Below are 115,343 nucleotides of genomic sequence, written 5' to 3'. Positions count from 1 at the left end.
TGAGCAACGTAAGCACCGTAATGATCAAGTGTCATTTTAGCACTTGAATATTCTGTAGTTGTCGTCTCAATATAATCTGTATTGTTATGAACAGCAGCAGTTGCATTATCTTTTAAGAAAGTACTTGTATATGAAATTGGGTATGCTGGATTTTTAAGACTTAATTCAGCATTATCTTTAATAATATTTCGGATTTCATTGAAATCTTTAGTAACAACCTTGTTATGCTCTTTCGCATCTCCGCCTAATACTACAGCAGTAAAGGTACTTTCTTCAAAAATATCTTTATACTGTCCACTTGTTTCAACACTGTTATCCTTAAGTAAGGCTTTAAAAGCAGCTTGTACATCTTTGCTCTTAGATGTTGTTTCTAATTTTACATAAATCGTTCTACCATAAGCTACATTTGAAACCATAACAGGTGGAGCCGAATTACTTACGCCTTTTCGAGTTAACTCATCAAAAGTAACGCTATTATCAAAAAGGTCGGATGGATTGTTAGGTAGTTCAGCACTTACCGTATAAAATATTTGCTTATACGCCGCTACCATCACTTTTTTCTCTCCATTTGCAACCGCATTAAAATCAATGTTTAGACTGTTATCAAGATATTTAGCGTTAACATTAAGAGCGCTTGCGATTTGCGATTTACTATAAACCATGGATTCCGTATACTGCATTCTTGCAGGCAACGTATGTGTTGTAGAATACTTTTCATTCCAAGTAGATACTAAATCGTCTACTGCTCCAGCTACATTACCATATGTCGGATTTTGGACAGTGATTGTATTTTCTTTTCTCATGCCCGGTAAGTCTATACTAATATTCAAAGGCTTTCTCTTAGCCACTAATAAACTCGGTTGATTGTCTGCAAAAGCTTTATTTGCAAGTTGTACAGCTCCTGGATACGTGCGATTCACTACAGAATCAATAATTGAAATATCGACTGGTGACGTTGTAAGTGATTTTTTTTCGCGTTCTACTACTACAAATTTACCATTTGAATTGATACTTTCTTTCGGAACAAAACTCTCTACTTTATCACCATTTACAGCTAAAACCTCTTGATTATTATATTTAAGATTTGCTATACCAGTATCAATGCCACTAGCATTTTTGGTTACATCAGTTGCATTACTTGCTTGTGTTTCTGCGAAGGAAATAGATGAATAATTAATAGTGCATAGACTAACTAATAAACATGCAAGGAACTTTCTTCTTTTAGTGTTTTTCTTAATATTCAGAAAAATCACCCCGTTCTTTTTTTAGTAAAATATAATAATGATTGCTAACTAATAAATTTACATAAATGCTTTTAAAAGTTCTTGAATTAACGGGATTACGCCACCTACAAATTTTAAAACTGCCATTGCGATTTCCATATTATTTCCTCCTTTTTATTGCTACGAAATTTTGATTTATCTTTATGCCCTCATTATAGTGATCCCTTACACTTTTATCAATACACTCTGATATGCAATATTACATATAAAAAACCAAGCTGAATTCTTTTAAAAAGTTATACAGAGATATTTTTTTCGTTTGGTACATACTTGAAAAGGTGAAGCATTCTTTTGCATTTTATAAGTAATCACATAAAAAAGCTGCTGCCTATAAAATACAGACAGCAACTTTAACTAGAGTGGCTTGCATAATCTGCGCAAGACATTTTATAACTAATAAACGGCGATCGGCCCATAAGGACCATTAATAATCTCTATTTTTGTTTCAAAAATATCTGTCAAAAGTGTTGAGTCCATAACCTCTTCTACTGTTCCAAAAGCAGCAATTTGTCCATCTTTCATAGCACAAATTTTATCCGAGTATTTAGCTGCAAAATTTATGTCATGCATAACCGTCAAAATTGTTCTTCCAAATTCATTAGCTGCACGTCTTAAATGCTCCATCATTTGAACAGAACGAGCAACATCAAGGTTGTTCAAAGGTTCGTCCAAAAGTACATATTCCGTCTCTTGGCACAGTACCATCGCTACATATGCCCTTTGTCTTTGACCACCAGAAAGCTCATCTAAATATCTATTCTCTAAACTAGTTAAATCTAAGAAATCGATATATTTAGAAATGATAACCTCATCTTCTTTAGTCAACCTTCCCTTTGAATAAGGAAAGCGCCCAAATCCAACTAATTGTCTAACTGTAAGCCTAGTTACAAAATGATTTTCTTGTCGCAATATAGTCAAAACTTTTGCTAAGTCTTTTGATTTGGATTCAGAAACATCCATATTTGCTACCTGAATTTGGCCTTCATCCATATCTAAAAGTCTGCCAATCATCAAAAGTGTCGTTGACTTTCCAGCACCATTTGGTCCAATTAAAGAAGTAAAGCCTGCTTTTGGTATTTCAATATCCAAAGGTCCTATTTTTACCTTATCAGTATAGAACTTTTTAACATTATCAATTTTTATCATAAAGCCCTCTTCCTTAAAACTATAGTTAAGAATATGATTCCACCAAATAATTCAATAATAACTGAAACTACACCTTGAGCATGGAATACATGATACATTAAAAAGTATGCGCTCGTCATTATTAAAAATCCTATAGCAAAAGCCATCGGAAAAATATATCTATGATCATAAGTTGACGCTGCCTGATAACTCAAAGTTGCCACTAAAAAGCCGTAGAAAGTAAGTGGCCCAATTAGAGCTGTTGAAATGGACATTAAAATAGCTACTAATACAAGCGTATAAATTACACTAGGTTGGTATTTAACTCCAAAAGAAGTAGCAACATCCTTTCCTAGTGACAAAACATTCAAATTCTTAGAATGAGCAAAAATTAATACTGCTACAATTATGATCATAGGAATTACAATAGGAAAATATGCAGGATCTGCATGATTAACAGAACCAAATAATCTTGCTTGTAAAATATCAAATTCTGAAGGCGCAAGTAGTTTTCTCATGAAAGTTGACACTGAATTTAGCCCGGTACCAATAATAATTCCAACTAAAAGCATAAGTTGTAAATTCCCGTATTTACCGGAAAGTAACCATCCATAAAGTATCAAACTCATGAAGACCATAACAACAACTTGGAATAAAAATGATCCAATTCCATTAAAATTTATTAACGCACTAGCACCAAAGAAGAATACTGTACTCGTTTGAATTGCTGAATAAAGTGATTCGAAACCTAAAAGCGATGGAGTAATAATTTTATTATTCGTAATAGATTGGAAAGCAACTGTCGACAAGCTATGGCAAACCGCAGCAATAATCATTGCAACAATAGCTACTATCCTTCTCTTAACGACTGGGATAAAAGAAGGTGAATCTATCGGAACTGGATTGTTATAAACTAAAAGTCCATATGAAGAAAGAAGACCTAAAGCAATCAATGTTATCAGTAAAATCCAATAACGTCTTGCTTCCTTCTTAGACCGAAAAGCGCTAGCTGATCTACTTTCATTATGAAGGCTAGAATCGATTTCGACATTTTCTTTTTTTCTATATTCTAATGTGATCATCGTAGCCTCCTTGGTTTTCTTTGTCTCAATAAAATAGTAATAAACACGACTGCTCCCACTGTTGCAAGTATTAAAGAAACAGGTAATTCAAAAGGCTGTATAATTGTTCGAGAAATGATGTCACAGGCAGTTATTGATCCCATTCCGATCACACAAACCCAAGGTAAATTACTCCTAAGGTCATCACCTCTAAACATTGAAACGATATTTGGCACAATTAATCCCAAGAAAGGTAAGTGTCCAATAACAGCTGCAACAATTCCAACTGCAACCGAGATAAGAGCAGTCCCAAAAAGAACAATTCTATTGTAATTAACTCCAAGACTTGTTGCGACATCTTCTCCTAGTCCAGCTAAAGTCAATCTGTTAGCATACATAAAAATAAGAAAAGTAATGATAACAATCAGCCATAAATATTCATATCTTCCGACCTGAACGTTAGCAAATGAACCTACAAACCAAGTTTCAATACTTTGCGTCTTTTGAAAAAGGAGTCCTAAAAAAGTAGACACTGCAGAAATTACTGCTCCAAGCATCAATCCAATAATCGGAACAATTAAAGACGAACGAAGCTTAACTCTTCTTAAAAATAGAAAGAAAATCATAGTTCCTATAAAAGAAAAAATGATTGCACCAGTCATTCTTTGAACTAAAGTCGGGGCAGGAAATAATAAATACACAAAAAGCAGGCCTAAGCCTGACCATTCAATAGTCCCCGTTGTAGTAGGTTCAACAAAGCGATTCTGTGTAATGAGTTGCATGACGAGCCCTGCCATCGCCATCGCAGCTCCAGTAAGCATTAATGCAGCTGTTCTCGGAACACGAGTTATGAAAAACATCTCTGTCCCGTCCTCTTGTCCACGTATATCATAAACTCCAGTAAACAGTGATATAATCCCTAAAATTATAACAACTATAACTGCTATTATAAAAGGTTTTGTCCATATTTTATTTTGATTATAAAACTGGGGTTGAGAAATATTCTCAACCCTAGAAATCATATTTTTTGACACTGTTTCGTACTCCTTTACACTACTTAGCTAAAGTTTTTGCCATATTTCCAAATAACTCTATATAAGTTTGAATTGATTCATTCGTGTAAGTATCTTCTGGTGCATAAATAACTTGTTTTTTAGAAACAGCAGTTGTGTTTTGAAGAGCAGGTGATTTAGAAATAACATCCTTAGCAGGTGTTGACTTAGCTGCATCAGATGTTGCAGCATCACGATCTAATACGAAAATCCAATCAGGATTTGTTTGTGCAATAGCTTCAACAGAAACGTCATCACCTTTATGACCTGCAGTAGAATTTGAAACTTCTAACGCTGGAGTCCAACCGAAAATTTCATACATTGGTCCCCAAACACGACCAGAATGTGGAGCAGCAAAACCAATATTACCACCAGTAACGATAACACTCATAACTTTATCTTTTCCGTTATAAGCAGATTTTGCTTTTTCAATAGATTTATCAAAATCAGCTACTAATTGTTTAGCTTCTTTATCTTTATTAAAGATTTTTCCTAAAGTAACTGTAGAATCTTTAAGTCCTTTTACTAAGTTTTCGCCAGGCTTAGTAGCTTTCTCAGAAACATCAAAATTAAGATCAATAACTGCTGCATTTGGTACTAATTTTTTGATTTCTTCGTAATGGTCAGCAAATCTTTGACCAACAATTACAAGTTCAGGATTTGCCGCTGCAATAATTTCTAGATTTGGTTCACGGTGATTCCCAATATTTTGAACTTTTTCATCCTTTTTATATGCTGAATCAGCAGGCATGATATCCTTTGGAGCAGCCGCTAATTTAATTCCCCAATCAGATAAAGTTTCAAACGTTCTGTTATCCAAAGCAACTACATTCTTTGGGTTTACAGGGACTTTAACAGTTCCATGAGCATCAGTGATTTCAACCGTTTTTGGCTTATCACTACCATTATCTTTATTATTAGCCTTCGAAGTTTCTTTACTTGAATCTGAGCAAGCTACTAACATTAAAGTGAAAACTGCTAGAATACTCACTAATTTTAAAAGCATAGATTTTTTCATATGTATACTCCTTATAGTGTGATTTATTTCGAAAATGATGACATCCATAGATTGAATTAGAAAGTAACTTTTATTCAATTGAATCGCTATTGATAATCATTTTCATTTGAACATCCTGTTAATTAGTATAGTCATTAATTCTGTGAAAATCTTGTGAATGGTGTGAATTCATAAAATCAGGCAAACAAAGTAATATATGAAGTCGGGCGTGTTGATTAACCTTTATTCTTCAGAGCGTGTCGATTTTTTTCGAGTAGACACTTTCAGTAGATCTGGTCTCAACTCGTCCCCTCCACACTACCCAAAAGATGCTCATTAATAGCTAATGTTTTCATAATCCATTGCCTGATAGAAATATTCTTTTTACAGTTTTCATCTATTAATATTTCTCAGAAACTATTTGATTATCACATTTAACAAAAAAACGAGTAAAACTGAATGAAATAGTTTTACTCTTTTTCTATTACCTTATTTTATCATTCAATCATTGAATAGCCTCTGCCGTGTATCGTTTGAATATATCTCTCTTTCTTCTCGCACTTTAACTTTTTTCTTACATACCCAATATATAAGTCTACTACATTTGGATTTACTACTATATTATATCCCCATACTTGATTCAAAAGCATTTCACGGCTCAATATTGTGTTTTTATTCTTGATTAAAAATACAAGTAAATCGTACTCCCGCTTAGTAAGCGAGAGGTTTTTGCCACCTTTTTTCACAATATTGCTAGATGCATCAACAAAGAGATCTTTAAACTGAAAAAAGTTTATCTCCTTTTGCTGGTTACAATCACTTCTCCTTAAAATTGCTTGAACTCTTGCTACTAATTCTTCTTTCGCAAATGGTTTTCTTATATAATCATCTGCTCCTGCTTGTAACCCTGCTACGCAATCCTTACTAGAAATATTGTCAGTCACAATAATGATCGGTGTCGTTTTAACAAGTCGTATTTGTCTGCAAATTTCTGGTCCAGATATACTTAATGAATCCCAATCCAATATGATAATATCCCAATCTTGTTCATATATTATATTTAAACCTTCGTTTTCATTGTGAAGTTTTAAAATGAAGTAACCTTCTTGCGTTAAACCGCTTACGATTTTCTTTGCTGAAGACCGTTCATTTTTAATCACCAACACCTGCTTCACCGATGGTTCACCTCTACTTCAATATAAATTATTTAGATAAAAAAATTATCCCGAAAAAATAATTTAAGATTTATAAATTTAAAACCCCTAAATAATCCATTAAAACAGTTTATTAGGAGAACTCTATATAATCTTACAATAGGTATGGATAAAAACACAAAACATATGAAGATTCAAATAAAGTGAAAAAATAATAAGAACTCAACAATTGGGCGTTTACTAGCAGCTATATTATCTACCTGCTTATCGTCAATAACCATTTCTTCATTTTCTATTTCAGGGATATCGTCCCATCAACTTCAGCATTCTATAAAACCACAAACAAAAAGAACCATAACCTCGCCAACCTGGCAAAGTTATGGTTCATATTATATAAAATAAAAAAACCACCAAATATGTATTGGTGGAGACGGTGGGAGTCGAACCCACGTCCAAAAATATCGGCACTTAAGCTTCTACGAGTGTAGTCGATATATTAGCATTTCGCGAACTCTTCGGCCTATCGACAGGCTTCCAAGTTGCTAGTCTGGTTGTTCTCTTCCTTTGTCCTCAGACGGCGAACTCCGGCGTAGTCCACTTAGTTTGAGTCCCTTACCCTACCACATGGACGATGGAGGGAGGAACCTTTAGTGCAATTAAGCAGCTAAAGAAAGATTGTTTTGTTTGCCAATTATAGGCTTTGACGTTTTAACGAGGCCGATCCCCTCGACTCGCAACCTAAGCTCGAACTATCCCTGTCGAATCCGTAACGTCCCCATGATAAAAATGGAGCATACGAAGAAAATATCGTGATAGCTACTAAGAGCTGTTTTTCAATGTGCAACAACCTTACATAAGTTATTATAACATACGCGCTCCATTTTACAAATGTAAATATCTGTATTACATCTTTTGGCGATCACGGAACGCGCGTGCAATTTCACGTTTAGCTTCTTTCTCTTTTAAATCGTGACGTTTATCATATTGCTTCTTACCTTTTGCTAAACCAAGTGCCATCTTTGCAAATCCATTTTTCAAATAAATTCTAAGTGGAACTAATGCGTAACCTGTTTCTTTCGCAGCGCCCGCTAGTTTATCAATTTCTTTTTTATGCAGAAGTAATTTTCTCGTACGAAGTGGATCATGGTTGAAACGATTCCCTTGTTCGTACGTATTAATGTGCATATTATGAACCCATACTTCACCATTATGTACACGTGCAAACGCATCTTTCAAGTTTACGCGTCCAGCGCGAATCGACTTAATTTCCGTTCCTTGAAGGACAAGCCCTGCTTCGTATGTTTCTTCGATGAAATAATCATGAAATGCTTTTTTATTCTGTGCAATAACCTTACCTGTACCCTTTGGCATATAACGTCCCTCCTCTATTTTTACTATTGTAACAAATGTTAATAAAAAGCGAAAGTGGCTCGCTCAGAATCTTTGGACATTGGAACTCCCGACAGAGAAGCGCTTTTTGCTTCGTCCGAGGGAGTGAAATGGCCAACAGATTCTAGCCACTGTAGCTAGATTCCATCAAAAAGCGAAAGTGGCTCGCTCAGAATGTGAGATGGATGGAGCTTCTGACCTTGAGGCGCTCTTTGCCTCTCGGGAAGAAGTGAAGCCGCCGAACATTCTAGCCACTGTAGCTGGATTCCATCAAAAAGCGAAAGTGGCTCGTTCAGAATGTGAGGTGGATGGAGCTTCTGACCTTGAGGCGCTCTTTGCCTCTGGGGAAGAAGCGAAGCCGCCAAACATTCTAGCCACTGTAGCTGGATTCCGATAAAAAGCGAAAGTGGCTCGCTCTCAAGCCACGAAGAAAAAAGAAAACGGCCCCGCTTTTCATCAAAGCGAAGCCACTCTTTTCTTACTTACGCTTTTTCTTTTTCTTCTTGAATCCTGGTACGTTTTCGAAGAATGCTTTTTTCTTCTTACCGTTACCATCTTTTTTTCCCGGCTGGCTAGCAGAAGCGGATGCAGATGCAGATCCTCTTCCTTTTCCTTTACCACCACGGTCAAATTTTCTACCTGTGCCACGTTCACCGCCGCGCTCATTACTGCGCTCGCTACGTCCACCGCGTTTCTTTCTGCCTGTTCTTGGCTGCTCGATAACGACTGGACGATCTTTGAACTTACGGCGAGGTGTGCCTTTCATACCAACGATTTCAAAGTCGATTGCACGCTCGTCTTTGTTTACGTTAATAACGCGAATTGTAATTTCGTCACCGATGCGGAATACGTTTCCTGTACGTTCTCCGATCATAGCGAAATGTTGCTCGTCATAACGGTAGTAATCATCCGTTAAATAACTAACGTGTACAAGACCTTCAATTGTATTTGGAAGCTCTACGAATAAACCGAAGTTTGTTACAGAGCTAATCATACCGTCATACTCTTCACCGATCTTATCAACCATATACTCTGCTTTTTTCATCTCATCTGTTTCACGCTCTGCTTCAACAGCACGGCGTTCCATATTAGAAGAGTGCTCTGCAATCTCAGGTAATTTTTCACGCCATTTTGCTTGCGTTTCATTGTCGACTTTACCATTAATAATGTATTCACGAATTAATCTATGAACAATTGTATCTGGGTAACGACGAATTGGTGATGTGAAATGTGTGTAGAACTCAGTTGATAAACCGAAATGTCCTAAACTATCCGCATCGTAACGAGCTTGCTTCATAGAACGAAGCATAACTGTTGAAATAACTACTTCTTCTGGCTGTCCTTGAACCATTTCAAGAATTTGTTGTAGCGCGCGAGGATGCACTTCATTCGCACGTCCTTTTACTGCATATCCGAAGTTCGTTACAAACTCGAAGAAACGCTCAAGCTTATCTTCTTTCGGATCTTCATGGACACGGTACATGAATGGTACGTTCATCCAGTGGAAGTGCTCTGCTACTGTTTCATTCGCAACAAGCATAAATTCTTCAATTAACTTCTCTGATACAGAACGATCGCGCATGACAACGTCTGTCGGTTTTCCTTCTTCATCCACTAATACTTTCGCTTCTTTAAAGTCAAAGTCAATTGCACCACGGCGCATACGTTTTTCACGTAAAATTTGTGCCAATTGGCCCATCTCTTTAAACATCGGTACTAACGGCTCATAACGCTTAATTAACTCTTCGTCCTCATCTTCTAAAATGCTTCTTACGTCAGCATACGTCATACGTTCTGTTGTTTTAATCACACTTTGGAAAATCTCGTGTTTAACAACATCACCTAAGTTGTTGATTTCCATTTCACAAGATAATGTCAGACGGTCTACTTTCGGATTTAATGAACAAATCCCGTTAGATAGACGGTGTGGAATCATCGGAATTACACGGTCAACAAGATACACACTCGTCGCTCTTTCCGCTGCTTCAACATCAATTGGAGAACCTTCTTGAACGTAATGACTTACGTCCGCAATGTGAACGCCAAGCTTGTAGTTACCGTTCTCGAGCTTCGTTACTGTAACAGCATCATCTAAGTCTTTCGCATCTGCACCATCAATCGTTACGATCATTTGGTCACGTAGATCACGGCGATCTTTTAAATCTTCTTCTGAAATCGTTTCTGGTACACTGTTTGCATGTTCCATCACTTCTTCAGGGAACGCTAAAGGCAAGTGATGTTTATGAATGACAGATAAAATATCTACTCCTGGATCATTTTTATGACCTAGAATTTGAATAACTTCACCTTCTGCACTTAAACGATTCTCTGGATAGCTCGTAATTTTCACAACTACTTTATGACCTTCTACAGCGCCCATAGATGCACTTTTCAATACGAAAATGTCACTTGTCCAGCGCTTATTGTCAGGTATAACGAACCCAAAGTTTTTCGATTCTGTATATGTACCAACTAACTCTTTCGTTCCGCGTTCTAAAATGCGTACAATTGAACCTTCTTGACGCGAACCACTCGATCGGGAACTAAGGCGTGCTAATACTGTATCGCCATGAAGCGCACCGTTTAATTCTGTAGGCGGTATGAAAAGGTCATCGTCTCCCGTTTTCTTCTCATCTGGTACAACGAATGCAAAACCACGTGCATGTCCAATTAACTTACCGCGTATTAAATTCATCTTTTCAGGAAGACCGTAACGGTTGCTACGAGTACGAATAACAAGTCCCTTTTCTTCCATCGTTACAAGTGCCTTTACGAAATCTTTAAAGCCCTCAGAACCTTCAATCCCAAATGCCTCTTCTAACTCTTGTATCGTTAGCGGTTTATACGCTTCTTCTCTCATAAATAATAACAACTTATCAATATGTTCTTGTATGATTTCTTCCAAGCAAAAATACCTCCTTTAAAACCTTATATTATTTAGTGTATCCGAAAGATAGGGGATGTATAAAGTGAAACTTCAATACTCCCCTTATGATTTTTACAGTTTTCACAAAAAATTCCTTATGAAAAAAAGAGGCAACTAGATCTTACCAATCTAGTTGCTCCAAGAAGTTATATACATCCTCATGTAGCTCGTCACGTTGTTTATCAAGTGTAATGACATGCGTAGAGTCTTCATACCATTTAATGTCTTTTAACGTAGATTCTACACCGTTATAAATAATGTTAGCACTATCTGTATTAATCATTTCGTCATGACGTGCTTGTACAACAAATGTTGGTGCATAAATCATATCCACATTGTTACGTACGTCAGCAATTAATTGTTGTAATGCTTTTAATGTATTCATTGGTGTCTTTTGGAATTCCAACATTTCTTGTTCAATTTGTTCTGGTGATTTTTGCTCACGTTTTTTATATTCGCGGGCATATGCCAATATACCTTGGTACATCGTTTCTTCGCTCTTAATATACATCGGTGCACACATTGGTACTACACCTAAAACCGGTACTGTATAACCTAATTTTAAAGAAAATACGCCGCCAAGTGACAATCCAACAACAGCAATTTTCTCAAAACCTTTATCTTTTAAAAGCTGATATGCCTCCGTTACATCTTGCCACCAATCTGTAGGACCTGTATGAACAAGCTCTTCTGGTGGTACACCGTGCCCTTTATAAATTGGCGCATGACAAGTGTAGCCTTTCTTTTCTAAGAAACGCCCTAACATACGTACATCAGCTGAGTTCCCTGTGAATCCATGTAGTAATAAAACAGCGCGGTCTCCACCCTCAAATGTAAATGGTTTCGGAGATGCTAATTTCATCATGTACTTCTCCTCTTTCTCTTCTGTAATCTAGTCGTATTCTTTCTATATCTTAGTGTACCATATTTATATTTCTATAATCTAATTAGAAACATCTTTCAAATGGCAAAACAAAAAAAGAAGAACCATTAGTACATTTTACTAACGCTTCTTCTTTCAATTCTATAAGTTCAAGTACGTAACACCAATTGTTAATGCGAAGAACAATACAGCTAAAACAATTGTAATGCGGTTTAATACCGCTTCAATCCCACGTGCTTTTTGCTTACCAAATAATTGCTCTGCACCGCCTGAAATTGCACCTGAAAGGCCTGAGCTATTACTAGACTGCATAAGTACCATAACAATCATTAAAATCGATACAATAATAAGTAAAACTGATAATAACGTATGCACTTGGCGTACCTCCTACAAAGATTCAGTTATTGTAACTGTAGCATAAATTCTATAGAAAAGCGAGAGCTATAGAGGCGCTCTCGCTTTTCTTCTATTACATAAACATCATCGCAAATAACGGTCCAAGTAAACATGTCAAAATTGCTGTTAATGTCATTGTTACCGATCCAATAACACCTTCATGTTCGTTATTTTTCATCGCTCTCATAACACCCATAATATGAGAAGCACATCCAAATCCGATACCTTTACCAACTGAGTTTGTAACACGACTCCATTTTAATAAAAGGGGTCCTGTAATCGTTCCAGTAATACCTGCGATAACAACGAAAGCTGCTGTTAAGGAAGGTACACCACCGACTTGCTCTGAAACACTCATCGCAACTGGCATTGTCACCGATTTTGGTAAAGACGATAAGATTAAGCTTTTATCCGTTCCCATAAGTGAAGCAATCGCAAAATCACTAGCGATTGCAACTGTTGTACCTACTAATACACCACCAGCAATCGGTACAACATATTTTTGCAGAACATGACGTTGTTTATAAAGAGGAATTGCAAATGCTACAACACCGGGTCCAAGTAACTTTGCAATCCAGCCACCACCACTTTCCATATAATGTTGATATGGTATATCAAGCACGATAAATAAGAAAGCCATTAATCCAGTTGCTACAAGCATTGGAATGGTGAATGGTGTTGGAAATAATTTATAGATTTTTTTAGATAATTGATATAATAGCACCGTAAAAAGAACCCAACCGACTCCGATTAATATTTGGCTCATCGCGACTCTCTTTCCTTCCTATTCGCAAGATATTGTCCTGTATGTCCTGCGACAATAATAATTAAAAATGTACTCGCTACAACTGTAATGAAAAGAGAAATTCCTTTACTCATAAAAAAAGCACCGTAATTCATTAGGCCAAGCGTTGGCGGAATTAATAAAAACGGCATAATAGCAACGAGTGTTTCTGCTCCTAAATCGAACCATTTCACTGGAAGAACTTTTAGGCTAAGTAAAACAAGTAAGAGGAACATTCCAATCAAACTTCCTGGGATCGGAATATTTAACATTTCTTGTACCCAAGTTCCAACCATATAAAAAACGTAAAGAGCAGCAATTTGGACAAGAATCTTTGTAAATTTCATGTTCATCATCCCTCATGTTTATACGATCTTCTGTTAATATCTTTATCATAGTATAAATTGTAAAAAGCTGCAATTTATCAACTTGACAGCAAAAACAGCCTATGTTATACGCTTACAACCTTGATATGACTGCATTTCTAAACGAAAATTACGTCAAAAACCTTGACCTAATATAAAAAGTTTTTATTTTCTGAATTTAAAAGACTATTATTTCAATAAAATAATCTTTTTATTCTTAAACTTACATATATATAAAGTGAAACTTTAATCAATGAGATTCCCCTCATCCTTATTGATTATTAGCCCTCACCAAGCTGGTTTGTACGGGATAAACAAGATAGGTGGTGAACATATGCCCAAAAAAGTTCTCATTTTTTGTGATCCTGGGATTGATGATACGATGGCTCTCCTCTTAGCATTCTTTATCGATGAAATAGAAATTGTCGGTATCGTTGCTGATTACGGCAATGTTCCAAAAAAAATGGCCGTAGAAAATGCTCATTTTTTTAATAACGAAACAAAGAATAGAAATATCAAGATATTCGGTGGTTCAGAACGTCCCCTTACTGGTGCCCCACCTGCGTTTTTTACGGATGTACATGGGAAACAGGGGCTCGGTCCAATTATTCCAAAGGTGAATGTGACTAACGGAGAAATGGAGAATTTTTTTGAAGTCATTCCTCTTATTGAACAGTATAAAGATGAATTAATCATTGTAAGTTTAGGAAGACTTACCTCCCTAGCAATTTTATTCATCGTATGTAAACAGTTAATGAAGCAAGTTAAATCTTACTACGTAATGGGCGGTGCCTTTTTACATCCTGGTAATGTTACCCCTATTTCCGAAGCAAACTTTTATGGCGATCCTACTGCCGCTAATATAGTCCTTCAATCCACAGCTAGCATGTACATATACCCATTAAACGTCACTCAATACTCCATCATTACACCAGAAATGGCAGAATACATTGAGGCAAAAGGAAAAGCTCCACTTGTCAAACCGTTATTTGATCATTATTACTACGGATATTATAAAGACGCCCTACCACATTTAAAGGGGAGCCCCTTCCATGACACAATACCAATACTCGCTTTACTTGATAACTCTATGTTTACCTATCACAAATCACCTATCGTTGTCATGACAGAATCTTATGCACAGGGGGCAAGCATTGGAGAATTTCGCTCTTTAGGAGAATCTAAACCATTTATTGATTGGCCGAGTCATCAAATAGCAATTGATTTTGATTATAACCGCTTCTTCAAACATTTCATGTCACTTATGACGGGTGAACAATTTTAGCATAAAAAAACAGACCGTGATTTCTCACGGTCTGTCGTTTATTTTCTACAATTATCGTTTGATGTTATAGAAAGATTTTACACCATCGTAAACAGCTACTTCGCCTAGCTCGTCTTCGATACGTAATAATTGGTTGTACTTAGCAATACGGTCAGTACGGCTCATAGAACCAGTTTTGATTTGGCCAGCGTTAGTTGCAACTGCGATGTCAGCGATTGTAGCATCTTCAGTTTCACCAGAACGGTGAGATACAACTGCTGTGTAACCAGCACGTTTAGCCATTTCGATAGCTTCGAAAGTCTCAGTTAAAGTACCGATTTGGTTAACTTTAATTAAGATTGAGTTAGAGATACCTTTTTCGATACCTTCAGCAAGTTTTTGAGTGTTAGTTACGAATAAATCGTCACCAACTAATTGTACTTTATCACCGATACGCTCAGTTAATAATTTGTGACCATCCCAGTCGTTTTCGTCTAAACCATCTTCGATAGAGATGATTGGGAAGTCTTTGCAAAGCTCTTCATAGAAATCAACCATTTCTGCAGAAGTTAAGCCAGTACGGCCTTCGCCTGCAAGGTCATATTTACCAGTTTCTTTGTTGTAGAACTCAGAAGAAGCAACGTCCATTCCTAAGAATACGTTCTCGCCAGCTTTGTAACCAGCTTTTTCGATAGCTTCGATGATTACTTCTAGAGCTTCACGGTTAGAACCAAGGTTTGGAGCGAATCCACCTTCGTCACCTACTGCAGTGTTAAGACCTTTGTCATGTAATACAGCTTTAAGTGCATGGAATACTTCAGCACCCATACGGATTGATTCTTTGAATGTTGGAGCACCAACTGGTAAGATCATGAACTCTTGGAAGTCAACGTTGTTATCAGCGTGAGAACCACCGTTGATTATGTTCATCATTGGAGTTGGTAATTGTTTTGCATTGAATCCACCAAGGTAACGGTATAATGGAAGACCTACGAAGTCAGCTGCTGCGTGAGCTACTGCCATAGATACACCAAGGATAGCGTTAGCGCCTAGTTTACCTTTGTTTGGAGTGCCATCTAATTCGATCATAGCACGGTCAATACCAGCTTGGTCAGTTACATCGAAACCAGCGATTTCTGGAGCGATAATTTCGTTAACGTTGTTTACTGCGTTAACAACACCTTTACCAAGGTAACGAGATTTGTCACCGTCACGTAATTCTACTGCTTCGTGCTCACCAGTAGATGCACCACTTGGTACGATAGCGCGTCCGAAAGCGCCGCTTTCTGTGTAAACTTCTACTTCTACAGTTGGGTTACCACGAGAGTCAAGTACTTCGCGAGCATAAACATCAATAATTGTTGACATAATAAATTCTCTCCTTTTTATATAAGCAAATTATTTAATAATTGTTTTACCTGTCATTTCTTTCGGTTGCTCAACACCAAGAAGTGTAAGCATTGTTGGAGCGATATCACCTAAGATACCATCTTCACGTAATTCTACATCGTTCTTAGTAACAATGAAAGGAACCGGGTTAGTTGTATGAGCTGTCATTGGCTCTCCTTCAGAAGTTAATTCTTCATCCGCATTACCATGGTCAGCAGTAATAAGTGCTACACCATCTTTTGCAAGAATCGCTTCTACAACTTTTCCTAAACATTCGTCAGTTGCTTCTACTGCTTTAATTGTTGGTTCCATCATCCCAGAATGGCCAACCATATCACAGTTCGCAAAGTTAAGAATGATAACATCATGTTTATCATTTTCGATTTCATTTACTAAAGCGTCCGTTACTTCGTAAATGCTCATTTCAGGTTTCAAGTCATACGTTGCAACCTTTGGTGAGTTAATTAAGATACGCTCTTCTCCTGGGAATTCAGCCTCACGACCACCGCTAAAGAAGAATGTAACGTGCGGATACTTTTCAGTTTCCGCGATGCGAAGTTGCTTTAATCCCGCTTGCGCAACAACTTCACCTAAAGTGTTATCAAGGTTCATTGGCTTGAATGCCACGTAACCATCTACAGTTTCACTGAAGTGTGTCATACATACGAATTCTGGAATGTGAGGTACTTTTTCACCACGATCGAACTCACGGAAGTCTTCGTTTGTAAATACACGAGCAATTTGAATTGCACGGTCTGGACGGAAGTTATAGAAGATAACTGCATCATCATCATTGATTGTTGCAACTGGCGTGTTATCTTCGTTAACAATTACAGACGGCAATACGAATTCATCATAGATACCGTTCGCATAAGAGTCTTCTACACACTCTTCTGCTGATTTATAAGTAGGGCCTTCACCATTCACCATAGCACGGTAACATTTTTCTACGCGATCCCAACGCTTGTCACGGTCCATGGAGTAATAACGACCAGAGATAGTCGCGAATTGTCCTACTCCTGTTTCTTTAATTACTTCATTTGTTGCATCGATATAGCTTTGTGCTGTTTTTGGTCCAACATCGCGGCCATCTAAGAATGCATGAATGTATACTTTCTCAACGCCTTCTTTAGCTGCTAAGCGAAGAAGAGCAAACATGTGATTCATGTGACTGTGCACACCACCGTCAGAAAGTAAACCGAATAAATGAAGTGCAGTACCTTTTTCTTTTACGCTTTTAATTGCACTTTGGAACGTTTCGTTCTTATCGAACTCACCTTCACGAATTGCAACGTTAACGCGTGTTAAGCTTTGATATACAATGCGGCCAGCACCGATATTTAAGTGACCAACCTCAGAGTTACCCATTTGACCTTCTGGAAGACCTACTGCCTCGCCACAAGCTGTAAGCGTTGTGTGAGGGAATTTGTTCCAGTAACCATCAAAATTAGGTTTCTTAGCTTGTGCTACAGCATTCCCGTAAGTTTCTTCACGAAGTCCGAAACCGTCAAGAATGATTAAAGCTGTTGGCTTTCTCATTTTACCGCCCCCAGAAGACCTAAGAACGAAGCTGGCTCTAAGCTAGCACCGCCAACTAAAGCGCCGTCGATGTCAGATTGTGCCATATACTCTTTAATGTTTTCTGGTTTTACGCTACCGCCGTATTGGATACGAACAGCTTCTGCAGCTTCTGGAGAAACAGCTTCTGCAACAACTTTACGGATGTGCGCACATACTTCGTTTGCATCTGCAGAAGAAGAAGATTTACCTGTACCGATAGCCCAGATTGGCTCATAAGCGATAACAGTTGCTTTAACTTGCTCTTCTGTTAAACCTGCAAGTGCTTTTGTCACTTGACCTGCTACTAGATCAAATGTTTTTCCGCTTTCGCGCTCTTCTAAAGTCTCACCACAACATACGATTGGTGTTAAACCATGTTCAAATGCTGCGATAGTCTTTTTGTTTACTGACTCATCTGTTTCAGCAAACATTTCACGACGCTCAGAGTGGCCAAGTACTACATAGCCAACTTTTAAGTCGCTAAGTGCTACTGGGCTAATTTCGCCAGTGAATGCACCATTTTTTTCGAAGTGCATGTTTTGTGCACCTACTTGTAAGTCAGTTCCTTCAGTTGCTGCTACAAGGCGCTCTAAGAATAGAGCTGGAGAGCAAACTACTGCATCAACAGCTGAAGCTGCTGGGATTTGACCTTTAACTTCCTCTACGAAGCTAACTGCTTCTGATAGAGTTTTATTCATTTTCCAGTTACCTGCGATAATTGGTTTACGCATGCTTTGCACCGTCCTTTTTCTTTGGCTGCTACTTATTTGTCGTTAAGACAAACTACACCTGGAAGCTCTTTACCTTCCATGAATTCTAATGACGCACCGCCGCCAGTAGAAATGTGGCTCATTTTATCAGCCATACCGAATTTTTCAACAGCTGCTGCAGAGTCACCACCGCCGATAACAGAGTATGTATCTTCTGCATCTGCTAATGCTTGTCCTACTGCTTTTGTACCTTCTGCGAATGGAGTCATTTCGAATACACCCATTGGTCCATTCCATACAACAAGCTTAGAATTTTTAATTACATCTGCATAAATTTCACGTGTTTTAGGACCGATGTCCACGCCTTCCCAGTTAGAAGGGATAGAGTCGATACCAACGATTTTAGTTGTTGCAGTTTCAGAGAATTCCTCAGTGATTACAACATCAACTGGCATGTAGAAGTTTACGCCTTTTTCTTTTGCAAGTTGCATAAATTCTTTAGCTAGTTCGATCTTGTCGTCTTCACATAGAGATAGACCAATTTCATGACCTAAAGCTTTAACGAATGTGTAAGCAAGTCCACCACCGATGATTAAGTTATCTACTTTGTCTAATAGATGACGAATTACACCGATTTTATCTTTTACTTTCGCACCACCGATAATAGCTGTAAATGGACGTTCTGGGTTAGAAAGTGCTTTACCAAGTACATCTAACTCTTTTTCCATTAATAGACCAGATACTGCTGGTAGGTAGTCTGCGATACCTGCTGTAGAAGCGTGAGCACGGTGAGCTGCACCGAATGCATCGTTTACGAAGATGTCAGCAAGTGCTGCAAATTCTTTCGCAAGTTCTGCATCGTTCTTTTCTTCGCCCGCATAGAAACGTACGTTTTCAAGAACTAATACGTCGCCTTCGTTCATTGCTGCAACCATTTCTTGTGCAACTGGTCCGAATGCTTCGTCCGCTTTTTTAACGTCTTTACCAAGAAGCTCACCTAAACGTGCTGCTACTGGAGTTAAACGCATTTCTTCTACTACTTGACCTTTTGGACGGCCTAAGTGACTTGCTAAAATAACTTTCGCACCTTGCTCTACTAAATATTGAATTGTAGGAAGAGCTGCACGGATACGAGTTTCATCTGTAATTTTGCCTTCTTTCATAGGTACGTTGAAATCAACGCGGCAAAATACACGCTTACCTTTTAAATCTACGTCACGAATTGATTTTTTGTTCATTGGATTTCCCTCCGACTACTAGTTAGGATTGACAAAACCCACTCAAAAGCTTAACACATTTGCTTTTAAAACGAAAGAAGAGAGAGAGGGAACAAACCCTCTCCCTCGTTTTGTCATTGATAACTTATATAATTAAGAATTAAAGACCTTTTGAAGTCATGTAAGCTGCTAGGTCTACTACGCGGTTAGAGTAACCAGTTTCGTTATCGTACCAAGAAAGTACTTTAACCATGTTACCTTCCATTACCATTGTAGATAATGCATCGATTGTAGAAGAAGCTGTACATCCGTTATAGTCGATAGATACTAATGGCTCTTCGCTGTATCCAAGGATACCTTTTAATTCGCCTTCAGCTGCTGCTTTGAATGCTGCATTTACTTCTTCAACTGTTACTTCTTTGTCAAGTTCAACAACTAGGTCAACTAGAGAAACGTTAGCAGTTGGAACACGTACAGCGCCACCGTTTAATTTACCTTTAAGTTCTGGTAATACTAATGCTACAGCTTTAGCTGCACCAGTAGATGTTGGAATCATGTTTTCAGCTGCTGCACGAGCACGACGTAAATCTTTGTGTGGTAAGTCTAAGATTTGTTGGTCGTTAGTGTAAGAGTGAATTGTTGTCATCATTCCGCGTTTTACGCCGAATTTTTCGTTTAATACTTTAGCGAATGGAGCTAGACAGTTTGTAGTACAAGAAGCGTTAGATACTACGTTGTGGTTAGCTGCATCGTATTGTTCGTGGTTAACACCCATAACTACAGTGATATCTTCGTCAGAAGCTGGAGCTGAGATGATAACTTTCTTAACTGATCCACCTAAGTGTTTCTCAGCGTCTGATTTTTTAGTGAAACGGCCAGTAGATTCTACTACTACTTCTACTCCGTAGTCGCTCCATGGTAATTGAGCTGGGTCACGCTCAGCGATAACTTTAATTTCTTTACCGTTAACAACGATGCTGTTTTCGTTAGCAGATACTTCTGCATTTAAAGTTCCGTGAACTGTGTCATATTTTAAAAGGTGAGCTAATGTTTTAGCATCTGTTAAGTCGTTGATTGCTACTACTTCTACCTCAGAGTTGTTAAGAGCTGCGCGGAATACGTTACGTCCGATACGTCCAAATCCATTAATACCAATTTTAGTCATTTGAATTTCCTCCTTGGGGGATTATATTAAAGGGTAAAACCCTTTGTTAACTGTTTTGCTGCACCTTCATCTGTAATTAGAATTGAAGTGTGCCCTTGTTTAATTACAGCCTGTATTGCTTTTGCCTTTGAAGAACCTCCAGCGACTGCAACAACGTGAGATACATTTTGTAAATCCTCTAGTTGCATACCAACTGTTCTTACTTTATGAACAACATTTCCTTCTTCATTAAAGTAGTAACCGAAAGCTTCGCCAACTGCTTCGCTTGCCTGAATCTTTAACCAATCTGCTTCTGAAGTACTTCTGCGACGTGCCATTGTTAACGCATCACCTATTCCATGAATGACGATATTGGAAGATCGAATCAACTCAAGAACTTCTTTCACGGAAGGCTCTGTCACAATAGACGCATATGCTTCGCTACTAACATGGTCTGGAACATACAATAAGCGATAATTACTCATCGTATTTTGTGCCATCTTGGCACAAATGGTATTGGCTTCTAATTCGACGCCTTCTCCAATTCCACCACGTGCTGGGACAAATAGCATATGTAAATCTTTGCAATCAAGTTGCATCATGTCCGCAGCAGCAGCTAGCGTAGTTCCTCCAGCCACAGCAACGATATTATTCGCTGTCAGACGGTCTTTTATACAAGTCACACAAGCACGGCCCATCTCCAGTTTGACCCAAGGTGATTCATCACTATCACCAGGGACAACGAAAACTTCATCCAAGTCTAATGTTTCCTTAAGTTGCTTTTCTAAAACCTTTAACCCGGAAATTTCTTTCATAAAGTCTTCCAAAGCAAGAACTAAAGCTGTTCCTTCTTCTGTCAAAGTCATTCCAGAAGAAGCGACGTGAACTAAGTTTTGTTCTTTCAAAACTTGAACTTCACTTCGCAATACTCGTTCTGTCATACCGAGACTTGCTGATAAGTTTCTTCTTCCAATCGGCTGCATGAGCCTAATGTATTGAAGAATTTGCATTCTCGTTTGCATAACAGGTAGCAGATCAGGTAATAATTTTTTTGTGTTCTGAATCCATGAGCGCATATCTTTTCTCCTCACTACATCGGTTCATTTTTCCTTCGTGGTCACTTTACGTCCCGTAGTGACATTTTGTGTCCCACATAGGTTAAAAAAATAATCCCTGCTACGTGTATTATTGTAACAGGAGATAGAAACTTATTCAACTCTTAACTGCATTCTTTATATAGTTTATTATGACACCTTTGTGAATGTTACCATATTCTACTTGTTTTCCGTCCATTTCTACAACCGGAATCATTAAGTGATATTTTTCTAAAAGGTCATTATCTTCATATATATCTATTTCCTCGATTTGAAAAGAATATTCACATTGTACTTCCTTTAAAACTTGTTTCGCCTTCACGCAAAGGCCACAATCTTTTTTAGTATACAGTACAACTTTCATCTTCTTCACCTATCCGATCGTTTTTCGTAATGACGAAGCTGGGATATGCATTTGTTCTCTATACTTCGCCACTGTTCTTCGAGAAATAACAATTTCATGCTCTTCTTCTAATAATTTTGAAATCTTTTGATCTGAAAGTGGCTTTTTCTTATCCTCTGCCCCAATTAGCGTTTGAATAAATTGTTTTACACGTTTTGTAGAAACTGCTTCATCTTCAGTCGTCGAAACGGCATTGCTAAAGAACGATTTCATCTCAAATAAACCGTGTGGTGTTTGAACATATTTATTTCGCGTCGCACGACTAATTGTCGATTCATGCACACTTAACTCTTCCGCTACCTCTTTTAAAGCGAGAGGTCTTAAATACTCTGGACCTTTCCAGAAGAAATCACGTTGTTTTTCCATAATAATAGTCATTACTTGCAGCAATGTCTGTTTTCTCTGCTTCAAACTACGCATAATCCACTGCACATGCTGATACTTTTCTGATACGTAAGATGCTACTTCACTTTCACTATTATTAAGAAGCGCACTATATTCAGAGTGAATTTCAATTCTCGGCATATTTCTCTCATTCATTTGTAAAATGAGGCGATCGCCATCTTTTTTCACCGCCATATCAGGTACAATGTAAAGTGGTTTATCTGAAGAAAACGCAAGACCAGGTTTTGGTTGTAATGACGTTATACAATTTACCGCACTCTGCAATTCCTCATTACTACACTTCAACACTTGAACGAGCTTTCGCCAATCTTTCTTCACGAAATAAGAGAAATGATCTTCTACAACCTCTTCTGCTAATCCATTACGTCTTTGTAAGCGCTTCAATTGCAAAGTTAAACATTCCTGAATATTACGCGCCCCTACCCCTGCTGGTTCCAGTGATTGGACAAGCTCTACAGAGCGGTCGACTACATGAATGGGCGCAGAAAGGAGCTCTGCTAACTCTTCATTCGTTTCTTGTAAATATCCATTTCCATCCATGTTCATAATAATGAAAGAAGCTACTTTTCGCTCTTCTTCATCTATTTTATAATACTGTATTTGATTTAATAAATGTTGCTGAATCGTTGTAGAATCCACACTGTAGATCTCCATCTGATTCTCGACTTGTTTGCTGGTACTTTTACTGTTGTTAGAGCTCTTTTTCTTCTCCCTCTCAAAACCACCTAACTCAATAAGGGGATTCTCTAACGATTGCTCATACAAAAACTCCGATAATTCTTGCACATTATACTGGAGCATTGTAATCGCTTGCCTTAACTCTTGTGTCATTGCCAAACGTAAGCTTTGTTCTTGTAAAAGACTTGCCTTCAAACTAATCTCCCCCTTGTTTCTATTGTACAATAAGTTTGGTAAAAGGAGAATGCTATCACAGACACCCATTCCAAAATATTATTAATTTATATGTATTAATGAGATTTACAACTTACAACCTAAATTTGAATAATATTGAAAGAAAATAATAAGGTTAAAAATTATCATCAAGTACTAATAGTAAATCTTATTACCAGATATAACAAGAGGGAAATAAAAAAAGTCCTAACCTACAAAACGTAAGTTAGGACTTTTTGACGCGCCCAGAGGGATTCGAACCCCCGGCAGACGTGGTACCGGAAACCACCGCTCTATCCGACTGAGCTATGGGCGCATGATTATAGAAAACACTTCATTTTCTTCTCATAATAATAGCAATAAAATCCATCTAAATCAATAAAAATATCCCCGTAATACCTTATGCATCTTAGCTAAAGGCATATAAAATCTATTTCACCCCTAAATTTTCCAATCATAAATTCACCCCAACTCACAAATTATAATCTTTGAATTGATATTCCAAAGGGGGCTTCATTCAATGACTGTAATTACGAAACTAAAGCAAACTGTTTCTGGATTAAAAAGTGCACAAGCTAGCTTAGAGGGATTCGCTCTTGATACGGATAACCAACAAGCGAAGCAACTTTTCCAAACAGCTGCGCAGCAAACACAAACGATTATCGATTCTTTAAACCCACGCGTTGAAGAAGTCCAACAAGAAGAACCACAATACTCACAGCAATAACGAATCAGTCTTGCTGTGAAATAGAAAAAGGATGATATGCAGTCATCCTTTTTCTATCACATTACATATTGCAATAGAAATGGAATGATAATTATGCGAAAACTCGGCCTCATAACCGCATTATTTGCACTTCTATTTAGCTCTTTTACCGGATGTGATAATAGTCCTTTAGATAAAAAAGTGAAAGAAGAAGCAAAACGAACGGAGAAAGAAAAAGGTCCAAAGTTAACAAAGACGAGTACGGAATCCTTTAATCAATCTATATCACAAGGAGCGAAAAAAACAGCTCTCGCTATGGATGAAATTATAAAAAGCACAGCAGTGAATTCAAATTTAGATCTCTACATAGCAGTTACACCTGAGCATCACGAAAGGTTTGGATTAAAACCTCTTCGTAAAAAGCTTCAAAAGCAGCTAAGTGATGAGCATCCTACTTTCGATGTTCGTGTCAGTACAGATAAAAAAATCTTTATGTTACTCGAAAAACTCGAAAGAAAAATTAAGGAAAAAGAAGTATCTAAAGATGAAATTAATAAACAATTAAAATTCATTGGTAAAAAAATGGAGTCTAACACTTAACGCTTTTTAAAAGAAAAGGAAGGATTGCAATGGCTAGTAAAGATAAAAACTTAACCCCTGTACAACAGGAGTATAAAAAATTCGAACAAGAACGCGAACCGAAACGACCTGTCTTAAAAAATTGTATAAAAGCCTTTTTCGTCGGTGGTTTTATTTGCTTCATCGGTCAACTTATTTCTACTTTTTACATCACATATTTTGATTTCACTGAACGCTCAGCAGGCAATCCAACAGTCGCAACTCTCATTTTCATCTCCATGTTACTAACTGGATTTGGTATATACGATCGTTTTGGACAGTTTGCCGGAGCAGGTACAGCTGTACCTGTTACTGGATTTGGTAACTCTGTTATTGCCGCATGTATTGAGCATCGAACGGAAGGATTTGTCCTTGGCGTTGGCGGCAATATGTTTAAACTAGCTGGTTCTGTAATTTTATTTGGTGTATTTTCCGCTTTCGTCATCGCACTTATTAAAACGATTCTCGTTCAATGGGGAGGGCTATAAATGTTACAAGGACACCGAACGTGGGTATTTGAAAACAAACCAGTCATTATCTCAACAGGGGTTGTCGGTGGACCATTTGAAGCAAAGGGAAACATTCCAGAAGACTTCGATATCCTTCATGAAGATTTATGGCTCGGACAAGATTCCTATGAAAAAGCACATAAAATTTTATTCGAAGAAGCTTGTAGTCGCGCTACTGAAAAAGCAGAACTTCGTAAAGATGATATTCAATTCGTACTCGCAGGAGATTTAATTAATCAAATTACTCCTACAAGCTTTGCTTGCCGCACACTCGGCACTCCTTATCTCGGATTATTCGGAGCTTGTTCTACTTCTATGGAAGGTTTAGCACTTGGGGCAAGTATCGTAAATGCAAAAGGCGCAAAATATTTATTAACTGGTGCATCCAGTCATAATGCAGCTGTAGAAAAACAATTCCGCTATCCTACCGAATACGGCGGACAAAAGCCACCTACTGCACAATGGACAGTAACTGGCGCCGGCGCAGCTATTTTAAGCGATACTGGACACGGTCCAAGAGTAACCTCTGCAACAATCGGACGAGTGGTTGATATGGGATTAACGGATCCGTTTAATATGGGAGGCGCAATGGCTCCAGCTGCAGTTGATACAATTGAAGCCCATTTACGTGAACGCCAAATTGATGCCTCTTACTACGATTTAATCGTAACAGGCGATCTCGGACATGTAGGACGCGAAATTGCTTATGACTTACTACATAAACACGGAACGAAAGTAACGAGCAAACAATTTCAAGATTGCGGAATTATCATTTATAGAGAAGGACAACCTGTCATAGCTGGTGCTAGCGGGCCTGGATGTTCCGCAACAGTCGTTTACGGTCATTTATTAAACCGAATGAAAAGAGGAGAGTTCAAAAAAATACTTGTCGTTGCGACAGGCGCTTTACTATCTCCACTTACATTCCAACAAGAAGAAACGATTCCGTGTATCGCTCATGCCGTTTCGATTGAATTTGGAGGTGCAACGCAATGATTTTTTTCTGGGCTTTCGTCATTGGCGGACTCATATGTGTAATCGGCCAACTTATGTTTGATGTCGGCAAACTAACACCCGCTCATACAATGGCAACACTCGTTGTTGCTGGAGCTATATTAGATGGATTTAATTTGTATGAGCCATTAATTGATTTCGCTGGAGCCGGGGCAACTGTACCTATTACAAGCTTTGGTAATGCCCTCGTTCATGGCGCAATGGAAGAAGCTGCAAAACATGGCATCGTTGGCGTTATTACCGGCATGTTTAAAGTAACGAGCGCCGGTGTATCAGCAGCTATTATTTTCGGCTTCATTGGAGCGTTGTTATTCAAACCGAAAGGATAAGAGGTGTTTATATGACTGTTATCGCTAGCGTAAAAACTTGCCTTGCTAGTGTAAGGGGAGCTCAAGCAAGCTTAAGTTCCCTTTCGCTAAACTCTACAGACGATGAAGCAAAACGCGTATTTCATGAATGTATGTTAGAAATGGACAGTGTCATCGCTGATTTACAGGATAGAGTTTCAGTATTAGAACGTGAAGAACCTCAATATAAAGGGTTTTAAGTAGACTGGAGGAAATGACTATGTCTCACCTACCGGAATGGACACTTGTCATCCTTCGCTCTGTATTCATATTAATTATTTTATTCACTATTACAAAGTGCTTAGGAAAAAGGCAAATCTCTCAACTTTCCTTTTTTGAATACATAGCGGGAATGACAATCGGTGACATCGCTGCCCAAGTATCTACAGGGCTTGATTCAAAATTTTTCCACGGCGTCTTTGCAATACTTATTTTCGCCTCGGTACCTTTTTTTGTTGGCATTCTTTCCTTAAAAAACAAAGCCGCTAGAGATTTCTTTGAAGGAAAATCGACAGTGCTAATAAAAGACGGAAAAGTACTTGAGGATAACTTAAAGAAAGAGAAATATACAAGTGATGAGTTACTTGAACTTCTTAGAGGAAATGGTGCATTTAGTATAGCGGAAGTCGAATTTGCGGTCTTAGAACCGAGTGGAGAATTAAATGTACTATTAAAGAAAGATTCTCAGCCACTTACAGCAAAAGATCTCGGTTTAAAAGTGCCAAATGAAAAAGAACCACAAACTGTTATTATGGATGGAAATGTACTAGATGAACCACTTTCAGCAAGCGGGCATAACCGCGCTTGGCTACATTCAGAATTAGAAAAAATCGGTGTTGTTATTGAAAATGTCTTCCTCGGTCAAGTGGATTCATACGGACAACTTACTATCGACATTTACAATGACAAACTCCAAATGCCTTCTCCTCAAAACAAACCTTTATTATTAGCATCTTTAAAAAAATGTCATGCTGATCTTGAACTATTTTCCCTAGAAACAAAGTCGAAGTCAGCAAGCGAAATGTATAGTAAAAACGCGAAACAAATCGAAAAGATTTTAAATAAAGTAACCTATCTTTTAAAAGACTAATTATCGAAAGAACGCTTCAGTTAAAAGGCGTTCTTTTCTTTTTTCTCCAGTTTTCGTAACGTTTAAATTTATGTAATTCGGTTATGATGTTGAAGATACATAAGCAGGGAATTTCGAAAACATAGCGAATATTTCATGGTACAACTACATATTTTTTTGATTTAAAGTGGTTTCGTTTGACCTTTATTGACCATAATTGTATTATAAGACTAAGAAAGCTTTATAAGGAGGAAATAACAGATGAATTTAATTCCTACAGTAATTGAACAAACAAATCGTGGAGAACGCGCTTACGATATTTACTCTCGACTATTAAAAGACCGCATCATTATGCTTGGTAGTGCAATTGATGACAACGTAGCTAACTCAATCGTTTCCCAGCTTTTATTCTTGGAATCTCAAGATCCAGAAAAAGATATTCACATCTACATCAACAGCCCTGGTGGTTCTATCACAGCGGGTATGGCAATCTATGATACAATGCAGTTTATTAAACCACAAGTATCAACAATCTGTATCGGTATGGCTGCATCTATGGGTGCATTCTTACTTGCAGCAGGTGAAAAAGGAAAACGTTACGCACTTCCAAACAGTGAAGTAATGATTCACCAACCACTTGGTGGAGCACAAGGTCAAGCGACTGAAATCGAAATCGCTGCAAAACGTATCCTATTCTTACGTGAAAAACTAAACCAAATTCTTGCTGACCGCACTGGTCAACCACTTGAAGTACTACAACGCGACACAGACCGCGACAACTTCATGACAGCAGAAAAAGCTTTAGAATACGGTTTAATCGATAAGATCTTTACAAATCGTTAATACTTAAAAGCGAAAGCGGCTCGTTCAGAATCGCAGGGCGATGGAGCCCTGATTCCGAGGCGCTTTTTTCCTCGAATGAAGGGGCGAAGCGACCGGAGATTCTAGCCGCTGGAGCTGGATATAACTAAAAGTGGAAGCGCCCTATAATTGGGCGCTTCTTTTATATATTGTTCCCCGCTCACATACCCCATCCAGTATCCCTCTAAATATATCAACGATTTTTCAATTATATCGAACAAAACTTGAATTATATCAACGATTTTTTTAATATATCAACGGTTCGACACAACATATCGATTTACCGACAATCTCCGACAAGGACAAACCAGCTAAATACCCCTCCCCGCTAATCCGCACAAACAACAAAACAAAAAGCTATCGCATATACGCGATAGCTTCTTATTGTACATATGCAGCTAATGCTTCTAAAGCCTCTTCTGCATCTGAACCTTCTGTTGTAATTGTTATCATGCTTCCAGTTCCAATTGCTAAGCTCATAATCCCCATTATGCTCTTTGCATTTACTGTCTTTCCATCTTTCTCGATGAAGATATCTGCATGAAAGCGATTTGCCTCTTGTACAAACAACGCAGCCGGACGTGCTTGTAAACCGTTTTTTAATGAAACCTGAACTCGTTTTTGAACCACAGCTCCATTTCCCCTTTAACCTCTTATTTTTTTACTAACGTTTCCCCCGCGCGTAATTTCTCTGCGATTTCATCGATTTTACGCAAACGATGATTAATACCCGACTTACTAATCTTCCCCCCGGATACCATCTCACCTAACTCTTTCAATGTTACATCTTGATAATCTCTTCGTAATTGTGCAATCTCTTGTAATTTATCCGGCAAAATATCAAGACCAACTGTCTCATCAATATAACGAATATTTTCAATCTGTCTTAGTGCTGCACCAATTGTTTTATTTAAATTAGCTGTTTCGCAGTTCACTAAACGATTTACAGAATTACGCATATCACGTACGATTCGAATATCTTCAAATCTTAAAAGTGCATTATGAGCACCTATAATATTTAAAAACTCTGTAATTTTTTCTGCTTCTTTCAAATACGTAATGTACCCTTTTCTTCTTTCCAACGTCTTACTATTTAAATCAAATCCGTTCATCAGTTCACATATAGCATCATTATGTTCCTTATATAACGAAAAGATTTCTAAATGATAAGATGATGTTTCTGGGTTATTTACTGAACCACCTGCTAAAAATGCGCCACGTAAGTACGATCGTTTACAACATTTTTTCTCAATCAATTCTTGTGATATATTTCGAATAAATGAAAAGTCATCTCGAACGATATGAAGATCAGCTAATATTTCGCGAGACTTCTCAACAAGCCGCACAATATATACATTATTTTTCTTCAAGCGCATTTTTTTACGGACAAGCAATTCTACCGTCACGTCATATCCTTTTTTCAAAAGCGTATAAATCCTTCTTGCAATTGCCGCATTTTCCGTTTGAATATCGATAGATAGACGACGGTTTGAAAAAGAAAGCGACCCGTTCATTCGAAGTAACGCTGATAATTCTGCTTTCTCACAGCATTCCTTCATCTCAAGATTCGTCAACTCTTTCTTTGTTTCTGATGCAAATGACACAGTCAACACCTCCTTATACGATTATTATGGAACAAAATTCTTGTCCTATATGAATGAGGAGCGCTACCTCAAACGAGGCAACGCATATTTATAACAATGAATATAAAATGGACGCTAACTTTAACGTATCATGCCTTACAACATGATCATCATACTTCGCTAATCCCTCTTGAATAACATCAATATTATTTTCAACAAAACGTTCTTCATCCACTACAACTGGTGTAGACATTTCTTCCTCATATGACTTGCGTAATTCACAAGGAATCTCACGGTTATTTACAATTGCAGTATTGATAAATGGTTGCCCTAAATGATCGTGTAACGCCTGCACATGATCAAAAGCAGTATATCCCATCGTTTCACCCGCTTGTGTCATAACGTTACATACATATACCTTCTTCGCCTTTGCAGCAAGAACAGCGTCTCCAATTTTGTTAACAACTAAATTGGGCAATATACTCGTATACAAACTTCCAGGACCGAAAACAAGTAAATCAGCTCGTTTAATCTCAGCCAACGTTTCATGCAATGGCTCTACATCTTCTGGAGTTAAAAAGACACGATTAATCTTCTTTCCGTAATAAGGAATCTTTGATTCACCTGTTACAATTTCCCCATCTTCAAGTTCCGCATGAAGTACCGCACTTTGATTCGCTGCTGGTAATACACGTCCTCTGACATTTAATACTTTACTTGTTTCTGTAATTGCATGGAAAAAGTCTCCTGTAATCGAGGTCATACCTGCCAACAATAGATTTCCTAACGCATGACCTTTCAGTCCGTCTCCTGTTGTGAAACGGTGCTGAAATAAAGCTTCCACCAGTGGCTCTACATCCGATAACGCAACAAGTACGTTACGGATGTCACCTGGAGGTGGAATTTCTAGCTCATCACGTAATCTACCCGAACTGCCACCATCATCAGCAATTGTAACAACTGCTGTAATATCAACAGGATATTGCTTTAATCCCCTTAATAAAACAGAGAGTCCAGTTCCGCCTCCCATGATGACAATTTTAGGCTTTCTCTCTTTTTTCATCCCTTAATGGCCCTTTCTCTTCTCCACATCACGATGAGATACATGAACACTATACTCTGGTTTCAAATGTTTCCCAAGGTATTCTGTAAGCGTAACAGAACGATGCTGTCCACCTGTACATCCAATTGCAATTACAAGTTGACTTTTGCCTTCTCTTTTATAATGAGGCAGCATGAAAGTAATCAGATCCGTCAACTTCTCTAAAAACTTATGTGTCTCATTAAATTTCAGTACATACGAAGAAACTTCTTCATCTAGTCCTGTTAATGGCTTCATATGTGGAATGTAATATGGATTTGGTAAAAAACGAACATCAAATACTAAATCTGCATCAATTGGAATACCGTACTTAAATCCAAATGACATAACATTTACACGAAATGCTTGCTCAGTTTCTGTTGAGAACAAGTGAACAATTTTTTCACGTAATTCTTTCGGTTTTAAATCCGATGTATCAAGCACAATATTCGCTCGTGCCTTCATATCTGTTAATAAATTACGCTCTGCTTCGATTCCCTTTAACGGCAAACCAGTTGGTGCAAGTGGATGCGAACGTCTCGTTTCTTTATAACGAGTTACAAGCGTACTATCTTTCGCATCTAAAAATAAAATATGAGGAATAATCCATGTACGTTCTGATAAATCATCAAGTGCTCCCCATAAATGTTCGAAAAACTCGCGGCCACGTAAATCAATACCAAGTGCCACTTTATTCATTTTCCCTTTTGAATCCGCCATAAGCTCAATAAACTTTGGCAATAACATCGGTGGTAAATTATCCACACAAAAATATCCTAAATCTTCAAAACTTTGTAAAGCTACTGTTTTTCCAGCTCCAGACATCCCTGTAATAATTACCATTTTTATATCATTATTCTCTGTCATTGTATCCTCTCCTTGACGGTTTAACTCGGATCTAATCGATATGAAAGCAACTCAAAATCTGGGGTATATACAAATGTACCGTAGATTATGCCATTTCCTTTAATTAAATAATCAATAATGTGATAATCTCCTGGCGCCATTGCTAAATCATCAATTTTATCAAATGTATGCCAACCAATGATGCCTTCTTCGCTCTCTAGTTTGTTTTCTCCTGCAAAATCTGTCGCTAAAAAGGAGAACATCATCCATTCAGAAACAACTTTATCACCTTCTTGGATGACAAAGGTGAAGACCCCCTTTAACGCTGGGTTTTTCAAATAAATACCTGTTTCTTCACGATACTCGCGAACAACGGAATCTCTTACAGTCTCACCACGCTCCATTTTCCCGCCTGGTGCAACCCACCAATTTCGGCGAGGTTTTTGGAGTAAGAGTACTTCATTATCTCTAATTAACACACAGTTTGTCACTCTTTGCATGTTTCTTCACCTCAGCTACTTGCAGTAAAATTCCTCACTGCATACTTCTTTCATTATACTATCAAAAACAGTTTGCTACAACGAAGGAGCCAGTCCTCTTTCGCTAAGCATATGCTACTCAGCAATTTTAAAAAAGCTTTCTATAACAAGCAATGTAAATGCTTATCCTTTGAATGAATAGCATGAAAAATCCCCTTAACGCTTTTTATCGCCAAGGGGATTAAAGTACTTATTTCTTACCGAAATAAGTAACAATCGCAAATCCTAAAACAAAGGTAATAATTGAACTTATAATTGAAAATCCGCCAGTCGGAATCCCAGGGAATACAATTACAATCGAACCGATTACAAGTCCAATAATTGCCGCAAATGTCATACTTTTATAACGATCTAATAAAAAACTAATGCCTTTACTACTTACAACAAATCCAACCATAACACCAGCACCGATAACCACGATTAAAGGTAAGTTAAGTGTAGTTAAAGCGTTAATTGCTGTTGGATACACACCAATAATTAATAAAATAAACGATCCACTAATTCCAGGAAGCAGCATGGCCATACTAGCCATCCATCCTGCGAAAAATAAACCAATTGCATTTAAAATTGTTAACGTCGTAATTGGATCTGCTGCCTTATCTGGTTTAAAGAAAGCTGTAATCGCAACAAGAATTGCTGCAACTATTAATAAAACGATGTGCTTACCTTTAAACGACGACTTTGCATCAGCTTCCCTCATTAACATCGGTAATATACTAATAATTAAACCGAGGAAGAAAAATTGAGTCGGTTCATAATGATTTGCAAGTAAATATTTAATAACGTGACTTAACGTTAAAAATGCCGCTGCCACACCAGCTGCAAGTGGAATTAAAAATCCTAAATGTTTTTTCCATTCACGACTAAAGAATCCACTAATTGCCGCAAGCAATTGTTCATAAATCCCTAACACAACAGCGATTGTACCGCCGCTCACACCAGGAATTAAATCACTAACGCCCATACAAAATCCACGATATATATTACGCCATTCCATACTGAATAAATTCCTCATTTCTTATAGTGATTTTTTCCGTAAAGTCCAGTATATCAATAAGAAAGCTTATAATCCTTATATTTTTTGACAAAACTTTGACATTTTCACACAAAAAAAGAAGAAAGCTCCTGTCGGTAGCTTTCTTCTCACAAGGTATATTATCCCTTATTTTTCTGATACAGTTTTTAATTCCTCTAATAATTCTTCTACGTAATGTTGTGCACTTTGCGCTGCAATACTACCGTCACCTGTTGCAGTTACAATTTGACGAAGCATTTTTTCACGAACATCACCAGCTGCGAAAATACCAGGAATTTTCGTTTCCATACGCTCGTTCGTTTCAAGGTAACCATTTTCATTTGTAATACCTAGTTCAACAAATGGTTTTGATAAAGGTAACATACCGATGTATACGAATACGCCGTCAGTTTTGACTTCTTTCTCTTCTCCACTATTTACGTCCACAAGTGTTACACTTCCTACTTTACCACTTGCTTCGTTGATTTCTTTTATCGTGTGGTTCCAAATGAAATCTACTTTTTCGTTTTGGAAAGCACGGTCTTGTAAAATTTTCTGTGCACGAAGCGTGTCACGACGGTGAACGATCGTTACTTTTGATGCGAAGCGCGTTAAGAACACACCCTCTTCAACAGCAGAATCTCCGCCGCCAATTACGATAAGTTCTTTTCCTTTAAAGAATGCTCCGTCACATACTGCACAATATGATACACCGCGGCCGCCAAGTTCTGTTTCACCCGGTACACCAATTTTTTTATACTCTGCACCGCTTGCAACGATAATTGCACGTGCTTTATATTCTTTTTTACCAGCAATAATTGTTTTGTATTCCTTACCATCGATGACTTCTTTCACATCACCGTATGCATATTCAGCACCAAATTTCTTCGCATGCTCGAACATTTTATTTGATAAATCTGGTCCTAAAATAGACTCATAACCTGGGTAGTTTTCTACATCTTCCGTGTTTGCCATTTGGCCACCCGGAATACCACGCTCAAGCATTAATGTGCTTAAATTTGCACGAGATGTATATACTGCAGCTGTCATACCAGCTGGTCCTGCACCAATAATAACGACATCATAAATTTTTTCTTCTGACACACTATTCACTCCTATCCATTCCTACACAATTAAGTTACCCTCATTATACTGTTAGCATCATTTTTTTCCCAATGATTTGCTTATCTTATGTGTGCGTACGCTTAACAGCTTGCACATACTTTCGGACAGTCGCTACAGATACATTATATACATCTCCAAGCTCCGACTGTGTCATTTTATTTCCTTGTTCGCCGCGTACAATGTATTCAATCGCAGCTGACCAGCCGTACACATTTGTAAATATGTCTCCAGATGTATATAAACGTATGAACGTACAAAACCAAAAGTGTAAACACTCTTCAATTAATTCATCATCTTTTTTCGTATAATTGTATAATGCATCCGCGATTCTCGCGCACTGCTCAAATTGCTGTAAATCAGCTGGAATACTCTTATGACTATTAAGTAAAAAGAAGTACTTTGCAAGTTGTGATACGATGGGAACACCGTTCTTCGCTTGCGTTATATCAAAGAAGAATCCCACCTTCTCCGGCGTTGACAATTCATTCATTAAATATAAAGCTAGCATTTGTTCTTCTAGCGTCGCACTTTGCTGAAATGATTTTCGTAATTCTTCAAATAACACGTTTTGTCCTTCATCTGCTAAATTCAGCGCATTCCACGGTTCTTTTCCCTTTTTATCAGGATGCAATTCCACGACATATTGCCACATTTTTTCAGCTAGTTGCTGATCTTTCACCATATAAGCAGAATATGCAAACCAATAATAAAAACTAACGTCTCCCTCATATCCTTGACGCTTTAATAGTTTGAACCATTTATATGCATGCTCGAAATAACCAATTGTTGCAAGTGTAGTTCCCAGTTTCAAACGATGTTCAAATGAAATTGGATATACTGAAACTAGCTGTCCCGCTAATGCTTCTACTTGTTTATGCTCTCCAATTGAATATAGAAAAATAAGTGTATTACAAAGCGCATGTATATTACCAGGATTTTTCTCTAAAATCATTTCTGTTAACTTCAGCGCTTTGTCTACATTACCCGATTGAAAATGTGCAATGGCTAAATTATTATGACCTGACCAAAATTCCGGATAATCTTTCGTAACAATTTCTAATGTAGCAATTGCTTCTTCTAATTGTCCATTACGAATATAACGATTCGCTTCTTCCTGCATAACAATTAAATCATCTTCATCTTCAATCTCTTCCGCACCCATTGCTTCTTCTTCCATAATCTCTAGAAGTTCTAATGTATCTTCTACGAATTCCTTCTCTTTTGCAACTTCTAAATAGCGATCCGCATATTTCTTCGCCTGTTGAAATAACCCCATATATGCATAATTATTTGCAATAAAATAATAGCACTGTTCAAGTTCAGGATTAGATCTAACTAACTTTAAGAAGGTTTGATTCGACTCTTGATATTCACCAGCCTCAGATAATACTGTTGCTAATTGACATAAAATAAACGGCTCCTTCTCACTTTGTGCCGCTCTTCGAAAATATTTAATTGCATCTTGCAATTTTTGTCCTTTGTAAGCTCTCATCCCTTTTTTATAAAAGAAGCCCGCTAATTGATTAAAAGAGATAACTTGTCCGTTCTCCTTATATATCCTTTGATTTTTCCCCATATATCCTCCAGTTTTTTGTTTTCTTCGTTCACACATTCTTTTATCTATAAGTATAAACGATTCCGTAAAAAACAAAACAGTATATTATACTCAATTATTTCCTTTTTATTCATAAAAAAAGAGGAGAAATGTTACATTTTCACCATGAACCTTCTCTGGCGGTCATTTGCTCTTTCGTATAAATAATACGCATTGGATTTCCACCTACGAAAGCACCGCTCGGTACATCTCTATGAACAAGTGTGCCAGCTGAGACAGTCGCACCGTCTCCAATTTTCACACCTGGTAATATTGTTACATTCGCTCCAATCATCACTTCATTTCCAATGACGATTTCCCCAAGTCGATATTCACGAATTAAATATTCATGTGCTAAAAGCGTTGTGTTATAGCCAATAATCGAATTCTCTCCCACAGTTATCTTTTCTGGGAACATAATATCCGGCATTACCATAAGCGCAAATGATGTTTTCTTTCCTACTTTCATCCGTAAAAAAGTGCGGTACAACCAATTCTTCACAGATAAAAATGGCGTGTAACGTGCAATTTGGATAATAATAAAGTTTTTCATTACCTTCCAAAAAGACACTGTTTTATACACATTCCATAATGAATTTTCTCCTGAAACAGGATAGCGCGTTGTCCGTCGCACTTAGCTCGCTCCTCTACTAACTTACTTGGACCTTTATGAACGGTTCATATTAGACAAAATCGATAGCAAATCACTCATTTTATCTAGCATAAAGTCCGGCTTGTAAGCCTCTAAATACGCTCTACCTTTCAACGTCCATGAAACCGCAGCTGTTTTCGTCCCCGCATTTTGACCACCGACAATATCATGATGATTATCCCCAACCATCAATGCTTCTTCTGGTTTTGCATCTAATAATTCAAGCGCTTTTTGAAGTGGCTCTGGATGTGGTTTCACATGCTCTACATCATCAATTGTCACGACAACATCAAAAAATTCATCAAGCTTTGACAACTGTAATCCCATCTCAACGGTTTGTCTCGCTTTCGTTGTAACAATACCAACTTTATAACCTTGCTTCTTCAACTCTCGAACTGTTTCATATACAGTTTCATATTCTTCTACTAATTCATCATGATGATCATGGTTAAATTCGCGATAACTTGTAATCATCTCTTCAACCTTACTTTCATCAATCTTACTGAAAGTATCATGCAAAGATGGACCGATAAATGGCAATACATCTTCACGCTTATATTGATTTGGATAATATGTATTTAAAGTATGTAAAAAAGAAGAAATAATAAGTTCGTTTGTATTAATTAAAGTTCCATCTAAATCAAATAAAACTGTATTTATTCTCATCGCCTTAGTCCTTTCGCCTTCCTGAATATGAAAGAAGCAGCATCTTATAATAAGATGCTACTTGTCTCTAATTTTCTAAATATCTTTTATCAGCTTGCCCCATTTTTCGTCTCACAATAATGAAAATAATAGAAATAACAACAAGTCCAATTGACATTACTTGTGCGATACGAAGTGGTCCTAGCATTAAACTATCTGTACGTAAGCCTTCTACGAAGAAGCGTCCTACTGAATACCAAATTAAATATGTGAAGAATAACTCCCCGCGACGTAAATTCACTTTTCTTAATGCAAGTAGTAAAATTACGCCTGCAAAATTCCATAATGATTCATATAAAAACGTCGGATGATAGTACACACCCTCAATATACATTTGATTAATAATAAAATCCGGTAAATGAAGACCTTCTAAAAACTGTCTCGTTACTTCATCACCATGCGCCTCTTGGTTCATAAAGTTTCCCCATCGGCCAATTGCTTGTCCTAGTAAAATACTTGGTGCAGCAATATCAGCCAACTTCCAGAAAGAAAGTCCGCGTCGTTTCGCAAAAAGAACACCTGTAATAACAGCCCCGATTAAACCACCATGAATTGCCAAACCACCTTGACGAATATTAATAATTTGACTCGGATTTTGTGCGTAATATTCCCATTCAAAAATAACATAGTACATTCTCGCAAAAAGAATAGCGATCGGTACTGCAATTAATACAAGGTCAACAAATGTATCTTTTGGAATACCTAGCCTTTCTCCCTCGCGAGTTGCCAGCCAAAGACCTAATAGCACACCTGTACCGATAATAATCCCGTACCAATACACAGGAAACGGCCCAAGTTGGATAGCTACACGGTCAAGCTGTGGTACAGAAGCTAACAGCATATGTATATGACCTCCCTCTCCAAAGTTTACTCCTGATTTCCTAACTCAATTGCACTCATTAATCGTTCAGAGAACTGCTGTGCTGCATTGACTCCCATACGTTTTAAACGGAAGTTCATCGCTGCTACTTCAATAATAACAGCCAAGTTTCGACCAGGACGAACTGGAAGTGTAATCTTCGTAAGCTCTGTATCAATAATTTTCATCTTCTCTTCATCAAGACCTAAGCGATCGTAATTTTTCTTTTGATCCCAAATTTCAAGATTAATAACAAGTGTAATACGCTTGTAATTTCGTACTGCCCCTGCACCGAATAACGTCATAACGTTAATAATACCTAGACCACGAATTTCTAATAAATGCTCGATTAAATCTGGTGAGCTTCCGACTAACATGTCTTCATCTTCTTGACGAATTTCTACACTATCATCCGCAACAAGACGGTGACCACGCTTTACAAGCTCAAGAGCTGTCTCACTTTTACCAACACCACTTTGACCTGTAATTAAAACACCAACACCGTAAATATCTACTAACACACCATGAACAGCAGTTGTTGGTGCTAACTTACCTTCTAAATAGTTTGTTAAACGACTTGATAATCTAGTTGTCGTTTGAGAAGAACGTAATAAAGGCATACCTGATTCACGTGATGCTTGTAATAACTCATCTGGTACATCTTGATTACGAGTTACAATAATACATGGCGTCTCCTCAGTACAAAGCGCTTTCATTCTCTCTTGTTTTTGCTCTGACGTTAACGTGTCAAAGAACGTAAGCTCCGTCTTTCCAAGAAGCTGCACACGATCTGCTGGATAATATGTAAAAAATCCTGCCATTTCAATTCCAGGTCGTGATAAATCACTTGTATCAATCGGACGATGAATGCCTTCTTCACCACTGATTAACTCCAATTGAAATTGTTCAATTAAATCTTTTGTCCTTACTTTCGGCATATGTATAAACCTCCACTCCGCTGCGGGTTCAGTCTCGTTTGATGTAAAATTCCATTCTATCGGATATTGTACCATTTTTTTCTGGAAACAAGAAATACGGTTTCTAATAAATAGAAAAAAACATTTCATACGAATAATGAAATGTTTTTCTTTTTGTCACTTTCTCTTTTTTTCATATAGAGGTTCAACAATTGCCTTTTCAATTATCATATTAAAAATTGAAATACAAATTGCCGCAACAATCGCTACACCAAATCCTGATATATTAAAAGCATCTCCTAATAATGAATCTGCTATTTTTAACGTAATCGCATTAATAACAATTAAGAAGAAGCCGAAAGTTACAACAGTAATTGGTAGCGTAATTAAAATTAAAAATGGCTTTACGAACACATTTAAAACCGCCAATATAATACTCGCAATAATTGCAGTTTGTATATTGGCTACGTAAAATGCATCTGGTGCAATCCCTTTTAAAAGTCCCGATACAGCGATTAACACAACGCTATTTACAAGAAGTGATACAATCCATCTCATTTCGTTACACATCCTTTTAAACATATATATTTCATCATACGCTAATAGATAATAAACGCAAGTATGATACAAACACTTATATCAACTTATTCTATCTTTCATGCTTGTATACCTACTAACACTTCCTCGCAAAATAAGGACCACACCACCTATGTTCATGAGTTTTTACAAAGGTCCAAGTGAAATCTTTATCTACGATATAGATATCACCTTTATACGCATCGTCTGTCTCACACAATATATCATCCATATGTAACAAACTCGCATCCTTTATTAACAGTACCTCATCACAGTGTTGATAGAAAATGTAGCAATCCTTTTTCACTTCATTATGAAACGCGTTTTCCGCTTCTTTACCCTCTAAACACTTCTTTTTCTCATAACTAAATATGTGCCATAGATAACCACATGCATACCTATCTCCATAAAGAAAAATATCTTCTTTTTCTTTATCACTTAAATGATTTGCAAAGTGATCCTCCCAGCGCTTTCGAAAATATACACCCCAACTTTGAAACTCTCTTACCTTCATATGTTTCTTCCTTAACACCTCTAAAAACTCCATCTTCTCCCCCTATACAATAAAAACCGAGCGTCATTTTCACTCGGTTTTCATCAATAAACTTATTGCGATAACTCTACTTCTTTTATTTTCTCTTTCATTCTTGCTTTATCACGATTTAAAATCTCTTTTAAATACTTACCTGTGTATGAGCGTTCTTCTTTCACTACTTGCTCTGGCGTTCCTGAAGCAACGATTTGTCCACCTTTATCTCCGCCCTCTGGTCCAAGGTCAACGATATAATCAGCTGTTTTAATTACATCTAAATTATGTTCAATTACAAGTACCGTCTCACCGCTCTCAACAAGACGTTGCAGCACTTCTAGAAGACGTGCAATATCATGCGCATGCAAACCAGTCGTTGGCTCATCTAAAATGTATAACGTACGACCTGTAGAACGACGGTGTAATTCAGAAGCTAATTTCACACGCTGTGCTTCCCCACCAGATAATGTTGTTGCTGGTTGACCTAATTTCATATAACCAAGCCCAACATCTACAAGCGTTTGAAGTTTACGCTTAATTTTAGGAATATTGGCGAAGAATTCTACTCCATCTTCAATTGTCATCCCTAACACTTCAGAAATATTCTTATCTTTATATTTCACTTCTAACGTTTCACGATTATATCGTTTACCGTGACAAACTTCACACGGAACATACACATCTGGTAGGAAATGCATTTCAATTTTAATAATTCCATCACCACGGCACGCTTCACAACGGCCACCTTTTACATTAAAGCTGAAACGTCCTTTTTGATATCCGCGCACTTTCGCTTCATTCGTTTGTGCAAACACATCACGAATATCATCGAATACACCTGTGTACGTCGCTGGATTAGAACGTGGTGTACGACCAATTGGTGATTGATCAATATCAATTACCTTATCTAAATGTTCAAGACCTTTAATCTCTTTATGAGTACCTGGCTTCGCTTTCGCTTTATATAACTTTTGAGCTAACGATTTATATAATACTTCATTAATCATCGTACTTTTACCAGAACCAGATACCCCTGTTACCGCTACAAACGTACCGAGTGGGAATGACATTTTCGCATTCTTTAAGTTATTCTCTTTTGCGCCGACAATCTCTACTTTACGTCCATCACCTTTACGTCTTTCAAGTGGAACTGGAATAAACTCTTTACCACTTAAATACTTCCCTGTTAATGAATTCTCATCTTGCATAACTTCAGCCGGCGTCCCCGCTGAAACGACCTGTCCACCGTGAATACCTGCACCAGGCCCTATATCAAGTAAATAGTCAGCAGCCATCATCGTATCTTCATCATGTTCAACAACGATTAACGTATTACCTAAATCGCGCATTTCTTGCAATGTACGAATAAGACGATCGTTATCACGCTGGTGTAAACCAATTGAAGGCTCATCAAGAATATAAAGTACGCCAGTTAGACGAGAACCAATTTGCGTCGCTAAACGAATACGCTGCGCCTCACCACCTGATAAAGTTCCTGCGGCACGACTTAACGTTAAATAATCTAAACCAACGTTCACTAAGAACCCAACGCGCTCCTGAATTTCTCTTAAAATTAAATGAGCTATTTTTTGTTGCTTCTCCGTTAGCTCTACATTCGAGAAGAATTCTTGTACTTCTTGAACTGAATACTTCGTTACGTCAGCAATCGTTTTATTGCCAACAAATACAGCTAAACTCTCAGGCTTTAAGCGTCCACCTTTACACTTTGGACAAGCTTGTTCTGCCATATACTTTTCCATTTGCTCACGAATGTAATCGGAACTCGTTTCACGATAACGACGTTCAATGTTTGGAATAACACCTTCAAATAAAATCTCATTTTCCTTTACTTGACCAAATTCATTTACATAGCGGAAATAAACTTTCTCTTCCCCGCTTCCGTACAACACTTTATCAAATAAATCTTTCGGTATATTTTTTACAGGCACATCCATATCAACGCCGTAATGATTACATACAGATTGTAAAAGTTGTGGGTAATATTGTGAACTTGTTGGTTCCCAAGGCGCAATCGCATGTTCATTTAATGATAAATCCCAGTTAGGAATAACAAGCTCTAAATCTACCTCTAGCTTTGAACCAAGTCCATCACAAGAAGGACATGCTCCGAACGGACTATTGAATGAGAACATACGCGGCTCTAATTCTCCAATTGAAAAACCACAATGCGGACAAGCGTGATGTTCGCTAAACAGAAGTTCCTCTTCTCCCATAACATCGATTAACACTCGTCCCCCGCCAAGCTTTAATGCACTTTCAAGTGAATCAGCAAGACGGCTTGCGATTCCTTCTTTTACAACAATACGGTCAATTACAACTTCAATGGAATGCTTCTTGTTTTTATCTAACGCAATATCTTCAGATACATCAAGCATTTCACCATCAACGCGAACACGAACATATCCTTGCTTCTTAATATCTTCAAGTACTTTTACATGCGCACCTTTACGCCCAGAAACGATAGGCGCTAACACTTGTAATTTCGTACGTTCAGGATATTCAAGAACGCGGTCTACCATCTGCTCTACTGTTTGTGACGTAATTTCAATGCCATGATTCGGACAAATTGGCGTACCAATTCGTGCAAATAATAAACGTAAGTAATCATAAATCTCCGTTACCGTTCCGACAGTTGAACGTGGGTTACGACTCGTCGTTTTTTGATCGATTGAAATTGCTGGTGACAATCCTTCAATCGTGTCCACATCCGGCTTATCCATTTGTCCTAAAAACTGGCGCGCATACGCAGATAACGATTCTACGTATCTGCGCTGCCCTTCTGCATAAATCGTATCAAATGCTAATGATGATTTCCCCGAACCAGACAATCCCGTTACAACGACAAGCTGATTTCTCGGAATGGTTACATCAATATTTTTTAAGTTATGTGCTCTAGCACCTTTTACAACGATAAAATCCTTGCTCTTACTCACTTTTTTCACCCTTCCGCTTTTAATTCTAATAGTAAATCTCTTAGTTCAGCTGCACGCTCGAAGTCTAACGCTTTTGCTGCTTCTTTCATCTCTGCTTCCATCTTCGCAATTGTCTTTTCGCGCTCTTTTTTCGTCATTTTCTTAGCAGGAGTTGCTTCGTATGTTTCTGTCTCTTCAGCAGCTGTCGTTGCACGGATAACATCACGAACGCCTTTTTGAATCGTTTTCGGCGTAATACCATGCTCTTCATTGTAAGCTTCTTGTATACTACGACGACGCTTCGTTTCTTCAATCGCAATTCCCATAGATTTCGTTATACGATCTGCATACATAATAACGCGGCCGTTTTCATTACGCGCGGCACGACCGATTGTTTGAATTAATGAACGTTCTGAACGCAAGAACCCTTCCTTATCAGCATCTAAAATAGCTACAAGTGATACTTCCGGAATATCTAATCCTTCTCGCAATAAGTTAATGCCGACAAGTACATCAAATTTACCGAGGCGAAGATCGCGGATAATTTCAATACGTTCTAACGTTTTAATTTCAGAGTGAAGATAGTTAACTTTAATTCCTACATCTTTTAAGTAATCCGTTAAATCCTCTGACATTTTCTTCGTTAAAGTCGTAATTAATACACGTTCATTTTTTGCAATACGATCTTGAATCTCTCCTAATAAATCGTCAATTTGCCCTTCAATTGGTCGTATATCAATTGGTGGATCTAAAAGCCCTGTTGGACGAATAATTTGTTCTATTACTTCTGGCGACTGCTCTAACTCATACGGTCCTGGCGTTGCTGAAACATAAATAACTTGATTCGTTTTCTCTTCAAACTCATCGAATGTGAGCGGTCTATTATCTAAAGCTGACGGCAGACGGAATCCATGATCCACAAGCACTTGCTTACGCGCTTGGTCCCCGTTATACATCGCTCTTACTTGCGGTACTGATACGTGCGATTCATCCATAACGATTAAGAAATCTTTCGGGAAATAGTCTAATAGCGTATACGGCGTTGCCCCCGCTGGACGAAGTGTTAAATGACGGGAGTAGTTTTCAATACCTGAACAAAATCCCATCTCGCGCATCATTTCTAAATCATAACGTGTACGCTGTTCTATACGCTGCGCTTCTAACAACTTGCCGTTATCATTTAATTCCTTTAAACGCTCTTCTAATTCTTTTTCGATATTTTCAATAGCGACCTTCATCTTTTCTTCACGTGTAACGAAGTGAGATGCTGGGAAGATTGCTACATGATCACGTTCTGCTAATACTTCACCTGTTAACGCATTTACTTCACGAATACGATCGATTTCATCACCGAAAAATTCGATTCGAATACAATGCTCATCAAGTGATGCCGGGAAGATTTCAACTACATCTCCTCGCACACGGAATGTACCACGCTTGAAATCAATATCATTACGTCCATACTGTACATCAACAAGTTCACGAAGCAATTGATTACGGTCTTTTTCCATACCAACTCGAAGCGAAACAACTAGCTCGCGGTATTCTTCTGGAGAACCTAAGCCATATATACAAGAAACACTCGCAACAATAATTACATCGTCCCGTTCAAATAATGCAGACGTTGCCGAGTGACGCAATTTATCAATTTCATCATTAACCTGCGCATCTTTTTCAATAAACGTATCTGTTTGTGGTACATACGCTTCTGGCTGATAATAATCGTAGTAACTAACAAAATATTCAACTGCATTATTCGGGAAAAAGTCTTTCAACTCACTATATAACTGCCCTGCTAACGTTTTATTATGAGCCATAACAAGTGTTGGCTTTTGCACTTCTTTAATGACATTTGAAATCGTAAATGTCTTACCCGTTCCTGTTGCTCCAAGCAACACTTGCTTTTTCTTTCCACTATTAATTCCCTCTACAAGCTTCTCTATAGCTACCGGCTGATCACCTTGCGGGGAATACGCTGAGACAATTTCAAATTGACGTTCCAAAAAAATCCGACCTCCTCATAAAAAATCTGTATTATTATTTTACCACGAATACCTATAAAAAACCTAAAAAAACGAACAGATATTCGGTAAAGTTTTCGACAATATACACATAGAAAAAGGAAGGAGTAAATACTTCCTTCCTCTACTAACTCTATTTTTTTGATACATATAATAAGTCATATCCATTGCGTCCATCTTCATTCGTACAATCTGTTAACCGATAAGTACTTTCTGATTCGCGCTGCTCTTTAACAATACTTTTACAACTATCTTTATGTAATCCTTTATGGTCACCAGCAAACTTGTCTTGTCTACTATCTAACACATAAAGGATATCTTTCCCACTATGCTCTAACGTTTGAAAAACCGGGTCACCTTCATCGGTATACTGTACAATTCTTATTTTATCAACTTCCCCTTGATCAACGTTCCTAACGAACTGTTCGAATTTATCTAGATTGGAAGTTCCTACTCCCTTTACAATGACATCATTCTTCTTATCAATTGTAGTGCTAGATGGTGAACATGCTACTAAACTAAAGAGAAATAGACATATACAGCTGATTCTTTTTTCTATTGTCATCCTCTCCTATAAAAATTATTTGTATACCAGAAAAGCTACTTTCAACTATGAAAGTAGCTTTTCTTTTCCTTTCTCCTTCTTCGGAAAAATCACATATGAAAATGAAATTGCTGTATCAACTAAAAATACAATCGCCCACACTTGGCTCACGCGACTTGCAGCTTTATTTAAAACGATTCCCGATTCTAACCAATTACCCCATTGTTCAAATGGAATAAATCCATACGCGAAGAAAAAGAATATGTGCACACCAACGAATAAAACAAGATGTAATACCCAATTTTTTATTTCCTGCTTTGCATAGGCCATGCCTGTTAATTCTACCTGTTCTTCAATAATAGGCGCCGGTTCATTACGCCATTTCGCAACTGATTTTTGTGCAAATATATCAAGCTTCTTCAAATCCTTTTTCCCGTAGAAAACTGCATACAATAAAATAATTACAGTAATAATTTGAAAGTTAGAGAACTTTCCTGTTTGATAATAGTCCACTACTCCTAAAGTTAAAATAAACACTTCATTTACGAGGAGTACAATTCCCATAATAAAACTCGCCTTTTTCAAACGGAATCCGTAGCGAAGTAAAAAGAAACCGATAGCTGATAACCAAAATACAATTTCTGCCCCAATTAAAAAATACCAACGATATTCTGCGAGTATGCTCATTTATCCTTCTCCCTTTCATCATAAATACGAAAAGCCTCATCCATATACACTAAAAGTTCTTCTTCAATTGGATACATGCTCATTTTCTGTGAATCTTCCTTCGATTTTCTAACTTCCCATAACTTATCTAAAAACGCTTCATCACCATTGGCCATTTCTAAACACTTCTGCATTAATCTCTTCATTGCCCCTTGTACCTCATCACTAGCAGCTTCTTTACCGTCTTTCATAAAAGTGCGTAATTGCTTTAATAAATCTACCCATTCTAAAACATTCGGATCTTCCTTACTCATGTTTGGTAAATTATGAAGCAATTTTTGTTCTTCCTTTGAAAATACTTCATTTTGAAATATTTCACGTATACGAGGAGACTGCTTCGAAAGCTGAATCAGTTCAAACATAACTTTCCAATCGAGTTCTCCCTCCACATCTACCGAATAAACAACTGCTTGTAAAACACTCTCCATTCGATTAAATTTCTTTTGTTCTTCCTGTACAAACCGAAGTTGTTTTTCAAGCGAATTTTTTAAATCCAGCTCACCTTTTACTAACATATTCGCAGTTTCTTTTAATGAAAATCCCATTTCTTTTAAAAATAAAATTTGTTGCAAACGAATAACGTCATTTTCACTATATAACCGATGTCCACCCTCTGTTTTTCCGCTCGGCTTTAATAAATCTATTTGATCATAATAACGTAGTGTACGTACTGTAACCCCTGTTTCTCTCGTCAATTCTTGTATTGAAATCACTACCATCACCTCTTCCCTTTCATTATAAAAGATGACGTTACGTAACTTTCAAGCTTTTTGTAAAAAAAATACAAAAAGCTGTTTATACAAAATGTATAAACAGCTTTTATGGAAATAACCCCTTTTGTATGGCGCGCCCACAAAATAAAATAAGTGCTCCAACAACAACACTCGTTGCCGTTTTATGATAATGGGCTAATAATAATAAATAATACGATAAACCTACAGTACCAATCATAATACAAATACTCGGCACTGGATTACGAGAAAAGTTTTGCATTCCCCAAAGAAGCGAAAATATAGCTGTAGCGACACATAACACCGGTAATCCCATCCCAGTTCCCCTTTTTCTATCTATTATTCCTTGTTGCTAACACACTCGTTGATGCGATACTAATTAATACACCAAAAATAGCAATATATAATAGCTCAGTTACATGTACTGCTTGCCTATCTAAATACTTATTTACACAAAGATACATAATAAACAAGAAAACGAAGCTTGTAATACAAATCATAAAATATGACTTCATCTTGTTCACAACTCGCTCATCAATTGATGGTACTCCCTCTTCTTTCAAACGCTTCTGCTCTTTATATTCCGAAATTCCATATAAAATGACTAGCGCTACATTCGATATAAAAATAGTTCCCCACGAAATACTTAAAATCATTAAACTCGTATTTAAAAGAATTTCTGCTACAAGCAAACTCCCTACGAATCTCATGACCTCTCTCTTACTCATACATGATCAGCCTCTTTTCGATTTCTATATTTCCACTTCGGCCAATAGTTCACAAGAAAATACACCCACTGCCCTAGTACAAATAAAACAAACGGCATACCAGCATTTCCATCAACAATTAAATTATATAAACTCCATATCGCTAAACTAATCGTAAAAAATAACCCTACATATTTAAACGCTTTATCTGACTGAAATCTCTCAAACTCATCCTGCATTTTTTATTCCCCCTATCGCTATGCTCGTTTTCCTACCATTTCTCTCCCCTTACTCCAGCGTAAAGATTTCCTCCACCTTCACCCCAAAATATTTGGCAATTTTTAAAGATAACTCTAGACTCGGATTGTAATGATGATTTTCAATCGCCACTATCGTCTGCCGCGTCACCTGCATCGCCTTTGCCATTTCAACTTGTGTTATATGATTTTGCTTTCTTAACTCTTTTATTTTATTTTTCACACCCATAGGATCCACCTTCAAAAGTAAAGATATCTTTACTTAAATTATAAATATTTTCCAGTTATAAGTAAAGATATCTTTACAAATTTTAGAAAAATGTTTCATTGAACATCTACTCTAACAAAGTACAAGAGTAATTCAATTTATATCAGCGACTTTCTAAATATATCAGCGCAACTTGAAATATATCGGCGATTTCCCAAATATATCAGCGCAACTCCATTTATATCGGCGATTTTCCAAATATATCGACATCCGTAGCGCTACTATAATCATAAGAAAAAGCTGTCCCCAAACACCTTCGGGAACAGCTTTCTCCTCTACTACATAAATCCTAACGCATATACAAGAACGTATCCAAGAACCGATAAGCAAACCGAGCCAATCAGCCCCGCCACAAATGCTTTACTTCCTAATTTACGGAACGTTTTAAACTCTACATTTAAACCGAGCCCTGCCATCGCCATTGCGATAAGCATGTAAGCAAGAACAACAATGTATCCCGCAACAACTTCTGGAATAATCCCGAGCGAATGCACTGCACTCATCGCTAAGAACCCGAAAATGAACCATGGTATTGGAAGTTCGCGCCACGATTTCTTTTCTTTGCTACCTTCACTCTTACCAAACCATAGACCAATTAAAATCGCTACTGGCACAAGCATTGCTACGCGCGTTAACTTCACAATAACTGCGATGTCTACAGCAGTACTTCCTCCTGGCGCCGCAGCTGCGATGACATGAGCGATTTCATGAAGCGTCGCACCTGAGAATACACCATAACCGTACGGAGATAAACCAAGCACTGGATATAATAACGTATAAATAAGCGTAAATATGGTACCTAAAATCGCGATGATTGCTGCCCCAACTGCTGTTTCATCGTCCTTCGCTTTGACTTGCGGTGCAATTGCCACGACCGCGGCTGCGCCGCAAATTGCCGTACCGCATGCTGTTAAAATCCCAAGTTTCTTTTCTACTTTAAATACTTTCGTTAGTCCGTATACAACAAAAATAGTAAATGTAATAACAACCGCCGCGATGACCAATACTTTCGGTCCCGCCTTCGCAATATCAACAAGATTTAATCGCATTCCAAGTAAGATGATCCCAAAGCGCAGCAACTTCTTACTCGCAAAGTTCGTTCCTGCTATCGCATCGTGAGGAACTCCAATTGCAGCGCGCCAAACCATCCCAATTAGAATAGCAATTACTAATTGTCCCATAATATTTAAAAATGGAAGCTCTGCTAAATATTTCGCGGCAATTGCGATTAATAATGTAATCCCAATTCCTTGCGAAAATCCAAAACGCTTCTTCTTTTGTATAACAAGTGTTTGTTCCATTTTGAACCACTCCAATAATCGTATTGGAACATGCATGTTCTTTCTACTTACATTATAAGAGAGTTTCTATAATAAGTTTAATACCAATACCAAATCTCTATCATCAGAAATACTTATGATAAGATGATAGAAAAAGAAAGGAGCCCATTATATGAACGTAGACATTTTAAAAATTTTTGTTACTGTCGTTGAACAGAAACACTTCTCCCGTGCAGCAGAATTATTAAACCTTTCACAGCCTGGAGTAAGTATGCATATACGCAACTTAGAAAACGAATTTGGCACTACACTTATTCAACGCTCCCCGAAGCACGTCCAAGTTACTGAAGCTGGAAACATATTATATATACATGCAAAGCAAATGCTCTCTCTTTATGAAGATGCTAAACAAGAAATTAATGAACTACATAACGTTGTAACAGGAACACTTCGCATTGGTGCTAGTTTTACAATTGGCGAATACTTACTTCCAAAAATACTGGCTAACTATGCGAATGAAAATCCACACGTCGAAGTTCATACTTTCATCTCAAATACAGAAGACGTTTTGCAAAGCCTTCGCTCTAATCAAATTGATATCGGCCTAGTGGAAGGACAAGTCGTATACGCCGACGTAGATGTTGAAACATTTATGCAAGATGAAATGAAGCTCGTCGTCCCGCCAAATCATCCATTACTCCGCACAAATGAAATAAATGAAAGTACACTCCAAGATCAAGTATGGGTATTAAGAGAAAGTGGTTCTGGTACACGCGCTTATAGTGACCGCTTTATTCATCAACACCATTTAAAAATGAAACGATTCTTTACATTCAGTAGTATCCAAAGCGTAAAGGAAGCTGTTAGTGCCGGGCTTGGCATCGCTATCCTTTCTGATTGGACTGTACGGAAAGAGCTATTAGCAAAAGAACTATTCCACGTCGAAGTTCCAAATGAACAACTAATCCGTCCGTTTTCCATCGTACGCGGTAAATATTTCATTCCATCTAAAGCCATTCAAGTGTTCTTAAATCATGTAGATTCTTTTGCGAAAAAACAGAGTTGACCCTCACATTAGTGTGAAGGTTTACAATACATGTAGAAGGAGTGAAACGCATTGCGAATTGGAGAATTATCAAAAGAAACTGGCGTTAGTGAAAGATCACTAAGACATTACGAAGAAAAGGGCTTACTCCCTTCTAAGCGCCTTGCAAATGGTTACCGTGATTTTGATGAAAGTGCCATCGAAAAAGTGAAGCTTATTCAAATGTACTTACAAATTGGCTTAAATTTAGAAGAGACGGCAAGGATGCTGCGCTGCCTTGAAATTGAACCGCACCTGTACGACAATCCGTGTAGCAGTATCCTTACGCTTTACGAAGATAAACTCAATGAAGTAACAAAGCAAATCACATTACTTTCCAACATCCAAGCGAATTTGCAAAAACACGTTTCACTCCTAAAACAAGCAAAAGAAAAGGAATGATTACATGTTTGTTATACATGGCAGTTCAAGACAAAACGGAAATACAGAAGCTTTAACACATATGATGATAGAGGACATTGAAACAGAACAAATTTATTTGCGTGATCATACCGTCTATCCTATTACAGACCACCGTCATGATGCAGAAGGATTCCAATCCGTAAATGATGACTATGAGCAGTTAACCAAACGCATGCTAGAGCACGACACGATTATCTTTGCTACACCATTATATTGGTACGGAATGAGTGGACATATGAAAAACTTTGTTGATCGCTGGTCACAAAGCTTGCGCGATACATCTCTTCATTTCAAAGAAAAAATGAAAGGCAAAAAAATGTATGTTGTCATCGTTGGCGGGGATAATCCAAAGCTAAAAGCATTACCGCTTATTGCTCAATTCCAATATATCTTTGATTTTGTTGGTTCTTCATTTGAAGGTTATGTTATTGGAGATGCGAATGGACTGGATGAAATTAAAAACGATGCTGAGGCGCTGGCAAAAGCACAATTGTATAATAATAAATTCAAAAATAGCGAACAGAAATAAGTTTGACAAACCCTTTTGTATGCGCATACAATAAAAGTAATATTATGAAAGGAAGGTACTTTGACCAATGAAGTTCTAATTCTCTTATTTATTTCATCCATCACAAATAGTGAACAAAAATGATGAAAACTAGCAGGGGATTAGTCTGTCCATTTGTCGATACTTTCTTTCGAAACGATCATGTAAAAAATCGTTTATTTATGTACGATTTTTTACATACAAGGGCGACGTTTATCCTCTCTAGTGAAACTAGGGAGGTTTTTTTATGACTATTTTATTCGCACGTAATATTGAAAAGAGCTTTGGTGATCGCACACTATTTACATTACCATCACTGGAAATTCAAGCACAGGATCGCATAGGAATTGTCGGAGTCAACGGAGCTGGTAAATCTACGTTATTGCAAATATTAAGTAAAGAAATAGAAGCTGACAGAGGCATAGTAACTCATCATAGTTCTATCGCCATCATTCCTCAGCTCAGCGAAGAACTAACGGAAACCGCTTCTTCTCTCGCAAAAGGAAAATGGAGTATTTCAAACGTTACCGACGCAATGAGCGGCGGTGAACGAATGCGACTAAAGATTGCGCATGCTCTCGAACAAAATGCAGGCATTTTATTCGCTGATGAACCAACAAGCCACTTAGATATGGTCGGTACAGAGCAATTAGAAAAGGCACTTTCATCTTATAAAGGGGCACTTGTTTTAATATCGCATGACCGTGAATTTCTAGATAATATATGTACCAAAATTATTGAAATTGAAGACGGTATTATTCAAGAGTACAAAGGTAATTATTCAAACTATCGAAAACAAAAAGAACGTGAACGAATACAAAAACAAGCAGAATATGAGCAATATATACAAGAAAAAAATCGTTTAGAACAGTCCATTCTACAAAGAAAGCAACGTGCTTCTAACATGAAAAAAATCCCAACACGGTTCAGTTCATCTGAATCTAGACTTTATAGGTTAAGTGGGGCTCATGGCCAAGAACAGGTTAGTAAAGCAGCGAAAGCATTAGAGACACGTCTCGAAAAACTAGAAAAGAAGGAAAAGCCAAAGGATCTTTCTCAAGCTCAATTTGACGTGCAATACCATACACCCATTCATAGTAAGGTGGCAGTACAATTCAATAAAGCAACAAAGAAAATAGGCGACCGTATACTATTTAAAAATATGAATGGAACTATTGCCCCTGGTGCAAAGCTTGCCGTTTTAGGGGCAAATGGAAGCGGCAAAACCACTTTGTTCAACATGCTTCTCACAAACGAGCGTGGCATGCAGCTATCGAAAAGTTGTAAAATTGGATACTTCGAACAAACATTATCTATTTTAAAAACAGATAAAACCATTTTAGAAAATGTTCTAGAAGAAACAAACTATACAGAAGCATTCGTTCGCACAATACTTGCACGACTTCTATTCCGCCGTGAGGATGTTCATAAACCTGTGCACGTTCTAAGCGGGGGTGAACGAATGAAGGTTGCACTCGCAAAAGTATTTTTAGGAAACTATAATATGCTTCTGCTAGATGAACCGACAAACTATTTAGACTTAGCAACGCAAGAAGAATTAGAAACCATGTTACAAGAATATCCTGGCACAATACTTTTCATTAGCCATGACCGTGCCTTTATTCGCTCTGTTGCAGACCATATTCTACAAGTAGATGAGAGTGAACCTAGAGTATTCCACGGTAATTACGAGCAATACACAAAAAGAACCACCGGAGATTCTGTAAACGTTACTGAGCAAGAGTTGTTACGATTACAAACAAAATTAACAGAAGTCATCGGCCGAATTTCCATACCAAATCATCACAATGATATCTCATCTCTCGAACAAGAATACGAAACATTATTAGTTAAAATCCGGAAATGTAAAGAAGCACTCTAATGTCTTCCCTATATATCGACGGGACCTTCCGCATTTCCCAAGAAATATTGAATCTTCGACATAGAATACAAAAAGCCGTGCATCAGCACGGCTTCTCACTTTAGATACGGACAGCAGTCCCGCTCACAGCAACCATTAGCATCCCTTCGCGAACTACTTCGTAATCCACGTCGATACCAACGATGGCATTCGCATTTTTTTGTCTTGCAAGAGTTTTCATCTCTTCCATTGCGATGTCACGTGCTTCTTTCAATTTGCTTTCATAAGCGCCTGAGCGACCACCGACAACATCACGGACAGAAGCGAAAAGATCACGAACGATATTTGCACCCATAATCGCTTCTCCATTCACGATATCGACATAATCAATAATCTCTTTCCCTTGAATTGTAGAAGTTGTTGTTACAATCATACTTTATAGCCTCCCATATGAGATTTTTACCTACTTATGGTGCACTAATTCAGTACAAATTATATTTACGAACTAAACTGAGCTTCGTATAACCTACTGTATCCTCCGCCTTGCTCAATTAATTCATTATGTGAACCTTGTTCTGCAATACCATCTTTATTTACAACGACGATGCGATCTGCATTTTTAATCGTTGCAAGTCTGTGAGCGATAACTAATGTTGTACGGCCAACAGATAGCTCCGCAAGCGATTTTTGAATCGCAAGTTCCGTCTCTGTATCTAATGCAGAAGTTGCTTCATCCAATATTAAAATTGGAGGGTTTTTCAAGAACATACGAGCAATCGCTAGACGCTGCTTTTGTCCACCTGAAAGTTTCACGCCGCGCTCACCGATAACAGTATCTAAACCGTCCGGCTGTGAGTAAATTAAATCTTCTAATTGCGCACGTTTTACTGCCTGCCAAATTTCAGCTTCTGATGCTTTTAAATTTCCGTAAGCGATATTTTCACGAATTGTTCCTGAGAATAAGAACACATCTTGCTGCACAATTCCAATTTGCTTACGAAGTGAAGATAATGTCATATCTTTCGTATCAATTCCATCAATTTGAATCGATCCAGATGATTGCTCGTAAAAACGTGGTAATAGGCTACATAACGTCGTTTTCCCAGCTCCTGATGGTCCAACGAACGCAACTGTTTCACCTGCATGTATTTTCAAACTAATGTCATTTAAAATCGGTTCTTTGTTTTCATATCCAAACGTAATGTTGTTATATTGAATATCACCGTGTACATGCTTCACTTCCATTGCATCTTTAGAGTCTACAATGTCAGGCTCTGTTTCAAGAAGCTCTACATATCTTTTAAAACCGGCGATTCCTTTCGGATAGCTTTCGATTACCGCGTTAATTTTTTCAATTGGGCGGAAGAAAATATTCGTTAATAGAACGAATCCGATAAATCCACCGTACGTTAATTCTCCTTGCAGAACAAACCATGTACCGCATATTAAGACGAAGAGCGTTACGAGACGCATGAGCATATAACTAATCGACGAATTTAACGCCATAATTTTATACGCCATTAATTTCGTTGTACGGAAACGAGCGTTGTTCACAGCAAATTGCTCTTTCTCAAACTTTTCATTTCCGAATGCTTGTACAACGCGAATACCACCAACGTTGTTCTCAATACATGCATTGAAATCAGCAACATCTGAGAATAAACGTCTAAATGTACCTGTCATTTTTTTATTGAAGTACAGCGCTAACCATAATAGGAATGGAATGACGAAGAACGTTAATAACGCTAACTTCCAGTTGATCATCATCATAAATGAGAATGCCCCAACTAAAGTCATTACGGCGATAAATAAATCTTCTGGTCCATGGTGAGCAATTTCCCCAATTTCCATTAAATCGTTTGTAAGGCGTGAAATTAAATGACCTGTTTTATTATTATCAAAAAATCTGAATGATAGCTTTTGAATATGATCAAATAATTTCTGCCTCATATCTGTTTCAATGTTAACACCAAGCATATGTCCCCAATATGTAACGACATATTGTAAGCCTGCATTTAACATATAAACTGCGAGTAAACCGAAACAAGCCCATAAAATAAGCGTCCAGTTTTGCCCTGGCAATAACTTATCAATAAATTGATTTACGATAAGCGGGAAGCCGAGTTCTAATAATCCTGCGACAACCGCACAAGAAAAGTCGAGTATAAATAAACCTTTATACGGTTTATAGTACGAGAAAAATTTACGCAGCATATTTTACCTCCATTTTCCAAAATTAAAAAGACTCCCTAAATGATAACCATTATCAAATAATTATTCAAGTTATCCGTCTATGAAACTGAAAATAAGCTTTGCGATAGTTGTCGTTTTTTGCTGGAAAGTCGATATATTCGAATAATCGCCGATATATTTCGAGTTGCGCTGATATATTTGCAAAATCGCCGATATATTTCAAGTTGCGCTGATATATTCGGAAAATCACCGATATAAATTTCATTTACTAACTACTCTCCCATTTCCCATCCCCCAAAAACAAAAAAGGTACCACCACAAGGTGATACCATTCCTTCTATTACATCGCTTCCGAATCCCACTCATGCTCCTGTTCAACGAATACAATACCTAATTCGTGATGTCCACCAGCATATAATGCAGTTTGTGCAAGACGAAGCTCACCATTTGTATCTAATACTTCTAATTTACAAAATGCTCCTGTCGTCTTCGTTTGAAGCGCATCATAAAATTCCTCGGCGCTTTTTGGAATGACTCCATTTACTTTCGTAATAATTTCTCCAGGCAGTAATTTCAGCTCTGCTCCAATTGTATTTGGAATTGTATCTAGTACAACGAGCCCATCATTGCGTGCAGCAAAATACGCTGGTCTTGTTTCATCGGCAATTTTTTCTTGCATCGAAATTGTGAAACGCCCAAGCATAGCGACTCCCATCGCGATAATTGCAAGTACGTGCCACCAGTAACTTGCGATTCCTAAAACGAGCACAAGTCCTGCTAACCCATAAACCCGTCTTCCTGTAAATAATAAAGCTTCCGTCGGCTCATAACTTTTAATATTTCTCATAAATCCAATTAAAAATGGAACGAGGAATAGAGAATATGTATTTGAACCTATTGAAACGACAGGCCACCATGAAATAAACTGCGTTACCGCATCACCCGGTACAAGAATAAAAATAGGAACGATCCATAAACGCTTTGATTCGTGTAAACCAATCTTTAATCCACGCTTCCCCTGCCTAATCCTCGGCGTCGAATATCCTACTGCGTTTTTAGAAATCAATAAGCCTTCTACAATAAGCATAACGCCTAGTAAAATAACAAGGGATACAATGGTACTCTCTTCACCTTCTCGAAGCTGTAAAAAGGAAACTGGTAGCTTAGAAGATAATAGAACACATACAATCGCAATGCTAAATGTATAAGCCGCCGATAAATATCGATACATAGCCGTTAATCCAAATAGTAACGTCCAAATTAAAATGGCCCCTAAGCTTGCTTTAGAAACAACAAGTCCAAGCCCAATCGTAATAATAGATACTACTAATCCGTATCCAATCCCTGCAAATAGAGAGGTTCGTAGTTCAAACCAAATATCATAAACTTTAAAAGAAAAATCTTTTCGTTCTCTTAACATACGTAAGTATCCAACGAAGATACTACTTATTACAAATATATAGACAGCAGGGTGTAAGAAAAAACGTCCAACTGCCCGCATTATTTCAAAAATCCACGCCTCCACGAACTCATTCACCACCATTTATATCATTCTTTCTTTTTATATTATCATAACTAAACAAACGTTTGTTTAACACAAAAAAATACAGGCAGCAAACTGCCTGTATTTCTTCTTATTTTGCCATTAATTTTAATGCTGACTGTAATTGTAGATCATTTTCTCCAGAACGGATTTTTTCGATAATTTTAGTTTGAATCGCTTCAGCTGTCTTTTTATCAAGCTGTCCTGTCGCTTCCATTTCATTTGCATTTTGGAATGCTTTCAAAGCCGATTCTGTCTCTTTACTAAAGTATCCATCTTCACGACCTGGTACATAACCTAAGCTCTTAAGCATTTCCTGAGCATGTTTTACTTGTACATCATTTGAATTGTATGAAAGTGTTTTTTCAATTTGAATTGGTGTCGCATGATAATAATTTGGTTGCTTCACTTCTACTGTTGGCGCGATTCCTTTTTTATGAATCCAGTTCCCATCCGGTGTTAACCATTTAAACATCGTTAATTTAATGTTACTGCCGTCTTTAAATGGAACAGCTTGCTGGACAGTACCTTTACCAAATGTCTTTTCACCAATTAAATCGTATCCTTCTCCTTCTTTTAGCGCACCCGCTAAAATCTCTGAAGCAGAAGCACTTCCATTATCAATTAATACTGAAATTGGATATGGTTTTCTCTCTTTCAGTTCCGTAGAGAATTTCTTCTTCTCACCATTTCGCTGCTCTACTTGTAGCATCGGCTTTTTATTCGTCATAATTTCCCCTAGTATATCTTCTACACTATTTAAGTAGCCACCAGGATTACCACGCACGTCAATAACTAAGCCTTTTATATTTTTCTTCTCTAACTCTTTTAACTGATCCTTAAATTCTTTCGCTGTATTTTCAGCAAAAGAAGTGATTTGCATATAACCGATATCTTTTCCGCTCTCTTGCTTCACAGAACTAAACACTGTAAAGATCGGAATCTTTTCACGCTTAATTTTAAATACAATCGGATCAGTTACTCCCGCACGTTTAATTTCAATTGCGACAGTCGTTCCCTTTTTACCACGAATTTTTAATACTGCTTCTTCACGTGATAAGTCTTTCACACTATTTCCATCTACAGATAAAATTTGGTCATTCGGTTTAATTCCTATCTTTTCTGCTGGTGAACCTTTAATTGGCGATACGATAATAAGCTTACCGTCCGTCTTGTTCACCTCAGCCCCAATCCCCTCTAATTCGGGATCAAGCGATTCACTAAACTGTTTGGCTGTTTCTTTATCCATATACGTGGAATAAGGGTCCTTCAGCGTAGACAACATACCTTGTATTGCACCTTCAACTAACTTTTCATCTTTCACGTCTTCCACATAACGTGAATCAATTAGTGCATACGCCTCATTAATTTTTGCCAAATTCCCTTGCGCAGTGCTAGCATTCCCACTCGAAATTGTTTGCGTTACTTCTGATGGGTTAACCCCAAATACAGACATGCCTGCAAACATTCCGCCAGCACCAATTAAAAATGCAACAACCATTCCAATAATTGCAACTCTACGTTTCAATGCGGAATTCCCCTTTCCAAAACACACAGGTGGTGTAGCAAAAGGCATCACACAGTGTGTGATGCCTTTACCTATTTCTACTATATGATAAGCTTGTACGAATTATGTTTGCAACTTTTTATACTTTTAAGAAGCGACGAATTGACATTACACTTCCCCACATACCGATTAAAGCACCGATTAACACTAGTAAACCAGCTAATTGGAATACGAACGGACTGTATGGTAGAAGCTCGAAAATTGTTCCGCCAAGTTTTTCATTAAACACACCTTGCAACGAATTATACGTAATTAGAATTAGGCCAATTGGAATAATTGATCCTAATACTCCTAAGAATAATCCCTCTAGCAAGAATGGCCAACGAATAAACCAGTTTGTTGCACCAACAAGTTTCATAATTTCAATTTCTGTACTACGAGCATAAATTGTAATTTTAATTGTATTAGAGATTAAGAACATCGCTGTGAATAAAAGACCAGCAATTAACGCAATCCCAATGTTACGACCAGTTTTTACAGTATCAAATAATCGTTCAACTTGCCCTTTTCCGTACTGAACATTACTAACAAACTGCATTTTTTCAACCTTCTTCGCGATTGTCGCTGTATCGGTTGGTTCTTTCGCTTTTACAACGAATACGTTTTTAAGTGGGTTATCTTGTTCAAATAACTCAAACGTTTTTCCACTATCACCTAAGCTTTTAATTAAACGTTTTAACTCTTCTTCTTTAGAAGAATATTTAATAGAATCTACTTTTGCAATCTTACTCATATCTTCTTCTAATTTCTTTTGATCCGCTTCTTTTGCAGCTGGATCAATGTGTACACGAATCTCTACATCTTGCTCTACTTTCGTCGCAAAATGGTTCATATTCATAATCGCTGTTAAAAAGACACCTACAAGTAATAATGTAACTGTTACTGCACTAACAGAAGCAAATGTCATCCATCCGTTACGTGATAGATTCTTTACACCTTCTCGCAAATGTCGACTAAGGGTCTTAGCCTTCATATCCGTATCCTCCCTCAATCTCATCTCGAACAATTTTTCCGCCTTCAATCGCGATTACACGATGACGGATTGTATTTACGATATCTGCATTATGCGTCGCCATAACAATCGTTGTGCCGCGCTCATTAATGCGAGTAAAAATATTCATAATATCAAGAGCTGTTTCAATATCTAAGTTACCTGTTGGCTCATCAGCAATTACAACCTTTGGTCTATTTACAATTGCTCTTGCAATAGCCACACGTTGTTGCTCCCCGCCCGAAAGCTCACTTGGAAGTGCGTCTGCACGATCTTCAAGGCCTACAAGACCTAGAACTTCTGTTACACGCTCACGAATTGCATCCGGTTCTTCTTCAATTACTTCTAAAGCAAACGAAACATTCTCATATACCGTTAATTTAGGTAGCAATTTGAAATCTTGGAAAATCACGCCTAATTGACGACGGAAATACGGAACATCTCTTTCTGCCAATGTTTCGATAGTAAGTCCATTTACATTAATAGATCCTGTAGATGGTTTCTCTTCACGATACATCATTTTAATAAATGTAGATTTTCCGGCTCCACTCGGTCCAACTACGTATACGAATTCACCTTGTTTAATGTTAACTGTAAGACCAGCAATGGCTTTCATACCATTCGGGTACTCCTTATAAACATTCGTCATTTTTATCATTATTTATCACCCAATACTTAATGATTTTTTTCAAAATACTTTTCTGTACATCTGAAAACAAAAGACATCCTTCATTTTCATTTAGTCATCCTTGTTGAAGATAGTTTACTTATGCTTTCTCATAAGCAATACCACTCTATGTAATATATTTCAGCAAAATTCTACAAACCCCATTGTAACATCAAACGGTTTCCAATTTGGATACATTTTTGTTACAGTTATGTTACATACCAGAAAAAAGGAAAACGAGTTGACTATATTATCAACTCGTCCATTTCACCTTTTTTATTTATGTTCAGCTAACCATTCAGACACTTTTTTCGCATCTTCACCTTGAATAAGTCCTGGTGACATTGAACCGCGGCCTTTTTTAATAATCTCTTCGATATCTGCAGCGTCGTACTTACCGCCTACTTTTCTTAAATCAGGTCCAGTTGCCCCTGATAAATCTGTTGCGTGACATCCCGCACAACTTCTTTGGAAAATTTGTTCTGCGCTGTCTGTGCTTGCAGACTGTTTCGAAGACTTACTCTCTTCTTTATTTCCGCATGCTCCTAAAGCAAAAACAACCGATGTCCCTAGCGCAATAGCCAACAATTTCTTTTTCACTTCTATCGCTCCCCATTGTTGATATTCTTTTTATTCCTAACACACTCATTTTCATTATAAGCATTATCTTTATATAGAAAAACTAAGGTGTATTTCATATTCCTCAAAAATACAGTGAGAACCTTGATAAAATAATGCTTTCATAAGTTGTTTCAATTCTGTGAACAACTAAAAAAACTTCTATAAAGCATCCTTTTTAAAAGGAAAATTAGAAAGTTCTATATAAATCTTTACCCTATTACCGCTCTATTTTACTATTCTCTACTTTTTACAAAACAATATACAGCATTGTAATCTACATATAATCCCATCAAAAAGAGAAGTTGTCGTTTCCAACTTCTCTTCCTCTTTACTTCATCTATAAAAATAAAATCAAATTCTTTATATCCTCTATCGTCCTCAGCATGCGCCAACAATTTCGTTGGCTTTTTTTCGCTTATTAGATGCGAGAACGTAAGTAAGCATCAATGAATGGATCAATCTCTCCATCCATAACAGCTTGTACGTTACCAACCTCCGTATTTGTACGATGGTCTTTTACAAGAGAATACGGGTGGAATACGTAAGAACGGATTTGGCTACCCCATCCGATTTCTTTTTGCTCTCCGCGAATTTCATCTAATTCTGCTTGTTGCTCTTCTAGTTTCTTTTGATATAATTTCGCTTTTAACATTTTCATCGCATGCTCACGGTTTTTAATTTGAGAACGCTCCGACTGACATGTTACAACCGTATTTGTCGGTGTATGTGTAATACGAACTGCTGAATCTGTCGTATTTACGTGCTGTCCACCAGCTCCACTTGCTCGGTACGTATCAATTTTTAAATCTTCTGTACGTACTTCGATTTCAACTTCATCATTGAACTCTGGTACAACTTCACAAGATACGAATGATGTATGACGACGCCCTGAAGAATCGAATGGTGAAATACGTACAAGACGATGTACACCTTTCTCTGCTTTTAAGTAACCGTAAGCGTTATGACCTTTAATTAATAAAGTTACACTCTTAATACCAGCTTCATCACCTGGTAAATAGTCAACCGTTTCTACTTTGAATCCGCGTTTTTCAGCCCAGCGTGTGTACATACGTAATAGCATAGAACCCCAGTCTTGTGACTCAGTTCCACCTGCACCTGGATGTAATTCTAAAATCGCATTATTTTTATCATAAGGATCACTTAATAGTAACTGAAGCTCATACTCATTCATTTCTTGAATTAAGCCTTTTACTTCTGATTCTAATTCCTCATGTAAATCTTCATCATACTCTTCTTTTAAAAGCTCATGCGTGATTTCTAAATTTTCGAACGTCTCATCTAACTGACGGAACTTTCCAACCATATCTTTTAACGCATTCGCTTCATTAATTACAGCTTGTGCGCCCTGTTGGTCATCCCAAAATCCTGCGCCCATCATTTTCTCTTCTAATTCTGCAATTTGTTTCTCCTTAGTAGGGAGGTCAAAGAGACCCCCTAAAAGCCGCTAATCGCTTAGCCATTTTCTCTAATTCCTGTCTAATTTCTACTAATTCCATTTCCTTCACCTCTATGTAATTGCTGTTACTTTCGTATGAAAACAAGGGAAACTCTCTCCACTTATTACGGAGAGAGTTTAATCCTTCTTAATTATACATTTTTGATATAAAAGTTTGCAAAACAGCCAAAGCTATCGTCCTATATTACTGAACGATACCACAGCAGTTTTTATATTTTTTACCACTACCACATTTACATAAATCATTGCGGCCCACTTGGTCACCTTTTACAACTGGCTTTTTCTTTGCTTCTTCGCCATCGCTAGAAGGATGAACAGCTTCACCTTGAACAACTTCTTGACGTTCTAAGTTTTGTTCAATTTCAGCTTTCATAATGTAACGAGAAATTTCCTCTTCAATAGAAGCAACCATTGACTCGAACATCGCGAACCCTTCCATTTGGTACTCACGAAGTGGATCGATTTGACCGTAAGCACGTAAATGAATACCTTCACGAAGGTGATCCATCGCATCAATATGCTCTGTCCATTTCGTATCTACAACGCGGAATACAACAACCTTCTCAAACTCACGCATTTGCTCTTCTGGCATAAGCTTTTCTTTTTCATTGTATCGCTCAATTAATTTCGCAATAATTGGCTCGCTCATTTCCTCAGGAGCAAGGCGACGTAATTCTTCTTCTTTTACATCTCCGTCTTGAAGAAGGTTTGTATTTAAGTAGTCAACAAGACCTTTAATGTTCCAATCTTCTTCAATTTCCTCTTGTGTATGAAGAGCAACAGCACGTTCTACTGTAGATTTCATCATACCTTCAATAATGCCGCGTAAGTTGTCAGACTCCATTACCTCTTGACGCTGTTTGTAAATAACTTCACGTTGCTGACGAAGTACATCATCATATTGCAGTAACTGCTTACGTGCATCATAGTTATTTCCTTCAACACGTTTTTGTGCAGATTCTACCGCACGAGAAACCATTTTACTTTCAATCGGCTGAGAATCATCCATACCAAGGCGGTCCATCATTGCTTTCATATTATCTGAACCAAATCGGCGCATTAATTCATCTTCCATCGATAAGTAGAACTGCGTAACACCAGGGTCCCCTTGACGACCAGCACGACCACGTAACTGATTATCAATACGACGACTTTCGTGACGCTCTGTACCGATAACTGCTAAACCAACGTTTTTCACATCGTCTCCAAGCTTAATATCTGTACCACGACCTGCCATGTTCGTCGCGATTGTTACAGCACCTTTAATACCAGCCTCTGCAATGATATCTGCTTCACGAGCATGGTTTTTCGCATTTAAGATGTTATGACGTACACCTTTACGCGTTAACATTTTTGAAATAAGCTCTGAAGTTTCAATTGCAACTGTACCTACAAGAACAGGTTGTCCTTTTTTATGACGATTTACAATATCCTCAACAACAGCATTGAACTTACCTTCCATTGATTTAAAGATTAAATCGGCACGATCATCACGAATAATCGGTTTGTTTGTCGGAATTACAATAACGTTCATATTGTAAATGTTACGGAATTCCTCTTCCTCTGTTTTCGCTGTACCAGTCATACCAGATAATTTTTCATACATACGGAAGTAGTTCTGGAATGTAATTGTTGCAAGCGTCATGCTTTCATTTTGAATTTCTACACCTTCTTTTGCTTCAATCGCTTGGTGTAATCCTTCGCTATAACGACGACCTTTCATAAGACGACCAGTGAATTGGTCTACAATTACGATTTCGCCTTCTTGTACAACATAATCTGTATCACGATGCATAACAACGTGTGCACGAAGCCCCTGATTAATATGGTGAAGAAGTGCTACATGTTTTAAATCGAATAAGTTTTCAATATGGAAAGCTTTCTCTGCTTTCGTAATACCATCTTCTGTTAGCATTACATTTTTCGTTTTCACATCAAATGAATAATCTTTTTCATTTTCTAACGTACGAACAAATGCATTTGCAAACATGTATAGCTCTGTTGATTTTTGAGCTTGTCCTGAAATAATAAGCGGCGTACGTGCTTCATCGACTAAAATAGAATCGACTTCATCGATAATAGCAAAGTGAAGTGGACGTTGAACGCACTGCTCTTTATATAAAACCATGTTATCACGTAAGTAATCGAATCCAAGCTCATTATTTGTGCTATACGTAATATCAGCAGCATAAGCCTCTTGTTTCTCTTCGCGTGACATACTATTTAAGTTAATTCCTACCGTTAAGCCAAGGAACTCATGAAGTTGTCCCATTTCGCTCGCATCACGTTGTGCTAAATATTCATTGACTGTAACAACATGAACACCTTTTCCTGTTAAAGCATTTAAATATACAGGTAATGTAGATGTTAACGTTTTACCTTCACCCGTTTTCATCTCAGAAATATTCCCTTCATGTAAGGCAATACCACCCATTAACTGTACGCCATATGGACGCATTCCAAGAACACGAGTTGCCGCTTCGCGAACAACTGCAAAAGCTTCAGGTAGTAAATCATCTACTGTTTCACCTTTTGTTAGACGTTCTTTAAATTCAAGCGTCTTTCCTTTTAATTGTTCATCAGTTAGTGGCTTAATAGATGACTCTAATGCATCAATTTGCTCAACTGTCTTTTGCATACGTTTAATTTGGCGTTGATTTACATCAAACACCTTTTTTAAAATACCGATCATAGGAAATACGCTCCTCTTTTTATTAAAATAAAACTTCCGATTGTTTTTCTTTTTCTCTATTACAATCAGTCGTTATAAAAATCAAATGTATGTTATGCCAATTTTTCTCCTAATTAAAAAAACTAAAATGTATATACCTAATGATAATTGTAACACTTGTCTTATAACTATGACAACAATCGGCAAGATGTCGGGCCTCATATTCAGAAAAAGTTTTTATTTCATTTGTTACGTTCCTTTTCTCTGTCTCGCTATTTCAATTTCACGTTACAAATTTCGTATTAAATCTAAGTCATATTCTTTCAAGTTTCCTTTTAAAGAATATGACTACCAAAAATTCCTTAATAAAATCTAAATCAACAATTACAAAAAGCCGGAAACTTCGCAGGTGTAGCATCCATAGATACTTACACCTACAAAAAAACTCCGACTTTAAAAGATATTGTTATGTTGCAAGATCTACAAACAACATTAAAATATAGCTGTATCAATCATAAATTTTATTAATTTATCGGTATTTCTAATTCATGATATTTCCCTTCCTTATCTTTTATACACGAAATGAATTTCACTTTAGTTGATTCATTTGAAAAGTTTTTATAATTTTTATAAGGGTCATCTCCTATAAAATAATTTGTCCCTATATACCCTCGTACTGTTTTACCAGCAGGTATTACAGGATCAAACTGATATTTTTTAGGTAATTCCATTGAATAAGGGATTAAATTATAAAACTCACCTATTTTAGAATAAAACATTGTATCGGAAATAGACTTATTACTAAGCAAGTTAATATCTCGATTTGTTGTATTTGTAATATCTAAAGGTAAAACATACGTCACTACTTCACGGTCTTCATAGGGGTCATAAACTTTTGTAGGATCAAGAGGATTAAGTGCATGAAACGTAACTCCTTGCCCATCTTCAAAAGTTCTATTAGATAAAAACTCATCTTTTACCACTTTATAAGATTCATTATTAAGATTTAATGTTTTAAATCTTAATAAACTAGCAGATATACATAGCAACAGACACAATCCAATACTTATTAAGATATGTTTTCTCGTCACTCTTAATCTACCAACTTTCCATTATTAACATGTACAATACGATCTACCATTTCATTATCTAGAACATGCAAATCATGACTGGCTACAACAATAGTCGTTCCCTTGGCTTTTTCTACTTTCAAAATATCTAAAACATCTTTTATCCCATCACTATCTAAAGCATTAGTTGGCTCGTCTAATAACAGTAATTTGGGTTGTTCCATTAAAGCTTGCGCTATCCCTAAACGTTGTTTCATACCTAAAGAGTATCTTTTATACTTTCTCTTATCTGTTTTATCAAGCCCAACCCTTTGAATAATATTATAAATCTCCTCATCGGAGATTTTATTGTTAATCGATGATAAAAATTTCAAGTTCTGAAAACCAGTATACCCTGGAATAAAACTTGGATATTCAATCACTATTCCCATAGAATCAGGAAATTGCTTTTGTTTTCCAATTATTTCATTATCTATATAAACAACTCCAGAATTCAAACGCATTAACCCTGAGATAGCGCGTAAAATCATCGTTTTACCAGAGCCATTATGCCCCTTCAAAACTAAAAATTCGCCTTTTTTTACTGACAAATTAATATTATCTAACACAACATTTCCTTTTAATCTTTTCATCATACATTCACATTTAATATAATTGTCCATAAATTATTCACCTATCACATCTAGTTTTTTAAAACAAAAACTACCTAATAAAATCATTACAACAACAATTACTACCCCTATTAGGATTAAATCATTCCATTGAATAGATTGATTATTACCTAAAGTCAATTGAATTGAACTGTGATCAACAAAATACCAACGATTTGGCATAACAAAAGAGCCTAAAAAATAAATACTATGAAAGAAAATAGACAAAAATAGGTACAACAACATTAGTACAAAAACAATAGTTATCGGTATATAAAAAGTTAAAAACTCAAAAATCAAAGCTAATAAAAAACTTATAATTATTTGAATTAGCATAGTACCTAATATTTTATAAGAAAATTGACTATATAAAGAACTCTCGCCAAAAGTAAGCAAATAGTACACCGTAAACCAAATAAAATACATAACAACCCAAATACAAACTATGTAAAAAAACAAAGATAGCATTTTCGTTAACCACAGAAAATGCTTCTTCTTAACACGAGGAAATAAATAAACACCATTCTGTTGAATATCTGAAAAAGCAAAATTGCCTACAAGCAACAAAGGAGTGATTTGAAAGAATATCCAATAAAAAGGGATAGAAAATCGCCCCTCCTTATAAAAATAAGATAAATCCACAAAGTCTACTCCATGAAAAAATCGATAAAAGGTAACATCTACTAATACAGATTCTTTACCATTACTAAGAGGCTGATTGTATAAAAAAGCAATTGCAATAATAGCATAAATTAAGAATAAAAAAGCCATTATCTTGATGGAATCTCGAAACCTTACATGTAAATCTCTTTTTAACAAATAATATAAGATCATAATGTAAACTAGATCACCTCTGTCTCATCATTCATAGAAATATAACTTTTTTTAGATAAAATCCATACACTTATAAAAAAGATAAAAAGACAGACAAATAAGCGTATACATATACCAGTAGCATCTTCAAAGACATTTATATAAAAAGCATTTGTAAATAAAAATCCATGTAATATAAATCTATCTAATAAAACAGCAGTAATCATACATATTATTACAAGTAAACTAGGTAAAAATAATTGCAATAAAGCACTTATCATACATATAAAAACACTCGCAAATAATTGAATGCAAAATAATAATGGATAATTTACATCAACACTAGTTACAGCCATCATATTTGACATCAAAAACAACTGTAAAATCATACTCCCAGCAAAAAAGTAAACAAAAACAAATAGCTTCAAATAATATATGGAAACTAATTTCAATGCATTATTCACTCTGTAAACAACATAAATACTAAAAAAATTCGACATAGAATATACAGAAAAAACGATAGTTAAAGGAATAAATATAGTCGATAAATTATAAAACGACATAACCTTATACAAAACTTCCAATTCGTTCATTTTCTCTTTTATAATTCCGGTTTCAAAATAATTGAACAAACAACCAATGATACTGACATTAAGTAAAAAGAGAATACTTAACCAAACATATTTCATCCTTATAGTTTCTTTCATAACATTATAAAAGAACATGCTTCCTACTCCCCCGTAAATAAAGAACTACAGAACAAAACCAAATACATAACAGTACACTAAGAAAAATTTGTAATTCAAAAAAGCCAAAATCTTTAATTAAATAATCTTTAGAATTGAGAATCCCTTTTCCAATACCAAGCCAAAAAATATGTAAAATAAATGGAACTAAATAAACAAAATAAACTCGTTTTATAAAAAACGAAACTGATAAAGCTAAACTCGAAAAAACTGCACCGTATAAACTATTTAAAAATACATACATTAGAAAATATAAAGTAGGATACTCATAATAAACCGTATTAAATTGAGCTGTTGGTGAAACAGTAGCCGCCATATAATTTAATATCGGATGCGGAGCAACTGTCGGATAAGTCATCGCATATAAATAAAAATGAAATAGTAAAGGGACACTTATAATAAAAAAAGATACTATAAAATTAATACAATAAAGTAATCTAAAATAATGACGCGTTCCCATCTTAGAAATGACAGGATAAATAAATCCGTAATTTTTATCAATTCTATAAATCCCAGCTACAGCCATTGCAGAAATCATAGGAAATATAAGTAGATAAAATTCACTATAAAATGGTAATCTATTAAAATGTAAAATGTTAGATAAATATGGAGATACCTTTATAATCCCAGCATCATTAAATCCTTTAGTTGTCACAAACATAGCAATATATTGAGCAATGACAATTACTAACATAATAAATACAGACAACCAAAACATCCTACCTTTTAAAACCCTTCCTAAAAAGTAACTCATCTACAACTCCTCCATAAACCATTAATGAAATTTAAATCTTTTTTAATATGAACAGTTGATCCGCAACACCATAACATTTATTTTCTTTATTTAACCAAATGTAACGAAAAGAAACATTTGCTCTCTCTCCTTCAAATTTAGGAAACTCAACTTCATACTGATAAACATCATTTGTACCTTTTCTTTTTACACTCTTAACTTCTTGTTTCCACTGAATTATTTTTCCATCAATTTGTTCAATCCGTCCCAAAAGATACGTTGGTTTTTTCTTATTCGTCACACCCGTTAAAAAAACATAATAATTTTCTGGTATAACTCCTGACTTTAATTTTTCATTTGAAAGCTTATCCTCTATTAAGCTATCATTTCTTTCTATTTGACCTTGAAAGAAATCATCACCATTTTCACTTTTCAAAAACACTTGTTCAACAATAGTATTTTTCTTAATTTCTTGTAACTGAATACTTTTCAAATTATCTTTTTCCGTTAAAGTATCTTCAATATTTACAATCGGTTCATCTACTTTCTTTTGACAAGAAACTAAGAAACTAATACTCAATATAAAAAAACAAACTAAAATATATTTTGAAAGAAACCTCATTACAGCTCCTCCTATTTTAAAAATGAAATAGCAGGAAAAGCCGTATAATCAAGACTCGGAACTATACGACTTTTTCTAGTACTACACAATAAATAATTTCAATTTATAATGTCTAAATCAATATTCAGTGTAAGGTCCACTTGGTCTTACACTATCAGGACTCCAAGCAGTAGGATAAGCATTATTTTCTCTAGAATAACCACCAAATCTCACAGGTACATTTTTTCCATAGTTTTCATATGCGTAATTTTGGAAAAGATACGTTTTACCTGGTTTCACCGTTCCTTCATGCTTACCCGACTCACCTGAAACATTTACCCAATCTCTATTACCTTTACCTTTATTTTTATCAGCTTCTGTCCAAACGTTAAAAGAACCACCGCCCTTCTCACTACTCTTTACACGCATATACATAGAAGTAGGTGTCTCTTTAGGACGTGCATTAGTAAAATCATATGCATTCCAAAGTCTAAAGGTAAATTCTACATGATCATCCTTTGTATCAGCCTTAGCAGGTTCGGTTAAAGCAAAAGTACTAGCTAAAATACCTAACGATAAAACAGATCCAAACATAAAACGACTTTTTTTCTTAATGCTCACTAAAAGCACCTCCGATAATTTGTAGCATTATATTGATTTTATTTTTCCACTGAATGAATAAAATCAATATAATGCAATATTACGATAACAACACCTCAACACAACTTCAATGGATTTCAGAATATTTAATATTACTTTTACACTTGCGAACATTTCGTTAAATTTTTAAAAACAATACTATATCCCTAGCAAAGAATTACTTGTAAAGGTAGCTACATTCCTATGCTTGTTCCAAATAATAAAGAGTAACTCACCTCTCTAAGTTTCGAATTTTCTCCTGCTGTTTTGAGGAAACACCGCCTAAAAATCACTTCTTAATGAAATCGACTACTTATAAAACTTTTTAACCTTGCTACGAAAAATACAAAAAAAGCGCAGCCATTTCGGCTACGCTTTCGAATTATTATTTAGTTTCGATTAAACCGTATTTCCCATCTTTACGGCCATATACAACATTAGTTTCGTTTGTATCAGCATTTGTGAAGACGAAGAAATTATGTCCTAGCATATCCATTTGTAGGATTGCCTCTTCAACGTCCATCGGTTTTAAATCGAATCGTTTTGTACGTACAAGTTCTAATTCATCTTCTTCTACCTCATCCAAAACAGCTACTGCTTCCGGAAGGATAAAGTTCGTTTTTATAGAACCTTTCTCACGTAACTTACGATTTACTTTTGTTTTATGTTTACGAATTTGTCGCTCAATTTTATCAACTACTAAATCGATAGCAGCGTACATATCGCTATTAGTTTCTTCTGCACGAAGTAATAAATCAGTAAATGGGATTGTTACCTCGACACGTTGCTTGTCAGAGTATACTTTTAAATTAACTTTAATCTCTGGGAATGTATCAAAATAACGCTCTAACTTACTTAGTTTTTTCTCTACATATTCCTTTAATGCTGGAGTTACTTCAATATTTTCACCACGAATGTTGAATTTCATAGATGAATTCCTCCTTTCAAGCCTATGTACTATAATTTCGACATTGGCTTAAAAACTCCTTCTAACTTTTTTAAAAAAATTAGTGGAATTGCGATTTTTTTATCGTTTTTTGTTGAAATGAAAAGATGCATCGTTCCTATCTTTATTTTATCCTATTAACATCGTGAATAACGAATATTTCTGTGGACAATTCGTTACAGAAAAGAAACAACTTTTTGACAACTTACCCTATAACAAAAACCCCTTGCGAAAAACAAGAGGTTCTACTACATATATATAACGTTGCCACAAACGCAGCTTTCTCTTCCCAAAACAATATACCCTACAGTTTCACAACATTAGCTGCTTGTGGTCCACGTGCTCCATCTACAATGTCAAACTCTACTTGTTGCCCTTCTTCCAATGACTTATACCCATCTTGTTGAATAGCAGAAAAATGGACAAATACATCGTCACCATCTTCACGCTCAATAAACCCAAATCCCTTTTCTGCATTGAACCATTTCACTCTTCCTTGCATGTTCATTCCATTCCCTTCACTCTAAAAATCAGGGCATTCGCCCCATATTTTGACTATAACGAATGACAACATATGAAGTCAAAGAAGACTTATCGCCTTTTTATTATCCCTTTCGACACTGTCATATTAACTTCTACAAAGTGTCAAACTAGATACTTCCCTTGCCCCTCTTTCATATAACAAACTTCCGATTTGCCTAACTGTAATCCCTGTCGTATACACGTCATCAACGAGTAAAATATGTTGCCCAGAAAACATCTCTTCTCCCTGAAAATAAAAAGGATTGCTTCCTGACACCCTTTCTTTACGTGTCTTCTTACTTTGCTTTTCTGTTTCCCTTCTTCTTAATGATGGATAAGAAATTTTGACAGGCAAACAAGTTGCTAATAACTCAGCTTGATTAAAACCACGTTCAATTTCCCTTTCCTTACTAAGCGGAACAGCGATAACAGTTGAAACATTGGCAAAACACTTTTGAAATAAACTTCGAAAAGGACGATAAAAAATGTGCACTAACTCTGCATCCCCCCGAAACTTAAACTGCGCTACTATTTCTTTCATCTCATCATCATACATATATAACGAACGGTTTTTAAAAGAACGATACTTCTCCTCTTTCATCCACCTTATACAATCTATACAAATACCGTCTTCTTGAAATGAGGCAGGAACAAATTCTAAAGGTCGCCCGCACTCCATGCAAATTTCTCCTATAATATAGGAAAGTTTCTGCTCACATCTATCACATATATATTTTCTATGACACTTTACAAAAAAAGTGTACCAACTAACCTTTTCTACAAAACACTCATCACAAAGTAAACAATGCATTAATCGATCAATCCTTGTTCTTTCGCATTTTTATTCATACCTTGAATATGTTTTTTCGCGCGCACCATCGCCTCTGTCTTGCCATAGTGAAAATAAATGACCTCTCCATATGGTGCTTCAAAGCTCCGCCCTGCTCGGCCCGCAATTTGTACGAGCGCACTTTCTGAAAATATTTCTTCTTCCGCCCCTAAAACTGCAACTTGCAAATTTTTCACCGTTACGCCTCGCTCTAAAATTGTCGTTGTAACTAATAATGGGATTTCTCCCTTTCTGAACGCTGCGACTTTCTCTTTTCTCATCGGATCTTCTGCATGTACCCCTTCAACTTTATTATGCAATGATTTCAATAACGAGCTTATTTCTTCTATATATCGTACATGGGGAACGAATAAAAAAACAGGATACTTTTTGTTTAAGTACATCTTTAACCATTGTAGTAAAACTCGAGGAATTCTTTCACGGTTGAGGCTTTTCTTCCAATTTCCGCACCAGCAAAATAGAGGAACTGGCAACGGATGACGGTGATATCGTCCAGAAACAATAACACCTTTTTGTTCACCTTTTCTAAATTTTCGCTTCCACGTTTCATCTGGAGTCGCAGTTAAATAAATACGCGCCGCTTTTTCTTTCATCGCTTGTTTTACCGCGTACTGTAACATTTGATCTGCACAATATGGAAAAGCATCTATCTCATCTACAACTATGACATGAAACGCCCTATAATAACGTAATAATTGATGCGTGGTCGCAACGACTAGTACTGCATCTTTTTCTTTATCTACACTCCCTCCATATAAAGCCGCTACCTTTATATATGGAAATACTTCTTGTAATCTCGGTGCTAATTCCAAAACAACCTCCGTTCTTGGCGTTGCGATACAAACTCTTTCTCCTTTTTGAAGCGCTTCGTTAATACCGTAAAACAACATCTCTGTTTTCCCAGCCCCGCATACAGCCCAAATAAAAAATGATTCTTTTTGCTTAATAGCCTCTATAACTCCTTGCACCGCCAAATTCTGGCCAGTAGACAACGTCCCGTTCCACTGTAACAAATTTGAATTCTTTTCTCTCTTTCTTTCAGCAATCCCGCGAACAAGTACAGCACATTCACTTACTCTCCCCATCGTTATACACTTCCGGCAATATGTGCACACTTTACTGCACCTTTTACATAAAAACGACGCAAATAGCCGCCAATCTACATTTCCGCAGCGTTGGCACATATATTTAGAATTCTTCTTTTTTACACCTTGTACACATATGACCTCTCCCTTCTTTTTCAAATCATTTAATTCCCTCTGTAAATCTGAAGAAATTTCTTCTAATAGCAACTGTTTCCCCGCTAGCATCAACAATCACCTCCAGCACTACTATAAACCTTTCTCATCATCTCGTAAAAACTCAAAAAAGCCGATAACCTACTTATAAAATAGTAAGCTATCGACTTTATACACTTGTTTTATTCTTTTATAAATCCTAGAATCGACCGTATCCTAAGAAATGTTTTTTGTTATACGAACTGTTAATATCACCGTACGCAATTCCTTTATCACTAGCATGGATCATTTGGCCATTACCAACGTAAATACCGATGTGAGATGGACCTGCTTTATAAGTACCTTGGAAGAATACTAAGTCTCCCGGTTGCGGGCTACTTACTTTTGAAACAGAATTCCAGTAACCATTAACGTCTTGACGACCTACACCAAAAATGTAAGAAATGAATCCACTACAGTCAAAACCACCGTTTGATGGAGATGCACTTCCCCAAACATATGGCATACCTAAGTATTGCTTTGCCTTACCAATTACGCCCGGAGTCGGATTTGAATCTGGTGTTGGAGCTGGCTTTTTCTCTTCTTGTTTAGGTGCTTCTTTCTTAGGCTCTTCTTTTTTTGGTTCCTCTTTTTTAGGTTCTTCTTTTTGAGCTTGTCCACCATTGTTTGCTGGTGCAGCTTGCTCTGCAGGTGCTTGTGCTGGTTGAGCTTGCGCAGCTTTAGCAGCTTGCTCTGCTTGTTTTTGAGCAGCAGCTTCTTGTGCAGCTTTTGCTTGTGCTTCTTCTTCTGCAATGCGTTGTAATTGCAGTGCTTGTTTCTCAAGCTCTTTCAATTGACCTTCCGTACTTGTCATTGAAGTTACAACTGTATCCATTTTACCGCTTAAATCGTTTACCGCTGTTGCTTTTTTCTCTTTTTCAGCGTCAAGTTCTTTCTTAGCAGTTTCAATTTGAGCTTGTGCTTCTTTTAATTCTTTTTGTTTCTCTTTTACCGTTGCAACATCTTTTTTCACACTAGCTTGGTCTTCTTGTTGTGTTTTCATGATATCTTCATCAGACTCAAGAATTTTAGAAACTGAAGTTAAACGATCAACTAAATCAGCAACGTTTTTAGAGTTTACAAGAACTTCTGTTACAACGTTCGTATTTGGTTGTTCTTGAAGTGCAACTAAACGCTTTCTTAATAGTTCTTCACGTTTTGCAATCTTTGTTTGTAATTCTGCAATATCTTTATTTTTCTTTTCAATTAATTGCTCAGTATCAGCAACTTTTTTCGTTGTTTCATCAAGCTTTGCAGCATTCTCTTGAACAGATTTATCTAAACCTTGAATTGTTTTGTTTAAGTCATTCATTTGTTTTTGTAATTCATCACGTTCTTGTTGTTGTTTATGTAAAGTGTCATTTTGTGTGTTAATTTGTGATTTCACGTCAGAAATTTTATCTTCTGCAAATACATTTGGTGTTAGCCCAGAAAACATTAATCCTGCAACTAATGCACAAGATGCCATTTTTAGCTTTTTCATTTTATTTTTTACACCGCTTTCTTTTTTCTTTTTCCGTATATAACCTATAAAATTTATACCATAATTCGGGATTTTTTTTGCTAATGTTACGTTTTTGTAAAACAAATGTAATATTATATGTAGCTCTAGCGCAAAATGCGTATATTTTTGTATGTATGTGTAGAAATTTATATACTTTTCTCACTTCTATAAACAAAGAAAAAACGTAAGGAATCCCTTACGTTTTATTAAATATACGAATACAAATGAAATACTACTTCATCCATTTCTCAGCCCAATTTTGGACCTCATCCATAACACTTTCTAACGCTTTTCCCTTGTCAGTTAAGCCATACTCGATTCGAACTGGTACTTCTGGATAGACATTACGAACTACAATGCCCTCGCTTTCCAATTCCTTTAAACGCTCTGACAACATACGATCGCTCATATTTGGGATAATATCTGCGATTTCTCTAAAACGTTTCGACTCTTCAAGCAAAGATTTAATAATTAAGCCAGTCCACTTCTTACTAAGCAGAGTAAAAGCTGACTCAAACTTTGGACATAAACAAGAATTATGCTCCATATGTTTCACCTCTCTTCTATTATAATATAGTTTCTTGTAAAAAGTAAGTTATAAAACTTTCCTCATTATTTTATTTTACGTACATTTTACCATTTCCAAATATTAACTTGTCAACTAAACGTAACATACCCGTAAAAAAACCCTCTTAAAAAGAGAGCTTTTTATATCTTTATTACTTCGTATACCATCCAAGACCTAATGCACCTTCACCTAAGTGCGTACCAATTACAGCTCCAAAATAACCTGTACGAATTGTGACGTGAGGATATTTTGCTTCTAATTCTTTCTTCCATTCATTCGCTTCTTCTTCACGTTGTGCATGAATGATAACTGCTTCCATAGGTACACCTTTACTTGCTTGCTCATCAAAAATTTCAATGATACGTTTTAATGCTTTTTTACGTGTACGAATCTTTTCAAACGGAATAATGATTTTATCTCTAAAATATAAAACTGGCTTCACTTGTAACAGACTGCCGATGAAAGCTTGCGCGCTATTCAATCGACCACCACGTTGTAAATGATGTAAATCATCAACTACAAAATAGGCGTCCATCGTTTTCTTCATTTCATCAAAACGAGCGATAATCTCTTTCGGGTTCTTTCCTTCACTTGCTAACTTTGCACCTTCACGCACATAAAATCCTTGTACTTCACAACTAATTTCAGAGTCATACGTGTATACATCAATACCCTCTACCATCTGTCCAGCTGTCGTTGATGTTTGATATGTACCACTAATTCCACTTGATAGGTGAATACTAATAACTGCATCATAATCTTTAGCTAGTTCTTCATATAGCTCAACAAACTTTCCGATTGCTGGTTGAGAAGTTTTTGGAAGTTCCTCTTGTTCACGTACTTTCACATAAAAATCATCTGCTGAAATTTCAGCTTCTTCTTGATAAGATTCTGTTCCAAACACAACGTTTAATGGAATCATATATATATTGAGTTCATCACGAATTTGCTTCGGTATATATGCCGTACTATCAGTAACAATAGCTATTTTCATTTTCGTACCTGCCTTATAAAAAGTTTTATTTCCTAATTTTACACGAAAACTACAAATGGTGCATCCATACATGAAAATGCCGGTTGAAATTATACCTACCATCTCGACAAATTACAACAAAAAGATAAAATACTCACCAAAAACTTCAGCATATTTAGAAAAAATGTTTGAATATAAAAAGGCTCGCTTTTAAAATGGAAAGTACTAGTCATTTTGATAGATAGGGGCGTACACAAGTGCTATTACAATATTTAACAATCAAAGACTACGGCGAACACGAAATCGTCATTCAAAAATCAAGATTTATTTGTTATATTAGTCGAGCAACGACTGAGGAAGAGGCTCAAGAATTTATACAAAAAATAAAAAAACAACATTGGAATGCAACACACAATTGTTCCGCTTATTTAATTGGCGAACAAGATCATATTCAAAAAGCAAATGATGACGGCGAGCCTAGCGGTACAGCTGGCGTACCAATGCTGGAAGTACTTAAAAAACGTGGACTAAAAGATACCGTTGTTGTTGTAACACGCTATTTTGGTGGCATTAAACTTGGTGCAGGTGGATTAATTCGTGCATATGGAAAGTGTACAAGCGAAGGCATTAATCATGTCGGTGTTGTCCAGCGAAAACTAATGCGTGTGATGCAAACCGAGATTGATTACACATTACTTGGCAAAGTGGAAAATGAATTACGCAATTCAAAATATGCCATTAAAGATATTCATTATCTAGAAAATGTCACATTTGATACGTATGTAGAAGAAGACGGCAAACAAGCATTTACAGATTGGATGATTGAATTAACAAACGGGAAATGTACAATTACAGAAGGAGATATGTTGTACTTAGAACAAGATGTTATCTAAGCATAACCCATTTATCACCTTCAAAGATTAATGTAGTGAATTACTTCCCTACAAATGAACTAACGAACTAAGGAGATTATATATGGAAGAACGTTATTATCATCTCCAAAATAGCAGAATAAAAAAGAAGCGAAGAAGGAAACTTTTCTTCTTCCTTATTTTCGCATTTTTATTTGGCAGCATAGGAGTTTATGTGTTAAATTCTTACTCTTCTCTTATGGGGATGTATAGTGGTTTTACTCGTGAAAAATCAGATTTAAGAAACAAAGATGTAGAAATTACAAAAGAACCTTTTACAATTCTCATTATGGGTATAGAAGATTATGCGACAGATGGTCAAAATGGTCGTACAGACTCATTAATGTTTGCAACAGTCAATCCAAAAACGCAAAAGATTTCACTTATGAGTATTCCTCGTGATTCTCGAGTTAAAATTGTTGGCAAAAATAAGGAAGACAAAATTAACGCTGCCCATGCTTACGGCGGAGAAGAAATGGCAATCAAAACTGTCGAAGGCTTTCTAAAAGTTCCTGTAGACCATTATCTGAAAATTGATTTCCAAGGCTTTAAAGGTATCGTTGATGCTGTTGGCGGCGTTACCGTTGACGTACCCTTCGATTTCTGGGAGCGCTCTGACGTGGATTACTACAAAAAAATTCAATTTAAGCAAGGACAGCAAAACTTAAACGGTGAAGAAGCACTTGCTTACGTCCGTATGCGAAAGCAAGATCCAAATGGCGATTATGGTCGAGCTGCTAGACAAAGACAATTACTGGCCGCTGTTGCTCATAAACTAAACTCCACCTCTACTGTATTTAAAATTAAAGATTTAACAGCTGTCGTTGGAAAATATATAAAAACCGACATTCCTATTTCAGACGGACTTGCTCTTTACAATAAACTTTCTGGATTTGATCCTTCTACAATGCAAACGTTAAAGCTTGAAGGCGAAGACAAAAAGATAGGCGGTATTTATTACTTCCTTCCAGATCCAATCAGTGTAGAAACGGTGCGTAACGAAATTGAAAAAGAATTAGGAGAAAAAGCAAAAAACCCAACTACAAAAAACAACTCAAATCCTGATTCAAATTCAAGTTCTAATTCTAACGAACAAACAAAAAAAGCAACAAACCAAAATAAAACACCAACTGATCCGCCACCTTCTACAAATGCTCATGCAGAGTGGATTATGCGCAATCAGCCGTAACAAAAAGGCCCAATCTATTCGATTGGGCCTTTTTTATTTACTTATTAAAGTGCTGTAAAATTGCTTCTACAATACGCTCTGATGCACGACCATCACCGTAAGGGTTAGATGCTTTCGCCATCTTATCATGAGCTTCTTTATCTGATAACAGCTCATCAGCAAGACCAAAGATTGTCTCTTCGTCTGTTCCTGCTAATTTCAGCGTACCTGCTTCAATACCTTCAGGGCGCTCTGTTGTATCACGAAGAACAAGAACTGGTACACCAAGGGATGGAGCTTCTTCTTGTACACCACCAGAATCCGTTAACATTAAGTATGAACGAGCTGCAACATTGTGGAAATCAATTACATCTAGCGGCTCAATTAAATGAATACGGTTATGTTCACCTAAAATTTCATTTGCTATTTCACGAACAACAGGGTTCATATGAACAGGGTACACAACTTGTACATCTTCATGTTTGTCAACAAGACGCTTAATTGCACGGAACATATTACGCATCGGTTCACCTAAGTTTTCACGGCGGTGAGCTGTCATAAGTACAAGACGATCATTTCCAAGTTTCTCTAGTACAGGATGACTATATGTTTCTTTTACAGTCGTTTGTAGCGCGTCAATCGCTGTATTTCCTGTGATGAAAATACGTGACTCATCTTTATTTTCCTTCTGTAAGTTCGTTGCTGATTTTGCTGTTGGTGAGAAATGAAGATCCGCCATTACACCTGTTAATTGACGATTCATCTCTTCTGGGTATGGAGAATACTTATCCCACGTACGAAGGCCCGCCTCAACATGACCTACTGGAATTTGATTATAAAAAGCAGCTAAGCTTGCAATAAATGTTGTTGTTGTATCACCATGTACAAGTACAATATCCGGCTTCGCTTCTTTCATTACTTTATCCAAACCTTCTAAACCACGCGTTGTAACATCAATTAAAGTTTGGCGGTCTTTCATAATATTTAAATCGAAATCTGGCGTAATTCCAAAGATACTTAATACTTGATCTAACATTTGGCGATGCTGTGCTGTTACAGTCACAATCGATTCAATTTTTTCTGGGTGTTTTTGCAACTCTAATACAAGAGGTGCCATTTTAATTGCTTCTGGACGTGTCCCGAAAATTGTCATTACTTTTAAACGTTCAGTCATGTGATTGCCTCTTTTCTTTCACTAATTACAGCTCCTATTATGACATATAAAAATATGCATGAGTACATCCCTTTTTAACGCATAACAGAAACTTTTCTATTACAAATACTTTTTCTTCCCACCGAGTAATAATCTATCTTTTGTTTCTTAACATCTTCATCAGTATAACAATTTCTCCCATCAAATAAAATAGGCTCCCTCATAAGTTGTACGTACTTTTCTAACGGATAAGTTTGAATATCTTCCCATTCTGTTACGATAAAAACCGCACTCGCATCTCTAATCGATTCATCTATACATCTACTATATTGTATAGCATCTCCAAATATATTTTTTACATATTGAATTGCTTTTGGGTCGTAAAGAACAATTTCTGCACCTATATTAAGTAATGCTTCTATTATAATAAGAGATGATGCCTCTCTAATATCATCCGTATTCGGTTTAAAGGATGCGCCAAGAACTGCAATCCGCTTTTTACTCATGTTCATAACTTTTTTCGCTTTTTCAATCAATAGCAGCTGTTGCTTATTATTTACTTCAATAACCGCTTTTAACAAACGAAAATCATGAGCAACATTTCCCGCAATTTGCACCAGCGCTTTCGTATCTTTCGGAAAACACGATCCTCCGTAGCCAATGCCCGCATTTAAAAAAGATGCACCAATTCTCTTATCCATTCCCATCCCTTTTGCAACATCCAATACATTCGCGCCTACCTTCTCACATATATTTGAAATTTCATTAATGAAACTAATCTTTGTAGCTAAAAAGGCATTCGACGCGTATTTAATCATCTCTGCACTTTTAATATCTGTAACATACATTTCTAAACATAATTCACTATACAAACTCTCTACTCTTCTTGCTACTTCCTCACTATCCGCTCCAATTACAATACGATCTCCATGAAAGAAATCATAAATACCTGAACCTTCACGCAAAAACTCTGGATTCGATACGATATATACTGTATGCCTCCCTTTTAATTTCTTCTCAATCCATCCCTTCATTACATCATTTGTACCTACTGGAACTGTACTTTTCGTAACAACAATAATATCATTCGTCGCATATAATCCAATATCGTTACAAGCACTCTGAATATACGTTAAGTCTGCCGTCCCATCTAATAAAGGTGGTGTTCCAACTGCAATAAATATAAACTCTACATCATCAAATGCCTCTTCTTTATTTGATGTAAAAGTTAAAGCATTATTCTCATATGCATAATTTATTAATTCATGTAATCTAACCTCATAAATAGGTAAATCCCCTTGTTTTATCCGTTCAATTTTTTCATTATCTATATCAAAACATATAACTGAATGCCCCAATTTTGCCAATCCTACTCCTGTAATCAACCCAACATATCCAGTACCTACTATCGTAATTTTCATTTCTTTTTCGCACAGGAATTTACAATAGAAAAGATATGAAAATTAGAATTCTCCCTGCGCTTCCCCCTCTCACGTTAAAAATGAGAAAACCCTTTTCCTTTTTCATTATATGAATTACTTCTCTTATTTTTTTTAAAGTTTTTGTAAAATTAAATGCACTATAAAGTAAAACTTAATCAGTAAGAATGAGGCTGCCAGTTTACGCGTAATAAATTCCCACATTTTAACACGAAACTTACTCATTTCTACGTGCAACACTTATAATACTGAAATAAAAGTATTCACTATCGAAGAAAAAGAGAAAATGTCACATTCCGAAGTCCAGTACGATTAACCTTCTTATATGATTCAACATTCTATATACAATTGTCATATATTCTATTCGCTTCCATTAACCGTAAAAAGAAAAAAAGATTGAATTCTAATCTTTTTGTGATACCATATGTTATGAGCCTGTAAATAAACATCATAATTTTCAGATAAATATATTTTCAAAAAAAAAAAATTACGTTAGACTATAAAGGGTGGGGTATTAATGGACTCACAAGTGATTTATGCCATTTTGGCATCTTTCATCACTGTACTCGTCGTTACTCCTTTAGTTATTAAATTAGCTTTTAAAATAGGAGCGACAGATAAGCCAAACGCACGTAAAGTGCACCAAAAGATTATGCCACGTCTTGGCGGGTTAGCAATATTTATTGGTGTAGCTGTAGGATTTGTTGTCGGCGGCTTATATGAGCAAAGAATGTTATCGATAACGCTAGGTGCGATTATCATTGTAATCATCGGAATTTTAGATGATATGTACGAGTTATCTGCGAGAGTAAAATTCGGTGGACAACTGTTAGTTGCCATTATGATTGTAAAAAGTGGATTATTAGTGCAAGTATTATATATCCCATTCCTTGGGGATACTGAACTTGGATGGCTTGCTTATCCAATTACAGTATTTTGGCTTGTAGGTATTACAAATGCAATCAACTTAATTGACGGCTTAGATGGATTATCTGCTGGGATTTCATCTATCGTACTTGCAACGCTAGCATATATGGCCTTCACTAGCCCATGGGGTACTGGAACAGCTATTATCTTGCCACTCGCATTAATTATATTAGCAAGTACAATTGGATTTTTATTCTACAACTTCCATCCAGCAAAAATTTTCATGGGAGATACAGGAGCACTATTTTTAGGATACTGTATTTCTGTTATATCGTTACTTGGATTATACAAAAGTGTAACGTTATTCAGTTTTATCGTTCCAATTATCATTTTAGGTGTACCTATATTTGATACGATCTTTGCAATCATCCGTCGTATCGTAAATAAAAAACCTATTTCAGCACCAGATAAATCGCATTTACATCACCGCTTACTTGCAATGGGATTCTCTCATCGCAAAACGGTACTAATTATATACGCATTCGGTATTTTCTTTAGTGTAAATGCCATTATTTTCACTAGTGCAACGTTATGGCTATCCATTATTCTTCTTTTCGCTTTGATTTTCTTCACAGAAATCATCGCTGAAATAATCGGGCTTGTACATGAACGCTACAAACCAATCATTTCCTTTTATAAAAAAGTGAAAAAACGCGAAGACTAATTGTAGTATAGCCTTTTCAATTATGAAATATTCAAATAGCATCCTCTTTCTTATAAGAGGATGCTATTTTTTATTCTCATTTTATATTTCCAAAATATAGATTGTTTGAGAGTTCCTCTATTGGAGAAAGATATACATAATAAGAAAAGTATCAAGTTTTCTTTTTTACATCTTGATTGTCAAACTGAGGGTGAATGTTATGATCAAGCGAGTATTTCAATGTATTATTTTATTTTTAACGATTACTATGTACGTATCATCTAATACTGAAGCAACAACTGTTATTCCTGCTGAATATCATCCAAATACTGAAACAACTTCTCCTACACAAAAAATTGCGTACTTAACATTTGATGACGGGCCAAACAAATATACTACACAAATTTTAAACATCTTAAAAGAAAAGAACGGAAAAGCAACTTTCTTTGTTATTGGTGGAAAAGTACCACATTATAAAAAGACAATGCAACGATTAATTAAAGACGGACATTATATCGGACTTCACAGTATGTCACACGATGTAAAACGCCTTTACACTGGTGACCCTTCCACTTTAATTGCAGAAATGGAGCAAACACAAAGCATTGTCCAGCAAGTTACGAAATTAAATACACATCTCGTTCGCGTTCCATATGGTAGTATGCCTTACTTAAAAAAGAATTACCGTGACGCACTTGTATCGGCCCAGTATAAAATGTGGGATTGGACGATCGATACATACGACTGGAAAAGCTATGACAATCCTTCTGCCATACTCGAAAGAGTACGTAATCAAAGTGATGAACAAGTCGAAGTCATTTTAATGCATGATTCGAGTGTAACCGTACAAATACTGCCAAAAGTAATTGATTATTTACAGTCACAAGGATACAAACTTCTTCCCTATAATCCTTCTTCTCATCTCAAGGTAAATTTTTGGAAAGACACAAGATTGTAACAGCTTTAGTGCCTATGTGCTAAAGCTGTTTTATTTTTCTCTTCCCACCCTTCCCATTTTTGTGTAAAATTTTAAATAGTGATGAAGTTTCGAGGTGAATAGAAATGAAACGAATAGATCTCATTTTTAACGCAATACAAAAAGGCAATTATACAGAAGGTGTAACCGCATCAGAACTCGCTACATTTCTGCAACTAGATCGCGCCAATGTAAGTAGCGATTTAAACAAACTTGTAAAAGATAAACGTTTATTAAAAACAAATACGCGACCTGTTCGTTTTTACATAGAAACGAACACTTCGTTGGAAACGCATTCAAAAGACATAACTTCATTGGATACATTTGCAATTGAAAATACGAGCCTTAAAATTGCAATTGAAAAAGCGAAAGCTTCTATTCTCTATCCTCCAAACGGTATGCATACTTTACTACTGGGAGAAACAGGGGTCGGAAAGTCTATGTTTGCTTCTTTAATGCACGAATATGCAATTGAAGTTGAACAGCTTCCCAAAGATGCACCATTTATCGTCTTTAACTGTGCTGATTATGCAAATAATCCACAGTTACTACTCGGGCAATTATTTGGGATTAAAAAAGGAGCTTATACAGGAGCAAGTGATCAAAAAGGGTTAATTGAAAAAGCACATGAAGGAATTCTTTTCTTAGATGAAGTACATCGCCTGCCTCCAGAGGGACAAGAAATGCTTTTCACCTTTATTGACCGCGGAGTATACCGCCGCCTTGGAGAAACAGAGAACGAACGTAAAGCACAAGTATTAATCATTACTGCAACAACAGAAGAACCAAATTCATTTTTATTAAAAACATTTACAAGACGTATACCGATGACTGTTACGCTGCCACCACTTCGTGAGCGTACACATAAAGAGCGCTTTGCTTTACTACAGCTATTTTTCACAAATGAAGCAATTCGTCTGCGAAAAGACATTCACGTTAGCCCAAATGCAATGCGTGCTTTCGTCTTTTACAATTGTCCCAATAACATCGGTCAATTAAAAACAGATGTTCAAATTGCCTGTGCGAAAGCCTATTCTGATTTGGTCACAAAGAAACGTGATTCTGTCTATGTTTCAAGTACAGATTTACCTTGGTATATGAAAGAAGGGTTGTTCATTGAAAGGAAGAGCCGTCACTTATACCAAATACCAAATGAAACATTTGTATTTACAGGTGAGGAAGGTTGGAGTAATCATAAAACAGAAGATGAAAAACGCTCTTCTATTTACGATTATATTGACTATAAATACGAAGAACTTCAAGCACGTGGTATCGAAGAGGAAGAATTAGAATTACTAATAGAAAATGATGTTCAAAGCTTTTTCGTACAATATTTTAACCAAATATCCAAAAAAACAAGCCATGAAAATGTTTTTAAAATTGTGGATCGTAATATCGTTTCCGTATGTGAAAAAATAGCGGAACTTGCTGAAAAGCATTTATCTAAGACGTTTGATGAAAAAGTATTTCTTGCTTTAAGTTTACATGTACAGACAACTCTACAACGTTTACAAAGCGGAAAACAAATACATCACCCACAATTAAATCAAATTCGTACGAAATATAAAGAAGCTTTTTCCGTAGCTATGCAATGCATTCAACTACTGGAGGAAGAATTACAAATAACAATGCCTATTGATGAAGCTGGCTTTTTAACAATGTTCTTCGTTGTTGATCCAATTCCTGCCTCACAAACAGAAGTAAAAGTATTAATATTAGCACACGGTAATGGTATCGCAACTGAAATGGCAAACGTTGCAAACGAACTTCTCGGCATTGAGGAAGTAACCGGTATTGATATGCCGTTACACGAATCACCGAAAGATTTCTTGGAACGTGTGAAAGTGTATATGAAAACACTACAAAATGTAAATGGGCTTCTCTTACTTGTCGATATGGGGTCACTTGCTTATATCGGTGACATATTAGAAACGGAGTTCAAAATCCCTGTACGTGTTCTCTCGATGACGAGCACACCACATGCACTAGAAGCAGCTCGAAAAGCTCAGCTCGGTTATTCATTAGATGCGCTGTATGAAACAGTAAAAAATTTAACACCGTTTTACTTAAACGTACAAGAAGAAAAGAAAAAACCTCTCTCTCCAATGAAATCTGTTATTTTAACAGCTTGTTTAACTGGTGAAGGAAGTGCTTTAGCTATTCAAAAAATGTTAGAGAACTATTTACGATTTGATAAAGACTTAATTGAAATTATTCCGATTAGTATCGTCCATGAAAAAGATTTAACGAAAATGATCGAGAACATAAAAAAAGAGCGTAATATCATTTGTATCGTCACGAATTTCGATGTGCAAGTGCCGTGCTTAACATATCATTTCCAAGACATCGTCAACTACACAGCGATTCAGCCCATTCAAGAATTAATTACGTATGAAGAAACATATGCAAAAATGGCGGATATTCTTGAACAACAAATGCAGCGTAACGATGGGGCATTACTTATTAAAACAATTCGTTACGCATTAAATACAATTCAAGAATTAATTTCCTTACAGCTAACTCCTGATAGCTTAATGGGGGTTATTCTGCATATGAGCTGTATGGTTGACCGTCTTCAAAAAGGAGAAAGCCTTCTTCCTCACCCTGATAAAGAGAAAAGAAGACAAGATGAATACTGGATGTATATGAAAGTAAAAAAAGCATTGCAACCGATTGAAAATACATTTGAAATACAAATACCTGATGACGAAGTATTTTACGTTATGGACTTCTTTATTAAAAATCAGCCTGTTAAAAATTAATTGAGGCCGTTTTTAAAAATATCGACCGTAACGTGAGTTATATCGGCGATTTTCAAAACATATCGATTTACCGACAATAATCGCTAAAACTAGCACCTTATATAATGAGAAAAGGCTGTTCCAACATATGGACAGCCTTTTCCTCTACTTCTTTACTTTTCTAACTCGCCCTCTTATTTCTCCTCTTTTTTGTGATTTCGTATGAACATTAACATATACATTTGCTTGAATAATTTCTTGAAGTAAATGTACAAATGATTTCCCTTGTAAAGGTCCCTCAAAATCCTCCACATTCACTACACCAGTAATACTTCCCTCGTTCAAGCTAATCCCTTGCTCCAGTGGACCATACAAATATAAAACAACAGGACCAATTTGAGTAGACTTCCCTAAATGAATTTGACACGATGTAACCTTTTCTATATTTTTTAGTATTACTCTGTAATGCAATTTCGTTAAATCATCACTAAAAATAAACTCTGCTACCCCAAAAGCTTCTGTATTTACAGGAGGCACTTCCCTCTTACCTGTTAACCTGGCAAAGAAATGTGTTGTCATAAGGCATTCTCCTTATATAAATTTCCCAGCACTACTTCTACTACTTTATGGTTTAGACATAATCATTTATGACTTTTTCAATTTTTAATTACAAAGAAAAGATTCACAAAATCTTTACATTAGATTTGTTCCTTTTGCTTTACCACTTCTTGTATAATGCACATAGCAAAAACATTCTAGGAGGTTATTTTGAAAAAAAACAAACACACCTTTCACACATTATTAGAGATTTTTCTCGTCTCATTTAAATTAGGACTTACTTCATTCGGCGGTCCTGTCGCTCATCTTGGTTATTTCCACCACGAATACGTGCAAAAAAGAAAATGGATGGATGAAAAAAGTTATGTAGACTTAGTAGCGCTATGTCAATTCCTTCCTGGTCCTGCCAGCAGTCAAGTCGGTATGGGGGTTGGATTATTACGGGGCGGGCTTTTAGGAGCTATTATTTCATGGATTGGATTCACTTTACCGTCTGTCCTTGTTTTAGTTTTCTTCGCCTCATTCCTTAATCAGTTCGATCTTGGGAGTACTGGCTGGATTCATGGACTAAAAATTGTAGCAGTCGCTATTGTCGCTCACGCCATATGGGGAATGGCGCAAAAGTTAACTCCAGATCGCAACCGTGCGACGATTGCGATTGTAACTGCCGCAATCGCCTTATTATGGCCAAGTAGCTGGACGCAAGTGATCCTCATTATAATATGTGGCTTTATCGGCTGGTTTTTATATCGTAACCAACCAATTAGCCAATCTCAGCATATAAAAGTACCTATTTCAAAAAAGATAGCAGTTTCTTGTCTCGTCTTATTCTTTGGACTCTTACTACTGCTACCAATATTAAGACCGTTCTCTTATTACATCGCTTTATTTGATAGTTTCTATCGCTCTGGCGCACTTGTATTTGGAGGAGGACACGTCGTGCTGCCCCTTCTTGAAGGTGAGTTCGTACAAAACGGAATGATGACGAAAGAACAGTTCCTAGCTGGATACGGATTAACACAAGCAGTACCAGGACCACTATTTACATTCGCCTCTTATATAGGAGCAGTATTAAACGGGACGCTTGGGGCAACACTCGCAACAATTGCGATTTTCCTCCCTGCTTTCTTACTCGTTATTGGTGTTTTACCATTTTGGAACAGTGTGAGAAAAATATCATTCATACCAGGCGCACTACTTGGTGTTAACGCCGCAGTTGTTGGTATTTTAATTGCCGCTTTTTACGATCCTATTTGGACGAGTACAGTTATAAATGCTTCAGATTTCGTTTTCGCTTCGCTTCTTTTTTGCTTACTAGCTTTTTGGAAAACACCACCTTGGGTTATCGTTATACTGGGAGCCTTTGGCGGATATATTCTGTCCATTTTATAAATAAAAAACGACGGCATGATGTAGCCGTCGTTTTTTCTATTAAAACTTCACAAGCTCTATGCCTTCTGGCAACTCACTCTCTGTTAAAATACGCAATTCCTTCACACGATCCATTACGTAAGAAGAACGCTTCACAAGCTCTGGATCAATATATGCTGGATGAACCATAATTTCTACCGTTTGTTCACCTTGTACTCTTTCTTTTAACTTCACAAAGTAATCTTCCGTCACACCATCCGCATAAAAGTCACTGTAAAACACATCAGAAAATGGATGCACCGCTCTATCTTCCTCACAACGACGAATCGGAACATTATATTTAGCCGCTAATCTCTCAAGAACATCATGTAAAATCGGTAAACCATGCACATGATGATGACTATCTAAATGAGTTGGTGTTAATCCGTAAGATAAAAACTTCTCAATTTGAGCAGTCCATTCTCTCTCAACTTCTTCTGGATTTATATTCCCTTCCCTTACAACACTTTGTTTATGAAACGATCCGTTTTCCCCTACGAGTGACGGTACATCCTTTAACAGTGGTTCTCCTGCCGTTAATACGAGATGTACGCCTACTCCGAGTAGGTTGTACTCTTTCGCTAAGCGTACCGCATGCTCTGTTCCTGGCATATTCATCATCATCGTCGTTGAATTTACAAGTCCATTTATATGCCCATCAATAATGCCGTAATTTGTACCTTCTGTAAGACCGAAATCATCTGCATTTACAATTAACTTAATCATCATAATACCTCCTAATAGAATAAAAAAAGCGGGCTAAATAGCGCCGCTTTTACTTCTCTACCTTTTTGAAGAACTGCGGAAGATACTCTTTATGTGCTTCCAACATTTCATCTAAAATTTGTTTTGCAACTTTATCTGATGGTACAAGTGGATTGATTGTCATAGCAAGCAGCGCCTTATGATAATCCCCTGTAACAGCAGCTTCAATTGTTGTGCGCTCAAATGATTTAATTTGTTGTACTAAACCGCGAACTGGTACTGGAAGATCTCCCACTGCAATTGGTTTTGGGCCTTCTTTCGTAATAATACAGTTCACTTCAACAGCTGAATCATGTGGTAAGCTTGCAATTGTTCCGTTGTTTCGTGTATTAACAGGCTGGATATCACCTTTATTATTGTAAATAGACGTAATTAAGCTACATGCTGCATCACTATAATAAGCTCCGCCACGTTTTTCTAATTGTGGTGGTTTAATATCTAAGTTCGGGTCTTTATATAACTCAAATAAATCATTTTCTAATTGTTTTACTACTTCTGCACGTGTACCTTTTTCAACAGAAGCTTCTTTCTCTTCTTCTAACATTTCACGTGTTTTGTAGTAGTAACGGTGGTATGGACATGGAATTGCACGAAGTCCTCGAATAAAGTCTGGTTCCCAGTTAAGCGCTGCGATATTTTCCATCGTAATTTGCTTTTCTGGATCTGTCACAAGCTCTAACACACGGTCCATTACACTCACGCCATCTAAATATACGTCTAATCCATATACCATATGATTTAAACCTGCGAAATCAACGTGAACACGACTCGCATCTACTTCAAGTAATTTTGCAAGACCCATACGAATTCCGATTGGAACGTTACATAGACCAACTACTCTTTGAATATTTGTATAACGAAGAACAGCTTCTGTTACCATACCAGCTGGATTTGCAAAGTTAATTAACCATGCATTCGGACAGAGCTCCTCCATATCTTTACAAATATCTAAAATAACAGGAATCGTTCTCAACGCTTTGAATAAACCACCAGGACCATTCGTTTCCTGACCGATTACATCATATTTTAATGGGATTGCTTCATCTTTTGCACGTGCTTCTAATAAACCAACGCGAAGTTGTGTTGTTACGAAGTCAGCATCTTTTAATGCCTCGCGACGATCAAGTGTTAAATGTACCTCGATTGGTAAACCTGATTTTTTCACCATACGTTTCGCTAAGTTACCAACAATTTCTAACTTTTCTTTTCCTGCCTCAATATCTACTAACCAAATTTCACGAACAGGAAGCTCATCATAACGCTTAATAAATCCTTCAATTAACTCTGGTGTATAACTAGATCCACCGCCGATTGTAGCAATTTTAATTCCAGTCATGCTTTATTCCCCTTTCGCTTCAAGCTTTTTATAAAGATCGATAAACTCTGCTGCTAATTCTTTCACTGTAATCGCATTCATTAAATGATCTTGTGCGTGAATTAAAAGAACACTAACCTCTGTTTTTTCTCCTCTTGCTTCTGATTGTATGAGCTCTGTTTGGAAATGATGCGCTTCATTAATCGCTTCTTTTGCCTTTACCATCGCTTCATCTGCTTCTGCCATTTTCCCCTGTTTGGCAAATTGAAGTGCCTCCATCGCAAAGCTTCGTGCGTTACCACTATTTAAAATCAATTGGAATGGAATTTGTTCTGCTGTAGTCATCATAATTACCGCCCTCTCTATAAGGTTCAACCGATTTAAATACCCCTTCAGTTTGAACATTTCTATTAAAGTATGAATTTATTAATGATAGTTTAGTGTTCATATAGATGTTTTTCATCTTTTTGAACATGATATAAAGGTAATTATTCTGACGAGCTATAGGAACTCGCCAGAATAATATTTTTTAAAGTGATACTGAATTGTCGCTTCCTTTTGTTTCAGCTTTTGCAGCCTGTACATAAGTACGGTCACACATTAATACGAATGGATAGTAAATTACTACCGCGATTGCAAAGTTTACTACTTGTAATGCTGCACCAGCGATGCTTCCGCCCGCTACAAGATAACCACTAAAGATTGGTGGCATTGTCCATGGAACTAAAGCAACTGTTTTTGGCACCCATCCTAAAGAAATTGCTGTATAAGAAGTAATTACTAATACAACTGGTGTAAGTACGAATGGAATGATTAACGCTGGGTTTAATACAATTGGTGTACCGAAAATAACTGGTTCGTTAATGTTGAAGAAACCAGGACCGATAGATACGCGCCCTACACCGCGAAGCTGCGCACTTTTTGCAACAAGCATTACCGCTACTAGGAATGCTAATGTTGCACCTGATCCACCGATGTACACATATACATCAAAGAATGGTTTTGTGAAAATATGTGGTACATCATATGCAGACATACCATCGTTAAATAATTTAATATTTTTTTCTAATGCTGGTAAATAAATCGGGTCAATAATACCACCAACGATATTAGGACCGTGTAATCCGAAGAACCATAATACGTGAATAAGTAACGCTACAATAATTGCACTTGGTAATGTACCTGCTAAACCTTGTAATGGTACTTGAATTGTTTCAAATACGATTTTATGAATACTTGTTCCTGCTAATTTCACTGCTAATTGAATACTTGCTGTTACGATTAAAATAACGAATGCTGGAACTAACGCTGCGAATGATTTCATTACTGCTGGTGGAACACCATCTGGCATTTTAATTGTAATATCTCTTTGAACGAAGAACCTAAATGCCTCTGTTACAAGAAGAGCTACAATGATAGAAACGAATAAACCTTGTGATCCTGTCCACGCTAAATCAATACCGCCTTCTTTTGGCGTTGTCGGAGAAATAATAATTAATGCACCGAATGTAATAATTGCTGCTGACAACGCGTCAACGCCGTAAGATTTCGCTAAATTATAACTTATCCCTACTGCGACTATGAGGGCGAGTATAGCGAAGGAACCTGCCCACATACCACCGCCGATATCTTTCCAAACGTCCCCGAATGCACCTTTCATAAATTTTTGGAATGCATCCACTGGTAAGTTATTAACAAGTATTGCAAATGATCCAACTAAGATAAGAGGCATAACTGCGATAAATCCATCACGGATCGCAACTAAGTGACGCTGCGACCCAATTCTACCTGCGACTGGAACTAAATATTTCTCCATGAATGCAATAAACTTTTGCATTTCGCTTCCCCCCTAATTATTTTTTAAGTGTTAATGCGTGATCTAAAACTGCTTCTCCATTCATCATGCCGTAGTGCATTGGATTGATAACGTCGATTCCAACGTTTCTCTCATCAGCAAGCGTTTTCATTGAAGAAAGCATGTAACGAACTTGTGGTCCTAGTAATAATACATCTGCTTGATCGATATTCGTTTTTACTGCATCCCCAGATACAGCCCAAACCTTGCCTTCTAAACCGCGAGCTTTTGCAGCCGCTTCCATTTTTGTAACTAGTAAACTTGTAGACATCCCTGCTGAGCAACATAATAAAATATTCATTTGAAAATCCCCCTTGTGTAGTATAAAAAATTTATGTTTTATTTATTTTTCTTTACGCTATTTATTAATGCAATTAGCGTGCCAACTTTTTAAAACCACTAAAATCAGCACTTTTTCGACTATTTTCTTTGTGTGTTAACGCTTTCAATTAGTGTGTCGTCCAAAAAACACACAGTGTGTTATAAAACAACACGCTTTTAACACATAACTGTATGAAAATAGATTAGTGTTTAGTTGTCTAGTTGTGTTTAATATGAAAAAACACTAAAAAAACTTTTTTATCGTAGGAATCTAGTAAAAAACAACATTTTCTTGGGCTCAGTCTTCTATCTATTCTATTGTCCAAGCAAACTCTACTAGATTACATAAAATAAAATAGAATAAAATAACACAATTCGAAAGGGGATTCCTATGCCAAAACATAGAAAACAAAGCAAAATAAAGATTTATAGAATAACAAGCTATAAAAAGGACAAGCGTTCTGAATTAGACTCTGACAAATTTGAACTAGAACAGCAGGACAAGCATGATATACAAGAAAAACAAGATAAACAGGATGAGCAGAATAAGCAAGATAAGCAAGTACAATCGGAAAATGTAATTATAGTACCTACAGATTCACACAGCTTAGATGTGTGGGATGAAATTTCTCTAAAGGAAATACAAGCTGGTGAACATACGAACCTATTTGAAGAAAAAAGTAATTATCAAAATATTAATTTAGTCCAAGTAAACGATGTTCGCTTATACTTGGACAAGCAACTACAATTTAGTTCCGTTGATGAGCAAATTTATCATGAAGCACTTGTACATCCAATTATGTCAAAAGTAATCGATCCAAAACGTGTTCTCATATTAGGTGGTGGCGATGGTCTTGCCTTACGAGAAGTTTTGAAATATGAAACTGTGCTACATGTAGACCTTGTTGATTTAGACGAGGCGATGATTAATATGGCACGTAATGTTCCAGAAATAGTATCTTTAAACAAAAATGCTTTTTTTGATAATCGAGTGAACGTGCACGTATGCGATGCAAAAGAATTTCTAAATTCACCTTCATCTTTATACGATGTAATCATTATTGATTTTCCAGACCCAGCGACAGAGTTGTTAAGTACTTTATATACAAGCGAACTATTTGCTCGTATAGCTACATTCTTAACTGAAGATGGTGCTTTCGTCTGTCAATCTAATTCACCTGCTGATGCACCTCTAGTATATTGGAGTATCGGTAATACAATTGAACACGCTGGATTAACTGTAAAAAGCTATCATACAATCGTTCCTTCTTTCGGAACTGACTGGGGATTTCATCTTGCTACTAATTCTGCACATGTACTCGATCAAATTGAACAATTATATGTAGTACCAACTCCTCGAACATTGCCTGCTCTTCTTTTTCCTTTATTTCAATTTAAAGAAGAACATCTAGAACAACGTAACCTCGCTCTTTTAAATTCAGAATCAAATCTTATCTTACATCAATGCTACAAACAGGAAATGAAGTTTTGACGATATTATAGTAAGGAGTGCTGCCCTATGGAATATTCTACTTTTGGCAAGCATATAATAGTAGATTTGTGGGGAGTGGACTTTTCCCTATTAAATGATATGCACTTTTTAGAATATCATCTAGTTACAGCTGCAGATTACTCTGGTGCCCATGTTTTAAACGTAAGTAAAAAAGAGTTCCAGCCATATGGTGTTACTGTATTAGTGTTATTATCAGAAAGCCATCTTTCCATTCACACTTACCCGGAACAAAATTTTGCAGCTATTGACTGTTATACTTGCGGTACAACCGTTGAACCACAAATAGCGATTGATTATATCGTAAATATATTAAAACCGGAACGGATGCATATAAAAAGATTAATTCGTGGTATAGGAGAAATTGTTACTGCCGATTAATTATAACTCTTACTCATCCGAAAAAAGGAGGATTGTAAAATACCATCAGTGGGACGAACATTCCACTGATGGTACAGGCACATACATAAAATGAAATTTTAATTAGTGGGAGTTTTACTGCCCGTTAATTCGAGATAAAAAAACCTTGCATAAGCAAGGTTCATTCATCCACCGACATCTTCCTATATAACTCTACAAACTCACTCGCTAATTCTTTCACCGTAATTGCATTCATTAAATGGTCTTGTGCGTGTACCATTAAAAGAGTAACTTCGGTCTTTTCACCACCAGCTTCTTTCTGGATAAGCTCCGTTTGTACACGGTGCGCCTCTTTTAATTCCTCTAGTGCTTCTTGTAATTTAGCTTCAGCTTCTGTAAAATCCCCACGCTTCGCACAATCAATTGCTTCCATTGAACAACTTCTCGCGTTTCCCCCATGCAAGATTAAATGAAAAGCTTTCGTCTCTATCGTATCCATTTTAGTTCTTTACTCCCCCTTTTCTTCCGCCAGTTTTTGTTTATCCCATATTTTTAAGAACGGTAAATAAATGAAGAATGCTAGCGCAAAGTTAACAAGTTGTAAAATAACACCTGAAATTTTCCCGCCCGATCCTAAATATCCACTAAAAAGAATAGGTGTCGTCCAAGGTACAGCGGCCCCACTCGGACGTGCGACCCATCCCCATTCCATTGCAAAGTACGAAACAATTGTTAACACAACTGGAACTAATATGAATGGAATTAGTAAAAGTGGGTTCATCACAATCGGCATACCAAAAGTTACCATCTCATTAATATTAAATATACCAGGTGCAATTGACAATCTCCCTAAACTTTTTAATTGTTGACTTCGTGCAAATAGTAACATTCCAACAACTAGAGCAAGCGTTGCACCAGAACCGCCCATATAAATCCATAAGTCAAAAAACTGTGCCGTAATCGTATTTGGTACATCTTGCCCAGCTTGAAAAGCAACTCGGTTTTGATCCATTAACGACAACCAAACAGGGCTCATTACACCACCAACAATAGTAGCACCATGAATTCCACACGACCAAAGAACATGAACGAGAATAACTGCTATTATTGCGCCCCAAAGACTAGCACCAAGTACACTAAGTGGTTCCTGTAAAATTTGTCCTACAATATTATGGATACTGCCAAAAGAAGTATTTTCTATAATTAAGCGTAAAATCCAAATAACTGTTACAACAATAAATCCTGGAACAAGTGCTGCAAATGAACGCGTGACAGCTGGTGGAACTGTCTCTGGCATCTTTATAATTATCTTTTTTTGTACAATAAATCGATACAGTTCAGTAGATATAAGTGCAATAATCATTGCTACAAATAACCCTTGGCTTCCCATTAATGCAGCTGGGATAGCGCCTTCTACAAGTACACTTTCTTTTGTACTTGGTATAATATATGCAACTTGAAATGGCGTCGCAAGTAAAAACGTCACAAGCGACAATGCCCCGGATGCTAAAGCATCCACTTTATAATACTCTCCAAGCCTGTAAGCGATTCCAAAAACAGCTATTAAAGCCATTATATTAAAAGTTGCACTAACTGGATACCCTAAAGCTCTCTGCCAATTCTCACCAAACAAACCTGCCATAAACTCGTTATATCCGGGTATTGGCAGTGCACTAATAATGAGGAAAAACGATCCAATAATTAAGAAAGGCATCGTTAAAATAATTCCATCTCGAATTGCTTGTAAATGCCTCTGTTCTGCAACCTTCCCTGCTACCGGCATCACATACTTCTCTAAAAACCGTATCATCTATCCCACTCTCCTCATGGTTTCATTGACAAAGCTGCTTGCAAGATAGCTTCTCCATTACAAAGTCCGTAATGAACAGATTGAATGACATCAACAGGTATCCCTTTATCCTTACATAATTCTTTCATTTTCGGTAATAAATAACGTACTTGCGGTCCAAGTAAAAGGACATCAGCTTTATCAATATGACTATTCACTTCAGAACCTGATACTGCCCAGATTGTTACTTCTATCCCTCTTGTCTCTGCTGCTTTCTCCATCTTTGTAACAATCAAACTAGAAGACATTCCCGCTGCACAGCAAAGTAAAATATTCATCCCGCTTCCCTCCCCTTTTTTCTCTACCTAAATTATGGTGCACTCCTTGCCACCACTAGGTTACAAATATATATGTCTAGATTTCCTGCTGTATGCCGAGCTTAAAAACAAAAATTTCTTGGTTTTCGCGCTATTCCATCTATCCGTATTCTCCTAGTAAAGAGAACTCTAACTCGCTATAATGATTCAGTATGACTTTTTTTAATTGATAGGAGGATATATTTATGAAGGCATATCGCTTTCCACTTATTTTATTATCTTCTATCCTAATTGGTGGTTTCATTGGTTATTTCATGGGTGCCGATGCAGTTGCTTTAAAGCCGCTTGGTGACATTTTCTTAAACTTAATGTTTACGATTGTTGTACCTCTAGTGTTCTTTAGCATCGCATCGTCTATTGCTAATATGGATGGATTAAAACGTTTCGGTAAAATTATGTCTAGTATGGCTGGGACTTTCTTATTTACAAGTATTTTAGCTGCTATTTTTATGATTATTGTTGTGAAAATATTCCCGCCAGCACAAGGTGTTGTACTAGAACTAACACAACCTGACAAAGCCGGCAAAGCTGTTAGTGTTGCAGATCAAATCGTCGGTATTTTAACAGTATCTGACTTCTCGAAGTTACTATCTCGTGAAAATATGTTAGCTCTTATTTTCTTCTCTATCTTAATGGGGATTGCAACTTCAGCAGTTGGCGAAAAAGGAAAGCCATTCGCTACATTCCTACAGGCTGGTGCAGAGATTTCAATGAAGGTTGTATCTTTCATTATGTACTACGCCCCAATCGGACTTGCTGCTTACTTTGCAGCATTAGTTGGCGAATTCGGACCACAACTTCTTGGAACTTACTTCCGAGCAGCAATGGTATACTATCCTGCTTCTCTAATTTATTTCTTTGTATTCTTCACATTCTATGCATACCTTGCAGGTCGCAAACAAGGTGTACAAGTATTTTGGAAGAACATGGTCTCTCCTACAGTTACATCACTTGCAACTTGTAGTAGTGCCGCAAGTATTCCAGCGAACTTAGAAGCAACGAAGAAAATGGGTATTTCTTCAGACGTTCGTGAAACAGTTGTCCTTCTTGGTTCTACACTTCATAAAGACGGCTCTGTTTTAGGTGGCGTATTAAAAATTGCTTTCTTATTCGGTATTTTCAACATGGAATTCGAAGGACCGAAAACATTAGCAATCGCACTTGTTGTTTCTCTATTAGTAGGAACAGTAATGGGTGCTATTCCAGGCGGTGGTATGATCGGTGAAATGTTAATCGTATCTCTATACGGTTTCCCGCCAGAAGCACTGCCAATTATCGCAGCAATTAGTACAATCATTGATCCACCTGCAACGATGTTAAACGTAACAGCAGATAACGCTTGTGCCGTAATGACAGCTCGCCTTGTAGAAGGTAAGAATTGGATCAAAAACAAATTTGCTTAATAGAAAGAAAGAGGATGCTCCAAACGAGCATCCTCTTTCTTTCGTTATTTATTGATAGGTTGATATCTCCTCTCGCCACAAATTTGTTAAAATCTTCACAAATATTCCACATCCATTATCCATTCTCCGTACTATAATCATGTATGGAAAAGGAGATGGAAACGATGACACAAAGCGCACCTGAATTTAAAGTTTTGCAAAGCATTGCATTTCTCGCTGTCGTTTTGCAAAGTTCGTTATTATATACAATGAAGCAAGGAAATGTCTTACTTGAGCAATCCCTCATTATGGGCATGCTATTTAATCTTGCAAAATTCTCAGCACCAGCATTCATATTTATCGTTGGATTTCACTTAATTCGTCACTATACGAAGCAATTAGTATATAAAGAATATATTTCTGAAAAAGCGACACACTTACTCATTCCTTATTTCTTTTGGTCTATTCTTTACTTATTAACAACAAATGATCTTATTACGTTACAAAGTGGAATAAAAAGTTTATTACTCGGAACAGCCGCGCCCCATCTTTGGTACGTTATTATGATGTTCCAAATTCACTTATTGTTCCCTTTACTATGCACACTTTTTTATTGGTTTCAAAAACGAACAGAAAATAAAAAAGACATATATAAATATATGACCTTTTTCGCTTGCCTATATTTTCTATTAATGTGGTTCTCTTCTCACTATATTTTTAATGGAGAAAAATTAACAAGTTCAACAATTTTACATTATACAGATCGATCATTTCTATTCTACTCATTCTATTTCGTTATGGGCGGCATCGCCGCTGTAGCACTAAAAACTTGGCGGCTATTCGTCATGAAACATATCCCGCTTATAACAATATTATTTTTCATCTTATTTTTATTCATCAATTATGAGTTGTTTAGTTTTTACGGAGCAAACTCTATTCATTTAACTGTTTCTACCTATTTAAAACCATCTATGTTTTTATATATCGTATGCGAAATTATCATACTGTATGTGTTATCTATTATGATAGTACAGCGTCGTGGTTTCTTATATAAAACGTTACGTTTCATTAGAAATTACACGTATGGTGCTTATTTAGCTCATTTATTCTTCTTGCAACTATGTACAAAACTTCTTTCCTTATTTACGCTGCAAGAAAATACTATATTATATACCCTATTACTATTTGTGTTAACGGCCATTATCTCTATTTCAACAATGGTCATTTGTAGCACAATACCATTTCATACTTGGATTACAGGACCTTCTCCTACAACAAAGATGAAATGGACGAAGGTTGTATTCCGAAAAAATCATAAAAAACTATTCAAGCCATATATTTGATATAATAATACGCATATAAAAAGAAAGCGAGAGACACCTATGATTAATCAAGTTGGACAAATTATGCTATATGTAAATAACCAAGACGAAACAGTACAATTTTGGACAGAAAAAGTAGGGTTCCAAATCATTGCGGAAGAAAATAACGGAAATGGCTTCCGCTGGATTGAAATTGCACCGGCGAAAGAAGCAGGAACAAGCATCGTCCTTCACGATAAAGCGTTAATCGCGAAGATGCAACCTGAACTAAACCTAAATACACCTTCACTTATGTTCTTCTCAAATGACTTAGACCGTCTATATAAAGATCTTTCTGGGAAAAATGTCACAGTTGGACAGGTTGTAGATTTACCTACTGGTAGAGCATTCAACTTTGCTGATAATGAAAATAATTACTTTGCAGTAATGGAACGCAAATAAAAAATAAGCTATCCGAAAAAATCGGATAGCTTATTTCATTTTAAGAAACTTGTTCTGCATTCGTTTCTCTATGCTGTATATGACTCGTGATCCAAGCAATTCCACCGGCAACAACGAGGTAACATAACAATATTAAAATTTGCATTTGTAATTGTGACCAATCTCCTAAAGAGATAACATCTTGTAATCCTCTAAGAGAATGAGACATTGGGAGAAATTGTCCAATTTTACTAAGAACAGCTATATTTAATTCTCCTGGGAAAGTACCTCCGCTCGTCGCTAATTGCAGGACAAGAAGGGTTACCGCTAAGAACTTTCCAACAAGACCAAATACTGTTACTAGCATAAGAATAAATGTCATGAACGTAAAGGAAATAACAATACTTGATAAAACAAAGAGTGGCACACTTGCGACTTCTAATTTCATAACACCTAGCACAACTACATCTACGAGTAGCGCTTGAATAAGTCCAATTAAATATACCAATCCTAGTTTATTAATAAAATGTACCGTTCCGCTTACCTTCATATTTTGTCTGCGGCCAAGCGGTAAAATATTCGATGCCATAATTCCGCCGACATAAAATGCAAGCGATAGGAAATATGGTGCAATGCCTGAACCGTAGTTAGGAACGTCAGAAACTGTTGACTTCACTAACTGAACTGGCTCTGAGAACATCGTATTGCGTGCATCATCATTACGAATATCCGCTATCTTCTCTGCGCCCTCTCCCAATTTCGTAGAAAGTTCTTTCGCACCATCATCAAGTTTAACAAGTCCGTTCGTTAACTGATCAGCACCATGATTCAGCTCTGTTCCGCCACTCGCAAGTTGATTTACACCTTCTTGTAATGATGTAAATCCAGCTCCCCATTTCGTAAATCCACTAGCTAAATTTGTAGCACCATCTGCTATCTTCTTCGTTCCAGCAGTAGCTTCATTTAACTTAACTCCGAATGTATTCATGCCTTCTTCAATCTTATGTTGACCGTCAGCAATCTTCTGCGCACCTTGTGTTAATTGTTGTTGGCTGTTATTTAAAGTATTTGTTGCTTTAGCTAGTCCATCAGACGTAGCAACAATTTTTTGAAAAGCGGGATCTTGCTGCACTTCTGGATGATTTTTCACGTACTCTTCTAATTGTTGTTTTATACTATTAGCTGCACCATCCGCTTTTACTTGGCCTTCAGCAAGCTTCTCACTTCCGCTCACCCATTCATTTGTACCAGCACTTAATTCACTAACCCCTGATTGTAACGTTTTTTCACCTTGTGCTAATAACTCCATACCGCTATGAAGTGAAGTTGCTCCTTGACTTAGCTCATTCGCTCCGTCAGTTAAGGCTGATTTGCTAGAAGCAAGTTTTTTACTTCCCTCTTTCACTTTTGATGTCCCGTCACTTAAACGATGAATACCATCTGCAAGCTGATTTGCCCCATTTCTTGCATCTGTCGTTCCTTCATGTAACTTCCCAGCACCATTACTTGCATCACTCAATCCTTGTGCCAAATCTTGAAACTTTGAAAAGACACCTTCTGTATAAGATTTCGTAATACTGTTTGAGATTTTTGTTTTCATATTTTCAACAGCTGTCGTTCCAATTTGCGCTGCTACAAAGTTTTTACCCGGATTTACTTTGTACTGCAATTGTGCTGGTTCTGGTTTCTCATCCATAAGTGTACTTACCTTTTTAGAGAAATCAGCTGGAATCGTAACAACCATATAGTACTTATCTTCTTTTAGCCCTTCATCAGCATTTTTTTCTGATACGAAATGAAAAGCCAGTTCTTTATTCTCCTTTAAATTTTTTACAAAATCGTCTCCTGCATGAATTGTTTTCTCATCCATCGCAGCACCTTTATCTAAATTCACAACCGCAACAGGTAATTTATCTAATTTTCCGTACGGATCCCAATATCCGGCTAAAAAGAATCCTGAATAAATTAACGGAACGATTAATAAAAAAATTAAAGCGATACGTCCATGTTTATGGTGCCACATCGCTTTCCAATCTTTAAATACAAGTTGAATTCCCTTCATGAAACATACTCCTTCTCCGAATTTAACACCATTAGAATGGTTTAACAGATTTACTATACACGTCACTTTCCATACTGTATAATACATCTTTAATTATTAATTCATTCCTTTTGGTCTATAGAAAGGAGACTCGAAATGGAACTGCTCCAGTTAAAATACTTTCAGACAGTGGCACGACTAGAACATATGACAAAGGCAGCTGAAGAATTGCATATCGCACAACCTTCACTCAGCAAAACAATCGCTAGACTCGAAAAGGATTTAGGCGTCCCTTTATTTGATCGCCAAGGTCGACAGATTACTTTAAATTCTTTCGGAAAAGTATTTTTGAAACGAGTAGAGCGTATTTTTCATGAATTAAGCGAAGGGGAACGAGAAATTAAAGATTTAGCCGAATTACAACAAAGCTCTATTACACTAGCCGTTTCTATTCCGAGAATATTGCCAGAACTACTTGGCTCTTTTTTACTAGAACATCCTAACGTTCGGTTCCAACAATTTCTGGCATCCACTCCTTCTATGAAACGACAACTAGATAATATAGAAATTGACTTTTGTATCTCCTCTGTGCCAATTGAAGGAGAAGAAATTGTTTGGGAACCACTTATTACAGAAGAAATTTTCTTAGTCGTCCCTTCAGGCCATCGTTTATCAGGCCGAGAAAATATCCACCTCCATGAAGTAAAGGACGAACCGTTCATTAGTATGAACACTGGTTATGGATTTCGGCACTTAACGGATGAATTTTGTAAAGAAGCTGGTTTCACTCCACATATTGCTTTTGAAGTCGATGAACCGACCGTGATTAGCGACCTCATTAAGCAAGGTCTCGGCATCGCTTTTGTTCCAAGTTTAACTTTATTAAAAAACTCTACTTTAGCATCGAGCAAGTTGCGTATTATTGAACCCACTTGTCAGCGAACCATCGGATTAAGTTGGTCAAAAAAACGCTACTTATCAAAAACAGCTCAGCAATTCCGTGAATTCGTGATTGACTACTTCTCTAATATTAGGACATAAAATTATATGAACAAATAAAAGGTGCCACCCTCATATGGTGGCACCTTTTATTGTTCACTCTTTTTTAATTCCATTTCAGCTAAAAGTGGTAGTACGTTATCAAAAATATGCGTATTATTATTTTCACCTGTTACATATCCACCGTAATATCTACTAAATACGTTGTCATTTCGGAATGTGGCCATATGATCATACAATTCCTTCGCAAACTTGGTATCACCTGTTTGTAGTACGTACAAAATCGTTAGTCCGTACGCGGCCGGCGATTCATAATTCACAGTTTGTTTTCCCGTTTCTAAATTGTAACGACCGTATAGCTTTCCATCCTCCTGGAACTTCTTCTTTATAAATTCCAAATAAGCAGCTGATGAAAGACCACCTAAACTTCGATGATATGCAACGTATGATTGGTCAATAAGATTCACTTCTTTATCGTACGTAAATGTACCATCTTCTTTATACTCTTTTGGGAATGCCCAGCCATGCCTTGGATAATCTGCTAAAAATTGAACGACTTCCTGATATTGCTGAGCAGAAACTTTGCCGTACTTCTTCATATAGGAGAATGCACGCGGATTTATGTATGATGTTGTTACAAAATTATTTTGTTTCCCTGCATCTGCATCATAATAATCAACATAATAATTATCTTTTTTATTATAACGAAGTACAGCATCACTTAATTGATCGGCAAGGTTTTTATAACGCTCTTCCTTATACATTTCATAAGCACGATATAATTGTTCTATAATACGAAGATCATCTATAAGTGCATTTGTAGCTGACTGCCTCTCTCCCTTTTCAGAGAGTTTCCATAAAACAATATGATTCTTATATATGAAATTATCTTGAATAACCTTTACTTGCTCATCAAATAACGCCTGATCATCTTTATCAAGTGTATACTGTAACCATAATCCCGCCGATTCTGATAAAGCTTCACGTCCCTTAGCTTCACCCGTACCTGCCTTAGTATCTACTAAACGATACGTGGCAAGTGTTCCATTGTCATTCACCATATGTCTTAAAATAAAATTTTCTGTACGGTTTCCTTGTAAAGCTGACCAAAATACAATTCCACCTAAAGCGATTAAGAAGATAACTCCAATCCCTATATATAAACGTTTCCGCAATCTTTTCACCTCCCTAGTAAGGCTAACCTTAATTTTATCAGAACATACATAAATTTAAAAAAGACAATCTATTAGATTGTCTCCCCCCATTTCTATCCCTCGCAAACCTCTTTAGAAGGTTTATATAGCGATTGTACAAGTCGATCATATTCACGACGTGTAATTTCTTTATTATATAGCTTCAATAATAAATCTCTATGCTCTTTTGAAAATGCCATCTTTTTAATGACTTCAGGATACATAAAACACCCTCTCCATTTCACATAAACTTCTTCATTCTAAAAACAGAACTTATGTTCGCATAAAAGATTATAAAAGATTCCTGAGCAAAAAACAAACAAAACATGACCAACTATTTATTTCTTTCTATTCAAAATATTACAACATTATATTATCATATTCACTTTTTAAATACATATATATTTTTGGTAGTTTTTTTGAATAAATCTTCCAATTCAATCAGAAAATAATGGCAAAAAAGAAGAGGAGTTTACATATGGATACGGTAACATTAGCAAGAGCATTTTTCGGTTCTTCATTAGCATTCCACATTATCTTTGCAACACTTGGGGTCGGACTTTCATTGATGATTTTTATAAGCGAAATACTCTATCACTGGAAGAAAGACTCCGACTATGCCATTATGGCGAAAAGATGGACAAAGGCGTTTGCTATTCTTCTCGGTGTAGCAATTCCAACTGGAACAATCGTTGGTGTGCAAATCTCACTTCTTTGGCCTGGTTTCGCCAAAATTGTTGGGCAAGTTATTTCTGTTCCCTTCCAAATTGAGATTTTCGCCTTCTTTTTGGAGGCTTTATTCATGTCGATTTACGTATATGCAGCCGATAAACTTCCTCCATTTATGAGATTAATCTCGCTATTTTTCGTCATGCTTGGTGCCACGGCATCCGCCGTGCTTATTACATCAGCAAATACATGGATGAATACACCAGCAGGCTTTTCAATGAATCCAGATGGATCTGTTTTTAACGTTGATCCTTGGAAAGCTTTCTTTAATCCGAGTTTTGGTACAAGTGCATTCCATGTCGTTATTACGGCTTATGCAACTGGTGCGGCTGTCATTGCTTCTATCGCTGGATTTAAATTATTGAAGAAAAATTTAAGTACACGTGAAATTGCTTATCATAAAAAAGGGCTGCTATTAGGGCTTGTCGTTACATTTATTACAGGCGCTACGATGTGGCTTTCAGGACATGAATCAGCGATCGCCTTACATAAACACTCACCTGAAAAACTTGCATCTGCTGAAGCTTTATTTGAAACGACATCACACGCACCGCTATCCATTGGCGGAGTTGTGGATCCCAATACACTTGAACTAAACTATGCACTTGAAATTCCCAACATGCTTAGCTTATTAGTGGGACTAGACCCTAGCACTGTCGTAAAAGGTCTAAAGGAATTTCCCCAAGAAACATGGCCACCATTTTATACACATACACTATTCAACTTAATGGTCGGCACCGCTGCGTTTACCTTTGCAGTTGCAGCAATTGCGCTCTTATATTGGTACTTCGTTTACCGAAAAAAGGGAACAGAACTACCGAAGTGGCTACTTTGGGGGGCTGCCGCATGCGGACCAATTATGATGCTCGGTATTGAATTCGGATGGATTTTCAGTTGTAGCGGTCGTCAACCATGGACAATTTATGGTATGCAACGTACCGTCGATGCATCTACACGCGCCGATTTCGTCGGTCCTTTATTTGTTTTGTTCATCATTTTATATATTGGACTCGCTATTTTAACAGTCATTGTTCTACGGACATTCTTTAGAAGACATCCATTAAAGAATGATTTACAACATCAAGGAGGCGATTCTCATGCATGAGGAAAGTATTGCAATCATCATCTTATGGGCCCTTATTTTCGTATACAGTATACTAGGGTCCATTGATTTTGGAGCTGGTTTTTGGGGCATGGTATACGCAAAACATCCGACGCTCGCTGCTAAACTTGCGAATCGGTACTTATCACCAACTTGGGAGGTAACAAATACGTTTCTCGTCTTCGTCGTTGTCGCATTTCTCGGCTTCTTTCCGAAAGCGGCCTTTACTCTTGCGACAGTAATGTTCGTACCAGTTATGTTAATTTTAGTGCTCGTTGCAGTACGTAGTACGTTTATGGTATTTGCTTACTCCTTGCCAAAATATCAGTACCTTCTTCGGGTTATTTCAGGTATTACTGGTCTCTTAATTCCAGCACTATTAATTACCGTTTTACCCGTTACAGAGGGAGCCTATATTACAATGTCTGAAGGAAAAGAAGTACTCCTGTATGGAAAACTTCTTTCTAGCCCGGTTATTTACTGTTATATGCTTTTCGGACTAACGTCTGAACTATTTCTCTCCTCTCTCTTTCTTGCTGATTTTGCGAGAGAACAAAGTTCAGAAGATACGTATAGAATTTATAGAAGAAATGCTATCATTCTTGGTCCTGCAACGCTCGTTACAGCAATCATCGCCCTCGTTGTAATGGACCCAGAAACACATTGGCTTATGCAAGGATTAATAAAGCAATTCCCGTGGTTTACAGTTTCTATTGTTTTATTCGTTATCGGATACTCGTCCCTTTGGTGGACAAACAAAAAATACAATACACTAGGATACCCTCGCATTGCCGTTTTAGCTGTCGTCGCTCAATATGCATTTGCAAGCTACGCTTACGGCGTCGCGCATTTACCGTATATTATTTATCCTGACGTAACTGTATTTACAAGCTTCACAACGACAGAAACGTTCTATGCACTGCTCATTCTATACGCAATTGGGATTGCAATTTTATTACCAGGATTTATTTTCTTCTGGAATTTATTCTTGAAGGATCGTACTTTTTTGAAGGAAAAATAATATAGTCTTGGAGTCTGTCCCAAAAGGCATTTTGGAATAGACTCCTTTTGTCATGTTTTGTCGATAAGTCGATATATTTTAAAAATCGCTGATATATTTTGAGTTGCGCCGATATATCTCCATAATCGCTGATATATTTTAAGTTGCGCCGATATATCTCCATAATCGCTGATATATTTTAAGTTGCGCCGATATATTTTAAGTTGCGTCAATATATCTCCATAATTGCCCATATAAATTTCATTTACTATTTTACTGCCCCAATAATTTATAGACTCCTCTCATAATAGTTATTTCACTATTCGTGACACTTGTCCTTTAGCTTGAAAAACACATATTCGCTTCATCTCGTTATACGTCTAGTTCTTCTTATTTTTTGCTGAATATACTACCAATATAAACTTGAGACAAGCTACATCTGTTCAAGGGAAAATAGAAAGGTAGGCAAAATATGAGCATTGAAATATGGATTACTATTATTGTATTCTTCTTAACGATGATCGTTATCTTTTGGCGGCCTCGAGGTTTGAATGAGGCGTGGCCAGCAGCAATCGGAGCTGGTATCATCATAATTACTGGACTTGTATCAAAACCAGACGTCATGGATATTATAAGTAAAATTGGCGGTGCTTCCATAACAATATTAGCGACCATCGTCATGGCAGTTATATTAGAAAGCTTCGGCTTCTTCCATTGGTCCGCAGCGAAACTGGCAAATCTAGCGAAAGGTTCTGGACGCCGTCTATACTGGTATATTCAATTATTATGTTTTCTTATGACTCTTTTATTTAATAACGACGGTAGTATTTTAATTACAACTCCCATTTTAATTCTTCTTCTAAAAAACCTTCAATTAAAACCACATCAACAAATTCCTTATTTATTAAGCGGAGCTTTAATCGCTACCGCATCTAGTGCACCAATTGGTGTAAGTAATATCGTAAACTTAATTGCATTAAATATCGTTAATATGACTCTTTATATGCATACTGCTATGATGTTTGTACCTGCAACATTAGGCTTATTATTTATGTCATGGCTCATGTATACAGTTTTGAAGAAAAAACTTCCGAAAAAATTACCTGTTTCTTCATATGATATTGAAGAAATTTTCTTCACGAAAAACTTCCATCCACTAAAAGGAAATAATTCTGTTGATACGAAACAAAAACGGACAAGATTCATGTTAAAAGTATTAGGTTTCGTCTTCCTGATGCGCTGTCTTCTATTCGTTGCATCCTTCTTATCCATCCCAATTGAAATCGTTGCAGTACTTGGTTCACTCGTTCTTCTCATTTGGAGATGGTACTACTTACGAACAAACCCTGTCGACATTTTGAAAAAGACACCGTGGCACATTTTAATTTTCGCCTTCTCTATGTACGTCATTATTTACGGACTCCACAACGCAGGATTAACAGCTGCACTTGTACAATGGCTCGAGCCAATTGTGAATCAGCATCTACTCTATGCTAGCTTTGCAATGGGCGGACTTGTATCCATCCTCTCTAACGTCTTCAATAACCATCCTGCCCTTATGATTGGTACAATCACATTAACAGAAATGGGACTAGATCCAGTCACATTAAAAACAATCTATCTTGCAAACATCATTGGTAGTGACATCGGTTCACTATTACTACCAATTGGTACACTAGCTTCACTCATTTGGATGTATATTCTGAAACAAAACAAAATTAAAGTAAAATGGAAAGACTATTTAAGTGTATCCCTTATCGTTATCCCGCTCACAACAGTCGTCACACTATTCCTCTTATTCTACTGGGTACATCTCTTCTTTGCCTTATAAACAACAGAATCCCCATTTGCTACCGTCTTAGCAAATGGGGATTCTTCTATAATAAAGTTAGGTACTACAGTGTGATCAATCAAGTAAAGAGGTGTAACGTGTTATTGATATAAATGACTACCAGCTTCTTTAAATTCTTCTGCTTTCTCTTTCATTCCTTTTTCAATTGCTTCTGTCGTTTCTAAATCATTTTCTTTTGCATATTCACGAATATCATGTGAAATTCTCATACTACAAAACTTCGGTCCACACATTGAACAGAAGTGAGCTGTCTTTGCCCCTTCTGCAGGCAATGTTTCATCGTGATATTCCATCGCACGTTCAGGATCTAAAGATAAATTAAATTGATCGCGCCAACGGAATTCGAAACGTGCTTTTGAAAGTGCATCATCACGCTGATGAGCCGTTTTATGTCCTTTCGCAAGATCAGCCGCATGCGCTGCAATTTTGTACGTAATAACACCCGTGCGTACATCATCTTTGTTTGGCAAACCTAAATGTTCTTTCGGCGTTACATAACAAAGCATCGCCGTTCCAAACCAACCGATCATCGCAGCTCCAATTGCCGATGTAATATGGTCATAACCTGGTGCAATATCTGTCGTTAGTGGCCCAAGTGTATAAAACGGCGCGCCCTGACAAATATCAAGCTCTTTCTTCATATTCTCTTTAATTAAGTGCATCGGTACGTGTCCAGGTCCTTCGATCATAACTTGCACATCATGTTTCCAAGCAATTTTCGTTAATTCACCAAGTGTTTCAAGCTCAGAGAATTGTGCTTCGTCATTTGCATCTGCAATCGATCCTGGACGTAATCCATCTCCAAGAGAGAACGAAACATCGTACTGCTTCATAATTTCACAAATCTCTTCAAAATGAGTATATAGGAAGTTTTCTTTATGATGGAATAAACACCACTGCGCCATAATCGAACCACCACGCGAAACGATACCTGTCGTACGCTTTGCAGTAATTGGAATGTAACGAAGCAATACACCAGCGTGAATCGTAAAGTAATCAACGCCTTGCTCCGCTTGCTCAATTAACGTATCACGGTACACTTCCCATGTTAAATCTTCTGCAATTCCATTTACCTTTTCAAGCGCTTGATAAATCGGCACAGTTCCAACTGGTACAGGCGCATTACGAATAATCCACTCACGCGTCGTATGAATGTTTTTACCTGTAGATAAATCCATAATCGTATCTGCACCCCAGCGCGTTGCCCACGTCATCTTCTCTACTTCTTCTGCAATAGAAGAAGATACAGCAGAGTTTCCGATATTTGCATTTACCTTCACGTGGAAATTACGCCCGATAATCATCGGTTCTGCTTCTGGATGATTAATATTCGCTGGTAAAATAGCGCGGCCTTCTGCGATTTCCTTACGAACAAACTCCGGCTCTACTCCTTCACGAATTGCAACGTATTCCATCTCAGACGTAATAATGCCATTACGCGCATAATGCATTTGCGTAACATTTGCACCTTGCTTCGCTCTAAGCGGCTGGCGATCCATTTGCGGGAAAACAGGTGTATGTTTCGAAGCCACTTTCACACCATCATCCTCTGGTTTCACCTCGCGCCCTTCATATGCCTCTACATCCCCGCGCTCCATGATCCAAGAATGACGCGGCGTTGGAATTCCCTTTTCCAGCTCCACTTTATACGCCGGATCCGTATAAGGACCGCTCGTATCATACACACGGACTGGAGGATTTGGGATGCCGTTCGTTTCGCTTTGTTCAATCTCACGCATCGGCACTTTCATGCCTGCGCGTGGTCCATCCACATATACTTTCTTACTCCCTGGTAAACTCGATTTCAATTCAATTTGCTCAGCTGAAACAGACTGTTTCATAACCTTTGTTGCCTCCCCTGTTCGTGACAAGGACGAGATATGGCCAGCGCATGCCAAAATAAAAAGAGCCAGGTCCATAAAAAAATAAGGACCTGGCTCATAAAAGACATCATTATGTAAAGCCGTTAACTTCCCTACGCTGGTACGAGCCAGATCAGGTCCAAAGGGTTAAGAAGATCACGCGCTTCTCTCTCAGCCTACGCATACGTTAGGCACCCCTAGTTTATCACTGATTTAATTTTCAATACTTTCCCATCATACACGATAATCTGAAAAATGCAAAGGTTATTTCTTTTTCTCTTTATGGAATCATCCACGTTAAATAATATGCTTGAACATACGTTATAATACCAACAATAATTACGAAGAACACCCTATTGTAAAAATAGTTTATGATTTAAAATGGGAGTTTAAAAACATCTTCACCACAAAGAGTGTTGAGAATCTCAACCATTGTATTAAGAAAATTAAGAATACTAATATACAAGAGTTTAAGAGCTTTACGAATGGATTAGCCCGGGATATTGAAGCTGTCAGAAATGCGGTAACTTATGAGAATAATAATGGTCTTGCCGAAGGGAGCATAAACAAGTTAAAGCTTATTAAAAGAATCATGTATGGTCGATGCAAATTCTCCACATTGCGGACAAAGATTCTACTTTTGGAGAGAATGAGACTTTTCAACTAACTCCGGGAAGAACCATTTTTTACTTGCCAAATACATTCATCAGTCCCGTTTGCCAAAGAGCCTTTGTCTCTGCTGTATTTCGCTACAACTGCTACTGTTACCTGCCATACAACCTGCAATAGAGATAGGTAACAATTTACTATACAAGGAACAAAATTGACCTGCTCCTCCATTTAGTGATTTAACTATCTTTATTATTCAGAGCTAAAACTCAAAGAAAAATCTCTTACATTTATTGTAACGTAATTCCCTTAATATGTTAATTATTTTTTTGTTGTCTTGTTAGTTAAAGGGGTACTTAGTACAAAAAATAACCGTAGATAGTAGCACGAACACTGTTCTTGTTATAATTTTTTTTTCAGAACGTCTATAATCCTCTTTTAAAAAATATATGTAAATATAATAAAAAACGAATGATTAATAGAAATATTCTACACCACTCGTTTTTTATCGGACTTCTTTTTACTGTACTTTTATTTTCTTTATGAGTTATTAGAAAAATAATTGTCTATATAAGTCTTTATTTTTTCAAAATTCTTTTCCATAAATAAGATTGCTGGTACTTCAATTATTGGAAGATTATTTTCATTATCAAAAGCTGGACACGGTTTGGGAACTACCAAATAGTCAACTGAGTTTTTATCCCTAATATAATTAATTGAAACATCATAATAATTAGAAAAATATTCCTTCAAATCATCCTGATTCCTTAAAAATGGTAGAGAAAATATTGAACCATAATTTATACCAGCGTCGACAATTAATACAAAGCATATTTTTTTCATGATACACCCTCCTCGTATAATAAGTTTTAAGTTAATAACTGTTCCTTGAAAATTAAATAGTTTTTATCTTCAAGAGCTACATCAAAAAAATGATGTATGGGTAAAATTTAGTCTTGGATACTGGGGGATTTTCCCAGATAATGGAAGTGTGGAAATGGATCCATCGGGAATATGCTTACTCCTCCTGTAGTTCGACCACGTTAAAAGACTGTGACCCAGACCAAAATGCACTGCATACGCACAAGCTGTATCGGTTTCCTTCACTTACCTCTCATAATGGTGGGAGGGGCAGCTTAGATGAAGGCAATCATTGAATACTCATACGCGAGGTTGTGGCTATGTTTTTGACTCTAGGGAGATCCCACAGTATCCAAGCTCATTCCAAATACTATTCAAAGAAAGGAGGTCCTTTCTTTGAGATTATTCGTAGCTATTGATGTAAGCTTTGAAAAACTTGATGTATGTTTTCTTGACAGTCATGACACTGTTTTGAAAGAAATTTGTCTTTCAAACGATGTGAATGGTGCCAATGCCATTAAGGAGGATGTTCTCCATTTTCATCAGTTGTACAACTATAAAAAAATTGTCATTGGTATGGAATCTACTTCCGTCTATAGTTTCCGTCCTTCCATGTTCCTAACGGAAGATAAGGATTTGAGGGCTTTAGACGTGGAAGTGGTCGTACAAAATCCAAAAGCCATCCATCGGTATAAAAAACTCTTTGAAGAAGATAAGACCGATAAAATAGATGCTTTCCGTATTGCCGATTTTTTACGAATCGGACGGTATAATAAGTTTCTTATCAAGGAGGAAAAATACGTTGCCCTTCAACGTTTAACACGATCTAGATATCAACTCGTTCACCAGCAAACAGAATGTAAGCAACACTTTCTGAAGAACCTTTACTACAAATGTAATACGTTATCGAAAGAGTTAAATACCTCTGTTTTTGGTGCGACGATGATGGAAATACTCTCAGATTCCCTTTCGTTGGATGAAATCGCAGAAATGGATCTAGAAGCACTCGCTACTCTTCTTCAGAAAAAGGGGAAAGGACGCTTTAGCGATCCGGAAGATTTAGCGAAAACCATCAAGAAAGCCATACGTGACTCCTACCGACTAGGTAAGGTCGTTCAAGACTCTGTGGACGTTGTATTAGCCACTTATGCACGATTGATTCAAACATTGAAAAAACAAATCAAAGAGATAGAAAAAAGCATTACTGCTTTATTCTAAGCCATTCCAGAAGCGAGATATTTAACAAGTGTTCCAGGCATTGGAGTCGTATACGCCACGGGAATCATTGCGGAAGTTGGACAAATTGAACGCTTTGAGAACGAAGCACAATTGGCCAAATACACCGGTCTTTACTAGAAAAAATCGCAATCTGGAAACTTTGAATCGGAACGAACACCCATGACACGAACGGGAAACCAGTATCTTCGTTATTACATGGTTGAAGCTACCAACTCTGTACAATTTCGTGAAGCTACTTACCGTGCTTATTATTTAAAGAAATATGATGAAGTTCCGAAATACAAACATAAAAGAGCCCTTGTCTAAAGCCGTAACTAGATTCGCTAAATTGTTTTTCAAATATTGAACCAAGCACTTGACTGATTGCTTGTTGAACAACCCTATCCACTACTGTCGGTATTCCCAATTTGCGCATCTTCCATAAAAAGAGCCAGGTCCATAAAAAAATAAGGACCTGGCTCATAAAGACATCATTATGTAAAGCCGTTAACTTCCCTACGCTGGTACGAGCCAGATTAGGTCCAAAGGGTTAAGAAGTTCACGCGCTTCTCTCTCAGCCTACGCATACGTTAGGCACCCCTAGTTTATCACTGATTTAATTTTCAATACTTTTCTATCATACACCATAATTTGGAAAATTAAAAGTTTATTTCTTTTGTTGTTTATGGAATCATCCACGTTAAATAATAAGCCTGAACATAAGTCATAATACCAACAATAATTACGAAGAACAAACTATGCTTCACTGTAAAACGGAACAAATCCGATTCTTTTCCAGCAAGACCAACCGCTGCACAAGCGATCGCAATCGACTGCGGGGAAATCATTTTACCTGTTACACCGCCTGTTGTATTTGCTGCAACGAGAAGCACT

At 36.8% G+C, this 115,343-nt stretch carries 115 protein-coding genes, 1 tRNA gene, 1 other RNA gene, 4 pseudogenes and 2 riboswitches (2 of these 123 only partly in view); of the genes and pseudogenes, 33 read left to right on the top strand and 88 right to left on the bottom strand.

What is annotated here, in order from left to right; all coding sequences use genetic code 11:
• The 8 genes from alo to smpB form a co-directional block, all read right to left on the bottom strand.
• Window positions 1–1,253: the 5' portion of an anthrolysin O/cereolysin O family cholesterol-dependent cytolysin Alo gene (alo, locus tag ACTFN4_RS16585; RefSeq protein WP_000576727.1), read on the bottom strand. It extends 286 nt beyond the left edge of the window; 1,253 of the gene's 1,539 nt are visible here — the first part of the coding sequence; its start codon is at window positions 1,251–1,253; its stop codon lies off the left edge, out of view.
• Window positions 1,254–1,676: 423 nt separating this feature from the next.
• Entirely contained in the window at window positions 1,677–2,429 is a 753-nt protein-coding gene (locus ACTFN4_RS16580; protein ID WP_000590071.1) for an iron ABC transporter ATP-binding protein, read from the bottom strand.
• Window positions 2,426–3,490: an iron chelate uptake ABC transporter family permease subunit gene (locus ACTFN4_RS16575; RefSeq protein ID WP_000631245.1), complete on the bottom strand. Its 1,065-nt coding sequence runs from the start codon at window positions 3,488–3,490 to the stop codon at window positions 2,426–2,428. Before ACTFN4_RS16575 ends, ACTFN4_RS16580 begins: the two co-directional genes overlap by 4 nt.
• The gene (locus ACTFN4_RS16570) at window positions 3,487–4,503 is read right to left on the bottom strand and encodes an ABC transporter permease (protein WP_410989325.1); all 1,017 of its coding nucleotides are present in this window, start codon (window positions 4,501–4,503) and stop codon (window positions 3,487–3,489) included. Before ACTFN4_RS16570 ends, ACTFN4_RS16575 begins: the two co-directional genes overlap by 4 nt.
• A 19-nt stretch (window positions 4,504–4,522) precedes the next feature.
• Window positions 4,523–5,539 carry a siderophore ABC transporter substrate-binding protein gene (locus ACTFN4_RS16565; RefSeq protein ID WP_000749449.1) on the bottom strand — a complete coding sequence of 339 codons (1,017 nt, stop codon included), beginning with the start codon at window positions 5,537–5,539 and terminating at the stop codon, window positions 4,523–4,525.
• 476 nt (window positions 5,540–6,015) lie between these two features.
• Window positions 6,016–6,693, bottom strand: a complete 678-nt coding sequence (locus ACTFN4_RS16560; protein ID WP_000815816.1) for a response regulator transcription factor — start codon at window positions 6,691–6,693, stop codon at window positions 6,016–6,018.
• 401 nt (window positions 6,694–7,094) lie between these two features.
• Window positions 7,095–7,449: a transfer-messenger RNA gene (ssrA, locus tag ACTFN4_RS16555) on the bottom strand.
• A 126-nt stretch (window positions 7,450–7,575) separates the two neighbouring features.
• Window positions 7,576–8,043, bottom strand: coding sequence for an SsrA-binding protein (gene smpB, locus ACTFN4_RS16550; protein WP_001123919.1), 468 nt, complete (start codon window positions 8,041–8,043; stop codon window positions 7,576–7,578).
• A gap of 178 nt (window positions 8,044–8,221) precedes the next feature.
• On the opposite strand from smpB, the gene ACTFN4_RS16545 reads away from it, so the two are divergent.
• A complete protein-coding gene (locus ACTFN4_RS16545; RefSeq protein WP_322211362.1) occupies window positions 8,222–8,458 on the top strand; it encodes a hypothetical protein in 237 nt (78 codons plus the stop codon).
• Window positions 8,459–8,539: 81 nt separating this feature from the next.
• Here the strand turns inward: ACTFN4_RS16545 and rnr are convergent, their stop codons facing one another.
• The 5 genes from rnr to ACTFN4_RS16520 form a co-directional block, all read right to left on the bottom strand.
• Window positions 8,540–10,966: a ribonuclease R gene (rnr, locus tag ACTFN4_RS16540; RefSeq protein ID WP_439962546.1), complete on the bottom strand. Its 2,427-nt coding sequence runs from the start codon at window positions 10,964–10,966 to the stop codon at window positions 8,540–8,542.
• A 142-nt stretch (window positions 10,967–11,108) separates the two neighbouring features.
• Window positions 11,109–11,849, bottom strand: coding sequence for a carboxylesterase (gene estA, locus ACTFN4_RS16535; RefSeq protein WP_000761986.1), 741 nt, complete (start codon window positions 11,847–11,849; stop codon window positions 11,109–11,111).
• Between the two features lie 162 nt (window positions 11,850–12,011).
• Complete coding sequence (gene secG, locus ACTFN4_RS16530) at window positions 12,012–12,245, bottom strand: preprotein translocase subunit SecG (RefSeq protein ID WP_000557262.1); 234 nt, start codon at window positions 12,243–12,245, stop codon at window positions 12,012–12,014.
• Between the two features lie 94 nt (window positions 12,246–12,339).
• A complete protein-coding gene (locus ACTFN4_RS16525; RefSeq protein ID WP_000078309.1) occupies window positions 12,340–13,032 on the bottom strand; it encodes an LrgB family protein in 693 nt (230 codons plus the stop codon).
• Window positions 13,029–13,397 carry a CidA/LrgA family holin-like protein gene (locus tag ACTFN4_RS16520; protein WP_000673222.1) on the bottom strand — a complete coding sequence of 123 codons (369 nt, stop codon included), beginning with the start codon at window positions 13,395–13,397 and terminating at the stop codon, window positions 13,029–13,031. Before ACTFN4_RS16520 ends, ACTFN4_RS16525 begins: the two co-directional genes overlap by 4 nt.
• 352 nt (window positions 13,398–13,749) lie before the next feature.
• Here ACTFN4_RS16520 and ACTFN4_RS16515 point away from each other — a divergent pair, with 352 nt between their 5' ends.
• Complete coding sequence (locus ACTFN4_RS16515) at window positions 13,750–14,700, top strand: nucleoside hydrolase (protein ID WP_224201254.1); 951 nt, start codon at window positions 13,750–13,752, stop codon at window positions 14,698–14,700.
• Between the two features lie 51 nt (window positions 14,701–14,751).
• On the opposite strand, the gene eno is transcribed toward ACTFN4_RS16515, so the two are convergent.
• The 9 genes from eno to ACTFN4_RS16470 all read right to left on the bottom strand — a co-directional run bounded on the left by eno (window position 14,752) and on the right by ACTFN4_RS16470 (window position 23,808).
• Window positions 14,752–16,047 carry a phosphopyruvate hydratase gene (gene eno, locus ACTFN4_RS16510; RefSeq protein WP_000103955.1) on the bottom strand — a complete coding sequence of 432 codons (1,296 nt, stop codon included), beginning with the start codon at window positions 16,045–16,047 and terminating at the stop codon, window positions 14,752–14,754.
• A 30-nt stretch (window positions 16,048–16,077) separates the two neighbouring features.
• Complete coding sequence (gene gpmI, locus ACTFN4_RS16505) at window positions 16,078–17,607, bottom strand: 2,3-bisphosphoglycerate-independent phosphoglycerate mutase (RefSeq protein WP_001231152.1); 1,530 nt, start codon at window positions 17,605–17,607, stop codon at window positions 16,078–16,080.
• Window positions 17,604–18,359, bottom strand: coding sequence for a triose-phosphate isomerase (tpiA, locus tag ACTFN4_RS16500; RefSeq protein WP_001231038.1), 756 nt, complete (start codon window positions 18,357–18,359; stop codon window positions 17,604–17,606). The genes gpmI and tpiA overlap by 4 nt, the downstream gene beginning before the upstream one ends.
• Window positions 18,360–18,391: 32 nt before the next feature.
• Complete coding sequence (locus tag ACTFN4_RS16495) at window positions 18,392–19,576, bottom strand: phosphoglycerate kinase (RefSeq protein ID WP_001036350.1); 1,185 nt, start codon at window positions 19,574–19,576, stop codon at window positions 18,392–18,394.
• Between the two features lie 139 nt (window positions 19,577–19,715).
• A complete protein-coding gene (gap, locus tag ACTFN4_RS16490) occupies window positions 19,716–20,720 on the bottom strand; it encodes a type I glyceraldehyde-3-phosphate dehydrogenase (protein ID WP_000161236.1) in 1,005 nt (334 codons plus the stop codon).
• A 26-nt stretch (window positions 20,721–20,746) separates the two neighbouring features.
• Complete coding sequence (gene cggR, locus ACTFN4_RS16485; RefSeq protein ID WP_001258185.1) at window positions 20,747–21,775, bottom strand: gapA transcriptional regulator CggR; 1,029 nt, start codon at window positions 21,773–21,775, stop codon at window positions 20,747–20,749.
• Window positions 21,776–21,911: 136 nt separating this feature from the next.
• Window positions 21,912–22,157, bottom strand: a complete 246-nt coding sequence (locus ACTFN4_RS16480) for a glutaredoxin family protein (protein WP_000869726.1) — start codon at window positions 22,155–22,157, stop codon at window positions 21,912–21,914.
• 9 nt (window positions 22,158–22,166) lie between these two features.
• Window positions 22,167–23,474: an RNA polymerase factor sigma-54 gene (gene rpoN, locus ACTFN4_RS16475; protein WP_000647960.1), complete on the bottom strand. Its 1,308-nt coding sequence runs from the start codon at window positions 23,472–23,474 to the stop codon at window positions 22,167–22,169.
• Between the two features lie 258 nt (window positions 23,475–23,732).
• Window positions 23,733–23,808 (bottom strand) — tRNA-Arg (locus ACTFN4_RS16470).
• 204 nt (window positions 23,809–24,012) lie between these two features.
• Between ACTFN4_RS16470 and ACTFN4_RS16465 the strand changes: the two genes are divergently transcribed.
• The 8 genes from ACTFN4_RS16465 (at window position 24,013) to clpP (ending at window position 28,598) form a co-directional block, all read left to right on the top strand.
• On the top strand, window positions 24,013–24,219 hold the full coding sequence (locus tag ACTFN4_RS16465; RefSeq protein ID WP_000216166.1) for a DUF1657 domain-containing protein: 207 nt from the start codon (window positions 24,013–24,015) through the stop codon (window positions 24,217–24,219).
• 93 nt (window positions 24,220–24,312) lie between these two features.
• Window positions 24,313–24,798: a YhcN/YlaJ family sporulation lipoprotein gene (locus ACTFN4_RS16460; protein WP_001228549.1), complete on the top strand. Its 486-nt coding sequence runs from the start codon at window positions 24,313–24,315 to the stop codon at window positions 24,796–24,798.
• A gap of 29 nt (window positions 24,799–24,827) precedes the next feature.
• Window positions 24,828–25,304, top strand: coding sequence for a stage V sporulation protein AC (gene spoVAC, locus ACTFN4_RS16455; RefSeq protein ID WP_000146953.1), 477 nt, complete (start codon window positions 24,828–24,830; stop codon window positions 25,302–25,304).
• Window positions 25,305–26,321, top strand: a complete 1,017-nt coding sequence (gene spoVAD / locus ACTFN4_RS16450; RefSeq protein WP_100651745.1) for a stage V sporulation protein AD — start codon at window positions 25,305–25,307, stop codon at window positions 26,319–26,321. It begins immediately after the preceding gene.
• Window positions 26,318–26,668, top strand: a complete 351-nt coding sequence (gene spoVAE / locus ACTFN4_RS16445) for a stage V sporulation protein AE (RefSeq protein WP_000575919.1) — start codon at window positions 26,318–26,320, stop codon at window positions 26,666–26,668. Before spoVAD ends, spoVAE begins: the two co-directional genes overlap by 4 nt.
• 11 nt (window positions 26,669–26,679) lie before the next feature.
• The gene (locus tag ACTFN4_RS16440) at window positions 26,680–26,886 is read left to right on the top strand and encodes a DUF1657 domain-containing protein (RefSeq protein ID WP_000215916.1); all 207 of its coding nucleotides are present in this window, start codon (window positions 26,680–26,682) and stop codon (window positions 26,884–26,886) included.
• Between the two features lie 20 nt (window positions 26,887–26,906).
• Window positions 26,907–27,776: a DUF421 domain-containing protein gene (locus ACTFN4_RS16435; RefSeq protein WP_065212327.1), complete on the top strand. Its 870-nt coding sequence runs from the start codon at window positions 26,907–26,909 to the stop codon at window positions 27,774–27,776.
• Between the two features lie 240 nt (window positions 27,777–28,016).
• Window positions 28,017–28,598: an ATP-dependent Clp endopeptidase proteolytic subunit ClpP gene (gene clpP / locus ACTFN4_RS16430; RefSeq protein WP_001049162.1), complete on the top strand. Its 582-nt coding sequence runs from the start codon at window positions 28,017–28,019 to the stop codon at window positions 28,596–28,598.
• Between the two features lie 399 nt (window positions 28,599–28,997).
• Here clpP and ACTFN4_RS16425 read toward each other — a convergent pair whose 3' ends face one another.
• From ACTFN4_RS16425 to ACTFN4_RS16310, 24 genes are all read right to left on the bottom strand, one after another.
• Complete coding sequence (locus tag ACTFN4_RS16425; protein ID WP_000250307.1) at window positions 28,998–29,246, bottom strand: HPr family phosphocarrier protein; 249 nt, start codon at window positions 29,244–29,246, stop codon at window positions 28,998–29,000.
• 23 nt (window positions 29,247–29,269) lie between these two features.
• Window positions 29,270–30,220, bottom strand: coding sequence for a DNA-binding protein WhiA (whiA, locus tag ACTFN4_RS16420; protein WP_000006558.1), 951 nt, complete (start codon window positions 30,218–30,220; stop codon window positions 29,270–29,272).
• A gap of 88 nt (window positions 30,221–30,308) precedes the next feature.
• Entirely contained in the window at window positions 30,309–31,262 is a 954-nt protein-coding gene (locus ACTFN4_RS16415; RefSeq protein WP_000712188.1) for a gluconeogenesis factor YvcK family protein, read from the bottom strand.
• A gap of 3 nt (window positions 31,263–31,265) precedes the next feature.
• Complete coding sequence (gene rapZ, locus ACTFN4_RS16410; protein WP_000138459.1) at window positions 31,266–32,147, bottom strand: RNase adapter RapZ; 882 nt, start codon at window positions 32,145–32,147, stop codon at window positions 31,266–31,268.
• A 20-nt stretch (window positions 32,148–32,167) separates the two neighbouring features.
• Window positions 32,168–32,626, bottom strand: coding sequence for an NUDIX hydrolase (locus ACTFN4_RS16405; protein WP_001190080.1), 459 nt, complete (start codon window positions 32,624–32,626; stop codon window positions 32,168–32,170).
• 229 nt (window positions 32,627–32,855) lie between these two features.
• Complete coding sequence (locus ACTFN4_RS16400; protein ID WP_000455197.1) at window positions 32,856–33,662, bottom strand: DUF368 domain-containing protein; 807 nt, start codon at window positions 33,660–33,662, stop codon at window positions 32,856–32,858.
• 165 nt (window positions 33,663–33,827) lie between these two features.
• Window positions 33,828–34,784 (bottom strand): thioredoxin-disulfide reductase, encoded by a 957-nt coding sequence (gene trxB, locus ACTFN4_RS16395; RefSeq protein WP_001288078.1) that lies wholly within the window; start codon window positions 34,782–34,784, stop codon window positions 33,828–33,830.
• A gap of 85 nt (window positions 34,785–34,869) precedes the next feature.
• Window positions 34,870–36,381 (bottom strand): tetratricopeptide repeat protein, encoded by a 1,512-nt coding sequence (locus tag ACTFN4_RS16390; RefSeq protein WP_439962545.1) that lies wholly within the window; start codon window positions 36,379–36,381, stop codon window positions 34,870–34,872.
• A 139-nt stretch (window positions 36,382–36,520) separates the two neighbouring features.
• Complete coding sequence (locus ACTFN4_RS16385) at window positions 36,521–37,033, bottom strand: acyltransferase (protein ID WP_001255070.1); 513 nt, start codon at window positions 37,031–37,033, stop codon at window positions 36,521–36,523.
• Between the two features lie 33 nt (window positions 37,034–37,066).
• Window positions 37,067–37,717: a pyrophosphatase PpaX gene (ppaX, locus tag ACTFN4_RS16380; RefSeq protein WP_439962544.1), complete on the bottom strand. Its 651-nt coding sequence runs from the start codon at window positions 37,715–37,717 to the stop codon at window positions 37,067–37,069.
• Between the two features lie 67 nt (window positions 37,718–37,784).
• Window positions 37,785–38,597, bottom strand: a complete 813-nt coding sequence (gene lgt, locus ACTFN4_RS16375) for a prolipoprotein diacylglyceryl transferase (RefSeq protein ID WP_000922849.1) — start codon at window positions 38,595–38,597, stop codon at window positions 37,785–37,787.
• 26 nt (window positions 38,598–38,623) lie between these two features.
• Window positions 38,624–39,553 carry an HPr(Ser) kinase/phosphatase gene (gene hprK / locus ACTFN4_RS16370; RefSeq protein ID WP_001127250.1) on the bottom strand — a complete coding sequence of 310 codons (930 nt, stop codon included), beginning with the start codon at window positions 39,551–39,553 and terminating at the stop codon, window positions 38,624–38,626.
• 156 nt (window positions 39,554–39,709) lie between these two features.
• Complete coding sequence (locus ACTFN4_RS16365) at window positions 39,710–40,090, bottom strand: phage holin family protein (protein WP_001267308.1); 381 nt, start codon at window positions 40,088–40,090, stop codon at window positions 39,710–39,712.
• Window positions 40,091–40,205: 115 nt separating this feature from the next.
• Window positions 40,206–40,655, bottom strand: coding sequence for a DUF4275 family protein (locus tag ACTFN4_RS16360; protein ID WP_000394738.1), 450 nt, complete (start codon window positions 40,653–40,655; stop codon window positions 40,206–40,208).
• A gap of 59 nt (window positions 40,656–40,714) precedes the next feature.
• A complete protein-coding gene (gene uvrA / locus ACTFN4_RS16355; RefSeq protein ID WP_000045572.1) occupies window positions 40,715–43,591 on the bottom strand; it encodes an excinuclease ABC subunit UvrA in 2,877 nt (958 codons plus the stop codon).
• A gap of 5 nt (window positions 43,592–43,596) precedes the next feature.
• A complete protein-coding gene (gene uvrB, locus ACTFN4_RS16350; RefSeq protein WP_075676781.1) occupies window positions 43,597–45,573 on the bottom strand; it encodes an excinuclease ABC subunit B in 1,977 nt (658 codons plus the stop codon).
• A gap of 151 nt (window positions 45,574–45,724) precedes the next feature.
• A complete protein-coding gene (locus ACTFN4_RS16345; protein ID WP_439962543.1) occupies window positions 45,725–46,156 on the bottom strand; it encodes a DUF4362 domain-containing protein in 432 nt (143 codons plus the stop codon).
• Between the two features lie 45 nt (window positions 46,157–46,201).
• Window positions 46,202–46,822, bottom strand: a complete 621-nt coding sequence (locus ACTFN4_RS16340) for a hypothetical protein (RefSeq protein WP_000025211.1) — start codon at window positions 46,820–46,822, stop codon at window positions 46,202–46,204.
• On the bottom strand, window positions 46,819–47,580 hold the full coding sequence (locus ACTFN4_RS16335; RefSeq protein ID WP_000260344.1) for a MerR family transcriptional regulator: 762 nt from the start codon (window positions 47,578–47,580) through the stop codon (window positions 46,819–46,821). The genes ACTFN4_RS16340 and ACTFN4_RS16335 overlap by 4 nt, the downstream gene beginning before the upstream one ends.
• A 100-nt stretch (window positions 47,581–47,680) precedes the next feature.
• A complete protein-coding gene (locus tag ACTFN4_RS16330; protein WP_000524139.1) occupies window positions 47,681–47,908 on the bottom strand; it encodes a hypothetical protein in 228 nt (75 codons plus the stop codon).
• Window positions 47,909–47,924: 16 nt separating this feature from the next.
• Window positions 47,925–48,320 carry an ATPase gene (locus tag ACTFN4_RS16325; RefSeq protein WP_410979529.1) on the bottom strand — a complete coding sequence of 132 codons (396 nt, stop codon included), beginning with the start codon at window positions 48,318–48,320 and terminating at the stop codon, window positions 47,925–47,927.
• On the bottom strand, window positions 48,317–48,538 hold the full coding sequence (locus tag ACTFN4_RS16320) for a hypothetical protein (RefSeq protein ID WP_001150199.1): 222 nt from the start codon (window positions 48,536–48,538) through the stop codon (window positions 48,317–48,319). Before ACTFN4_RS16320 ends, ACTFN4_RS16325 begins: the two co-directional genes overlap by 4 nt.
• A 49-nt stretch (window positions 48,539–48,587) precedes the next feature.
• Window positions 48,588–48,785 carry a helix-turn-helix transcriptional regulator gene (locus ACTFN4_RS16315; protein ID WP_000538364.1) on the bottom strand — a complete coding sequence of 66 codons (198 nt, stop codon included), beginning with the start codon at window positions 48,783–48,785 and terminating at the stop codon, window positions 48,588–48,590.
• A gap of 317 nt (window positions 48,786–49,102) precedes the next feature.
• Complete coding sequence (locus ACTFN4_RS16310; RefSeq protein ID WP_000438432.1) at window positions 49,103–50,125, bottom strand: YeiH family protein; 1,023 nt, start codon at window positions 50,123–50,125, stop codon at window positions 49,103–49,105.
• A 151-nt stretch (window positions 50,126–50,276) separates the two neighbouring features.
• Here ACTFN4_RS16310 and ACTFN4_RS16305 point away from each other — a divergent pair, with 151 nt between their 5' ends.
• The 4 genes from ACTFN4_RS16305 to abc-f all read left to right on the top strand — a co-directional run bounded on the left by ACTFN4_RS16305 (window position 50,277) and on the right by abc-f (window position 54,040).
• Window positions 50,277–51,170 carry a LysR family transcriptional regulator gene (locus tag ACTFN4_RS16305; protein ID WP_001099987.1) on the top strand — a complete coding sequence of 298 codons (894 nt, stop codon included), beginning with the start codon at window positions 50,277–50,279 and terminating at the stop codon, window positions 51,168–51,170.
• A 51-nt stretch (window positions 51,171–51,221) separates the two neighbouring features.
• On the top strand, window positions 51,222–51,590 hold the full coding sequence (locus tag ACTFN4_RS16300) for a MerR family transcriptional regulator (RefSeq protein ID WP_439962542.1): 369 nt from the start codon (window positions 51,222–51,224) through the stop codon (window positions 51,588–51,590).
• Window positions 51,591–51,594: 4 nt separating this feature from the next.
• Window positions 51,595–52,140 carry a flavodoxin family protein gene (locus ACTFN4_RS16295; protein WP_050252090.1) on the top strand — a complete coding sequence of 182 codons (546 nt, stop codon included), beginning with the start codon at window positions 51,595–51,597 and terminating at the stop codon, window positions 52,138–52,140.
• 265 nt (window positions 52,141–52,405) lie between these two features.
• On the top strand, window positions 52,406–54,040 hold the full coding sequence (abc-f, locus tag ACTFN4_RS16290; RefSeq protein WP_439962541.1) for a ribosomal protection-like ABC-F family protein: 1,635 nt from the start codon (window positions 52,406–52,408) through the stop codon (window positions 54,038–54,040).
• A 100-nt stretch (window positions 54,041–54,140) separates the two neighbouring features.
• Here the strand turns inward: abc-f and ACTFN4_RS16285 are convergent, their stop codons facing one another.
• The 9 genes from ACTFN4_RS16285 to secA all read right to left on the bottom strand — a co-directional run bounded on the left by ACTFN4_RS16285 (window position 54,141) and on the right by secA (window position 65,770).
• Window positions 54,141–54,452 (bottom strand): YbjQ family protein, encoded by a 312-nt coding sequence (locus ACTFN4_RS16285; protein WP_000637521.1) that lies wholly within the window; start codon window positions 54,450–54,452, stop codon window positions 54,141–54,143.
• 65 nt (window positions 54,453–54,517) lie between these two features.
• Complete coding sequence (locus tag ACTFN4_RS16280; RefSeq protein WP_000944620.1) at window positions 54,518–56,233, bottom strand: ABC transporter ATP-binding protein; 1,716 nt, start codon at window positions 56,231–56,233, stop codon at window positions 54,518–54,520.
• A 319-nt stretch (window positions 56,234–56,552) separates the two neighbouring features.
• Window positions 56,553–57,755, bottom strand: a complete 1,203-nt coding sequence (locus ACTFN4_RS16275; protein ID WP_439962540.1) for a PDZ domain-containing protein — start codon at window positions 57,753–57,755, stop codon at window positions 56,553–56,555.
• Between the two features lie 91 nt (window positions 57,756–57,846).
• Window positions 57,847–59,283: a S41 family peptidase gene (locus tag ACTFN4_RS16270; RefSeq protein WP_000830313.1), complete on the bottom strand. Its 1,437-nt coding sequence runs from the start codon at window positions 59,281–59,283 to the stop codon at window positions 57,847–57,849.
• A 118-nt stretch (window positions 59,284–59,401) separates the two neighbouring features.
• A complete protein-coding gene (gene ftsX / locus ACTFN4_RS16265; protein WP_000645027.1) occupies window positions 59,402–60,295 on the bottom strand; it encodes a permease-like cell division protein FtsX in 894 nt (297 codons plus the stop codon).
• Entirely contained in the window at window positions 60,285–60,971 is a 687-nt protein-coding gene (gene ftsE / locus ACTFN4_RS16260) for a cell division ATP-binding protein FtsE (RefSeq protein WP_000594321.1), read from the bottom strand. Before ftsE ends, ftsX begins: the two co-directional genes overlap by 11 nt.
• A gap of 285 nt (window positions 60,972–61,256) precedes the next feature.
• Window positions 61,257–61,580, bottom strand: coding sequence for a cytochrome c551 (gene cccB / locus ACTFN4_RS16255; protein ID WP_000727971.1), 324 nt, complete (start codon window positions 61,578–61,580; stop codon window positions 61,257–61,259).
• 439 nt (window positions 61,581–62,019) lie between these two features.
• Window positions 62,020–63,118, bottom strand: a protein-coding gene (gene prfB, locus ACTFN4_RS16250; protein ID WP_096001716.1) for a peptide chain release factor 2 whose coding sequence is annotated in 2 segments (ribosomal slippage) — window positions 62,020–63,045 and window positions 63,047–63,118 — 1,098 coding nt in all. Because the reading frame shifts where the segments join, the coding sequence is not laid out codon by codon here.
• Between the two features lie 144 nt (window positions 63,119–63,262).
• Window positions 63,263–65,770 (bottom strand): preprotein translocase subunit SecA, encoded by a 2,508-nt coding sequence (secA, locus tag ACTFN4_RS16245; protein WP_000579385.1) that lies wholly within the window; start codon window positions 65,768–65,770, stop codon window positions 63,263–63,265.
• Between the two features lie 357 nt (window positions 65,771–66,127).
• Here secA and ACTFN4_RS16240 point away from each other — a divergent pair.
• Window positions 66,128–66,277, top strand: a pseudogene (locus tag ACTFN4_RS16240) (tyrosine-type recombinase/integrase); the annotation flags it as partial.
• Here ACTFN4_RS16240 and ACTFN4_RS16235 read toward each other — a convergent pair.
• The 14 genes from ACTFN4_RS16235 to ACTFN4_RS16170 all read right to left on the bottom strand — a co-directional run bounded on the left by ACTFN4_RS16235 (window position 66,274) and on the right by ACTFN4_RS16170 (window position 77,662).
• On the bottom strand, window positions 66,274–66,801 hold the full coding sequence (locus ACTFN4_RS16235) for a hypothetical protein (protein WP_048655563.1): 528 nt from the start codon (window positions 66,799–66,801) through the stop codon (window positions 66,274–66,276). The pseudogene ACTFN4_RS16240 and the gene ACTFN4_RS16235 sit on opposite strands and share 4 nt — an antisense overlap.
• Window positions 66,802–66,842: 41 nt before the next feature.
• A complete protein-coding gene (locus tag ACTFN4_RS16230) occupies window positions 66,843–67,481 on the bottom strand; it encodes an ATP-binding cassette domain-containing protein (protein WP_439962539.1) in 639 nt (212 codons plus the stop codon).
• Between the two features lie 3 nt (window positions 67,482–67,484).
• On the bottom strand, window positions 67,485–68,240 hold the full coding sequence (locus tag ACTFN4_RS16225; RefSeq protein ID WP_002184054.1) for a hypothetical protein: 756 nt from the start codon (window positions 68,238–68,240) through the stop codon (window positions 67,485–67,487).
• 71 nt (window positions 68,241–68,311) lie between these two features.
• On the bottom strand, window positions 68,312–69,007 hold the full coding sequence (locus ACTFN4_RS16220; protein WP_000466505.1) for a hypothetical protein: 696 nt from the start codon (window positions 69,005–69,007) through the stop codon (window positions 68,312–68,314).
• Window positions 68,994–69,782, bottom strand: coding sequence for a hypothetical protein (locus ACTFN4_RS16215; protein ID WP_439962538.1), 789 nt, complete (start codon window positions 69,780–69,782; stop codon window positions 68,994–68,996). The genes ACTFN4_RS16220 and ACTFN4_RS16215 overlap by 14 nt, the downstream gene beginning before the upstream one ends.
• 31 nt (window positions 69,783–69,813) lie before the next feature.
• Window positions 69,814–70,383: a hypothetical protein gene (locus tag ACTFN4_RS16210; protein ID WP_439962537.1), complete on the bottom strand. Its 570-nt coding sequence runs from the start codon at window positions 70,381–70,383 to the stop codon at window positions 69,814–69,816.
• A gap of 117 nt (window positions 70,384–70,500) precedes the next feature.
• Entirely contained in the window at window positions 70,501–70,983 is a 483-nt protein-coding gene (locus ACTFN4_RS16205) for a hypothetical protein (protein ID WP_000023374.1), read from the bottom strand.
• Between the two features lie 403 nt (window positions 70,984–71,386).
• Window positions 71,387–71,929: a ribosome hibernation-promoting factor, HPF/YfiA family gene (gene hpf / locus ACTFN4_RS16200; RefSeq protein ID WP_000671185.1), complete on the bottom strand. Its 543-nt coding sequence runs from the start codon at window positions 71,927–71,929 to the stop codon at window positions 71,387–71,389.
• Window positions 71,930–72,251: 322 nt separating this feature from the next.
• On the bottom strand, window positions 72,252–72,449 hold the full coding sequence (cspC, locus tag ACTFN4_RS16195; protein ID WP_001990088.1) for a cold shock protein CspC: 198 nt from the start codon (window positions 72,447–72,449) through the stop codon (window positions 72,252–72,254).
• Window positions 72,450–72,575: 126 nt separating this feature from the next.
• The gene (locus ACTFN4_RS16190) at window positions 72,576–73,280 is read right to left on the bottom strand and encodes a ComF family protein (RefSeq protein ID WP_013142274.1); all 705 of its coding nucleotides are present in this window, start codon (window positions 73,278–73,280) and stop codon (window positions 72,576–72,578) included.
• On the bottom strand, window positions 73,280–74,629 hold the full coding sequence (gene comFA, locus ACTFN4_RS16185) for an ATP-dependent helicase ComFA (protein WP_439962536.1): 1,350 nt from the start codon (window positions 74,627–74,629) through the stop codon (window positions 73,280–73,282). The genes ACTFN4_RS16190 and comFA overlap by 1 nt, the downstream gene beginning before the upstream one ends.
• 127 nt (window positions 74,630–74,756) lie before the next feature.
• Window positions 74,757–76,184, bottom strand: a complete 1,428-nt coding sequence (locus ACTFN4_RS16180) for a C40 family peptidase (RefSeq protein WP_139019801.1) — start codon at window positions 76,182–76,184, stop codon at window positions 74,757–74,759.
• Between the two features lie 148 nt (window positions 76,185–76,332).
• Window positions 76,333–76,647, bottom strand: coding sequence for a winged helix-turn-helix transcriptional regulator (locus ACTFN4_RS16175; RefSeq protein WP_000400857.1), 315 nt, complete (start codon window positions 76,645–76,647; stop codon window positions 76,333–76,335).
• A 172-nt stretch (window positions 76,648–76,819) separates the two neighbouring features.
• Window positions 76,820–77,662: a DegV family protein gene (locus ACTFN4_RS16170; RefSeq protein ID WP_000684725.1), complete on the bottom strand. Its 843-nt coding sequence runs from the start codon at window positions 77,660–77,662 to the stop codon at window positions 76,820–76,822.
• A gap of 236 nt (window positions 77,663–77,898) precedes the next feature.
• Here ACTFN4_RS16170 and ACTFN4_RS16165 point away from each other — a divergent pair, with 236 nt between their 5' ends.
• Together ACTFN4_RS16165 and ACTFN4_RS16160 are read left to right on the top strand one after the other, a co-directional pair.
• The gene (locus ACTFN4_RS16165; protein ID WP_000926669.1) at window positions 77,899–78,534 is read left to right on the top strand and encodes a YigZ family protein; all 636 of its coding nucleotides are present in this window, start codon (window positions 77,899–77,901) and stop codon (window positions 78,532–78,534) included.
• An 82-nt stretch (window positions 78,535–78,616) separates the two neighbouring features.
• Complete coding sequence (locus tag ACTFN4_RS16160; protein WP_000392796.1) at window positions 78,617–79,741, top strand: LCP family protein; 1,125 nt, start codon at window positions 78,617–78,619, stop codon at window positions 79,739–79,741.
• A gap of 37 nt (window positions 79,742–79,778) precedes the next feature.
• Here ACTFN4_RS16160 and wecB read toward each other — a convergent pair whose 3' ends face one another.
• Entirely contained in the window at window positions 79,779–80,894 is a 1,116-nt protein-coding gene (gene wecB, locus ACTFN4_RS16155) for a non-hydrolyzing UDP-N-acetylglucosamine 2-epimerase (protein ID WP_000140145.1), read from the bottom strand.
• A 74-nt stretch (window positions 80,895–80,968) separates the two neighbouring features.
• Entirely contained in the window at window positions 80,969–82,294 is a 1,326-nt protein-coding gene (locus ACTFN4_RS16150) for a UDP-glucose dehydrogenase family protein (protein ID WP_439962535.1), read from the bottom strand.
• A gap of 535 nt (window positions 82,295–82,829) precedes the next feature.
• Here ACTFN4_RS16150 and ACTFN4_RS16145 point away from each other — a divergent pair.
• The 3 genes from ACTFN4_RS16145 to ACTFN4_RS16135 all read left to right on the top strand — a co-directional run bounded on the left by ACTFN4_RS16145 (window position 82,830) and on the right by ACTFN4_RS16135 (window position 87,620).
• Window positions 82,830–83,903 (top strand): glycosyltransferase family 4 protein, encoded by a 1,074-nt coding sequence (locus ACTFN4_RS16145; RefSeq protein ID WP_000378319.1) that lies wholly within the window; start codon window positions 82,830–82,832, stop codon window positions 83,901–83,903.
• Between the two features lie 199 nt (window positions 83,904–84,102).
• Entirely contained in the window at window positions 84,103–84,840 is a 738-nt protein-coding gene (locus ACTFN4_RS16140) for a polysaccharide deacetylase family protein (RefSeq protein WP_000597149.1), read from the top strand.
• A 104-nt stretch (window positions 84,841–84,944) separates the two neighbouring features.
• The gene (locus ACTFN4_RS16135) at window positions 84,945–87,620 is read left to right on the top strand and encodes a PRD domain-containing protein (RefSeq protein WP_000820967.1); all 2,676 of its coding nucleotides are present in this window, start codon (window positions 84,945–84,947) and stop codon (window positions 87,618–87,620) included.
• Between the two features lie 144 nt (window positions 87,621–87,764).
• Here the strand turns inward: ACTFN4_RS16135 and exsM are convergent, their stop codons facing one another.
• Window positions 87,765–88,178 (bottom strand): exosporium regulatory protein ExsM, encoded by a 414-nt coding sequence (gene exsM / locus ACTFN4_RS16130; RefSeq protein ID WP_000207046.1) that lies wholly within the window; start codon window positions 88,176–88,178, stop codon window positions 87,765–87,767.
• Between the two features lie 189 nt (window positions 88,179–88,367).
• On the opposite strand from exsM, the gene ACTFN4_RS16125 reads away from it, so the two are divergent.
• Complete coding sequence (locus tag ACTFN4_RS16125; protein ID WP_439962534.1) at window positions 88,368–89,549, top strand: chromate transporter; 1,182 nt, start codon at window positions 88,368–88,370, stop codon at window positions 89,547–89,549.
• Window positions 89,550–89,588: 39 nt separating this feature from the next.
• On the opposite strand, the gene chbG is transcribed toward ACTFN4_RS16125, so the two are convergent.
• The 5 genes from chbG to ACTFN4_RS16100 form a co-directional block, all read right to left on the bottom strand.
• A complete protein-coding gene (gene chbG, locus ACTFN4_RS16120; protein WP_000593496.1) occupies window positions 89,589–90,293 on the bottom strand; it encodes a chitin disaccharide deacetylase in 705 nt (234 codons plus the stop codon).
• A 49-nt stretch (window positions 90,294–90,342) separates the two neighbouring features.
• Complete coding sequence (gene celF, locus ACTFN4_RS16115) at window positions 90,343–91,668, bottom strand: 6-phospho-beta-glucosidase (RefSeq protein WP_000145750.1); 1,326 nt, start codon at window positions 91,666–91,668, stop codon at window positions 90,343–90,345.
• 3 nt (window positions 91,669–91,671) lie between these two features.
• The gene (locus ACTFN4_RS16110; protein ID WP_000989055.1) at window positions 91,672–91,995 is read right to left on the bottom strand and encodes a PTS lactose/cellobiose transporter subunit IIA; all 324 of its coding nucleotides are present in this window, start codon (window positions 91,993–91,995) and stop codon (window positions 91,672–91,674) included.
• Window positions 91,996–92,176: 181 nt separating this feature from the next.
• Window positions 92,177–93,484, bottom strand: coding sequence for a PTS cellobiose transporter subunit IIC (gene celB / locus ACTFN4_RS16105; protein WP_103622723.1), 1,308 nt, complete (start codon window positions 93,482–93,484; stop codon window positions 92,177–92,179).
• Between the two features lie 16 nt (window positions 93,485–93,500).
• Window positions 93,501–93,803 carry a PTS sugar transporter subunit IIB gene (locus tag ACTFN4_RS16100; RefSeq protein ID WP_439962533.1) on the bottom strand — a complete coding sequence of 101 codons (303 nt, stop codon included), beginning with the start codon at window positions 93,801–93,803 and terminating at the stop codon, window positions 93,501–93,503.
• Window positions 93,804–94,214: 411 nt separating this feature from the next.
• On the opposite strand from ACTFN4_RS16100, the gene ACTFN4_RS16095 reads away from it, so the two are divergent.
• Window positions 94,215–95,315: a polyamine aminopropyltransferase gene (locus ACTFN4_RS16095; protein ID WP_098214311.1), complete on the top strand. Its 1,101-nt coding sequence runs from the start codon at window positions 94,215–94,217 to the stop codon at window positions 95,313–95,315.
• A gap of 27 nt (window positions 95,316–95,342) precedes the next feature.
• Window positions 95,343–95,714: an adenosylmethionine decarboxylase gene (speD, locus tag ACTFN4_RS16090; RefSeq protein ID WP_098214312.1), complete on the top strand. Its 372-nt coding sequence runs from the start codon at window positions 95,343–95,345 to the stop codon at window positions 95,712–95,714.
• Window positions 95,715–95,874: 160 nt separating this feature from the next.
• On the opposite strand, the gene ACTFN4_RS16085 is transcribed toward speD, so the two are convergent.
• From ACTFN4_RS16085 to ACTFN4_RS16075, 3 genes are read right to left on the bottom strand one after another with little or no spacing between them, the layout of a single operon-like run.
• The gene (locus ACTFN4_RS16085) at window positions 95,875–96,192 is read right to left on the bottom strand and encodes a PTS lactose/cellobiose transporter subunit IIA (protein WP_098214313.1); all 318 of its coding nucleotides are present in this window, start codon (window positions 96,190–96,192) and stop codon (window positions 95,875–95,877) included.
• A 9-nt stretch (window positions 96,193–96,201) separates the two neighbouring features.
• Window positions 96,202–97,503 carry a PTS cellobiose transporter subunit IIC gene (celB, locus tag ACTFN4_RS16080; protein WP_000617789.1) on the bottom strand — a complete coding sequence of 434 codons (1,302 nt, stop codon included), beginning with the start codon at window positions 97,501–97,503 and terminating at the stop codon, window positions 96,202–96,204.
• Window positions 97,504–97,517: 14 nt separating this feature from the next.
• The gene (locus ACTFN4_RS16075) at window positions 97,518–97,820 is read right to left on the bottom strand and encodes a PTS sugar transporter subunit IIB (RefSeq protein ID WP_001023557.1); all 303 of its coding nucleotides are present in this window, start codon (window positions 97,818–97,820) and stop codon (window positions 97,518–97,520) included.
• Window positions 97,821–98,044: 224 nt separating this feature from the next.
• Here ACTFN4_RS16075 and ACTFN4_RS16070 point away from each other — a divergent pair, with 224 nt between their 5' ends.
• The 3 genes from ACTFN4_RS16070 to ACTFN4_RS16060 all read left to right on the top strand — a co-directional run bounded on the left by ACTFN4_RS16070 (window position 98,045) and on the right by ACTFN4_RS16060 (window position 101,004).
• Window positions 98,045–99,262 carry a dicarboxylate/amino acid:cation symporter gene (locus tag ACTFN4_RS16070; protein ID WP_000649362.1) on the top strand — a complete coding sequence of 406 codons (1,218 nt, stop codon included), beginning with the start codon at window positions 98,045–98,047 and terminating at the stop codon, window positions 99,260–99,262.
• A 164-nt stretch (window positions 99,263–99,426) separates the two neighbouring features.
• Entirely contained in the window at window positions 99,427–100,584 is a 1,158-nt protein-coding gene (locus ACTFN4_RS16065) for an acyltransferase (RefSeq protein WP_439962531.1), read from the top strand.
• A 39-nt stretch (window positions 100,585–100,623) separates the two neighbouring features.
• The gene (locus tag ACTFN4_RS16060; RefSeq protein WP_439962530.1) at window positions 100,624–101,004 is read left to right on the top strand and encodes a VOC family protein; all 381 of its coding nucleotides are present in this window, start codon (window positions 100,624–100,626) and stop codon (window positions 101,002–101,004) included.
• A 40-nt stretch (window positions 101,005–101,044) separates the two neighbouring features.
• On the opposite strand, the gene ACTFN4_RS16055 is transcribed toward ACTFN4_RS16060, so the two are convergent.
• A complete protein-coding gene (locus tag ACTFN4_RS16055) occupies window positions 101,045–103,045 on the bottom strand; it encodes a YhgE/Pip family protein (RefSeq protein WP_439962529.1) in 2,001 nt (666 codons plus the stop codon).
• Window positions 103,046–103,180: 135 nt separating this feature from the next.
• On the opposite strand from ACTFN4_RS16055, the gene ACTFN4_RS16050 reads away from it, so the two are divergent.
• Window positions 103,181–104,065 (top strand): LysR family transcriptional regulator, encoded by an 885-nt coding sequence (locus tag ACTFN4_RS16050; RefSeq protein ID WP_000421926.1) that lies wholly within the window; start codon window positions 103,181–103,183, stop codon window positions 104,063–104,065.
• Window positions 104,066–104,112: 47 nt separating this feature from the next.
• On the opposite strand, the gene ACTFN4_RS16045 is transcribed toward ACTFN4_RS16050, so the two are convergent.
• Together ACTFN4_RS16045 and ACTFN4_RS16040 are read right to left on the bottom strand one after the other, a co-directional pair.
• Window positions 104,113–105,198, bottom strand: coding sequence for a hypothetical protein (locus tag ACTFN4_RS16045; protein WP_001231662.1), 1,086 nt, complete (start codon window positions 105,196–105,198; stop codon window positions 104,113–104,115).
• A gap of 92 nt (window positions 105,199–105,290) precedes the next feature.
• Window positions 105,291–105,440, bottom strand: coding sequence for a hypothetical protein (locus ACTFN4_RS16040; protein ID WP_000283179.1), 150 nt, complete (start codon window positions 105,438–105,440; stop codon window positions 105,291–105,293).
• Window positions 105,441–105,694: 254 nt separating this feature from the next.
• On the opposite strand from ACTFN4_RS16040, the gene cydA reads away from it, so the two are divergent.
• From cydA to ACTFN4_RS16025, 3 genes are all read left to right on the top strand, one after another.
• On the top strand, window positions 105,695–107,050 hold the full coding sequence (gene cydA / locus ACTFN4_RS16035) for a cytochrome ubiquinol oxidase subunit I (RefSeq protein WP_000381978.1): 1,356 nt from the start codon (window positions 105,695–105,697) through the stop codon (window positions 107,048–107,050).
• Entirely contained in the window at window positions 107,043–108,068 is a 1,026-nt protein-coding gene (locus ACTFN4_RS16030) for a cytochrome d ubiquinol oxidase subunit II (protein ID WP_000544187.1), read from the top strand. The genes cydA and ACTFN4_RS16030 overlap by 8 nt, the downstream gene beginning before the upstream one ends.
• Before the next feature lie 451 nt (window positions 108,069–108,519).
• Window positions 108,520–109,878, top strand: a complete 1,359-nt coding sequence (locus ACTFN4_RS16025; RefSeq protein ID WP_000021123.1) for an arsenic transporter — start codon at window positions 108,520–108,522, stop codon at window positions 109,876–109,878.
• 101 nt (window positions 109,879–109,979) lie between these two features.
• Here ACTFN4_RS16025 and thiC read toward each other — a convergent pair whose 3' ends face one another.
• Both thiC and ACTFN4_RS16015 read right to left on the bottom strand, forming a co-directional pair.
• Window positions 109,980–111,740 (bottom strand): phosphomethylpyrimidine synthase ThiC, encoded by a 1,761-nt coding sequence (thiC, locus tag ACTFN4_RS16020; protein ID WP_439962528.1) that lies wholly within the window; start codon window positions 111,738–111,740, stop codon window positions 109,980–109,982.
• Between the two features lie 114 nt (window positions 111,741–111,854).
• Window positions 111,855–111,970: riboswitch (TPP riboswitch) on the bottom strand.
• Between the two features lie 71 nt (window positions 111,971–112,041).
• Window positions 112,042–112,113: pseudogene (locus ACTFN4_RS16015) on the bottom strand (L-lactate permease); the annotation flags it as partial.
• 3 nt (window positions 112,114–112,116) lie between these two features.
• Here ACTFN4_RS16015 and ACTFN4_RS16010 point away from each other — a divergent pair.
• The gene (locus tag ACTFN4_RS16010) at window positions 112,117–112,428 is read left to right on the top strand and encodes a transposase (RefSeq protein ID WP_370658478.1); all 312 of its coding nucleotides are present in this window, start codon (window positions 112,117–112,119) and stop codon (window positions 112,426–112,428) included.
• 482 nt (window positions 112,429–112,910) lie between these two features.
• Here the strand turns inward: ACTFN4_RS16010 and ACTFN4_RS16005 are convergent, their stop codons facing one another.
• A complete protein-coding gene (locus tag ACTFN4_RS16005; RefSeq protein WP_095689990.1) occupies window positions 112,911–113,213 on the bottom strand; it encodes a hypothetical protein in 303 nt (100 codons plus the stop codon).
• Between the two features lie 414 nt (window positions 113,214–113,627).
• Between ACTFN4_RS16005 and ACTFN4_RS16000 the strand changes: the two genes are divergently transcribed.
• Both ACTFN4_RS16000 and ACTFN4_RS15995 read left to right on the top strand, forming a co-directional pair.
• Window positions 113,628–114,449: an IS110 family transposase gene (locus tag ACTFN4_RS16000; RefSeq protein WP_370658486.1), complete on the top strand. Its 822-nt coding sequence runs from the start codon at window positions 113,628–113,630 to the stop codon at window positions 114,447–114,449.
• A 3-nt stretch (window positions 114,450–114,452) separates the two neighbouring features.
• Window positions 114,453–114,776 (top strand): annotated as a pseudogene (locus ACTFN4_RS15995) (transposase).
• Here ACTFN4_RS15995 and ACTFN4_RS15990 read toward each other — a convergent pair.
• Both ACTFN4_RS15990 and lldP read right to left on the bottom strand, forming a co-directional pair.
• Window positions 114,772–114,888: pseudogene (locus tag ACTFN4_RS15990) on the bottom strand (Retron-type RNA-directed DNA polymerase); the annotation flags it as partial. The pseudogenes ACTFN4_RS15995 and ACTFN4_RS15990 sit on opposite strands and share 5 nt — an antisense overlap.
• A 57-nt stretch (window positions 114,889–114,945) precedes the next feature.
• Window positions 114,946–115,061: riboswitch (TPP riboswitch) on the bottom strand.
• Window positions 115,062–115,132: 71 nt separating this feature from the next.
• Window positions 115,133–115,343, bottom strand: the end of a protein-coding gene (lldP, locus tag ACTFN4_RS15985; RefSeq protein WP_071740933.1) for an L-lactate permease. 1,451 nt of this gene lie beyond the right edge of the window; the window shows 211 of its 1,662 coding nt (coding positions 1,452–1,662); the start codon falls outside the window, past its right edge; the stop codon is at window positions 115,133–115,135.

It is taken from the genome of Bacillus cereus group sp. MYBK95-2, assembly GCF_051915225.1.
GTDB classification, from domain to species: Bacteria; Bacillota; Bacilli; order Bacillales; family Bacillaceae_G; genus Bacillus_A; species Bacillus_A cereus.
The sequence above is the reverse complement of the archived record's forward strand: the minus strand, read 5'-3'. Positions and strand labels throughout refer to the sequence as shown.

Coding starts and splice junctions, on each gene's coding strand:
- ACTFN4_RS16580 (WP_000590071.1), bottom strand. CDS start 2,429: ATGATAAAAATTGATAATGTTAAAAAGTTCTATACTGATAAGGTAAAA.
- ACTFN4_RS16575 (WP_000631245.1), bottom strand. CDS start 3,490: ATGATCACATTAGAATATAGAAAAAAAGAAAATGTCGAAATCGATTCT.
- ACTFN4_RS16565 (WP_000749449.1), bottom strand. CDS start 5,539: ATGAAAAAATCTATGCTTTTAAAATTAGTGAGTATTCTAGCAGTTTTC.
- smpB (WP_001123919.1), bottom strand. CDS start 8,043: ATGCCAAAGGGTACAGGTAAGGTTATTGCACAGAATAAAAAAGCATTT.
- estA (WP_000761986.1), bottom strand. CDS start 11,849: ATGAAATTAGCATCTCCGAAACCATTTACATTTGAGGGTGGAGACCGC.
- ACTFN4_RS16525 (WP_000078309.1), bottom strand. CDS start 13,032: ATGAGCCAAATATTAATCGGAGTCGGTTGGGTTCTTTTTACGGTGCTA.
- ACTFN4_RS16520 (WP_000673222.1), bottom strand. CDS start 13,397: ATGAAATTTACAAAGATTCTTGTCCAAATTGCTGCTCTTTACGTTTTT.
- ACTFN4_RS16515 (WP_224201254.1), top strand. CDS start 13,750: ATGCCCAAAAAAGTTCTCATTTTTTGTGATCCTGGGATTGATGATACG.
- eno (WP_000103955.1), bottom strand. CDS start 16,047: ATGTCAACAATTATTGATGTTTATGCTCGCGAAGTACTTGACTCTCGT.
- gpmI (WP_001231152.1), bottom strand. CDS start 17,607: ATGAGAAAGCCAACAGCTTTAATCATTCTTGACGGTTTCGGACTTCGT.
- tpiA (WP_001231038.1), bottom strand. CDS start 18,359: ATGCGTAAACCAATTATCGCAGGTAACTGGAAAATGAATAAAACTCTA.
- ACTFN4_RS16495 (WP_001036350.1), bottom strand. CDS start 19,576: ATGAACAAAAAATCAATTCGTGACGTAGATTTAAAAGGTAAGCGTGTA.
- gap (WP_000161236.1), bottom strand. CDS start 20,720: ATGACTAAAATTGGTATTAATGGATTTGGACGTATCGGACGTAACGTA.
- cggR (WP_001258185.1), bottom strand. CDS start 21,775: ATGCGCTCATGGATTCAGAACACAAAAAAATTATTACCTGATCTGCTA.
- ACTFN4_RS16480 (WP_000869726.1), bottom strand. CDS start 22,157: ATGAAAGTTGTACTGTATACTAAAAAAGATTGTGGCCTTTGCGTGAAG.
- ACTFN4_RS16465 (WP_000216166.1), top strand. CDS start 24,013: ATGACTGTAATTACGAAACTAAAGCAAACTGTTTCTGGATTAAAAAGT.
- ACTFN4_RS16460 (WP_001228549.1), top strand. CDS start 24,313: ATGCGAAAACTCGGCCTCATAACCGCATTATTTGCACTTCTATTTAGC.
- spoVAC (WP_000146953.1), top strand. CDS start 24,828: ATGGCTAGTAAAGATAAAAACTTAACCCCTGTACAACAGGAGTATAAA.
- spoVAD (WP_100651745.1), top strand. CDS start 25,305: ATGTTACAAGGACACCGAACGTGGGTATTTGAAAACAAACCAGTCATT.
- spoVAE (WP_000575919.1), top strand. CDS start 26,318: ATGATTTTTTTCTGGGCTTTCGTCATTGGCGGACTCATATGTGTAATC.
- ACTFN4_RS16440 (WP_000215916.1), top strand. CDS start 26,680: ATGACTGTTATCGCTAGCGTAAAAACTTGCCTTGCTAGTGTAAGGGGA.
- ACTFN4_RS16435 (WP_065212327.1), top strand. CDS start 26,907: ATGTCTCACCTACCGGAATGGACACTTGTCATCCTTCGCTCTGTATTC.
- clpP (WP_001049162.1), top strand. CDS start 28,017: ATGAATTTAATTCCTACAGTAATTGAACAAACAAATCGTGGAGAACGC.
- ACTFN4_RS16415 (WP_000712188.1), bottom strand. CDS start 31,262: ATGAAAAAAGAGAGAAAGCCTAAAATTGTCATCATGGGAGGCGGAACT.
- rapZ (WP_000138459.1), bottom strand. CDS start 32,147: ATGACAGAGAATAATGATATAAAAATGGTAATTATTACAGGGATGTCT.
- ACTFN4_RS16405 (WP_001190080.1), bottom strand. CDS start 32,626: ATGCAAAGAGTGACAAACTGTGTGTTAATTAGAGATAATGAAGTACTC.
- ACTFN4_RS16400 (WP_000455197.1), bottom strand. CDS start 33,662: ATGGAATGGCGTAATATATATCGTGGATTTTGTATGGGCGTTAGTGAT.
- ACTFN4_RS16390 (WP_439962545.1), bottom strand. CDS start 36,381: ATGGGGAAAAATCAAAGGATATATAAGGAGAACGGACAAGTTATCTCT.
- ppaX (WP_439962544.1), bottom strand. CDS start 37,717: ATGAGAATAAATACAGTTTTATTTGATTTAGATGGAACTTTAATTAAT.
- lgt (WP_000922849.1), bottom strand. CDS start 38,597: ATGCTGTTAGCTTCTGTACCACAGCTTGACCGTGTAGCTATCCAACTT.
- hprK (WP_001127250.1), bottom strand. CDS start 39,553: ATGCCGAAAGTAAGGACAAAAGATTTAATTGAACAATTTCAATTGGAG.
- ACTFN4_RS16365 (WP_001267308.1), bottom strand. CDS start 40,090: ATGAGATGGATTGTATCACTTCTTGTAAATAGCGTTGTGTTAATCGCT.
- ACTFN4_RS16360 (WP_000394738.1), bottom strand. CDS start 40,655: ATGGAGTTTTTAGAGGTGTTAAGGAAGAAACATATGAAGGTAAGAGAG.
- ACTFN4_RS16345 (WP_439962543.1), bottom strand. CDS start 46,156: ATGACAATAGAAAAAAGAATCAGCTGTATATGTCTATTTCTCTTTAGT.
- ACTFN4_RS16340 (WP_000025211.1), bottom strand. CDS start 46,822: ATGAGCATACTCGCAGAATATCGTTGGTATTTTTTAATTGGGGCAGAA.
- ACTFN4_RS16335 (WP_000260344.1), bottom strand. CDS start 47,580: ATGGTAGTGATTTCAATACAAGAATTGACGAGAGAAACAGGGGTTACA.
- ACTFN4_RS16330 (WP_000524139.1), bottom strand. CDS start 47,908: ATGGGATTACCGGTGTTATGTGTCGCTACAGCTATATTTTCGCTTCTT.
- ACTFN4_RS16325 (WP_410979529.1), bottom strand. CDS start 48,320: ATGAGTAAGAGAGAGGTCATGAGATTCGTAGGGAGTTTGCTTGTAGCA.
- ACTFN4_RS16320 (WP_001150199.1), bottom strand. CDS start 48,538: ATGCAGGATGAGTTTGAGAGATTTCAGTCAGATAAAGCGTTTAAATAT.
- ACTFN4_RS16315 (WP_000538364.1), bottom strand. CDS start 48,785: ATGGGTGTGAAAAATAAAATAAAAGAGTTAAGAAAGCAAAATCATATA.
- ACTFN4_RS16310 (WP_000438432.1), bottom strand. CDS start 50,125: ATGGAACAAACACTTGTTATACAAAAGAAGAAGCGTTTTGGATTTTCG.
- ACTFN4_RS16305 (WP_001099987.1), top strand. CDS start 50,277: ATGAACGTAGACATTTTAAAAATTTTTGTTACTGTCGTTGAACAGAAA.
- ACTFN4_RS16295 (WP_050252090.1), top strand. CDS start 51,595: ATGTTTGTTATACATGGCAGTTCAAGACAAAACGGAAATACAGAAGCT.
- abc-f (WP_439962541.1), top strand. CDS start 52,406: ATGACTATTTTATTCGCACGTAATATTGAAAAGAGCTTTGGTGATCGC.
- ACTFN4_RS16285 (WP_000637521.1), bottom strand. CDS start 54,452: ATGATTGTAACAACAACTTCTACAATTCAAGGGAAAGAGATTATTGAT.
- ACTFN4_RS16280 (WP_000944620.1), bottom strand. CDS start 56,233: ATGCTGCGTAAATTTTTCTCGTACTATAAACCGTATAAAGGTTTATTT.
- ACTFN4_RS16275 (WP_439962540.1), bottom strand. CDS start 57,755: ATGGTGGTGAATGAGTTCGTGGAGGCGTGGATTTTTGAAATAATGCGG.
- ftsX (WP_000645027.1), bottom strand. CDS start 60,295: ATGAAGGCTAAGACCCTTAGTCGACATTTGCGAGAAGGTGTAAAGAAT.
- ftsE (WP_000594321.1), bottom strand. CDS start 60,971: ATGATAAAAATGACGAATGTTTATAAGGAGTACCCGAATGGTATGAAA.
- secA (WP_000579385.1), bottom strand. CDS start 65,770: ATGATCGGTATTTTAAAAAAGGTGTTTGATGTAAATCAACGCCAAATT.
- ACTFN4_RS16230 (WP_439962539.1), bottom strand. CDS start 67,481: ATGGACAATTATATTAAATGTGAATGTATGATGAAAAGATTAAAAGGA.
- ACTFN4_RS16225 (WP_002184054.1), bottom strand. CDS start 68,240: ATGGCTTTTTTATTCTTAATTTATGCTATTATTGCAATTGCTTTTTTA.
- ACTFN4_RS16220 (WP_000466505.1), bottom strand. CDS start 69,007: ATGTTCTTTTATAATGTTATGAAAGAAACTATAAGGATGAAATATGTT.
- ACTFN4_RS16215 (WP_439962538.1), bottom strand. CDS start 69,782: ATGAGTTACTTTTTAGGAAGGGTTTTAAAAGGTAGGATGTTTTGGTTG.
- ACTFN4_RS16210 (WP_439962537.1), bottom strand. CDS start 70,383: ATGAGGTTTCTTTCAAAATATATTTTAGTTTGTTTTTTTATATTGAGT.
- hpf (WP_000671185.1), bottom strand. CDS start 71,929: ATGAAATTCAACATTCGTGGTGAAAATATTGAAGTAACTCCAGCATTA.
- cspC (WP_001990088.1), bottom strand. CDS start 72,449: ATGCAAGGAAGAGTGAAATGGTTCAATGCAGAAAAGGGATTTGGGTTT.
- ACTFN4_RS16190 (WP_013142274.1), bottom strand. CDS start 73,280: ATGCATTGTTTACTTTGTGATGAGTGTTTTGTAGAAAAGGTTAGTTGG.
- comFA (WP_439962536.1), bottom strand. CDS start 74,629: ATGCTAGCGGGGAAACAGTTGCTATTAGAAGAAATTTCTTCAGATTTA.
- ACTFN4_RS16175 (WP_000400857.1), bottom strand. CDS start 76,647: ATGGAGCATAATTCTTGTTTATGTCCAAAGTTTGAGTCAGCTTTTACT.
- ACTFN4_RS16170 (WP_000684725.1), bottom strand. CDS start 77,662: ATGAAAATAGCTATTGTTACTGATAGTACGGCATATATACCGAAGCAA.
- ACTFN4_RS16160 (WP_000392796.1), top strand. CDS start 78,617: ATGGAAGAACGTTATTATCATCTCCAAAATAGCAGAATAAAAAAGAAG.
- wecB (WP_000140145.1), bottom strand. CDS start 80,894: ATGACTGAACGTTTAAAAGTAATGACAATTTTCGGGACACGTCCAGAA.
- ACTFN4_RS16150 (WP_439962535.1), bottom strand. CDS start 82,294: ATGAAAATTACGATAGTAGGTACTGGATATGTTGGGTTGATTACAGGA.
- ACTFN4_RS16145 (WP_000378319.1), top strand. CDS start 82,830: ATGGACTCACAAGTGATTTATGCCATTTTGGCATCTTTCATCACTGTA.
- ACTFN4_RS16140 (WP_000597149.1), top strand. CDS start 84,103: ATGATCAAGCGAGTATTTCAATGTATTATTTTATTTTTAACGATTACT.
- ACTFN4_RS16135 (WP_000820967.1), top strand. CDS start 84,945: ATGAAACGAATAGATCTCATTTTTAACGCAATACAAAAAGGCAATTAT.
- exsM (WP_000207046.1), bottom strand. CDS start 88,178: ATGACAACACATTTCTTTGCCAGGTTAACAGGTAAGAGGGAAGTGCCT.
- chbG (WP_000593496.1), bottom strand. CDS start 90,293: ATGATTAAGTTAATTGTAAATGCAGATGATTTCGGTCTTACAGAAGGT.
- celF (WP_000145750.1), bottom strand. CDS start 91,668: ATGACTGGAATTAAAATTGCTACAATCGGCGGTGGATCTAGTTATACA.
- ACTFN4_RS16110 (WP_000989055.1), bottom strand. CDS start 91,995: ATGATGACTACAGCAGAACAAATTCCATTCCAATTGATTTTAAATAGT.
- celB (WP_103622723.1), bottom strand. CDS start 93,484: ATGCAAAAGTTTATTGCATTCATGGAGAAATATTTAGTTCCAGTCGCA.
- ACTFN4_RS16100 (WP_439962533.1), bottom strand. CDS start 93,803: ATGAATATTTTATTATGTTGCTCAGCAGGGATGTCTACAAGTTTACTA.
- ACTFN4_RS16095 (WP_098214311.1), top strand. CDS start 94,215: ATGCCAAAACATAGAAAACAAAGCAAAATAAAGATTTATAGAATAACA.
- speD (WP_098214312.1), top strand. CDS start 95,343: ATGGAATATTCTACTTTTGGCAAGCATATAATAGTAGATTTGTGGGGA.
- ACTFN4_RS16085 (WP_098214313.1), bottom strand. CDS start 96,192: ATGGATACGATAGAGACGAAAGCTTTTCATTTAATCTTGCATGGGGGA.
- celB (WP_000617789.1), bottom strand. CDS start 97,503: ATGATACGGTTTTTAGAGAAGTATGTGATGCCGGTAGCAGGGAAGGTT.
- ACTFN4_RS16075 (WP_001023557.1), bottom strand. CDS start 97,820: ATGAATATTTTACTTTGCTGTGCAGCGGGAATGTCTTCTAGTTTGATT.
- ACTFN4_RS16070 (WP_000649362.1), top strand. CDS start 98,045: ATGAAGGCATATCGCTTTCCACTTATTTTATTATCTTCTATCCTAATT.
- ACTFN4_RS16065 (WP_439962531.1), top strand. CDS start 99,427: ATGACACAAAGCGCACCTGAATTTAAAGTTTTGCAAAGCATTGCATTT.
- ACTFN4_RS16060 (WP_439962530.1), top strand. CDS start 100,624: ATGATTAATCAAGTTGGACAAATTATGCTATATGTAAATAACCAAGAC.
- ACTFN4_RS16055 (WP_439962529.1), bottom strand. CDS start 103,045: ATGAAGGGAATTCAACTTGTATTTAAAGATTGGAAAGCGATGTGGCAC.
- ACTFN4_RS16050 (WP_000421926.1), top strand. CDS start 103,181: ATGGAACTGCTCCAGTTAAAATACTTTCAGACAGTGGCACGACTAGAA.
- ACTFN4_RS16040 (WP_000283179.1), bottom strand. CDS start 105,440: ATGTATCCTGAAGTCATTAAAAAGATGGCATTTTCAAAAGAGCATAGA.
- cydA (WP_000381978.1), top strand. CDS start 105,695: ATGGATACGGTAACATTAGCAAGAGCATTTTTCGGTTCTTCATTAGCA.
- ACTFN4_RS16030 (WP_000544187.1), top strand. CDS start 107,043: ATGCATGAGGAAAGTATTGCAATCATCATCTTATGGGCCCTTATTTTC.
- ACTFN4_RS16025 (WP_000021123.1), top strand. CDS start 108,520: ATGAGCATTGAAATATGGATTACTATTATTGTATTCTTCTTAACGATG.
- thiC (WP_439962528.1), bottom strand. CDS start 111,740: ATGAAACAGTCTGTTTCAGCTGAGCAAATTGAATTGAAATCGAGTTTA.
- ACTFN4_RS16005 (WP_095689990.1), bottom strand. CDS start 113,213: ATGAAAAAAATATGCTTTGTATTAATTGTCGACGCTGGTATAAATTAT.